The following is a 112,226-nucleotide window of genomic DNA, read 5'->3' as shown; positions in this document are numbered from 1 at the left end:
GGCCGCCAGTCGCTGACGACGCGGCTCTCGCCCCAGGCCTTCCGCGCCGGCCTGGCCGAGGCCCGCACCTTCACCCTGGCCGAGGAAGTCGCCCGGCTGCGGGCGGCCGGCCTGGCCCAGGGCGGCAGCCTAGCCAATGCGGTGGTGGTGGACGGCCCGCTGGTGCTGAACCCCGGCGGGCTGCGGCAGACCGATGAATTCGTGCGGCACAAGCTGCTGGACGTGGTCGGCGACCTCGCCCTGGCCGGGGCGCCGCTGCGGGCCCGCTTCACCGGGCACCGGTCGGGTCATGCGCTGAACAACCGGCTGCTGCGGGCGCTCTTCGCCGATCAGGCGAATTGGCGCGAGCTCCCCAGCTTCGGGATCGGGCAGTCGCAGGGCCTGTCCTCCGACGTCGCCGCCGCCCGCCTCCCGGCGGCTGCCGTCGCCTGAGCCGTCCAGGCCCCCCCGCGTTCGGGGGGGGTCCTGTCGACCCGGCGGGCGCCGTGGTATAACGCCCGAACCTCCTAAGACCGGGCCATTATGATCCGACGCAACTCGCCGCTGCTCTCCGCCCGCCTCGCCGGCCTCTGGCTCACCCTTGCGGTGCTGCCGGGCTGCTCGCTGTTCGGCAATTGGGACGGCAAGCAGTCCTCGCTCGAGACCGACCGCGTGGCGCGGGTGAACAACACCGTGGACCGTTCGCCGGAGGGGCTCTACGCCGCCGGGATCGAGGCGCTCCAGGCCAAGCGCTTCCAGGTCGCGGTCGATCTCTTCGACCAGGTGGAACGCGACCATCCCTTCTCGACCTGGGCGACCAATGCCAAGCTCATGTCGGCCTATGGCGAGTACCAGCGCAACCGGTACACCGAGGCCATCGGCGCGCTCGACCGCTTCATCCAGCTGCATCCGGCGCACCGCGACATCGCCTATGCCTATTACCTGCGCGCGCTCTGCTACTACGAGCAGATCGCCGATTCCCAGCGCGACCAGCGCGGGACCGAGCAGGCCATGGCGGCGCTGCAGGATGTGGTGAACCGTTTCCCGGACACCGCCTATGCCCGCGATGCCCGGCTGAAGCTGGACCTCGGCCGCGACCACCTCGCCGGCAAGGAGATGAACATCGGCCGCTTCTACCAGCGGCAGAAGCTTTACGGCGCCGCCATCGGCCGCTTCCGCCGGGTGGTGGAGGACTACCAGACCACCAACCACGTGCCCGAGGCGCTGCACCGGCTGACCGAGATCTACCTGACCCTCGGCCTGACCGAGGAGGCGCAGAAGACCGCCGCCGTGCTGGGCCACAACTTCCCCGGCAGCCCCTGGTACCAGGACAGCTACGCGCTGCTGGTCGAAGGCGCGCCGGCCGCCCCGGGCGACCGGCCGGGCTTCGTCCGGCGGGCCTGGAACGCGGTCTTCTAGGCAGGCCGGGCGCCGGCATGCTGGCCTCGCTCGCAATCCGCGACGTCGTGCTGATCGAACGGCTGGACCTTTCGTTCGGCTCCGGCCTGACCGTGCTCACCGGCGAGACCGGGGCCGGCAAGTCCATCCTGCTCGACAGCCTGGGCCTGGCCTGCGGCCTGAGGGCCGAGGCCGGCATGGTGCGGGTCGGTCAGGCGCAGTGCTCGGTCGCCGCCGGCTTCATCCCGCCGGAGGGCCATCCGGCGCTGGCCATCCTCGCCGAGCAGGGTATGGAGCCCGAGGATTCGCTGGTGCTCCGCCGGGTGGTCCAGGCCGATGGCCGCAGCCGCGCCTTCGTCAACGGCCAGCCGGTCTCGGTCGGGCTGCTGCGGCGCCTGGCGGCGACGCTGGTCGAGGTCCAGGGCCAGCACGACCAGGTCGGCCTGGCCGATCCCGCCACCCATGCCGGGCTGCTCGATGCCTTCGGCGGGCTGGAGCCCCGCCGCACCGCCACCGCCACGACCTTCCGTGCCTGGCGCGAGGCCGAACGCGCCCTGGCTGCCGCCCGGGAGGCCATCGCCGCCGCCCGCCGGGACGAGGAGTTCCTCCGCCACGCGGTGGAGGAACTCTCCGCCCTGTCGCCCGAGGAGGGCGAGGAGGAGGAATTGTCCAAGGAGCGCCAGCGGCTGCAGCAGGGCGAGCGGCGTGGCGAGAGCATCGCCAATGCGCTGGGCGAATTGCAGCCGCGCGACCGCCGCCGCGGCGGCCCCGGCGACGCCATGCGCAGCGCCGCCCGCGCCCTGGAACGGCTGCCGCCGCCGAACGAGGAAGCCCAGGCGATCGTGGCCCTGCTCGGCACCGCCCAGGATGCGGTGGCCGAGGCCGAGACCCTGCTGCAGCGGCTGCTGCAGGAGGACGGCCCCGACCCCCGCCGGCTGGAACAGCTGGAGGACCGGCTGTTCGGCCTGCGCGCCGCCGCACGCAAGCATGGCGTCGCGGTGGTCGAGCTGCCGGCCCTGCTGACCTCCCTGAAGGACAGGCTCGGGGCGCTCGACGCGGGCACCGGCAAGGTCGCCCTGCTCGAGCAGGCCGCCGGCACCGCCCGCCGCGGCTATCTCGCGGCCGGCGAGGCGCTGACCACGGCCCGGCGCGAGGCGGCCGGCCGGCTGGAGAAGGCGCTGGCCAAGGAGCTGGCGCCCCTGAAGCTCGACCGCGCCCGGCTGGTGGTGGAAGTGGCGGCGCGCGAGGAAACCGGCTGGGCCGCCGATGGCATGGACCGCGTCGCCTTCCTGGTCTCGACCAACCCGGGCCAGACGCCGGGACAGCTGCAGAAGATCGCCTCCGGCGGCGAGCTGTCGCGGCTGATGCTGGCCCTGAAGGTGGTGCTCTCGCGCGGCTCGCCGGTGCCGACGCTGGTCTTCGACGAGGTCGATGCCGGCATCGGCGGCGCGACGGCGGCGGCGGTCGGCGAAAGGCTGGAACGCGTCGCCGAACGACTGCAGGTGCTGGTGGTGACGCATAGCCCGCAGGTCGCGGCCCGCGGCGCCCAGCAGCTGCGCGTCGCCAAGCAGGTGAAGGGCGACCGCGCGACCACGGTGGTCGAGCCGCTGGGCAAGCGCGAACGGCGCGAGGAGATCGCCCGGATGCTGGCCGGCGAGACGGTGACGGATGCGGCGCGCGCGGCGGCCGATAGCCTGCTGACGGGCAGCCTGCTGTGACCGACCCAGACCGCCGCGCCACCCCGCCGGAGGCGCTGGACGAGGCCGCGGCCGCCGCCGAGCTGGCCGCGCTGGCGGCCGAGATCGCGCATCACGACAGCGCCTACCACCAGCACGATGCGCCCGAGATATCGGACGCCGACTACGATGCGCTGCGCCGCCGCAACGCCGCCATCGAGGCGCGCTTCCCCGCGCTGAAGCGGGCCGACAGCCCCTCCGAGGCGCCGCCCGGCGCGGCGCCGGCCGCGGGCTTCGCCAAGGCGCGCCACGGCACCCCGATGCTCAGCCTCGGCAATGCCTTCGCACCCGAGGATTTCGCCGAGTTTGCCCGCAGCATCCGCCGCTTCCTCGGCCTGGCCGAGGACGAGATCCTGCAGTTCATGGCCGAGCCGAAGATCGACGGGCTCTCGGTCAACCTGCTCTATGAGGGCGGGCGCTTCGTCCGTGGCGCGACGCGCGGCGACGGCACCGAGGGCGAGGACATCACCCGCAACCTCGAGACGCTGGACGAGCTGCCCCGCCGGCTCGCCGCCCCCTGCCCCGAGCGCATCGAGATCCGCGGCGAGGTCTTCATGACCAAGGCGGATTTCCTCGCCTTCCAGGCCGAGCAGACCCGGCTGCACGCCGAGCGCGAGGCCCGCCGCGAGGCCGGCGAGCGGGTCGGCGAGGCGATCCGCATCCCGGTCAACCCGCGCAACGCCGCCGCCGGATCGCTCCGCCAGCTCAACCCCGCGATCACCGCCAGGCGGCCGCTGAAGCTGTTCGCCTATGCCCAGGGCCAGTCCAGCGAGCCCGTCGCCGAGACCCATTCCGGCTATCTCGACCGACTGAAATCCTGGGGCTTCCAGGTCAATCCGCTCTCGGCCCTGCTGCCCGACGAGCACGCCGCCGAGGCCTTCCAGGCCCGCATCGGCGAGCAGCGCGCCGGCCTCGCCTACGACATCGACGGCGTCGTCTACAAGCTCGACCGGCTCGACTGGCAGTCCCGCCTCGGCTTCGTCGGCCGCGCGCCGCGCTGGGCCATCGCCTGGAAATTCCCGGCGGAGCAGGCCACCACCACGCTGCTCCGGATCGAGATCCAGGTCGGCCGCACCGGGGCGCTGACGCCGCGGGCGGTGATGCAGCCGGTCAACGTCGGCGGCGTCATGGTGCAGCACGCGACCCTGCACAACGAGGACGAGATCGCCCGCAAGGACGTCCGCATCGGCGACACCGTGGTGTTGCAGCGGGCCGGCGACGTCATCCCGCAGATCGTCTCCGTCGTGCTGGACAGGCGCCCGGCCGACAGCACGCCCTTCGCCTTCCCCGAGGTCTGCCCGGCCTGCGGCAGCCATGCCGTGCGCCCGCCGGGCGAGGTGGTGAAGCGCTGCACCGGCGGGCTGATCTGCCCGGCCCAGGCGGTGGAGCGCCTCAAGCATTTCGTCGCCCGCAACACCCTCGATATCGACGGGCTCGGCGAGGAGAACATCCAGACGCTGTACGACGAGGGCCTGGTGCGGGGCCCCGCCGACATCTTCCGCCTCGCCCCGCATGCCGAGCGGATGCGCGGCTGGGAGGGCTGGGGCGCACGGTCCAAGAAGGCGGAGGAGTCGAAGAAGGTCGCCAACCTGCTGGCCGCCATCGAGGCGCGCCGGACGCCGCCCTTCGACCGCTTCATCTTTGCGCTGGGCATCCGCCGCATCGGCGAGGCCAATGCCAAGCTGCTCGCCCGCCACTACCACTCCCTGCCGGAATGGCGGGAGCGGATGCTCGCGGCCCGCATCGTCGGCTCCGAGGCGCGGGAGGAACTGGGCTCCATCCAGGGCATCGGCCCGGCCATCGCCACCGAGTTGGTCGATTTCTTTGACGAGCCGCGCAACCTCGCCGCCCTCGACGACCTCGCCACCGAGGTGACGCCCGCCCCGGTCGCCAGCACTGCCGCGGCGGACAGCCCCTTCGCTGGCCGGACCCTGGTCTTCACCGGCACGCTCGAGACCATGACCCGCCCCGAGGCCGAGGCGCGGGCCGAGATCCTCGGCGCCAAGGTGACCAAGAGCGTCTCGAAGAAGACCGATTTCGTGGTGGTCGGCGCCGATGCCGGCAGCAAGGCGGCCAAGGCGACCGAGCTCGGCGTGCGGGTGCTGAGCGAGGCGGAGTGGCGCGAACTGGCGGGCTTAGGCGTGGCTTAACCTCTTGCTGCCAGTCTCTGGCGATGACGATCTCGGCGGATGTTTCCTGGCGGGCCACCAATGCCGGCACCCAGGCACTGCGGCTGCTGCAGGGCGCCGGCGCGGGCTCCGGCACCATCGGCGGCGCCCCGGCCGCCGTCGCCGACAGCATCAGCCTCTCCGCCCGGGCGCAGTCGTTGCTGGCCGCGCTCCTCGAAGCCGACCCGGCGGATGGGGCGGCGGCCCAGGCCCTCGGCGTCTTCGCCGCGACGGATGACGCGGGCACCGGCTGGATGGTCGCCAGCGCCGGCGACGCCAGCGCCGGGATATCCATCCTCTCCGCCACCCCGGAGGAGGTCGCCGCCACCGCCGGCGCCGCCGCCGATCCCGCCGCCCATGCCAGCATCGTCACCGGTGCCGGCGACGCCCGCATCCGCGCCTATGCCGTTGTCGCCGGCCGCCAGGATGCGCGGCTCGGCATTTCCAGCGGCGACGGCGCCGACAGCATCGCCGGCGTCACCACCGGCGCCCTGGCGATCGAGGCCGGCGGCGGCGACAACCAGGTGGCCGCCCGCTTCGGCACCTTCGGCGACATCGCGACCGGTGGCGGCCGCAACAGCATCGCCCTCGCCGGCAACCTCGGCAGCGTCACCACCGGGGATGGCGACACGGCCGTCGCCGCCGCGGGTATCGGCATCATCGCCACCACCGGCGCCGGCCAGGACAGCATCGAGGGCGCGCAATGGGTGCGGGCCGGCCTGGGCGACGACAGCATCACCTTGGGCAATGCAGACCTCAGCAGCATCGCCTGGCGCGCCGGTGACGGCAGCGACACCATCACCCTGGCCGCGGCCGGGGATGGCGTCCGCGCCACCGCCTCCCGCGCCGTCATCGGCGACGGCTCCGGCGCCTTCGAGGCGGCGGCGATCGGCATCGCGCCGCAGGAGGGGCTGCACATCGCCGTGCCGCAGGCGGAGGAAGCAGGCGCCGGCACCGCGCACGCCGCACTCTATCTGCAGGGGGTCAGCGAGGCGGATGTCAGCGCCAGCCTCTCCGGCACCGATCTCACCCTCAGCCTGGCCACGACCGGGGAGACGCTGACCATCCGCAACTACGACGCCGGCCGCGTCACCTTCCTGTTCGACACCCGGGACGCCGGCGGCGGCCTGAGCGCCACCCGCACGCTGGCAGGGCTCGGCTGAACCCCGCGGCCGGCCCTACCGCCGCCGCAGCCGCGCCATCGCCAGGCAGCCGAGCGCCGGCCCGATCGCCAGCACGGCGAAGGCGCCGCCACCCCAGCCCAGCCGCTCCACCACCCAGGGCAGCAGATGGATCGCCGGCAGGGTGAGCGCGAAGCCCAGGCAGGTCTGCACCGTCAGCATGGTGCCGGCGAGGCCGGCCGGCGCCGCCTCCGCCACGGCGGCCGAGAATTGCGCGGAATCCGCCACCACCGTGGCGCCCCAGACCAGGCAGAGCCCAACGACCAGCCAGGGCGCCAGGCCGAAGGCCGGCCCCGCCAGCAGGCAGCAGCCGCCGCTGATCGCCATGGCCCAGATGGTCAGCCGCGCCCGGCCGATCCGGTCCGCCAGCCAGCCGCCGGCGACGCAGCCCACCGCCCCCGCCGCCATGACCGCGAAGCTCGCCAGCGCCGGGTCGGCCCCACCGCCCGAGACGGTGAAGCTCGCCGCCAGGTAGGCCCCGACCCAGGCCCACATGGCGTACAGCTCCCACATGTGGCCGAGGTAGCCGAGCGTCGCCAGCCGCGTCCCCCGGTGCCGGAAGAGCTCGAGCGCCAGGGCCGGGCGGAAGGGCGGCGCCGGCGCGTGCCGCGGCCCGGGCCGCGCCGCCAGCATCAGCCCCGCGCCCACCAGCGCCGCCACCGAGGCCGCCCCCACCGTCACCCGCCAGCCGAGGCCGCCCAGCGCATTGACCAGGTGCGGCGAGGCCGAGCCGAGGGTCAGCCCGCCCACCAGCAGCCCCACCACCAGCCCGGCATCGGGCGGCCCGGCCCAGCCCGCGGCGAGCTTCATGCCCACGGGATAGACGCAGGCCAGCGCCAGCCCGGTGACGCCGCGCGCCGCGATCACCCAGGGGTCGCCCACCGGCAGCACAAGGATCGCCGCATTGGCCAGGGCGCCGAGCAGGCAGGCCGCCGCCACCAGCCGCCGCGGGTCCAGCCGGTCCGCCAGGGCGAGTGCGGCGCTCACCAGCGTCCCCAGCACGAAGCCGGCCTGCACCCCGCCGGTCAGCCAAGCGAGGAAGCCGGCCGGCAGCGCCGCCTCCCGCGCCATCGCCGGCCCGGCCGCGGTGCCGGAGAACCACAGCGACAGCGCCAGCACCTGCGCCAGCGTGATCAGCGCCAGGTTTGCCGCCTTGGGTCTCAATCGACCGAAGCGCCCGAGGCCTGCACCACCGGCGCCCAGCGCGCCACCTCGGCCCGCATGAAGGCATTGTAGTCGTCGGTGTCGAGCGGCCAGGGCTCCGCCCCGATCTCGGCGAAGCGGCCGATGACGGCCGGGTCCGCCACCGCCTCCAGCACCACCGCGGCCATGCGATCGACGATCGGCCGCGGCGTCGCCGCCGGCGCCGCGAGCCCGTACCAGGACGCGACGTCGAAGCCCGTCACGCCCTGTTCCTGCATGGTCGGCAGCTCCGGCATGGTCGTCGCCCGCCGCGCGGTGCTGACGGCGATGGCACGCAGGCTGCCTGCCAGCACATGCGGGCGCGAGGTCGGCGCATTGTCGATGTTGAACAGCACCTCCCCGTTCAGCACCGCCGAGAGGCTCGGCGCGGTGCCGCGATAGGGCACGTGCGTCACCTCCACCCCCATGATCTGCCCGAACAGGATGCCCCCCAGATGCGAGGAGGTCCCGGCACTGGCCGAGCTGAAATTCGCCTTGGCCGGATTGGCCCGGATATGGCCGATGAGGTCGGCGACGCTGTGGATCGGCAACTCGCTGCGGACGATCAGCACATTGGGCATGGCGGCAAAGCGCACCACCCCCGGCATGTCCCGCAGCGGGTCGAAGCCGCCGCGGTTGCGGTAAAGGCTTGGCCCGATCCCGTGCGAGGCGATGTGGTTCACGGTGAAGCTGTGCCGGTCGTTCGCCCGGATCGCCGCCTCGGCCGCGACCAGCCCGCCGCCGCCGGGCCGCGGGTCGACGTAGAGGGATTGCCCTAGCCTTTCCCGGAAGCGGTTCTCCAGGATGCGGACCAGGATGTCGGAGACGCCGCCGACCTGGGCGCTGACGATGAAGCGCAGCGGCCGGTCCGGCCAGGCAGGTTGAGCCCGCGTCGCGGCGGGCAGCGCCAGCCCCGCGCCCAGCGCCGCCCGCCGGCTAATCAACCGAGGCCCCCGAGGCCCGCACCACCGGCGCCCAGGCCGCCACCTGCTGGCGCATGTAGTCGTTGTACTCGGCCGCCGGCAGCGGCGCGGTCTCCGCCCCGAAGTCGCGGATGCGCTGGGCAATTTCTGGGTCGGCCAACGCCGCCAGGATCTCGCTGCCGAGACGCTCAGTAATTGCCTTCGGAACGCCCGTGGGCGCCGCAATCCCGTACCAGGAGGCGACGTCGAAATCCTTCACGCCCGATTCCTGCAGGGTCGGTAGTTCCGGCATCGTCGCCGCGCGCTGCGCGGTGGAGACCGCCAGCGCCTGCAGCAGCCCACCCAGCACCTGCTGCCGGCTGGCCGGGGCATTGTCGATGGCAAACAGCACCTCACCGTTCATCACCGCCGCCATGCTCGGCGCGGTGCCGCGATAGGGAACATGCGTGGTCTCGATCCCGGTGCGCAGCCCCAGCAGCACGCCCGAGAGATGCGAGGACGTCCCGGTCCCGGCCGAGGCGAAGGTCGCCGCCTGCGGATTGGCCTTCATGAAGGCGATCAGCGCCGCCACGCTGCGATGCGGGCTGTCGCCCTTGACGATCAGCACGTTGGGCATCCGCGCCAGGCGGCAGACCCCTGGCAGGTCCTTCAGCGGGTCGAAGCTGAGCCGCTTGTACAGCGTCGGCCCGATGCCGTGCGAGGCGATGTGGTTGACGAAGAAGGTGTAGCCGTCCGGGGCGCTGCGGGCCGCCTGCTCGGCCCCCAGCATGCCGCCGGCGCCCGGCCGCGGATCGATCACCAGCGGCTGGCCCAGCTTCTCCCGCAGCCGCTGTTCCATGATGCGGAGGAAGATGTCGGACACGCCCCCCGCCGCCGCACCGATGACGTAGCGGATCGGCCGTTCCGGCCAGGTCGCCTGAGCGCCAGCCAGGTTCGGCATCGCCAGCAGGCTGCCGGCGCCGAGCAGCGCCCTTCGCGTCTGATGCATTCTGTCCTCCCGTTGCCGGGATGCTAGCACCGGCGGCGGCGAGCGCCAGCGTTGACGCAGCAGTCCCCCGGCGCGACCCTCCCGGCCAACCAGGGAAGGATCAACGGCCATGCGGCAGATGCACCTCGTCGGCTTCCTCCAGGCGCAGAACTGCACCAACCTCGCCAGCTCCTGGCGGCATCCGGAAAGCCGCACCGATTTCCTCTCGGCCGACTACTACCAAGAGATCGGCCGGGTGCTGGAGGCCGGGAAATTCGACCTCGGCTTCTTCGACGACCGGCTCTCGATGCCGGACCGCTACGGCAGCGACCACCACCACACCATCGAGCACGGTATCCGCTGCGTGAAGCTCGACCCCGTGGTGGTGCTGACCATGATGGCGGCGGCGACCAGGCGCCTTGGCCTCGGCAGCACGGCGTCCACCACCTATTTCGAGCCCTTCCACGTCGCCCGCGCCTTCCAGACGCTGGACCTGATGAGCGAGGGCCGCAGCGCCTGGAACATCGTCACCTCGCTGAACGACGGCGAGGCGGCGAACATGGGCCATGCCGAGATGATGGCGCATGACGCCCGCTACGACCGCGCCGACGAATTCGTCGAGGTGGTGCTCGGCCACTGGGACTCATGGGAAGACGATGCGCTGATCGTGGACAAGTCCACCGGCCGCTTCGGCGACGGCGACAAGGTCCACCGCCTCGACTACCGCGGCAGGTTCCTCCACTCGCGCGGCCCCTTCACCGTGCCGCGCTCGCCGCAGGGAAGGCCGGTGATGATCCAGGCCGGCAGCAGCGGCCGCGGCAAGCGCTTCTCCGCCCGCTGGGCGGAGCTGGTCTTCGTCGCCTACCACGACATCGCCTCCGGACAGCGCGAATACGCCGAGTTCAAGGCGATGATTGCCGCCGCCGGCCGCGACCCGGACCACGTGAAGGTGGCGACCCTCTGCTACCCCATCTGCGCCGCGACCAAGGCGGAAGCCGAGGACCGCGCCGCGCTGATCGAGACGCTGCCGCTCGAGATCGACGCCCTCTCCCTGCTGTCGGAGGCGTTGAACTTCGACTTCGCCACCAAGGGCATGGACGAGCCCTTCAGCGATGCCGAGATGGCCGGCATCCAGGGGCTGCAGGCGATCCGCGACCGCGTGGTGAAGAACACCGGCAAGAAGAACCCGACTGTGCGGGACTTCATCACCGGCAGCGGCCGCGGCCGCCCGCGCATGGACATGGTCGGCGGCCCAAAGGAGGTCGCCGACAAGCTGGAGCAATGGTTCACCGAGGGCGCCTGCGACGGCTTCGTCATCTCCGCCACCCATGTGCCGGGGAGCTACTCGGAGTTCGTCCAGCACGTGGTGCCGGAGCTGCAGCGGCGGGGCATCTACCGGAAGGATTACAGCGGGCCGACGCTCAGGGACCACCTCGGCCTGCCGCGTTCGACCCTGGGCGACTGGAAGCCGCGGCTGGCGGCGGAATAGCCGCCGGCCCGGTCAGGCGTCGCGCAGGTTGGTCAGGATCGAGAAGGGCAGCAGCCCGCCCTCGGCCCGCGTCGGATGCGCGCCGACCAGCACCAGGACCAGCGTGCCGTCGGTCCAGCCCTGCGGCGGCAGGACCATTCGCTCGCGGGATGGCGCGGTGACGCCGGCATCGCGCCAGCGCCGTTCGGCCGCCAGGACGCGGAGGTAATGCGCCTCGACGCTGGTCCAGCCGGCCCGCGGCACCTGACGGCGCAGCGTCCGCAACCCGGCGAAGCGGGCGCCGAGCCGCTCGCGGGCCAGCGCCTCCCCGGCCTCCATGGCCAGCAGCAACCCCGCCGAGAATCCGGCATCGGCGCGGGGCGCGGCCTCGGGCGCCTCGGGCGGCAGCCGATCGGTGGCCTGGGCCAGCGCCGGCGCGGTGACGGCGGCAAGGGCCAGGGTGGGCAAGCTGCGGCGATACATGCCACTTCATTTACCCAGCCTGCGGCACCGGGACAAGCGGCGGCGCGCCGGTAGCCCTCGCACCCCGCCGCATGCGACATCCGGTCCATGGGACATTGCAGCAAGCTGTGGCTCGAGCCGGCGGCCGACGAGCCCATCCTCCTCTTCGAGGTGGCGAATGCCCTGCCCGTCTTCTGGTGCGCGGCCTTCCGGCCGGAGGATCCGGCGGGTTGGGCGGCAGCGGAGAACCAGTCGACGCTTGAGCTCCGCATCCCCTGGCCGGCGGCCGCGGCCAACCTCCGCGCCGCCCTGGAGGCCGCGCCCGGGCGGATGCCGGGGTTCGAGCCGCGGCTGGCGGCCTTCGCGGCGGCGCTGGATGCGGCGGGGGCGCGGCATGGGGCGGTCGCCCTCCTGCTCGATGCCACCGAATGGACGAACTTCCATGCCCATGGCGTGGCCGCCGCCGTGGCGCTGGGTGGGCTGGTCGACCTCTGGCATGGGACAGGCCCGCGGTCTCCGGCGGAGCCGCTGCACTGGATCCATCAGGTGGATGGGCTGGCAGTGGATCCGGAGATCCGGCGCGAGCAGCCCCTCTGGCCCGGGGTGCCGCTCGATCCGCTGCCACCGCCGCTACGGCAGGAGCCGGGCTGGCACGAGTGGGCCTGGGTCGCGCTGATCGCCGGGGCGACGATCGGCGGCTATGCCGCCACCGGCTCGGGGCTGGCGGCGGGTCTCGCCTTCGCCGGGACAGCCGGGGCCTTCATCACCAGCCTATGGTGGTGGCGGCCGCGCTAGGCGGAAGCCCGCCGCCTGACAGCAGCCCAGAGCCGCGGCCCGACCAGCGCCGCGACCGCCAGGGCCAGGATCGCCAGCGAGACCGGCCGCTCGACGAAGGTCAGCCAATTCCCTTCGCTGATGGTCAGCGCCTGCCGCATGGCCTGTTCCGCCATCGGTCCGAGGATCATCCCGATCACGACAGGCGCGGTCGGGAAGTCGAAGCGCCGCATGAACATGCCGATGATGCCGATGACATAGAGCAGTACCAGGTCGGTGACCGAGTTGCTGATCCCGTAGGTGCCGATGGTGGCGAAGACCAGGATGCCCGCGTAGAGCTGCGGCTGCGGAATCTTCAGGATCCGCGCCCAGAGCCCGACCAGCGGCAGGTTCAGCACCACCAGCATGATGTTTGCCACATAGAGGCTGGCGATCAGCGTCCAGACCAGCGCCCCCTGCTGCTCGAACAGCAGCGGCCCGGGATTGATCCCGTAGCTCTGGAAAGCGCTCAACATGATCGCCGCGGTCGCGCTGGTCGGCAGACCGAGCGTCAGCATCGGCACCAGGATGCCCGCCGCCGCCGCGTTGTTGGCCGCCTCCGGCCCGGCCACGCCCTCGATCGCCCCGGTCGTGCCGAACTCGCCCGCATGCTCCGGCTTCACCAGCTTCCGCTCGGCATAGTAGCTCAGCATGGTCGGCATCTCGGTCCCGCCCGCCGGCATGACGCCGAAGGGGAAGCCGAGCAGCGAGCCGCGGATCCAGGGCCAGAAGCTGCGCTTCCAGTCGCTGCGCGACATCACGATGCCGCCCACCGGCCGCACCACCGGCGCCGCGCTGGTGTGCCGCCAGGCCATGAACAGCGTCTCCCCCACCGCGAAGAGCGCGACGGCGACCAGCACCACGTTCACCCCGTCCAGCAGTTCCGGCACGCCGAGCGTCATGCGCGGCTGCCCGGTCTGCAGGTCGATGCCGACCAGGCCGAGCAAGAGCCCGAGGAACAGGCTGGTCAGCCCCCGCAGCGCCGAGCCGCCGAGCACCGCCGAGACGGTGACGAAGCAGAGCAGCATGAGCGAGAAGTACTCCGCCGGTCCCAGCTGCAGCGCGAGATCCACCACCACCGGGCCGAGGAAGCTGATCCCGAGCGTGCCGATGGTCCCGGCGACGAAGCTGCCGATCGCCGCCGTCGCCAGCGCCGGCCCGGCCCGGCCGTTGCGCGCCATCTTGGCGCCCTCGAGCGCGGTGATGATCGAGCCGCTCTCGCCCGGCGTGTTCAGCAGGATGGAGGTGGTGGAGCCGCCGTACATCGCGCCGTAGAAGACGCCGCAGAACAGGATGAAGGCCCCCGTCGCCTCGACCTTGAAGGTGATCGGCAGCAGCAGTGCGATGGTCAGCGCCGGCCCGATCCCCGGCAGCACGCCGACCGCGGTGCCGAGGAAGCAGCCCAGCAGCGCCCAGCCAAGGTTGGTCAGTGTCAGCGCATGGGAGAAGCCGAGCTGCAGCCCGGCGATGCTGTCCATCATTCGATCGCATCCAGCCCGAGCGCCCGCAGCACCAGACCCTCGAGCAGGCCGGCGCCGATATTCACCCCCAGCACCTGCACGAAGCCGAACCACACCACCAGGGTCAGCACCAGCGCCAGCGCCAGGTCACGCAGCAGCCGGCGGGAGCCGAAGGCCGCCGCCACCAGCACGAACTGCACCGTGGCCGCGGCGGAGAAGCCGAAGGGCCCGATCAGCACGAGGTTGGTGGCCAGCCCGGCCAGCAGCAGGCCAAGTGCCCGCCAATTGGTCGGCGGCGCCTCCTGCACCTCCTCCAGCGTGTGGGACCAGCCGCCGCGCAGGGCGGTCGCCAGCAGCGCCGCCCCCAGCGCCAGCAGCCCGGCGCCGACCACGTAGGGCACCGCCTTCGGCCCGACCTGGGCATAGATGGGGGAGGCCGGGATGGTGCTCGTCTGCCACAGCGCCAGGACGCCCAGCAACAGGACGAAGCCCCCGACCATCACGTCGGGGGCGGCACCAGAGGGGGCGTTACCGGGCCGGGTCACGCGAGGCCGATCTCCTTCAGCACCGCCTCGGTCTTGGCCACGTCCTCGGCCAGGAAGGCTGTGAAGGCCTCGCCGGTCAGGAAGGCATCGGTCCAGTCCCGCGTCTTCAGCAGCTCCGTCCAGGCCGGCAGCGCGTGCAGCTCGGTCATCAGCGCCACCAGCTTGTCGCGCGCATCGGGGCGGATGCCGGGCGGGGCGAAGACCCCGCGCCAGTTGGTCATCACCACGTCGGTGCCGCTTTCCGTCAGGGTCGGTATGGCGGGGTCGGTCCGCTCCTGCCCGGTCGTCGCCAGCGCCCGCATCCGGCCCGACTTGATCTGCTCGGCGAATTCCGAAAGCCCGGAGATGCCCGCCTTCACCTGCGCGCCCAGGATCGCCGCCTGGGCCGGCCCGCCGCCGGCGAAGGCGACGTAGGAGCCGTCCTTGGCCGAGCGCCCCAGCGACTTCAGGATCAGCCCGAGGGTGATGTGGTCGGTCCCCCCGGCCGAGCCGCCGCCGACCGAGACCCCGCCCGGGTTCGCCTTCAGCGCCGCCAGCAGCCCCGCCAGGTCCTTGATGTCCGAGCTCGCCGGCACCACCACCACGCCGGCCTCCTCGGTCAGCCGGGCGACCGGGGTCAGGTCCTTCATCCCCACCGGCGTCCGGTTGGTCAGCGTCGCGCCGACCATGATGGAGCCGGTGACCATCAGCGCATCCGGCCGGCCCCGCCGCTGCCCGACGAAGCGCGGCAGCCCGACCGAGCCGCCGGCCCCGCCCACGTTCTCGAACTGGAAGGTGCCGACCAGCCCGGCCTGGCGGGCCACCTGCTCGATGGCCCGGCCGAGGCCGTCCCAGCCGCCGCCCGGCCCGGCCGGGATGAACATATAGAGGCTGGCGAGGCGCTGCTGCGCCCCGGCATCGCCGGCCAGGGCGGCGGCGGCTAGGCCGGTGACGGCGGCCAGCAGGCTACGGCGTGACGACATGGTTCCTCCCGGATGAACCCTGCCTCGTCTCTACTCCTCCGCCGCCTCGGCCGGCAATCGCACCCCTGGGGCCAGGGAGGGGTCAGGCCTGGACGCCCCTGGCCAGGTCCGGAATGCCGCCGACCGACAGCAGGTGGGCGTAGATCACCTCCAGCCAGCCGCGGTCGCGCAGCTCGGCCAGCTGCCCGGCCGGCAGGGCGGCGAGCGCCGGCCGGTCGACGGCGAAGAAGCCGTCGATCCGCATCGGCTTGCCGTGATGGTCGAACTGCACGACCGAGGGCTTCAGCAGGCCCAGCTCGGCCAGCCGCACCGCCAGGGTGCGGGTCCGCAGCATCGCCTCCTCGACCGAGCGGGAGAAGGCGAAGGCCCGATCCAGCTGCGGCGCAGGCTTGCCGTCGGGGCCGAACAGCGGCTCGCCCAGCGTGGTGCTGACCTGCGGCGCGCCGGGGTCGATGCAGAGCGCGAGCTCCTCCGAGTCCGGTGCGGTGCGCAGCAGGAAGAAGGGGAAGCGGCGGAGATAGGCCGGCACATAGGCACCGGCCTTCCAGGCCCCGCCGCTGTCCACGTAGAGGTTGGTGCCGGCGGCGAGGCCGGTGATCACCACCGGCATGTGCGGCGCCTGGGCGGAGAAGACGATCGGCAGGCTGCGGGCGGCGATGACGAATTCCTCGGCCGCCACCGGCACCGCGCTGGCCGTGGCGGCGAAGCCGAATCCGGCGTCCCGCAGCCGCAGCCCGGCATGGCGTTCGGCGGTGAGGCCCTCGAGGCTGCGGTAGAGCGGCGGCAGGACCGGCATGGCGCCGGCGCTCCCGTTCATCGCGCCGTTGCCGGCGGGATGCGGGGACGAGGGTTCGGGCATGGGGTGGCTCCTTCTCCGCGTTTCGTGCCTGGACCGCAACGCTTCGGCAAGGACTTGGCGGCAGGATGCCGCTTTCCCGGCGGCGGCGCACCCAACAAAGCCATTGCATAACGCCATCGCAAGGATTGAACTGGCGCCGGCCCTTTGAACCGAAGCACTCTAGCCGCAGGAGACCCGCATGGACCAGCCGAACCGCAACGAACGCCTGGGCCGACGGCTTCTGGTGCTGCGGGTCGCCGGCCTCGGCACCGTGGCAGCGGTCGGCGCCCAGGCCTCGGCCGGCCCCCTGCCCGGCCCGGCGGCCCCGGTGGCCGCCCCGGCGGCCCCGGTCGAGAGGGTGCGCACCGACAACGACCCGAGCGATGCCCCGGGCTACGGCCGGCGCGGCTATGGCGGCGGGCGAACCGACAGCGACCCACGGGATTCCCCCGGCTCCGGCCGCGGCTACAGCTATGCCCCGCAGCGCCGAAGCGTTACCGACAACGACCCGAGCGATGGCCAGGGCCAGGGCCGCGGCTATGCTCCGCCGCGCCGCAGCGTCACCGACAACGACCCGAGCGACGGCCAGGGCCGCGGCCGCGGCTGGCGTTGAGATGGCCGCGGCAGGCGCTGCCGCGCCGGGCCTGGCGGAAGCCGCTTTCGACCTCGCCTTCGCCCCATTGCCCCTGGCCGAGGTACTGGCCCTGCGCGAGGCTACCGGCTGGCGCCACCTCCCCGCCGCCACGCCGGAGCGCTTCGCCGGCCTGCTGACGGTCGCGGCGCTCGACGCCCTGCTGACCACCGATGCGGCCCGGGCGCCGCGCGTCACCATGGCCGATGCCCGCCAGGCCGGCAGCGCCGGCGTCGCCGAGGCGGAGTTCTGCCTGCCGGATGGCCGCGTCGACCCGCCGCGCCTGCTCGCGCGCTTCGACGCCGGGGCGACGCTCGTCGTCTCGCAGTTGCAGGACCTGCACCCGCCGCTCGCCCGCTTCTGCCGCGGGCTGGAGAAGCTCTTCCTGCACGGCGTCCAGGCCAATGCCTACCTGACCCCCGCCGGCGGCCAGGGCTTCCGCCTCCACTACGACACCCACGACGTGCTGGTGCTGCAGGTCGAGGGGCGGAAGGCCTGGCGCGTCTGGCCCGGCCAGCCGCTCCCCTACCCGACCCACCGCACCCCCTGGCAGCGGGAGACGGTGCCGGTCGGCGAGCCCGTCGCCCTGGAGCTGCAACCGGGCGAGGCGCTCTACCTGCCGCGCGGCACGCTGCACGAGGCGAGGGTCCAGGACTCCGGCGCCTCGCTGCACCTGACCATCGGCCTGCTGGAGCCCTCCTGGGCGGAGGCGATGCGACTACTGCTCGACCAGCTGGAGCCTGAGGAAGCCGCCCTGCGCGCGCCCTTCCCGAGCTGGCGCCTGGGCGAAGCCGAGGCCGCCCCGGCCCTGCTGGAGGCGCTGGCGCAGAGGCTGCGGCCGCTCGAGCGTCCCGCCGCGTTGGACCGGCTCTCGCTCGCCCTGCTGGACCGGCTGGCCGAGGATCGGATGCCCCTGCCCGGCCGCGGGCTGCTGGCCCCGGCGCCGCAACCCGGCTCGCGGCTGCGGCTGGCCGATGGCATGCTGCACCATGTCGCCGCCCTGTCGGATGGCCGCGCCGAGCTGCGCTGGGCCGGCAACCGCCTGCCGCTGCGCGGCGCCGAGCTGGGCTGGCTGGAGGCGCTGGCCCAGGGCGCCACGGCCGCGGCGCTCGGCGACGGCGCCCTGGAGTTCTGCCGGCGGCTGGCCGCCGCCGGGTTGCTGGAAGCGGCCTAGGCCGCAACCTCCTTGGCCTGGTCCCCGAAGAACTCGGCGAAGAGCCGGTTCTGCCGCCGCAGTTCCGCCGCCAGCGGCGCGTGCACCACCCGCCGGCCATGCTTCGGCTCCAGCTCGAACAGGCCGTTCGGGCAGTAGCGGTCCTCGTCCCAGCCCATGTGGCTGAGCACGGGATAGAGGCAGATGCCCTCCATCGGCACGCCATGGCGGATCGCCTCCCGCACCTCCTCGGCGATGTAGCGCAGCCAGCCGGCGCGGTTGTCGCCCTCGATGCTGGTCTCGGCGAGGAAGATGCGCTTGCCGTAGCGCGCATGCGCCGCGGCAAAGAGCTTGTGCACCGGGATGAAGCGTTCCGAATCGAAGACCGACAGCGGCTCGGCGCCGTCGGTCCACTGGTTGTTCCAGTAATAGTTCACGCCCAGCACGTCGAAGGCATCGGGGTGGCCGCCCAGCTCGGGCGCCGTCTGCCCGACCAGCATGTCCCAGGCTTCCCACTGGTAGCCGTTGTAGGTCTCGACCGGCTTCGGGTCGTGGCCACGCTTCGGCACGATGTGGATGATCGGATCGATGGCGAAGACCAGCGCGCCGGGCGTCGCCTCCCTGACCGCCGCCGCCCCGGCCAGCGCGGTCCGGACCAGCTGGCGCTTGAGGTCGCCGCCGCGGCCTTCGCAGCAGGGGTTCAGCCGGCGCATGTCGCCGCCGGCCCAGGCGAGGAAGGAGATCTCGTTGACCGGGCAGACCATCGCCGGCCGCCCGGTGACCTCGAGGTGCAGCCGGGCGAAAGCCGCGGCATAGCGGGCGAAGCGCTCGACGAAGGCGGCGGAGAAGACGTCGAGCCCGTCGGGCCAGCCGTAGTGGCAGAGGTCCCAGACCACCTGCACGCCGGCGGATTCGGCGGCGCGCAGCAGCGGCAGCACCGCGCTCCAGTCGTACTGGCCCGGCGCGGTCTCGGCCAGGTGCCAGCGCACCCCGTCGCGCGCCGCGCGGATGCCGTGCTCGGTCAGCTGGCGGTAATCCTCCTCCGCCAGCAGGTCGTGCCGCGTGCCGGCGATGAGATCGAGCCGCCGGCCGTCGCCCCGCCGCTGGGTCGAGCATTCAAAGCCGCCCAGGAAGGGCGTGGGAAACAGGCTGGGGCGGAAGGTCGCTTGCATGGGCATCCTTCTGGAACGGGTTAGCGCAGCGTCGCGGCCGGAGCCTGGCTGCACCGGCTGTTACGGATGAAGGTCACGGCACCGGCGTGCATCGCCGGGTCGCCCGCGGCGGGTGACCGGGGCGGCGCCATCGGCAGTTGCCGGAGATAGACGCTGATGGCACGCAGATCCGGCTCCGTCATCAGGCTGGTGGAACGGCCGCCCCTAGCCGCGGTCGGCCCGCCGGTCCGGTCACGGCCATCGGTGCCAGTTCGACGATACCAGATCATTGCTGACATGGACCGATTGCCCGCTTCTTGACGGGCACCGCCTGCGGATCGGCAGGGCAAGCCTGGGACAGGCATCGCGGCAGGTCGGCTGCTCCTGCGCCGGGCTCGGCATGCTGGCGTGGTTCGACGAGGGCAAGGTTCGGCGGGAAGGGCATGCGGAGTCCCTGGCGCAGAGTCCCTGAAGCTGGCTGCCCTGCGGGAAAATGTGCCCGGGTGCGGCGGGCGAGGTCGGGGTCAGAAAGCCTGATCGCCCCCACCGTTCCCGCAAGCCGACCGTTTTACCCGCCGCCGCCATGCCTGCGCGGGTTCAGGCCGGGACCTGCCGCGCCATGGCCCGGTGGGCGCGCCGGGCTCAGCCCAGCAGGCGGCCGATGACCCGGGCGGTGTAGTCCACCACCGGGATGACACGGCCGTAGTTGATCCGGGTCGGGCCGATGACGCCGATGGCGCCGACGATCTTCTCCTGGCCGTTGCGGAAGGGCGCGACGACCATCGACAGGCCGGCGCTGTCGAAGAGCCCGCTCTCGGCGCCGATGAAGATCTGCACGCCCTCGCCGCGCTGCGCCAGCTCCAGCAGCCGCAGCACCGTCTCCTGCGCCTCCAGCCGCTCGAACAGGGCCTGGATCTCGCCGACCCGGGCGGCATGATCGAGGTTCTGCAGCAGCTTGGCCTGGCCGCGGATGATCAGGCTGCCGCCGCCGCCGCCGGCCCAGGTGGCAAGGCCGGCCTCGACCACCTGGTTGGTCAGGGCATCGAGCGCGGTGCGGTTGGCGGTGATCTCCCCGGCCACGTTCAGCTTGGCCTCGTCCAGCGAGCGGCCGGCGAGGCGGGCGTTGAGGTAGTTGCTCGCCTGGGTCAACGCCGAGGGCGGCAGGCCGGCCGGCACCTCGATCACCCGGTTCTCCACCCGGCCATCGGCGGTGACCAGCACTACCAGGGCACGGCCCGGGCCGAGGCCGACGAATTCGATGTGGCGGACCAGCCCATCCGACTTCGGCGCCACCACCAGCCCGGCGGCGCCGGCGAGGCCCGAGAGCATCTGCCCGGCCTCGGCCAGTGTTTCCTGCATCGACCGGCCGGAGGCGGCGCAGCGGGCGGTGATCTCGACCCGCTCCTCCTCCGCCAGGTCGCCGAATTCCAGCAGGCCGTCGACGAACAACCGGAGGCCGCGCTCGGTCGGCAGCCGGCCGGCGGAGGTATGCGGGGCATAGAGCAGCCCGGCCTCCTCCAGATCCGCCATCACGTTGCGGATGGAGGCGGGCGACAGGCCCAGCGGCAGGCGGCGCGAGAGGGTGCGGGAGCCCACCGGCTCCCCGGTGGTCACGTAGATCTCGACCAGCTCGCGCAGGATGGTCGCGCTGCGGCTGTCGAGGCCGGCGAAGGCGGCACCCAAGGCTGCCCCAAGGGGTGCTTTCGGCGGGAACATCGTCGGCAGAAATCCTTGATTCTACGGGAATAATGTAGGGAGCGGGGGGGAGCGCGTCAATGCGGCCTCGGGCCGATCCGGCGGGGCGGCAGGGCCGGGTCAAGTCCCCTCGCCTTCCCGGCCCGCGCCATGATACCCACGGCGCCATGATCCGACCCCCCGCAACCCGCCCCTCCGGCCGCGCCGCCGATGCCCTCCGCCCCGTCACGCTCGAGCCCGGCGTGGCCCGCCACGCGGAGGGATCCTGCCGCATCCGCATGGGCCACACCGAGGTGCTCTGCACCGCCTCGGTCGAGGGCCGGGTGCCCTCCTTCCTGCGCGGCACCGGCTCGGGCTGGGTGACGGCGGAATACGGCATGCTGCCGCGGGCAACCCATAGCCGCGGCGATCGGGAAGCCGCGCGCGGCAGGCAGTCCGGCCGCAGCCAGGAGATCCAGCGGCTGATCGGCCGGTCCTTGCGCGCCGTCACCGACCTGAAGGCGATGGGCGAGATGTCCGTCACCATCGACTGCGACGTGCTGACCGCCGATGGCGGCACCCGCTGCGCCAGCATCACCGGCGCCTGGGTGGCGCTGCATCTCGCCTTCCGCCACTGCATGCGGATGAACATCCTGACCGCCGTGCCGCTGCGCGATCAGGTGGCCGCGGTCTCCTGCGGCATCTGGCAGGGCGCGCCGGTGCTGGACCTCGACTACGAGGAGGACAGCAAGGCGCAGACGGATGCGAATTTCGTCCTCACCGGGCGGGGCGGCATGGTCGAGGTCCAGGGCACCGCAGAGGCCGAGCCCTTCTCCGAGGCGGAGTTGCTGGCGCTGCTCGCGCTGGCGCGGCAGGGCACCGATGCGCTGTTCCGCCAGCAGCGTGCGGCCGTCGGCATCGGCTGATGCCCGACCCCACGCATCGCCGGCTCGCCGCCGGCCGCCTGGTGCTGGCGACGCACAACGCCGGCAAGCTGCGGGAGGTCGCGGCGCTGCTGGCACCCTATGGCCTGGAGGTTGTCTCGGTCGGCACGCTGGGCCTGCCGGAGCCGGCCGAGACCGAAACCAGCTTCCTCGGCAATGCCGGCATCAAGGCGCTGGCCGCGGCGCGGGCGTCAGGCCTGCCGGCGCTGGCCGACGACAGCGGCTTCTCCGTCGCCGCGCTCGGCGGCAAGCCGGGCGTGCGCACCGCGGATTGGGCGGAGCGGCCGGGCGGCGGCCGCGACTATGCCATGGCGATGGCCCGGGTGGCGGCGCTGGCCGAACCCTTCCCCGACCGCCGCGCCTGGTTCACCTGCGCCCTGGTGCTGGCATGGCCGGACGGCCATACCGAAGGCTTCGAGGGCAAGGTCGAAGGCAGCTGGGTCTTCCCCCCACGCGGCGCGCGGGGCTTCGGCTACGATCCGATGTTCCTGCCCGAGGGCGGGACCGAGACCTTCGGCGAGATGGACCCGGAGGCCAAGCATGCGATGAGCCACCGGGCGCGGGCCTTCGCGCTGCTCTCGGCCGCTTGCCTGGGCTGAGCCCCGCCCGTCACCACAGCCCCGGCCAGCGCCGGGTCCGGTGCGCCTCCTGCGCCGCGGTCAGGCCGGACGGGCCATCCGCCACCCCCCGGCGGCCGGGCACCGGCTCCCCCCAGCAATCCACCCGGCCCAGGCTGCGGGTGCAGAAGGGCGGCGGCAGGGGCGCCGCCTCCTCCGGCCGGCAGTAGCTCTGGCCACGGTCCAGCCGCACCGCCGAGCAGTCCCGGCCGCTGACGGCCGAGACCACCGCATCGACCGGGGTCCGGCCGATGACCGCGACGGAGCCGGCCGCGGCCGCCGCCCCGGTCGCCACCCCCGCAGGGTCGCAGGCGGCCAGGGCCAAAGGCAGGACCAGCAGCAGGGCGTTCGGACGGCGCATGCCGGACCGATACACGGCCCGGGCTTAACGCCCCGCGAAGGGGCTGCTATGCACCGGCGCCGGCCGGTATCGGCACCGGCCTTTGCACACCCGCCTCGGGGACCGGACCGGTCCGCCGGGGCGTCTGACGCGGACCGGTCCGGTCCGCCTGGGGAATACCGCGTGGCCGACATCTTCGACGAGGTGGAGGAAGACCTCCGCGCCGAGCGCATGAAGCGGCTGCTGGCCCGCTACGGCGGGCTGCTGCTCGGCGTCATGCTGCTGGTGGTGGCGGGGGTGGCCGGGCTGCAGGGCTGGCGCTGGTGGGAAGCGCGTTCCGCCGCCCAGGTGGCCGAGCGCTACCTCGCGGTGAACAAAGCCGCGGCCGAGCCCGGCGCCGACGGCAAGGCGGCCGCCACGGAGTTCGCCGGCATCGCCGCCGAGGCCCCGGCCGGCTACCGCACCCTCGCCCGGCTCCGCGCCGCGGCGCTGATGGCCGAGGCCGGCGAACGCGCCGGCGCCCTGGCCCAGTGGGAGGAGGTCGCCCGCGACGGCGCCGCCGAGGGGATCTACCGCGACCTGGCGAATGTGATGTGGGGCCTGCATTCCCTGCAGGAGGGTGACCCGGCCGCGATCGAGGCACGGCTGGCGCCGCTGGCCGAGGGGGCCTGGAAAAGCTCGGTCCAGGAAATTCGGGCGCTCGCCGCGATGCGGCGCGGTGAGACGGAGGAGGCCCGGCGCCTGCTGACGGCCCTCGTGGCGGATGCCACGGCGCCGCAGGGACTGCGCGACCGGGCCGGGAAATTGCTGGCGGGGCTTGGCAGCTGATGCAGGAGAATCGCGTGCGACGCCTGACGCGAAGGGCCGCCCTGCTGGGTGGCGCCGGCCTTCTGGCCGGCTGCGAATCCATCACCGACACCTTCGATTCCATCTTCGGCGAGCGGAAGGTCCCGCTGCGGGGCGAACGCCAGCCGGTGCTGGTGGTGGAACGGCCGCTGGGCGTCGACGAGGGCAACCAGGCGCCGGTCACGCTGCCGCCGCCGGCGCTCAATCCGGAGTGGCCGCAGGCGGGCGGCACCATCGGCCATGCTCCGGGCCATCCGGCGCTGGGCCCGCGGCTGAGCCAGGCCTGGCGGACCTCGGTGGGCACCGGCACCGCCTATCGCCGGCGGCTGATCGCGCCCCCCGTGGTTGCCGACGGCGCCGTCTATGCGGTGGATGCGCTGGGCGAGGTCACGGCCCTGACGGCGCTCGACGGCCGCCGCCGCTGGTCCTTCGACAGCCGGCGCGAGGCCGACCGCGACGGCGGCCTCGGTGGCGGCCTCGCCTATGCCGGGGGCACGCTCTATGTGGTCACCGGCCTGGCCGAGGTCATCGCCCTCAACCCCGCCGACGGCACGCCACGCTGGCGGGTCGACCTGCCGGCGCCGGCGCGCGGCGGAGTTACCGTCGCGGAGGCGCGAATCTTCGTCACCACCACCGAGAACCACCTGCTGGCGCTCTCGACCGAGGATGGCAGGCGGCTCTGGACCTATCGCGGGCAGCCGACCGTCACCATGGCGCTGGGCCTGCCGGCCCCGGCGGTGGAGGGCGACATCGTCGTGACCGGCTTCGCCTCGGGCGAGCTGGCGGCGATCCGGGCGAGCGACGGGCGGGCGCTCTGGAGCGAGACGCTCACCTCCTCCCGCGGCGGCGGGCTGGCCGATATCGCGGCCATCACCGCCCTGCCGGTCATCGACCGCGGGCGGGTCTTCGCCAGCGGCCTCGGCGGCATCACCATCGCCATCGACCTGCGGTCCGGCCGGCGGCTGTGGGAACGCGATGTGGCGGCGGCCGAGACCCCCTGGGCGGCCGGTGACTGGCTCTTCCTGCTGACCACCGGCGCCGAGCTGGCCTGCCTTGGCCGGGAGGACGGGCGGGTGCGCTGGTTGCGGCCGCTGGGCCGGTTCAAGAACGAGGAGAAGCGCCGCGACCCGATCAACTGGGCCGCGCCGGTGCTGGCCGGCGGCCGGCTGCTGGTGGCGAACAGCGCCGCCCAGCTGGTCGAGGTGAACCCCGCCGATGGCGAGATCACCGGCCGGGTGGAGTTGCCGGGTCCGGTGGTGCAGCAGCCGGCGGTGGCCGGCGGTGTCCTGTACGTGCTGACCGAGGCTGCGGCGGTGGCCGCCATCCAGGCCGCCGCCTAGCGCCGGACCCGGCCAGTTGAACAGGACAATGGGGCGGGAATGGAGTAGGGAGCGCGCATGCTCCCCACCCCCCAGCTTCCCACCCTTGTCATCCTCGGCCGCCCCAACGTAGGCAAGTCCAGCCTCTTCAACCGGCTGGTCGGCCGCAAGATCGCCATCGTCGACGACACCCCCGGCGTCACCCGCGACCGCAAGGAAGCGGAGGGCCGGGTCGGCGGCCGCGATGTCCGCATCCTCGATACCGCGGGGCTGGAGGAGGCCGCGCCGGAGACGGTGCAGGGCCGCATGCGCGCCAGCTCCGAGGCCGCCCTGCGGGAGGCGGACGTGGCGCTCTTTGTGGTCGATGTCCGCACCGGCCTGACCCCGGCCGACCGCGCCTTCGCCCAGTGGCTGCGGCGCCAGCATACCCCGGTCATCCTGGTCGCCAACAAGACCGAGGGCCGCTTCGGCGGCCAGGCGGCGATGGAGGCCTATGAGCTGGGCCTCGGCGACCCGGTGCCGGTCTCGGCCGAGCATGGCGACGGCATGGGCGACCTGCACGACGCCATCCGCGAGGCCCTGCCGGCCGAGGGCGAGGCGGTCGCCGGCGATGCCGAGCGGCCGCTGCGCCTGGCCATCATCGGCCGCCCCAATGCCGGCAAGTCCACCCTGCTGAATGCCCTGACCGGCGAGGAGCGGATGATCACCGGGCCGGAGCCGGGGCTGACCCGGGATTCGGTGGCCGTGCAATGGACCGACGAGACCGGCGCCGCGGTGCGGCTGGTGGATACCGCCGGCCTCCGCAAGAAGGCGCGGATCGAGCAGCACCTCGAGAAGATGTCGGCCGCCGCCTCGATCGCCGCGCTGAAGGAGTGCGAGATCGCCATCCTGGTGGTCGATGCCCTGCTCGGCATGGAGGAGCAGGAGCTGCGCCTGGCCCGGCTGGCCGAGCGCGAGGGCCGGGCGGTGGTGATCGCCTTCAACAAGTGGGATGCGGTCGAGGACCGCGAGGCGACCAAGCGCCGGCTCGAGGATGCGCTGATGGCCAGCCTGGCACAGATGCGCGGCATCAAGGTGGTGCCGATCTCGGCCAAGACCGGCCGCGGCGTCGAGAAGCTGATGCCGGCGGTGCGCGAGGTCTATGCCCTCTGGAACCGCCGCATCCCGACCGGCGAGCTGAACCGCTGGTTCGAGACGATGATGACGCGCCACCCGCCGCCGCTGTCCGAGGGCCGCCGGATCAAGCTGCGCTACGCCACCATGCCCAAGGCGCGGCCGCCGACGGTGACGGTCTTCGGCACCCGGGCGGAGCAGCTGCCGGAGGATTACCGGCGCTACCTGGTGAACGGCTTCCGCGAGGCCTTCACCATGCCGGGGGTGCCGATCCGGCTGCAGATGCGGGGGACGACGAATCCCTACGCGGATGAGGATAAGTAGGCGAATTCAGGCCTGAGGCGGGTTGCCGCGGCGGGGGCGCTTGATTATGGTCCGCCGCCCTTGGGGGGGCCTGCCACGGTGGTGGCGGGGCGCTTCGGGGCGATGGACAGGTGGCCGAGTGGTCGATGGCGCGCGCCTGGAAAGTGCGTATACGTCAAAAGCGTATCGTGGGTTCGAATCCCACCCTGTCCGCCAGTTCCCATGCCAGCGATCCGCCGAAGCTGCCGGATCGCAGTCCAGGACGACACGGGACGGACCGCGCCCCGTCCCGCCCCTCCGTCACCCCCGAAGCATTGCTTCCTGAGCGCCATGCATCCGCGTCGCCGATGCATCGCGCCCGGAAGCCCAGCCTATCGGGTCTTCCCGCTGCTCCGCCTCAGGCGGCAGCACGCCGCAGCGGCGGGTAGTCGGTATAGCCATGCGCGTCGCCGCCATAGAGCGTGTCGCGGTCCGCCTCAGCCAGCGGCGCCTTGCTGCGCAGCCGCTCGACCAGGTCCGGGTTGGCGATGAAGGGCCGGCCGAAGGCGACGAAATCGGCCCGGCCGGCGCTGATCGCCTCCTCCGCCATGGCGCCGTCATAGCCGTTGTTGGCGATGTAGGCCCCCTTGAAGGCCCGGCGCAGCGCCTGGAAGTCGAAGGTGCTCTCGCGGGAGCCGCCGGTCGCCCCTTCCACCACGTGCAGGAAGGCCAGGTCGAAGCGGGCCAGCGCTGCGACCGCATGGTCGAACAGCGGCTGCGGGTCGCTGTCGGCGATGTCGTTCGCCGGCGAAGCCGGGGAGATCCGCAGGCCGACCCTGTCGACGCCGAGGGCGCCGACCACGGCCTCCACCACCTCGAGCAGGAAGCGGGTGCGGTTCTCGATGCTGCCGCCGTACTGGTCGGTGCGCTGGTTGGTGCCGTCCTTCAGGAACTGGTCGATCAGGTAGCCATTGGCGCCATGGATCTCGACGCCATCAAAGCCGGCCCGGTCGGCATTGACCGCGGCACGGCGGTAGTCCTCGACGATGCCGGCGATCTCGGCCGTCGCCAGCGCGCGGGGGGTGACGAAGGGCTGGAAGCCGGCCTCGGTGAAGGCCTTGCCCTCGGGCCGGATTGCCGAGGGGGCGACCGGCAGGCCGCCATCCGGCTGCAGGCTGGGATGGGAGATGCGGCCGACATGCCAGAGCTGGAGGAAGATGCGGCCGCCGTCGCGGTGCACCGCCTCCGTCACCAGCTTCCAGCCGGCCACCTGGGCATCGGTGTAGATCCCCGGCGTATAGGCATAGCCCTGGCCCTGCGGCGAGATCTGGGTCGCCTCGGCGATAATGGCGCCGGCGGTGGCGCGCTGGGCGTAGTAGGTGGCGTTGAGCGCGCCGGGAATGCCGGCATGGCCGGTGCGGCTGCGGGTCAGCGGTGCCATGACGATCCGGTTCGCCAAGGTCAGGCCGCCGAGGGTCGCCGCGGAAAAGAGGCTGGACATGGTCACTCCGTTTGCTGCGTTGCAGCACGAAATGGCCCCCCGGAGCGCCGCCTGCCAATCGAAGGAGCGAATGACGCCCATCGGGCCGGCGGATAGAACCGTTGCGGGCACCATGACACCCGCAGCTCCGGGGCCCGGCTCAGCGCCCCCGGCACAATCCGTCCACGAAGACGTCGAGCAGCCGCAGCACGTCCTCCTGCCAGCCCGGGGCATCCGAGCCATAGCAGAGCGCCACCAGCATCCGCAGCAGGTCGCCCGGCCCGATATCGTCCCGCACGGCACCATCGGCAATGGCCCGGTCCAGCAGCTGGCGGACGGCACCCGTCAACCGGTCCGCGGTGTAGGTCGTCAGCGCCGTCCGGCTGCCCGCGGCGATCGCCAGCGCCGCGGCCATGCCCTTCTTGGTGGCCACGAATTCGACGTTGGCGCGCAGCCATCGCCGCAGCGCCGCGACCGGGTCCGGGCAGTCCGACAGCTGGTCGGCCAGTTCCACCAACTGCTCCACCTCCCGCCGGTAGACCGCCTCGAACAGCGCCTCCCGGTTCGGGAAATGCCGGTAGAGGGTACCGATCCCGACACCGGCCCGGCGCGCGACCTCCTCCAGGCTGGCCCGCGGGCCGCCGGCGCCCAGCACCGCCTTCGCCGCCTCCAGCACCCGGTCCCGGTTGCGCGCGGCATCGGCGCGTGGCCGCCTGGGCTCCCCTGCCTTCCCGTCTGCCACCGCCCTGACCCTTGAAAACGGAGGATGCCTCCGTATAATACCGCAGTGCCTCCTGCCGCCGGACAGGATCCCCCTCATCGGAGTCTCCCATGACCCTGTCAATTTCGCTCACCGTCAACGGCACCGTCCAGGCCGTGGCGCTGGAGGATCCACGGGTCACGCTGCTCGACCTGCTGCGCGAGCGCCTGCACCTCACCGGCACCAAGAAGGGCTGCGACCGTGGCCAGTGCGGCGCCTGCACGGTGCTGCTGGACGGCCGGCGGACCAATGCCTGCCTGGTGCTGGCGGCGGCCCAGGATGGCGCGAGCGTCACCACCATCGAGGGGCTCGCCGAGGGCGGCCAGCTGCATCCGGTCCAGCAGGCGTTCATCGACCATGACGCCCTGCAATGCGGCTTCTGCACCCCGGGCCAGATCATGAGCGCCATCGGCCTGCTGGCCGAGGGCCAGGCCGGCGACGACCCCGAGCGGGTGCGGGAGGGCATGAGCGGCAACCTCTGCCGCTGCGGCGCCTACGCCGGCATCACCGAGGCGGTGCTCGATGCCCAGGCCCGCCTCGCCGCCCGGGAGGATGCGGCATGAACCGCTTCGAATTCCTCCGCCCCACGACGATCGCCGAGGCGGTCGCCGCCGGCGCCCGGCCGGGCGCGGCCTACCACGCCGCCGGCACCAACCTGCTCGACCTGATGAAGGGCGGCGTCATGCGCCCCGGGACGCTCGTCGACGTCGGCCGCCTGCCCGGGCTCGACCGGATCGAGCATGCGGCGGATGGTGGGGTCCGGATCGGCGCCCTGGTGCGGAATGCCGACCTCGCCCATGACCCGGGCTTCGCCGCCCGCTTCCCGGCGGTGGCGGAGGCGCTGCTCTCGGGCGCTTCGGCCCAGCTGCGCAATGCCGCGACGGTCGGCGGCAACCTGCTGCAGCGCACCCGCTGCGGCTATTTCTACGACCTCGCCAGCGCCTGCAACAAGCGCACGCCGGGCGCCGGCTGCGATGCGCGCGGCGGCGAGAACCGGCTCCACGCCGTCCTCGGCTGGAGCGAGGCCTGCATCGCCACACACCCCTCCGACTTCTGCGTGCCGCTCGCGGCGCTCGACGCGGTGGTGGAGATCATCGGCCGCGACGGGGCGCGCGAGGTGCCGCTGGCGGATTTCCACCGCCTGCCCGGCGAGGCGCCGGAGCGCGAGACGGTGCTGGCGCCCGGCGACCTGGTCGTGGCGGTGCGGCTGCCGGCCGAGGCCGCCGGCTTCGCCGCCCATGCCCGCTACCTGAAGGTGCGGGAGCGCACCTCCTACGCCTTCGCCGTGGTCTCGGCCGCGGCGGCGCTGCGGCTGGAGGATGGCCGGATCGCCGCGGCGCGCATCGCCCTCGGCGGCGTCGCCCTGAAGCCCTGGCGCGCCCGGGCGGCGGAGGCGGCCCTGGTCGGCCGCGCGCCGGCGGAGGCCGCCTGCCGCGAGGCCGCGGCGCTGGCGCTCGCCGATGCCGCGCCCTCCGGCGACAACGCCTTCAAGATCGAGTTGGCGCGGCGGATCGTGGCGCGCGCCCTGCTGCTGGCCGCGGCCGGCACGCCCGGGCGCCTCCCGGCCCTGCCCGCCTCCCCCTTCGCCGCCCTCCCAGGAGCCCAGGCCCATGTCTGATCCGATCCCCGGCATCGCCGCGCCCGCGCATCTCCGCCAGGGCTCCAGCATCGGCCAGCCGCTGACCCGCCGCGACGGGCCGCTGAAGGTCACCGGCCAGGCCCGCTACGCCGCCGACAACCACCCGCCGGGCATGCTCTTCGCCGTGCTCGCCACCAGCGGCATCGCCCGCGGCCGGGTCCTCGGCCTCGATGTCGCGGCGGCCAAGGCGCATCCGGGCGTGGTGGAGGTGATGACCCCGGCCAACCGCCCGCCGCTGGCCGGCGACCCCGATGCCAAGGACTCGCCCTTCATGTTCCGGCTGGACGCGCTGCAGAACGACGCGGTCCGCTATCCGCAGCAGCCGATCGCGGTGGTGATCGCCGAGACGCTGGAGGCCGCGACCGAGGGCGCCGCGCTGCTCGCGCCGCGCTACGCGGCCGAGCCGCCGCGCGTCGGGCTGGACGGCGCCGCGGCCTTCGTGCCGGCTGCCGTCGGCGTCGGCAGCCCGGCCAGCTTCGCGCAGGGCGAGGTGGAGGCCGGCCTCGCCGCCGCGCCGCGCCGCATGGAGGCGGTCTACGAGACGCCGGCGCAGTACCACAACGCGATGGAGCCGCATGCCATCGTGGCGGCCTGGGACGGCGAAAGGCTCACCCTCGACACCCCGAGCCAGGGCATGGCCATGGCCCAGGCGCGCTTCGCCGCGCTCTTCGGCATCCGGCCCGAGGACATCCACATCCGCAGCCCCTTCCTCGGCGGCGGCTTCGGCTCCAAGGGGCTGGCCAACGGGCCGCAGGTGCTGGGCATCCTCGCCGCCCGGCTGGTCGGCCGGCCGGTGAAGCTGGTGCTGCGGCGGGAGCAGATGTACGGCCCGGTCGGGCATCGGGCGCCGACCCGGCAGACCATCCGCATGGGCGCCGACGCCGCCGGCGGCTTCACCGCCATCGCCAGCCACACCCTGACCGCCACCAGCAGCTTCGACGACTTCATCGAGGCCGCGGCGGACGTCGCCCATACCCTCTATGCGACCCCGGCGCTGCACACGAGCCACGAGGCGGTGCGGCTCGACACCGGCACGCCGATGTTCATGCGGGCGCCGGGCGAGGCGCCCGGCAGCATCGCGCTGGAAAGCGCGGTGGACGAGATGGCCTTCGCCTGCGGCATGGACCCGCTGGCCTTCCGGCTGCGGAACTACGCCGAGGTGGAGCCGGCCTCGGGCAAGCCCTTCTCTTCCAAGGCGCTGCGGGAATGCTACGCCGAGGGCGCCGCACGCTTCGGCTGGGCGGGCCGGCCGCTGCAGCCGCGGCAGATGCGCGACGAGGCCGGGCTGCTGGTCGGCTGGGGCATGGGCACCGCGACCTTCCCGGCGATGATGATGGCCGGCCATGCCCGGGCGACGCTGCGCGCCGACGGCAGTGGCCTGGTCGAGACCGGCGCGCATGACATGGGCCAGGGCGCCTGGACCGCGCTGGCCCAGGTCGCCGCCGACGGGATGGGGCTGCCGCTCGACCGGCTCGAGTTCCGCTCCGGCACCTCCGACCTGCCGGATGCCGGGATCGCCGGCGGCTCGGCCCACATGGCGACGGTCTCCTCCGCCATCCACGGCGCCGGCGGGGCGGTGATCGACAGGCTGGCGGCGCTGGCCACCGGCGACGAGCGCTCGCCGCTGTTCGGCGCCGGCAATGCCGGCGTGGTCGCCCGCGAGGGCCGGCTGCACCGCCGCGACGACGAGGCGCGCAGCGAGAGCTACGCCGCCATCCTTTCCCGCGCCGGCCTGGCCGGGCTCGAGGCGATGGGCCAGGGCGCCGCCGATCCGGCGGCGCAGAAAGCCTTCGCCATGCACGCCCATGGCGCGGTCTTCGTCGAGGTGAAGGTCGACCCCGACTTCGGCCAGATCCGCGCGACGCGGGTGGTCGGCGCCTTCGCCGCCGGCCGGGTGATCAACCCGCGGATGGTGCGCAGCCAGTATTACGGCGGGATGACCTGGGGCGTGTCCTTCGCCCTGCACGAACATGCGGTGACCGACCGGCGCAGCGGCCGGATCATGAACGCCGACCTGGCCGAGTACCACCTCCCGGTGAATGCCGACGTGCCCTCGCTGGAGGCGATCCTGGTCGCGGAGCAAGACCCGCATGTGAATCCGCTGGGCATCAAGGGCGTCGGCGAGATCGCCATCACCGGCACCGCGGGCGCCGTCGCCAATGCGGTCTGGCATGCGACCGGGGTGCGGGTGCGGCGCTTCCCGATCGGTCTGGAGGCGCTCATCGGCGCCTAGGGGCGGCCTGGTCCGGGCGGTCGCCGATCCAGGATGCAGCGGGCCTGGATCCGGTGGCCATCGGCCAGCACGACCAGGCCGCCGTGCGGCCCTTTCCCCGCCCCCGGGCCGGGGCAGGTTGTGCCCGGGCGCGGCGCGGGGCCATCAGAAGCTTTCCACCGGGCGCGCGGCAGGGCCCCGATCGGGGACCGCATCCCGCGCCGCCAGCGATGCCTCGAGCGCCGGCCGGCCGAAGCGGCGGAACAGCAGCGGCGTCAGCACCGCATCGAGCAGCGTCGCGCTGGCCAGCCCGCCGAAGATCGTCACCGCGACCGGATGCAGGATCTCCCGCCCCGGCTCGCCGGCGCCGAACAGCAGCGGCACCAGCGCCAGCCCGGCCGAGAGCGCGGTCATCAGCACCGGCGCCACCCGCTCCTCGCTGCCGCGCAGGATCAGCCGCCGCCCCCAGCGCCCGCCCTCGTGCAGCGCCAGGTTGAGGGTATGGCTCACCTTCAGGATGCCGTTGCGGGCGGAGATGCCGGCGAGGGTGATGAAGCCCACCAAGGAGGCGACCGACAGCGGCAGCCCGGCCAGCCACAGCGCCGCCACGCTGCCGATCAGCGCGAGCGGGATGTTGCCCATCACCACCAGCGCCAGCGCCGTCGAGCGGTAGCGCTGCCGCAGCACCACGAAGACCAGCCCGAGCGAGACCAGCGACAGCAGCCCGATGGTCCGGGCGGCTTCCTCCTGCGCCCGGAAATTGCCCTCGAGCACCGCCGCATAGCCGCCCGGCAGCGCGAAGCCGTCGATCGCGGCGCGCAGCTCGGCGGCGATCGCCGCCATGTCGCGGGCGCCGTCGCCGTTGCCGGAGACGGTGATGCGGCGCTGGCCGCCCTCGCGCAGCACCTGGTTCGGGCCGTCGACCTCCTCGACGCTGGCGACCAGCCGCAGCGGCACATGCCCCTGCGGCGTCGCCACCAGCAGCGCGCCCAGGCCCTCGGTGGTGCGGTCGCTGTCGGCGAGCCGCACCACCACGTCGAAGCGGCGCATCCCGTCCACGATCTGGCTGACGATGCGGCCCTTCGACAGCCCCTCCAGCGCCGTGGTCAGCGACGCCGGCGTCAGCCCATAGAGCGAGGCCTCGGCGTAGTCGGGCACCACCCGCAGCTGCGGGATGCGCACCTGCCGCTCGACCTGCAGATCCACCAGCCCCGGGATGCCCGCCATGCGCGCCCGCAGGCCCTCGGCCAGGGTGCCGAGCGTGTCGAGGTCGGGGCCGAACAGCTTGACCACGACCTCGCCGCGGACGCCGGAAAGGAGGAAGTCCAGCCGGTGCTGGATCGGCTGGCCGATGTTGACATTGGCCGGCAGCGGCGCCAGCCGGGCGCGGAGGTCGCCCAGCACCGCGGCGCGGCCGCGTGGCGAGCGGCGCAGCGCCACGTCGAGCTCGTTCACGTGCACGCCCTCGGCATGTTCGTCGAGCTCGCCCCGGCCGGTGCGGCGGCCGACCGAGACCACCTCCGGCACCTCGGCCAGCAGGCGTTCCGCGACGGCGCCGAGCCGCGCGCTCTCGGCCAGGGCGATGCCCGGGCGGAAGGCGATGCCGACCAGCACGGTGCCCTCGTTGAAGGCCGCCAGGAAGGCGCGCGGCAGCTGCACCGCGCCCCAGGCCGCGGCGGCGAAGAGCAGCGCCACCGCGCCATAGACCAGCCGCGGCCGGGCCAGGGCGCGCAGCAGCGCGGCGCGGTTCAGCCGCTTGGCCAGCCGCAGCACCGGGCCGTCCGGCCGGTGCGCCGCGGCCGGCCGGCGGCCCAGCAGCCAGTAGGCCAGCACCGGCGTCAGCGTCACCGAGACGATCAGGCTGGCCAGGATCGCCACGATGTAGGCGACGCCGAGCGGCGCGAAGAGCCGCCCCTCGATGCCCGGCAGCGCGAACAGCGGCAGGAAGACCAGCACCACCACCGCGGTCGCGTAGACGATGCCCGAGCGCACCTCCTGGCTGGCGGCGGCGACCACCGCCAGCACCGGGCGCGGGACGGCCAGCGCCGCGTTCTCCCGCAGCCGCCGCTGGATGTTCTCGACATCCACCACCGCGTCGTCGACCAGCTCGCCGATGGCGATGGCCAGGCCGCCGAGGGTCATGGTGTTGATGGTCAGGCCGCAGGCGTGGAAGACCACCACCGTCGCCAGGACCGAGACCGGGATGGCGACCAGCGAGATCGCCGTCGCCCGCACGTCCAGCAGGAACAGCAGCAGCACCACCGCGACCACCGCCGCCGCCTCCAGCAGCACCCGCTCGACGTTGGCGATGGAGGCGGCGATGAAGTCCGCCTGGCGGAACTGCACGCGGCTGGCATCGAGCCCGGGCGGCAGGCCCGGCTGCAGCGCCGCCAGCGCCGCCTCGACCGCGCGGGTGACGCGGATGGTGTCGGCGCCGGGCTGCTTCTGCACGCTGAAGACCACGGCCGGGCCGCCCTGGTAGCCGGCCTCGCCGCGCCGCGGCCGGGCGGCGAATTCCACCTTCGCCACCTGCCGCAGCAGGATCGGTGTGGCCGAGCCCGGCTGCGGCGCGATGGGGGTATCCGCCAGATCCTCCAGCCGCTGGGTCAGGCCGAGGTGGCGGATCAGGTATTCCCGCCCGCGCTGGTCGACGAAGCCGCCGCCGGTATTGGTGCCGAACCGCGCGACGGCGGCCTCGAGCTGCTCGGCACTCACCCCGAGCGCCAGCATGGCGGCCGGGTCGGGCGAGATGCGGTACTGCCGCACCTCGCCGCCGATCGGGATGACCTGGGCCACGCCGGGGATGGCCAGCAGCCGCGGCCGGATGGTGAAGTCCACCGCCTCGCGCGCCTGCATCGGCGTCACCCCCGCGGCGCGGACCGCAACCAGCATGATCTCGCCCATGATGGAGCTGACCGGCCCCATCACCGGCGCGACATTGGCCGGCAGCGAGGCGCGCAGCATGGAAAGCCGTTCGGCGACCAGCTGGCGCGCCCGGTACAGCTCGGCCGACCATTCGAACTCGACCGTGACGACCGACAGCGAGACGGCCGAGACCGAGCGGACGCGGGCGACGCCGGGCATGCCGCCCATCGCCGTCTCGATCGGGAAGCTGACCAGCCGCTCGACCTCCTCCGGTGCCAAGCCCTCGGCCTCGGTCAGCAGGGTGACGGTGGGGCGGTTGAGGTCGGGGAAGACATCGACCGGCACCCGCGGCAGCACCAGCAGGCCGTAGCCGACCAGCACCGCGGCGGCGACCAGGACCAGCAGGCGGGAGCGCAGGCTGGCGGAGACCAACAATGCGAACATCGCTCAGCGCACCTGGTTCACGAGGCCGGCGCCCTGCACCACCACGCGCTCGCCGGCGGCGAGGCCGGCGGCGACCAGCACGCGGGCGGCGTCGAGCGGCTCGATGCGGACCGGCGCGGCGGCGAAGATCTCGGGCTTGAGGTGGCGCCAGACCACCTGCTCGCCGTTCGGCGCCCGCACCACCGCGGCGCGCGGCAGGACCAGGCCGCGGATAGGCTCGGCGACCTCGGCCACCACCGTCACCGGCTGGCCGAGCGACAGGCCGGCCATGGGCTCCACCACCCGGAACTGCGCCAGGGTGGCGCCCTGCTGCACCGCCCGCCCGAAGCCCTGCAGCGCGAGCCGCATCGGCGGGCTGCCGCGGACCGAGGCGGTGGCGCCGCGCAGGTCCATCGCCGCGTCGCCGACGAAGACCAGCGCCTCGACCCAGAGTCCGGCGGGATCGACGATCTGGAACAGCACGTCCTGCGCCGCCACCACCTGCCCGGCGACGGCGCGGGCGCTGGCGACGACGCCATCGGCCGGCGCCCGGATCACCTCCGGCGCCACCCGGTTCTGCGCCAGCAGCGCGCGGCGGCGGCGCAGCCCCTCCAGCTCGATCTCGGTGTCGATCACCGAGACGCGGGTGCCGGCGCCGGAGGCGGCGAGGTTGCGGGCGCGGGCCAGCCGCGCCTCGGCGGTGGCGATCTGCTGGCCGAGGTCGCCGGAGCGCTCGGCGATGGTGGTCTGGTCGGCGACCGGGATCGCCGGCTCGACCACCGCCAGGACCTCGCCGCGCCGCACCGCCTGGCCGAGCCGCGGCAGGCCGGCCTCGGGCAGCGCGATGCGGCCGCCGGCGAGGCTCTGGGCGACGCCGCCGCGGTTGGGATCGGCGACGATGCGGCCGACCATGGTCACCGTGCGGGACGCGGCGGCGTCCCGCAGCGTCATGGTGCGCACCTCCAGCAGGCGCTGGCTGACCTTGGGCAGGAAGACCCGGCCATCCGGCAGGCGGGCGGGGGCGTCGACCGCCGCGCTGCCGGCCGGGGGCGCGGCCTCGTCGTGGTCGTGCCCCTCCCCGGCCCGCGCCGGCAGGGTCGGCAGCAGGGCCAGGAGGACGAGGGTGGCGGCGAGGGCGGCGCGCCGTGGCCGGCGGCGGCGCCCGGCGAGGCCCAGCCCGGCGAGGCCCAGCCCGGCGGCGAGGCCCAGCAGGGCACCGCCGCCGGCGACCAGCCAGGGCTGGTGCGCCAGCCACTCCCGCGCCGCATGCCAGCGGTCCTCGAAGGGGCCGGCATGCGGGTCGGGCGCGGGCAGCGCCGGCAGCGTGCCGGCCAGCAGGTCGTCGCCTTCCGGGCCGCCAGTGACCGAGAAGACCAGGTCGAAGGGCCGCCCGGTGCGTGCGAGCCGCGGCGAGTCCAGCAGGTAGGTGCCATCGGCCTCAGGGAGGGCGGAGAACGCTTCCTCCTCGAGCACCAGCTCCAGCCGGGCGTCACCGACCGGGACATTGCCCTCGATGCGGTCGAGCCAGAGCCGCAGCCGGTCCGGCGCCTCCCGCACCGCGACGATCTCGTAGCGGTCGGAATGGACCGCGACCCGGGGCCGCGCCGGCACCGCCAGGGCAGGTGGCGCCTCGTGCTCCGCATCGGCCAGGGCGAGCGGTCCGGGGATCAGGATGGCCAGCAGGGTCGCGCCGGAGATGACGCGCAGGGAGGCAGGCGCGCGGGCGAGGGCGCGCGGCAGCGACGGGAAGGGCATGACGGGCCTTGCAGCGGGAGGGCGGGACGCGGATGGCCGCACCCGTCCTCCGACAGGCCGCGGCTAGGCGGGCGTCGGCTGTCTCGGTGGCCGGGCCGGGACCCGGCCGGGCTGCCCCTCGGGGGAGGCCACCAGGGCCAGGGCCAGGACGGTGCCGGGCAGCGCCTGGGGCCCCGGGGTTCCCGCGCGATGCGGCATCATCGCCCGGGACGCGTGGCACAGCCCGCAATCCGCCAGCGCCGCGCCCTGCTCCGGGGCATCGCCACGGTCGGCGGTGACCGAGGCCGCGGCCGCCGGCCAGGCGCCCGCGGCGCCATGCCCATGCGGCGGCACGCCGGCCAGCAGCAGGGCCGCCAGCAGGGCGAGGATACGGCAGGAACGGAGCCGGAGGAGCGGGTTCAGCATCGCGAGGATGGCGCCGAGATGGCGGGAGCAGGGCCCCGCGTCAAGCCCGCCGGTGCCCGCGGCGGCGGGGCAGCGGGCGCGTCGGCTCCCCCTTCCCCCGCCGCCTGTCCCGCCCTCGGGTCAGGCCGCGTCGGGCAGCCGGTCGAGCAGCTTGTCGAGGGTGATCGGATACTCCCGCACCCGCAGCCCGGTGGCGTTGTGGATGGCATTGGCCACCGCCGCGCCGACGCCGCAGAGCCCGAGCTCGCCGACGCCCTTGGCCTTCATCGGCGAGGAGGTCGCATCGGCCTCCTCCAGGAAGACCACCTCCTGGTGCGGGATGTCGGCATGCACCGGCACCTCGTAGGTGGCGAGGTCGTGGTTGACGAAGAAGCCGTGGCGCTTGTCCACCGCCAGCTCCTCCATCAGCGCGCCGCCGACGCCCATGGTCATCGCCCCGATCACCTGGCTGCGCGCCGACTTCGGGTTGAGGATCCGGCCCGCGGCGCAGACCGCGAGCATCCGCCGCACCCGCACCTCGCCGGTCGCCGCATCCACGGCGACCTCGACGAAATGCCCGGCGAAGGTGGATTGCTGGTACTGCTTCGCCAGGTCGCCGTATTCGATGGTGTCCTCGGCGACCAGCCCGCCCTCGCCCGCCGCCTGGCCCAGCGGCGCGCTGCGGTTGCCCGCCCGCACCTGACCATCGGCGAAGGCGGTGTCGGCGGAGTTGAAGCCGAGCTTCTGCGCCACCGCCTCGCGCAGCTTGACGCAGGCGGCATAGACGCCGGCGGTCGAGCTGTTCGCGCCCCACTGCCCGCCCGAGCCGGCCGAGACCGGGAAGCTGCTGTCGCCAAGCCGCACCACCACCTTGTCCATGCCCACGCCCATCATCTCCGCCGCGGTCTGGGCGATGATGGTGTAGCTGCCGGTGCCGATGTCGGTCATGTCGGTCTCGACCGTCACCACGCCTGCCGCGTCCAGCCGGACCCGGGCGCCCGAGGGCATCGACATGCTGTTGCGGAAGCCGGCGGCAACCCCGATGCCGACCAGCCAGCGGCCCTCGCGGCGGCTGCCGGGCTTGGTCGCGCGCTTGTCCCAGCCGAAGCGCTCGGCGCCCTGGCGGAGGCATTCGATCAGCTGACGCTGCGAGAAGGGCCGGTCCGGATTGGCCGGATCGACCTGGGTGTCGTTCCTGACGCGGAACTCGATGGGGTCGAGGCCGAGCTGCTCCGCCATCTCGTCCATGGCGATCTCGAGCGCCATCAGCCCCGGCGTCTCGCCCGGCGCCCGCATCGCATTGCCTTCCGGCAGGTCCAGCGTCGCCAGGCGGTTCCCGGTCAGCCGGTTGGCGCCGGCATAGAGCAGCCGCGACTGCTGGATCGCATCCTCCGGCTCGCCGCCCGGCAGGTTGCCCGACCAGCTCTCATGCGCGATGGCGGTGAGCTTGCCGTCGCGGCCGGCGCCGAAGCGGATCCGTTGGATCGTCGCCGGCCGGTGGGTGGTGTTGTTGGCCATCATCGGCCGGGTCAGCGCCACCTTCACCGGGCGCTTCGCCGCGCGGGCGCCGAGTGCCGCGAGCAGCGTATCGGCCCGCAGGAACAGCTTGCCGCCGAAGCCGCCGCCGATATAGGGCGAGACGATCCGCACCTGCTCCTTCGGCAGGCCCAGCGTCTGGGCCAGGTCGGTCGTGGCCCAGTCGACCATCTGGTTCGAGGTCCAGACCGTGACCTTGTCGCCCTCCCACGCGGCGATGCTGGCATGCGGCTCCATCATCGCATGCGACTGGTCGGGCGTGGTGTAGGTCCGGTCGAACTGCACCGGCGCCGCGGCGAAGGCGGCCTCGAAGTCGCCGACCTTCTGGTCCGGGCTGCCCTCGCTCGGCTCGACGCCGGCCTGCTTCGCCGCCGCCAGGTCGTAGGCGCCCTCGGCCTTGGCGTAGTCGACCTGCACCAGCTGCGCCGCCGCGCGGGCCTGCTCGAAGCTCTCGGCGACGACCAGGGCGACCGCCTGGTGGTAGTGCTCGACCTCGGGGCCGCCGAACAGCGTGGCGGCGTTGCGCTTGCCCTTGTCGAGCTTGCCGGCGGTCTCGGCGGTGACGATGGTGATCACCCCGGGCGCGGCGCGGGCGGCGTCGAGCGCCATCCCGGTGATGCGGCCCTTGGCGATGGCCGCGCCGACCACGTAGCCATAGGCCTGGTTCGCCACCACATCGTGCCGCTCATAGGCATAGGGCGCGGTGCCGCTGGTCTTGAGCGGACCGTCGACGCGGTCGAGCGGCTGGCCGACGACCTTGAGCTGGTCGATCGGGTTGGTGGTGGCCGGCGTGTCGAATTTCATCGGCTCAGCTCCTCGCTTCCGCCAGCACCGCGCCCAGCGTGCGCTCGACCAGCGTGACCTTGAAGGCATTGTCGTGGGTCGGCCTGGCACCGGCCATGATCGCCGCGGCGGCCGCCTTGGCGCCGCGCGGGATCTCGGCCTCGGCCGCTTCCACCCGCCAGGGTTTGTGCGCCACCCCGCCGATCGCCACGCGCGCCGTGCCGTCGCGCTGCACGATGGCGGCGACCGAGACCAGCGCATAGGCATAGGAGGCGCGGTCGCGGACCTTGCGGTAGATATGCGTGCCGCCGGCCGGCTTCGGCAGCACCACCGCGGTGATGAACTCGCCCTGCTCCAGCGCCGTCTCGATCTGCGGCGTGTCGCCGGGCAGGCGGTGGAATTCGGCAATCGGGATGGCGCGGGCGGTGCCGTCCGGCTTCACCGTCTCGACCACCGCATCGAGCGCCCGCATGGCGATGGACATGTCGCCGGGGTGGGTGGCGATGCAGGCCTCGCTGCTGCCGATCACCGCGAGCTGGCGGCTGTAGCCGCCGATGGCGGCGCAGCCGCTGCCCGGCTGGCGCTTGTTGCAGGGCTGGTTGGTGTCGTAGAAATAGGGACACCGGGTCCGCTGCAGCAGGTTGCCGCCGGTGGTCGCCTTGTTGCGGAGCTGGCCGGAGGCACCGGCCAGCAGCGCGCGGGACAGAACGCCGTAGTCGCGCCGCACCCGCTCATCGGCCGCGAGATCGGTGTTGCGCACCAGTGCGCCGATGCGGAGGCCGCCCTCGGCGGTCGCCTCGATCTTGTCCAGCGCAAGGCCGTTGACGTCGATCAGATGGCCCGGGGTCTCGATCTGCAGCTTCATCAGGTCGAGCAGGTTGGTGCCGCCGGCGATGAACTTGGCGCCCGGAGTGCGGGCCGCCGCCGCCGCGGCCTCGGCCGGGGAGCGGGCGCGCTCGTAGGTGAAGGGCTTCATGCCTGACTCCCCGCGACTTCGCTGATGGCCTCGACGATGTTGGAATAAGCGCCGCAGCGGCAGATGTTGCCGCTCATGCGCTCGCGGATCTCCTCGGCGGTGACGCCCGGCTTGGCGTTCAGGTCGGCGCTGACATGGCTCGGGATGCCGGCCTCGATCTCCTTCAGCACGGCGACCGAGGAGCAGATCTGCCCGGGCGTGCAATAGCCGCACTGGTAGCCGTCGTGCTTCACGAAGGCCGCCTGCATCGGATGCAGGTCGCCGGGCTTGCCCAGCCCCTCGATGGTGGTGACCTCGTCGCCCTCGTGCATGACCGCGAGGCTCAGGCAGGTATTGATCCGGCGGCCGTTCACCAGGGCGGTGCAGGCGCCGCACTGGCCGTGGTCGCAGCCCTTCTTGCTGCCGGTGAGGTGCAGGTGCTCGCGCAGGGCGTCGAGCAGGGTGGTGCGCGTATCGATGTCGAGCTGGCGCCGCTCGCCATTCACGGTGAAGGAGACATGAGACAAGTTCGTCGCTCCGGTCGGGAAGGTCGCAGCGCTGGCCGCTGCAGGTGCCGCCCGCGTCTGCGCGCCGGCCGGCGCGGCGGTGACCGCCGCGGCCCCGCCGAGTAGGCCGCGCCGGGAGAGGTCAAGAGCATCTTTCGGTGACATATCTGGCATCATCTCTCGGCTGCTGGGGTATCCGCGCGTCGCGTGCTGTGCCAGGAGCGCAGTCGAGGCCTCCGCGTTGCAACCGGCGCCGCGGTTTTACGCAGATGCAGCATCATGCCTGCGCCAGCGGGCGGCGCCGCGGCGGATCGAAACGGCCCTGTGCGGTCCGGCGCCGGCGCGCTACCCCAGCAGGACCGGCACCAGGGACAGCACCAGCAGCGCCGCCATCGCCCAATTGAAGCGGCGCAGCGCCGCCGGCGTCCGCAGCAGCCGCGCGGTGCCGAGCCCGAGCGCCGCCCAGGCCAGCAGGCTGACCAGCGCGGTGAGGGCGAAGAGCACGGCCATGAGCCAGGGCCGGCCGTAGGTGAGGATGGCGCCGCCGGCGATGATCCATGCCTTGGGATTGACCCACTGGAACAGCGCCGCCTGCACCAGGGTCATCGGCCGGCCGCGGCGCGGGGCCTCGGCGGTGGCGGGCGCCGCGGTGGCGATCTTCCACGCCAGCCAGAGCATCCAGGCGGTGCCGACCCAGCGCAGCGCCGCCTGCAGGGCGGGCGAGGCCGCCAGCACCTCGGCCAGCCCGAAGGCGACCAGCACCAGCATCGCCGGAAAGCCGAGCGCGATGCCCAGCACGTGCGGCAGGCTGCGGCGCAGGCCGAAATTGGCCGCCGAGGCGGCGACCATGGCGTTGTTCGGCCCGGGCGATGCGGTCATCGCCAGGGCGAAGCCGGTGGCGGAGGCCAGCCAGGCGGCATCCATGCGCATCTCCCCGCGGGGCGGATCACCGGCGGGCGGCGCCACCCGGCCCGCCCGCCGGCCCCCCTGCCCTGTTCAGGCGCCGTTCTGCGCCACTTCGGCCGGGCTCAGGCGGACCAGCGCCTCGTAGTCGGTCATCAGCCGGCGGGTGAGCTCGCCCGGGGTGAAGGCGGTGCCGGCGATCTCCCGCACCGGCGTCACCTCGGCGGCGGTGCCGGCGAGGAAGACCTCGGAGGCGTCCTTGATCTCGCTTTCCCGGATGGTGCGCTCCACCACCTTGATCTGCTGCCGGCGGGCGAGGCCCATGACGGTGCGGCGGGTGATGCCGTCGAGGAAGCAGACCGGGGTCGGCGTGTGCAGCTCGCCGCCCATGTTGAAGAAGACGTTGGCGCCGGTCGCCTCGGCCACGTCGCCCTTGTAGTCCAGCATCAGCGCGTCGTCGTAGCCCTCGTCGGCCGCCGCGTGCTTGCTCATGGTCCCGATCATGTAGAGGCCCGCGGCCTTCGAGGCGGTCGGCGCGGTGTCCGGCGCCGGGCGCCGCCACTTCGCCATGCCGAGGCGGACGCCCGCCATCCGCTGCTCGACGCCGAAATAGGCGCCCCACTCCCAGGTGGCGATCGCCAGGTGGATCTTCGTCCCCCGCGCGGCGACGCCCATCTCCTCCGAGCCGCGCCAGGCGATCGGCCGGACATAGGCATCGGTCAGGCCGTTCTTCGCCACCGTCGCCTGGCAGGCGGCATCGATCTGCTCGGCGGCCCAGGGAATGTCGAAGCCGAGGATCCGGGCCGAGGCGATCAACCTTTCGGTATGCGCCCGCAGCTTGAAGATGTTGCCGGCATAAGACCTCTCGCCCTCGAAGACGGCGCTGGCATAGTGCAGCCCATGCGAGAGCACGTGCAGCTGGGCGCCCCGCCAGGGGACAAAATCACCGTCCCACCAGATCCAGCCGTCCCGGTCGTCGTAAGGAACTAGCGCCATGATGGCTACTCCCGCAATATCGTTGCTTCCAGCCCGGCCAAACTAGAATGGTCGGAAAAATTATGTCAAGGTCACTGACCAAACCTGGCCTGAGGAACCCGCATGTCTGCCATGCCGGACCAGACTGACACCAAGCCGCCCGAGGCGCCGACGGCGGCCCCGGTCGGCGCCGGCCGCAACCTGCTCTTCCTGCGGGAGGAGGAGCTGCGGCTCGCCCAAGACCTGCTCTTCTTCGGCTACCGCGACTTCACCGCCGGGGCGGATGCGATCCTGGCCGAGCTGGACATGGGCCGGGCGCATCACCGGGTGCTGCATTTCGTCGGCCGCCGGCCGGGGATCACGGTGGGCGACCTGCTCGGCATCCTCGGCATCACCAAGCAGTCGCTCGGCCGGGTGCTGACGCCGCTGATCGACGACGGCTACGTACTGCAGTCCACCGGCCGCAACGACCGCCGCCAGCGCCTGCTCTCGCTCTCGCCGCGGGGCGAGGCGCTGGAGCGGCGGCTGTTCGAGCGTCAGCGGGAATGGGTGATGCGGGCCTATCGCGAGGCCGGGCCGGTGGCGGTGGAGGGCTTCCGCCGGGTCATGCGCGGGCTGATGGGGCCGGAGGCCCGGGCCCAGCTCGAGCGGCTGGAGCGGCCGGCCGACCGCCCAGCCTCCCCGCGGCCGTCCGCCCTGGCCGCCGCGGCGCCCGCCACCGCCCGGGGCGCTGCCCCTTCCCACGGCCATCCCGGCACCATACACCCGCAGCGGAACGGTTGAGCGCCGGCCGGTCCGCACCGGCGGGACCGATCCGCAATAGAGGCTGATGCGCCGAACCTGATCCGGCCTATTGTCATGCCGCAGGAATCGCCCAGCCCGCCCTGCACCGGAGAGGAACCGCCATCCCATGCCTGCCGAGGCCACCACCCTTGTGGACAACGCCCATCTGCTGGTGGTGGACGACGACGCCCGGCTGCGGGCCCTGCTGCAGCGCTACCTGGCCGAGCAGGGCTTCCGCGTCAGCATCGCCGCCGATGCCGCCGCCGCCCGCGCCCAGCTCGCCGCCGTCGCCTTCGACCTGCTGGTGCTCGACGTGATGATGCCGGGCGAGACCGGGCTCGAGCTGGTCGAGACCCTGCGCCGCGCCGGCAACGACGTGCCGGTGCTGATGCTCACTGCCCGCGGCGGGCCGGACGACCGCGTCGCCGGCTTCGAATCCGGCGCCGACGACTACCTCGGCAAGCCCTTCGACCCGCGCGAGCTGGCGCTGCGCATCCGCACCATCCTCCGCCGCGTCGCCCCGCCGGCGCAGCCGCTCACCGCCGCCCCGGTCCAGCTCGGCATGCGCTGGTTCGATGCCGAGCGCTCCGAGCTGCGCGGCCCGGACGGCACCATCCGGCTGACCGGCGGGGAGGCCGCCCTGCTCGGGGCGCTCGCCCGCCGCGCCGGGGAGGTGCTCAGCCGCGAGGAGATCGGCACCGCCCTCGGCACGCCCGAGGCCGGCGAGCGGGCGATCGACGTCCAGGTCACCCGGCTGCGGCGCAAGATCGAGCCCGACCCGCGCGAGCCGCGCTTCCTGCATACCGTCCGCCACCGCGGCTACGTGCTGCGGCCCGGCCCCTGACCCGGATATCCCCGTGACCGGAACCGCGTAGGCATGGCCAATCGCCTGACCGCCGGGCTGCGCCGCCTGCTGCCGCGCTCGCTGCTGGCGCGCTCCGTGCTCATCATCCTGGTGCCGATGCTGATCCTGCAGGCGGTCGCCCTGCAGCTCTTCTACGGCGGCCACCTCGACGTCATCTCGCGCCGCCTGACCGGCGGCGTCGCCGGCGACGTCGCCTTCGTCGCCGAGCTGATCCGGCGGGAGCCGCCGGAGCAGCACCCCTGGATCTTCCGCGAGGCCGCCTGGCGGCTGGAGCTCGGCCTCGCCTTCGAGCAGGGCGGCCAGATTCAGCCCGGCGAGCGCCGCTCCAGCCGGTCGCTGCTGCCGCTGGAGGAGGACCTGAACAACGCCCTGGGCGAACGGGTCCGCGCCCGCTTCGATACCGACTGGCAGTCCGACCCGCGCAGCATCATCATCCGCGTCCAGCTGCCGGACGGCGTGCTGCACGTGGAGGCGCCGCGCAAACGGCTGTTCACCGCGACTCTCTATCTCTTCGTGATCTGGCTGGTCGGCTCGGCGCTGCTGCTCTCCGGCGTCGCGGTGCTGTTCATGAAGAACCAGGTCCGCGCCATCCGGCGGCTGGCCGCGGCGGCCGATGCCTTCGGCCTCGGCCGCGACCTCGGCGCCATCAAGCCCGAGGGCGCCAGCGAGGTCCGCCAGGCCGCCGCCGCCTTCAACCGCATGCGCGAGCGCATCCGCCGCTTCGTCGGCCAGCGGACCGAGATGCTGGCCGGCATCAGCCACGACCTGCGCACCCCCCTCACCCGGATGCGGCTCGGCATCACCATGCTGCCGCGGGCGGCGGAGACCGAGGAGGACATCGCCGCCCTCACCCAGGACATGGAGGAGATGGAGCGGATGATCGCCGCCTACCTCACCTTCGCCCGGGGCGAGGGCACCGAGCAGGTCCGCCCGGCCGACCTGGTCGAGCTGGTGCAGGATGTTGCGGCCAAGGCGCGGCGCTCGGGCGCGGCGGTGGAGGTGGCCTCGCCGGCCAGCCTCGCCCTGCCGCTGCGGCCGGATGCGGTGCGCCGCAGCCTGGCCAACCTGATCGACAACGCGCGCCGGCATGCGAAGCGGATCGCGGTCGCGGTGGACACGGTGGCGCGCACCGAGCCGGGCGGCCCGGGCGGGGTGGGGGCGGACCGCGATGCCCATGCGCTCTGGGCCCAGGTGACGGTGGACGACGACGGGCCGGGCATCCCGGCGGGTGAGCGCGAGGACGCCTTCCGCCCCTTCAGCAGCGGCTCGCCGGACGGCACCGGCCTCGGCCTCGCCATCGCCCGGGACATCGTCCGGGCGCATGGCGGGGATATCCTGCTCGAGGAGAGCCCGCTCGGCGGGTTGCGGGCGAGGCTGCGGCTGCCGGTCTGAGCGCGGGCGCCGCGGCGCTACAGCCCGGCGCAGGCCTCCACCAGCGCATCCGCCGCCGCCTGCATCGCCGCCAGGGTCTTGTCGGCGTTGCGGGCCGAGGCGGCGTCGGGATGCTCGATATCCTCGAGCATGGCGGCGGTGTCGGCGACGCCGGCCAGCATGTCGTCGCGCAGCTCCTCGATCACCTGCTTCACCGCCTCGCGCCGGTCCTCGTCGCCGGCCAGCATGCCCGCGACGATCGCCTCCACCTCGCGCTGCATGCGGGCCGGCGCCGCGCCGCGGCCGACGAGGTCGGCGATGCGCGCCATGGCCGCCTTGCCCATCCCCTTGGTGCTCGGGGGCTTCGGTGCGGTGGTCTTTGCGGGCCGCTTGGCCAAATCGGAATTCCTTGCAGGCAGATGGTCTTATCAGAACAATGTTGCGAAGGGCAGTACCTGCACCGGGTCGCCCGGCGCCACGGTGAGCACATCCTCGGCCAATTCGACGAAGGCCTCGCTCTCGGTCAGGGAGGTGAGCAGCCCGGCGCCCTCGCGGCCGAATTTCCGGGCGACCGGCAGCGCCGCCCCGCCCCCCGCTCCGGCCACCAGCCGCACCCGGACGTATTCCCGCCGCCCCGCCTTCTTGCGGTAGCTGAATCCCGCCTCGGCCGGGAAGCGCGGCAGCGGCTCGGCCGCGGCGCCGGCCAGCCGCAGCACCAGCGGCCGCGCCAGGTGCAGGAAGGTGACGATGGCGGCGACCGGATTGCCCGGCAGCCCGACCACCGGCGTCCCGGCGACCACGCCCATGGCCGCCGGCCGCCCCGGCTTCACCGCCAGCCGCCAGAAGACCAGCCGGCCGCCCTGCTCGATGGCGGCGCGGACATGATCCTCCTCACCGGTCGAGACCCCGCCCGAGGTCAGCAGCAGGTCGTGGCTGCCCGCCGCCGCCCGCAGCGCCGCCGCGGTCGCCGCCGCCTCATCCGGCAGGATGCCGAGGTCGGTCGCCGCGACCGGCAGCTTCGCCAGCAGCGCCAGCAGGGAGAAGCGGTTGCTGTCGTAGGTCTGGGCGGCGCCCAGCGGCCGCCCCGGCGAAGCCAGCTCGTCGCCGGTGGAGAAGACCCCGACCCGCACCCGCGGCACCACCGGCAGCACCGCCAGCCCGAGCGCCGCGGCCAGGCCGATCTCCGGCGCCCGCAGCCGCCGACCCGCCGGCAGGGCCAGCGCACCCTGCGCCACATCCTCCCCGACCGGCCGCGCATTGGCCCCGGGCTTGAGGCCGGCCGGCACCCAGACCCCGTCCGCCTCCGCGGTCGCATCCTCCTGCATCACCACGGTATCGGCGCCGGGCGGCATGGGGGCGCCGGTGAAGATGCGGGCGGCGGTGCCGGGACGCAGCGGGTGGTCCGGGCTGTGTCCGGCGGCAACCCGGCCGTCATGCCCGAGGAAGCTGCGGCCGCCGGCGGCGAGGTCGCCATGGCGGAAGGCATAGCCGTCCACCGCGGCGTTGAAGAAGGGCGGCAGCGGCCCGGGCGCCAGGAGGTCGCGTGCCAGCACCCGGCCCAGCGCCGCCAGCAGCGGCAGGCTCTCCTCGCCGCCCAGCGGCGGGACGCGGCCGGTGATCAGGGCCTCGGCCGCCTCCACCGAGAGCAGCGGGCCGCCGAAGGCGAAGCAGTCATCGGATAGCTGGGCCATAACCGCCGCTCCCTACCAGCCAGCTGCGTCCACCGCGTGCCGCAGCACGAGATCGGCGATCGCCGCCGCATCGTCGAGCGGCGCCCAGGGCAGCGTCGCTTCCGGCGCCAGGTCGCTGGCGACCGCGACGATCGCCGGATCCTCCGGATGGATCCAGGGCTTGCCGTTGGCCGCGCGGTGGACCTCGATCTTGGGGTGCCGGTCGCGCTTGAAGCCCTCGACCAGCACGAGATCGACCGGCGCGAGCTGCCCGAGCAGCTGCCGCAGCTCCGGCTCCGCCGCGCCGCGCAGCTCGGTCATCAGCGCCCAGCGGTTGGCCGAGGACACCAGCACCTGCCGCGCCCCGGCCTCGCGGTGGACCCAGCTGTCCTTGCCCGGCGTGTCCACGTCGAAGCGGTGATGCGCGTGCTTGATAGTGGAGACGCCGACCCCGCGCGCCGTCAGCTCCGGGATGAGCTTGGCGAGCAAAGTGGTCTTGCCGGCCCCGCTCCAGCCGGCGAGGCCGATCATCCGCATGGGGCCGCCGTCAGTCCGCGCCGGCCGCCCTGGCCTGCGGCTGCCCGATGTCGGCGACCGCGTGGGCCTTGGCCAGTTCCTGCTCCACCCACAGCGCGTGATGCTCCTTGGCCCAGTTGTAGTCGACGCGGCCGGTGCCCATGGCATCGAAGGCCCCCTCCATGCCGAGGGTGCCGATGTAGATATGCGCCAGCATCGCCGCCACCATCAGCGCCGAGAGCACGCCATGCACCATGTGCGCCCATTGCTGGCCGGCGATGTCGGTGACCGCGAAGGGGAATATCAGCACATAGCCCGAGGCCGCGACCACCCCGCCGCCCAGCACCGTGACCCAGAAGACCATCTTCTGCCCGGCATTGAAACGCCCGGCCTTCGGATGGCCATGGCCGACGAAGCCGCCGCCGGCCTTGATCCAGGCGAGGTCCAGCTTGTTCGGGATATTGTCCCGGAGCCAGACCAGCAGCATCACCACCAGCCCGGCGGTGAAGGGGAAGGCCAGGAAATTGTGGGCGATCTTGCCGGCCTGGCTCACCGCGGTGAAGGCCTCCGGCCCGATCAGCGGCAGCAGCAGCCAGCGGCCGAAGGTCAGGTTCAGCCCGGACAGGCCGAGGATGATGAAGCAGCTGGCGACCATCCAGTGGTTCACCCGCTCGAGCAGCCCGAAGCGCACCAGGGTGCGGCCCGACCAGCCCTCGCCGATGCGGATCCGCCCGCGGAACAGGAAGAACAGCCCGAGCAGCCCGGCCATGCCGAGCACCGCGATGGCGGCGACCCAGGTCAGGGTCCGGTTGTGGAAGGCGCGCCATTCGCGGCCCTCCGGCTGGATGAGGTTGCCCGATTTGGCATCGGGGATGCTGACCCGGCCGGAGATGTGTTCGCCGCGCAGCAGCGCGCGCAGCTCCAGTTCGGCGGCGTCCTGCTGGCCGCGTTCGCCCAGCGGCGGCGGCGCCACGATCGGGGCGACCGGGGTCGGCGCCACCGTCGCCTGCGGCGCGGTCGGGGTGCCGGTCGGCTGCTGCGGTTCGGTGCTGTTCGGCACCTGGCCGCCGCCGACGCCGCCGCGGCCGCTGCCCACCTCGGGCACCGGCGCCTGGACTTCGGGCGCGCCGCCGGCAGGCGCGACATTCGAGTTCTGGTTGGAATTCTGGGCCGCGACGCCGCCCGCGACCAGCGAGAGGGCAAGCGCCGCCCCGGCGAGGAAGGAGGTCATGCCGGCAGCACCTCCTTGTAGGCGGTCCGCCAGCCCCAGGCCCCCGAGCCGTAGCCGCGGCGCTGGACCCGTTCCTGGTAGATGCTGGCGATGATGTCGCCGTCGCCGGCCAGCAGCGCCTTGGTCGAGCACATCTCGGCGCAGAGCGGCAGCTTGCCCTCGGCGATGCGGTTCGAGCCGTACTGCAGGTATTCCGCCGGGCTGTTGTCCTGCTGCGGCCCGCCGGCGCAGTAGGTGCACTTGTCCATCTTGCCGCGGCCGCCGAAATTGCCGACCCGCGGATACTGCGGCGCGCCGAAGGGGCAGGCGTAGAAGCAGTAGCCGCAGCCGATGCAGAGGTCCTTGTCGTGCAGCACGATGGCGTCCGCCGTCGTGTAGAAGCAGCTCACCGGGCAGACCGCGGCGCAGGGCGCGTCGGTGCAATGCATGCAGGCCATGGAGATGGAGCGCTCGCCCGGCTTGCCGTCGTTGATGGTGACGACACGGCGGCGGTTGATGCCCCAGGGCACCTCATGCTCGTTCTTGCAGGCGGTGACGCAGGCGTTGCACTCGATGCAGCGGTCCGAATCGCAGAGGAATTTCATCCGGGCCATGATTAGGCGCTCCTGATCTGGCAGAGCGTGACCTTGGTTTCCTGCATGAAGGTCACCGGGTCGTAGCCATAGGTCGTGATGGTATTGACGCTCTCGCCCAGCACGATCGGGTCGGTGCCCGGCGGGTAGAAGCCGCGGCGGTCCTCGCCCTGGTAGAAGCCGCCGAAGTGGAAGGGCATGAAGGCGACGCCGCGGCCGACGCGCTCGGTCACCAGGGCCTTCACCCTGATCCGCGCGCCGTTCTCGGGCCCGGCGACCCAGACCCAGCCGCCGTCGCGCACGCCGCGCTCGGTCGCATCCGCCGGGTTGATCTCGACGAACATCTCCTGCTGCAGCTCGGCCAGCCACTTGTTGGAGCGCGTCTCCTCGCCGCCGCCCTCGTATTCCACCAGCCGGCCGCTGGTCAGGATGATGGGGAAGTCCTTCACGACAGTGGTGCTGCGGGCCTGGATGCTCTGCCCCAGATGCGGCATGCGGAAGCCGCGGCGGTCGGGCAGGGTCGGGTACTTGGCCATCAGGTCGGGCCGGGCGGTGTAGATCGGCTCGCGGTGCACCGGCACCGGATCCGGCAGGTTCCAGGCGACGGCGCGGGCCTTGGCATTGCCGAAGGGCGAGCAGCCATGCTCCAGCGCCACCCGGATGATGCCGCCCGAGAGGTCGGTGGACCAGGCGGCGCGGTCGATGTTCGGGCCGAAATTCGCGGCGATGCTGGCCTTCTCCGCCGCGGTCAGGTCGTCGAACCAGCCGAGGCGCTTCAGCATCGCCACGGTGAACTCGGGGTAGCCGTCCTGGATCTCGCTCCCCTTCGACCAGCTGCCCTCGGCCAGCAGCGTCTGGCCGTTGCGCTCGACGCCGAAGCGGGCGCGGAAGGTGCCGCCGCCGTCCTTCACGTGGAGGTTGGTGTTGTAGAGGATGTGGGTGCCGGGATGCCTGATCTCCGGCGTGCCCCAGCAGGGCCAGGGCAGGCCGTAGGTGTCGTGCTCCACCGGCGTGCCGGGCCTGCCGCGCAAGGTCACCAGGTCGAACTTGTCCTGGTGCTCCATGTGCAGCTTCAGGCGCTCGGGCGACTGCCCGGTATAGCCGATGCTCCAGAGCCCGCGGTTCATCTCCCGCAGGATGCTCTCGGCGCTGACCACGCCGTCCTTGACCTCGATCGTCTTGAACATCTCGGCGCCGAAGCCGAGCTTCTGCGCGAGCGCATGGATGACGTCGTAGTCGTTGCGGCTCTCGAAGATCGGATCGACGATCTTGTAGCCCCACTGCAGCGAGCGGTTGGAGGCGGTGCGGGTGCCGTCCATCTCGAAGCTGGTGCAGATCGGCAGCAGGTAGGTGCCGTCCTTGCGGTTCGAGACCTGGCTGAAGGTGGTCGGATGCGGGTCGGCGACGACCAGCAGCTCGAGCTTCTCGAGGCCCTTGATCGATTCCGGGATGCGGGTGACGGTGTTGCCGCCGTGGCCGAAGACCATCATGGCCTTCAGGCTATGCGGCTGGGCGACATAGGCCTCGCCGTCGGCGGCGGTCTTTTCCTGCTCGCCCGGCATCAGCGTCGCGTCGAACCAGCGCGTGGTCGGGATGCCCGGCATCTCCATCAGCGCCTTGCTGCCGAAGCGGCCCTGCATCCACTCGTAGCTGACGCCCCAGACCCGGCAGAAATGCCGCCAGGCATTCTCGTCGAGGCCGTAGTAGCCGGGCAGCGAGGTGACATCGAGGCCCATGTCCGTCGCGCCCTGCACGTTCGTATGGCCGCGGAAGATATTGGCGCCGGTGCCGGTCGCGCCGACGTTGCCGGTCGCCAGCAGCAGGATGGAATAGGCCCGCACGTTGGCGGTGCCGACGGTCTTCTGGGTCGCGCCCATGCACCAGATCAGCGTGCTCGGCTTCTGCGTCGCGAACATCTGCGCCACGCGCTTGAGCTGTTCGCCCGGCACGCCGGTGACGCGCTGCACCTCGTCGGGCTTCCACTTCGCCACCTCGGCGCGGATCTCCTCCATGCCGTGGACGCGCTGGGCGATGAACTGCTTGTCCTCCCAGCCATTCTCGAAGATGTGCCAGAGCAGGCCCCAGATCAGCGGGATGTCGGTGCCCGGGCGCAGCCGCACGTACTCGGTCGCATGCGCCGCCGTCCGCGTGTAGCGGGGGTCGATGACGATGAGGTTGGCGCGGTTGACCTCCTTGCCGGTCAGCACGTGCTGCAAGGAGACCGGATGCGCCTCCGCCGGATTGCCGCCCATGATGATCATGGTCTTGGCATTGCGGATGTCGTTGTAGCTGTTGGTCTGGGCGCCGTAGCCCCAGGTATTGGCCACGCCGGCGACGGTGGTGGAATGACAGATGCGGGCCTGGTGGTCGACCGAGTTGGTGCCCCAGAAGGCGCCCAGCTTGCGGTACAGGTAGGCCGCCTCGTTGGTGAATTTGGCCGAGCCCAGCCAGAAGACGCTGTCCGGCCCGGCCTTCTCCCGCACCTCGAGCAGCTTGGCCGAGATCTCCGAGATCGCGGTGTCCCAGCTCAGCCGCTGCCATTCCCCGCCGACCAGCTTCATCGGGTACTTCAGCCGGCGGTCGCCGTGCACCAGCTCGCGCACCGAGGCGCCCTTGGCGCAATGCGTGCCGCGGTTGATCGGGCTGTCGTAGCTCGGCTCCTGGCCGACCCAGGTGCCGTGGCGCACCTCGGCGGTGACGGTGCAGCCGACCGAGCAATGGGTGCAGACGTTCTTGATCCGCTGCAGCGGCGCGTTGCGGTCGGCGAGGTCCGGCGTCGCCTCGTTCGCCGCCCGGGCGCGGCCGGCGCCGAGGCTGCCCAGCGCGGCCAGGCCGGCGCCGCCGAGCCCGGCCTGGCGCAGGAAGCCGCGGCGATCCATGCCGCCGCCCGAGAGACCCTGGTAGGCGGAGGACAGGCGCTGCCTGGCGGCGCGGCCATCGGCGCGTTTGATCAGCATGCTGCGGCCCTACTGCTCGTAGCGGTTGGTGCGATAGAAGGCCTTGACCTCATCGCTCTCGACGTAGCGCGCGGCGCGGCGCTGGGCGTCGTTCTCCTTGGCGGCCTGGCCGGCCGGCACGGTATCGGCCCGCTGCACCACCGCGGCCCCGGCCGAGGCGCTGCCGGCCGCGGCCGCGGCAGTGCCGAGCCCCAGCGCCCGGAGGAAGCCGCGCCGTTCGGCACCCGTCTTGTCGGTCATCGGCAATCCTCTTTCCTGGTCACGCCGGCAAAGCCGCGGCGGCCTGTTCGATCTCGATCACGCTGCCGCCCAGCAGGCCCACCGCGCGGTAGAAGGCCGCCGACTCCGCCCCGGCAATATCGGCGAAGCAGCGCCCGGCCCAGGGCGCCAGGTGGCGGGCGAAGAAGGCCTCGGGCGGCTCCCCGCCGAAGCGGCCTTCCAGCAGCCCCGCCATCACCTCGCAGCAAAAGCCCAGCTGATCCTCGGGCTCCGCCATCCCCTCGGCGCGGACGATGCCGAGCCGGGCCAGGGTGCCACGCAACTCGGCCAGCGGCCGTTCGTGCAGGAAGCCGGTGAGGTAGTAGGAGGCATAGGCCAGCACCTCCCCCCGGCCGACGCCGACGAAGAGGGCGAAATGCTCGCGTGCCGCCGCCGCCGCATCGGCGCGGGAGGCCGCCTCGGCCAGCCGCCCGAGGGCCGTGCCCAGGGCCGAGTCGTCGCCGCGCAGGGCGGCCAGGCCGGCCAGCAACGCCGCATCCGGCGGCGCCGCGAGCAGGCGCCCCAGGAGGGCGAAAAGCCGTCCCCGCTCGCTATCCAGCGGATCCACCACGACGTCCTCGGTCTCCCCGGCAGGCTTCATTCACTATTCTTCAACAAGTTAGCGCAGGGCCGATGCAGCGCCGATGTGCCAGACCGGCCGCGGTACTGGCAAGCGAGATACGTCTCACGAGAAGGATACCGCCCTGCAGATGGGGCGCCGCCCGGGAATTCAAACCGGCTTGGCACGCCCATGCCGCCGGGGCGGGGGCAGAGGTGGGGCAGCGGCGACCCCCTCCACAACCAGCGCGAGGGCTGGGGCCTGGGCTGGAGGCATGGCCGGGTCCGGCCCGGCGCCGGACGCCGGTGCAGCGGCCTCCTCCAGGTCAGGCGCGTCCGGGTCGGGCGGCACCGCCACCTCGGCCAGCGCCACCGGTGGCGCCTCCTCGGGCGGGGCCAGCTTCTCCAGCGCGCCGATCGCCTGGGCCAGCATGCGGGTCACGTCGCCGCCGAGCTGCAGGGCGAAGCCGGGCACCCCATCCGGGGCGTTGTAGTCCCAGGCATAGTCCGCCGGGCCGATGAAGTCGCGGATGGCCGGGTCCAGCGTCCAGGCCCGGCGCAGCGCCGCCTGCCGCAGCGGCGCCGGCACACCGGGGCGGAGGAAGGCGGTGAAGTCGCTGGCCCCGGTCAGGCTCTCGACCGGCGGCAGGCCGGCCGGGTCGAAGGCCTCGGCCGGCGGGGCGGCCGGGAGCCCGGGCGCAGCTTCGGCGGCGGGTTCGGCCCCTGGCGCGGGCGGCGGCGCCTCCGGCTCCGGCAGGACGCCCCGCTTCCGCCGCGACCAGCGGCTGAGGAAGCCTTCCTCCCGCACCGTCATCCCGCGTCATCCCCATCCCGTCGCAGGCCGGGCCGCTTGGCCAGCGCCTCCGGATCGGCCCGGTCGCGCCGGCGCTTGTGCTGCATCCGCTCGACATGGTGCTCGGCGACGAAGGCCTCCAGCCGGTCGCGCAGCCCGGGCGGCAGCGGCAGCGCCTCCAGCAGGTCGCTGCCGGTATCGGCATAGAGATGCGCCTCCCCGGCATCCACCGTCACCGCATGCAGTCTGAGGCCGGGGTCGGTCTCCACGTTCCGCAGCACCACCCAGATGCTGGGCGCCGCGGCGGCGAGGTTGTCCCGGTAGTTCGGCGTATCGGTCGGGCAGAACAGCACCTCGGCCCGGCCGGCGAGGAACAGCGTCCGCCCCTCGGCCTCCCGCAGCACCGTCCAGGCGGGCAGGTCGGGCGCCGCTTCCAGCACCTCGACGGCGCGCCAGGACCACGCGGCCCATTGCGTCACGCCGGGCCGCCGCTCGGCCAGGACGGCCACCGGGATGCGGATCGAGCCGGGGACCTCCAGGTGCCCGCTCACGCCGCCTCCCCCCGCGTCTTCAGCGGCAGCCCGACCAGGTTCTGCGGCTTGAGCCGCACCCGCTGGGCCGCATCCATCGCCAGCGCCAGGTAGACCGGCTTGCCGACGGCCCGCGGCAGCACGCGGGAACTCTCGGCGAATTCCAGCACGCCGAGCCAGAGGATCCGCGCCAGCCGCGCCTGCTTCACCTTGGCGCCCTTCCAGAGGTCGTTGGCGATCGCGGTCGCCTCGGCATCGAGGCCGACATGCCAGGACCAGTTGCGGTCGTCGATCACCGGCACCGGCCGGATCGCCACCGCCTCCCCCAGCACATGGCCGATGAAGGCCTCGAGCGCGCGGGCCATGCCGTGCTGGCCGGGCCGGCCCTCGGCGATGTCCAGCGCCAGGTCATGCGCATCGGACCGCGCGGGATACTCGGCGGCGTTGGCCTCCGACAGCACCTCCAGCTCCACCTCCCGCGGCGGCGCCCCGGCCTCGGTCAGCAGCCGGCCGATGGCGCCGAGGTCGCCGTCCCCGGCCTTGGCATCGAGGAATTCCTCGTCCGCCAGCAGCAGCGCCCCGGGGTGGATCGCCGCCCGCTGGGTGCGGAAGAAAGCCTCCGCCGCGCGCAGGATGAAGGGATCACCCACCCCCTCCAGCGCCGCGCGGGCCACCAGATGCGTCAGCATCTGCAGGAACAGCGGCGGGATGCCGGCGACCGAGCCGCGGAACAGCGCCAGCCAGGCCGCCTCCAGCGTCGGCTCCGCCTGCACCCGGTCGCGGAAGCCGAGGAACACGGCCCAATTCTCCCGCGCATCGGCATCGGCCAGCGCCGCCACCTCGACCGCCGGCACCGCCCGCAGGGGGGCCGCCAGCAGACCGGTATGCAGGGCCAGCTCCGCGTCGCAGGCCTCCTCCGGCGGCACCAGCTCCGGCCGGGCGAGGAAGGCCCGCCAAAGGTCCGGCGTCGGCACCAGCCGCCCGGCCTCGTCCCGGTCGCAGAGGTGATGGCCTGAGGAGAGCCAGAAATCGCCCGGCGTGATCATGGGGGGTCCTTCGCCAGGCGGGTGAGGTCGGGATGCTCGGGCTCGTCCTCGCCGCTGACCTCGAGGATGCCGAAGACCGGCAGCGCGCCGAAGTCGCCGTGCGGCGCCTCCCGCCGGTGCAGGCTGCGGAAGCGCTCGCGCACCGCGCCGGCCTCCACCACCCGGCTCAGCGCCAGCACGGTGCCCGGCGGATGGTCGCACAATGCGGCGGCGAAGCCGATCTCCTCCCGCGCCGCCGCCTCGGCCGCCGCCGCATCCGGGGCGCCGTAGCGCGCCCGGATATGCGCCGAGAGCGCCGCCACCGCCGCCTCGACCGCGGTTTCCTGGGCCTCGGCCACCTCCACCAGCGTCGACCAGCCGAAGCTGCCGATGCCGAGGAAGCCGGCGCGGAATTCCTGCCGCCGCTTGCCGGCGAGCGCCGCCGGGTCCTCGTCCCAGAAGGCGAAGCCGCCGGGCACCGCCCATTCCCCGGCCGGTGCCGCCCGGTCGAAGACCACCAGGTCCGAGGGGTCGAGCCGGATCGTGCGCGGCAGCTTCATGGGAGCCCCTGCCGGGTCGTCACGCCCTGGCGGTCCAGCAGCAGCGCGGCGGTCGCCGGGTCGATCGCCCGCCGCAGCCCCGGCTCGTCCTGGCCGTCGAGCAGCCGGGCGAGGAAATCCGCCATCAGCCGCCCCGGCCCCTCGGCCTCCCAGCGATCCAGCCCGGACATCAGATGGCGCGCCCAGGCCTCGGTCAGGGCCGCGGCGGCGATCCCGGCGAAGCCCTCCTCCTCGAGCCCGGTGCGGCCGGGATCGCGCCCCGGCTCCGGCCCGGGCGGCAGCGCCAGCACCACCTCGAAGCCCACCACCAGCCAGTCCGGCACCGCCGCCGCGGCCACGCCGGGCGGGGCCGCCAGGCGCAGCCGGCCGCAGGCGCCGCCATTGACCAGCAGGGTGCCCGGCCAGCGCCAGGCCAGCGGCACCTCCGGCGGCCCCAGCACCCCGAGCGCATCGACCAGCGCATTCCCCGCCGCCAGCAGCGCCAGGCGCGCCGCCCCCAGCGGCCGTTCCGGCTCCAGCACCACCGCCGCCTCGGCCCGGGCATAGGCGGAGACCCAGGCCAGCGTCCCGGCGCCGTGCCCGGCCAGGCGCACCGCCTCGGCCAGGGCATCGCCGCCCTCCCGCAGCCGATGCTGGGTGAAGACGCCGGGCAGCGAAAGGGAACGGGTCGTGACCATGAACCTCCAGGGGAAGCCTCGCATCCGGGCGGGACGCGGCATATATGCGCCCGACCCCGGTGCGCAAAGCCGGATGAACGCCGGGAATCGCCAGCCTATGTCGGAACGCATCGCCTTCGTCTGCAGCTGCGAGGACAGCATGCGCCTCGACGGCCGGGCCCTCGCCCGCGGCTGCGCGGCGCAGGGCACCGAGCTGCGGACCGCCGAGCACCTCTGCCGCAGCCAGCTCGACCGCTTCCTGGCCGCGGTCGGCACCGGCCGGCCGGTGACCGTCGCCTGCACCCAGGAAGCCCCGCTCTTCGCCGAGGAGGCCGCCGCCGCCGGCGCCACCGCCCCGCTCAGCTTCGTCAACGTCCGCGAACAGGCCGGCTGGGCCGAGGAAGGCGCCGCCGCCGGGCCGAAGATGGCCGGGCTGCTGGCCGCCGCCGCCATCCCGCTGCCGGAGACCCCGCTGGTGCCGCTGGCGAGCGAGGGCGTCACCCTGGTGCTCGGCCGCGACGAGGTCGCCATCGCCGCCGCCCGGCGGCTCGCCGACCGGCTGGACCTGACCGTGCTGCTGACCGGCGCCGAGGCGGTCACCCCGCCCGGCCGGGCCGAATTCCCCATCCTGCGCGGCCGCGCCCGCAGCGCCACCGGCTGGCTCGGCGCCTTCGAGGTGGTGGTCGACGGCCATGCCGCCGCCTCCCCGGCCTCCCGCGCCGCCTTCGCCTGGGGGCCGCCGCGCGACGGCGCCCGCAGCCGCTGCGACGTCATCCTCGACCTGACCGGCGACCCGCCGCTGTTCCCGGCGCATGGCGTCCGGCAGGGCTACCTCCGGGCCGATCCAGCCGATGCCGCCGCGGTCGACCGCCTCATCCTCGAGGCGCGGGAGCTGGTCGGCGAATTCGACAAGCCGCGCTTCGTCAGCTTCGAGGCCGGGCTCTGCGCCCATGGCCGCAACAAGCGCACCGGCTGCACCCGCTGCCTCGACCTCTGCCCGACCGGCGCCATCACCCCCGGCGAAGGGCTGCTCCGCGACAGCGTGCGGATCAGCGCCGAGATCTGCGCCGGCTGCGGCGCCTGCGCCGCGGTCTGCCCGACCGGCGCCGTCACCTATGCGCTGCCGCCGCCGGCCACCACCCTGGCGCGGCTCCGCGCCCTGCTGCTCGGCCATGCCGAGGCAGGCGGCCGCGATCCCGTCCTGCTGCTGCACGACGCGGCCCATGGCGAGCCGCTGATCGAGGCCCTGGCCCGCCACGGCGATGGCCTGCCCGCCCGGGTCCTGCCGCTGCGGCTGAACGAGTGCGGCGTGCTGGACCTGGCGACGCTGGCCGCCGCCTTCGCCTGGGGCGCCGCCGGGGTGCGGGTGCTGCTGCCGGCCCGGCGCGGCCATGGCAGCGAGGGGCTGTTCCGCAACCTCGACTACGCCGCCACCCTGCTGGAGGGCCTCGGGCGCCCGACCTCGCCGCCCCGCGCCGCCGCCATCGAGACCGACGATCCCTTCACCCTGGCCGAGGCGCTGGCCCCGGCCATGGCCATGCGCGGCACCGGCGAGGCGGCCAGCTTCCTGCCGCTCGGCACCCCGCGGGAGGTGCTGCGCCAGGCCCTGGCGGCGCTGCACGCCGCCGCCGGCCCCGCCGCGCCGGCGGTGCTGCCGATGCCGGCGCTGGCCCCCTTCGGCGCCGCCGTGGTCGAGGCCGCCGGCTGCACCCTCTGCCTCGCCTGCACCATGGTCTGCCCGACCGGGGCCTTCTCGGCCAATCCGGAGACGCCGCAGCTGCGCTTCCTGGAGGATGCCTGCGTGCAATGCGGGCTCTGCGTCGCCACCTGCCCGGAGCAGGTGATCAGCCTCGCGCCCCGCCTCAATTTCGCTCCCGAGGCGGCGCAGCCGCAGGTGGTGAAGCAGGAGGAGCCCTTCTGCTGCACCCGCTGCGCCAAGCCCTTCGGCACCCGCAGCACGATCGAGCGGGTGAAGGCCAAGCTCGCCGGCAGCCGGCATTGGATGTTCGCCGATCCGGCCCGGCTGGCGGTGCTCGAGATGTGCGAGGATTGCCGCGCCGCGGCGGCGACGCTCGGCGGGATCGACCCCTATGCCGGCACCGCCCGACCCGCCGCCCGCACCACCGCGGACTGGCTGCGCGAGGCCGCCGAGGACGGCTGACGGGTCACCCCGCCGACCGGCTCCGACGACCGTCGCCGGAACGGCCGCGGTTCAGCCGCCCTTGTCGCCGCGCGAGCCGACCGGCCGCGGCGTCGAGGGGGTGCCGCCGATGTCGGTGCCCGGCGCGGGGCCACGCTCGATGATCGGCTGGCCGCGCGAATTGGTGCCGGTGATGGTCGGCGTGCCGCCCGAGGCATTGGCGCTGTGCGGCTGCTCGAGCACCCGCTGCTGCAGCGGCGTGGCGCCGCCGCCGGCGGTCGGGCCGGTGGGGGCGGGCCCGCTTTCGGCGCAGGCGGCGAGGGCAGCCGTGGCGATCAGGGTGACGATGAGGCTGCGCATAGGTCTCGATCCCGATTTCAGTAACGACGTTACAGTCCGCGTTGCGGCGGCCTCCTGCCACCACTCCCGCAGGCCGGCCTGCCAGGCGGGTGCCGTTCCGGACCGTCATCCTGGCCCGGTCGCCTCCCCAACATTTTGCAACTCGGCGGTTTTCAGGCCCCAGAACGGCAGCCGGCGGGGCTGATCACGAAACCGTTGGCGGGCCCGGGCCTACCAGCCCAAGGTCCCGGGTCCGCCCTTGAAGGGTCCGACCAGCTCCGCGGTGATCCAGCCGCCGTAGAAGCCGCCGGGCTGCGGCGCCACCCGTTCCGCATCGACGAAGCAGGCATCCATCCGCCCGGCATAGACCGCGACATGGTCGCGAATCGGGGCGAAGCCCGGCGTCGGCTGCGGATAGCTCCAGCCGGCGCGGTCGGCGACCCGCCCGCCGGCCGCCAGCGTCCAGTAGCGCGCCAGCCCCTTCCATTCGCAGAAGCTCTGGCCGGCCGCCGGGCGCAGCACGCCGGGGGCGAAAGCATCGGGCGGCAGGTACCAGCCGGGCGGGTGGAAGGTCTCGAGCACCCGCCAGGCCGCCGTGGTCTCGGCGATGGTCTCCCCGCCGAGCACGATGCGGATGCGGCGGGTGCTTGCCTCCAGCCGCGGCGGGCGGGGGTAATCGGCGACCCGCTCGGTCGGTCGGGCGCTGCCGGCATCGTGCATCGGTTCGGTCATCGGGGGGATTTGGCCCTGCCCCCTTCCCCCGCAACCGGCGCGGGGCAATGTTGCCGCCGTCCCCCGAGGAGGAACCCCCCAATGGCCGAGACCAACCTGCAGATCCTGCTGCGCCGCCGCCCGCAGGGCGCCCCGGTCGCCGAGGACTTCGAGATCGTCGAGACCCCGGTGCCACAGCCCAAGCCGGGCGAGGTGCTGGTCCGGGCGCAGTACCTCTCGCTCGATCCCTACATGCGCGGCCGCATGTCGGATGCGAAGAGCTACTCCGCCCCGGTCGCCATCGGCGCCGTCATGGAGGGCCAGACCGCCGGCGAGGTCGTCGCCTCCGACGTCCCGGGCTTCGCCCCCGGCGACACCGTGCTCGGCGGCTTCGGCTGGCAGCGCTATTCCAGCGTCGCCCCGGGCCGGCTGTTCAAGATCGACCCGGGCGAGGCGCCGCTCTCGGCCAGCCTCGGCGTGCTGGGCATGCCGGGGCTGACCGCCTGGGTCGGTCTCGAGGACATCGGCCAGCCCAAACCCGGCGAGACGGTGGTGGTCTCTGCCGCCTCCGGCGCGGTCGGCCAGGTGGTCGGGCAGATCGCCAGGATCCGCGGCTGCAAGGTAGTCGGCATCGCCGGCGGCGCCAAGAAATGCGAATTCGTGACCGAGGTGCTGGGCTTCGATGCCTGCATCGACCACCGCGGCGACCTCGATGCCCAGCTCGACGCCGCCTGCCCGAACGGCATCGACGTCTACTGGGAGAACGTCGGCGGCGCGGTGCAGCGCGCGGTCTTCCCGCGGCTGAACGACCACGCCCGCATGGTGATGTGCGGCATGATCGCCGAATACAACGACACCAGCCCCGCCCCCGGCCCCAACCTGATGTCCGCCGTCCGCAAGCGGCTGCGCATCCAGGGCTTCATCGTCAGCGACAGCGGCTGGCCGCGCTACCCGCAGTTCCGCACCGAGCTGCTGGGCCACATGGCGTCCGGCCGGCTCGCCTGGCGGGAGGATGTGGTCGAGGGGCTGCGGCAAGCCCCGCAGGCCTTCATCGGCCTGCTGAAGGGCGAGAACTTCGGCAAGCTGGTCGTGAAGATCGACTGAGGTGACGGCGGCCGGCGAGGACTCCGGCGAGGACCGGGCCCTCGCCGCCCGGCTGGCCGGGCAGCGCGTGCTGATCTGCTACGGGCTGCTGGGCGAGCTGGTCGCCAGCCTGAGGCTCGACTACATGGCCAGCCAGCTCGCCTGGCTGCGGCGGATCGGCGTCGCCACCGAGGTGGTGGCGCTGCCGACCGGAGCACCGGTCGCCGCCAATGCCGGGCGCATCGCCGCGGCCGTCGTCGCCGATCCGCGCCCGGCCATCCTGGTCGGCCACAGCAAGGGCGGGCTCGAAGCCCTGGCCGCCCTGCTGCGCCCCGGCGTCGCCGCCCGCTGCCGCGGCTTCGTCGCGCTGCAATCGCCCTTCTTCGGCTCGCCGGTTGCCGATGCGGTCTGCGGCCGGCGGTCGCTGCACCGGGCGGCGCATCACCTGCTGCGCCTGGCCGGGCTGGGCGGCGGCGCCGGGCTGCACGACCTGACCACGCCGGCCCGCGCGGCCTGGATGCGCGAGCACGCCGCGGCGATCGCGGCGCTGGTCGGGCAGGTGCCGGTGGTCGCCTTCGGCACCGTGCTCGATCCCCGCTGGAGGCTGCGGGACCAAGCCTACCGGCCCTTCGCCCGCTGGATGGAGGCCCAGGGGTCGGGGCCAAACGACGGGCTGGTGCCCCTCGCCTCGGCCCGGCTGCCCGGGGCCTGCTTCGTGCAGTCCGCCGGCGGGCACCGCGCGCTGGTGACGCGCGGCCCGGGGCAGGACCCGGTCGGGGTGCTGCGCCGGGCGCTGCTGGCGGTCGCGGCTACTCCGCCGCCACCTCCACCAGCACCAGCTCCGCATCCTCCGCGGCGGTGATCTCCATCACCGCCTCCTGGACAATGCCGGCGCCGTCGCGGGTGCCGACCGCCACGCCATTCACCGTGACGCGGCCCTTGGCCGGCACGAGATAGGCGGCGCGGCCCTCGCCGAGTGGCTGGCGCAGGGTCTGCCCGGCCTTGAGGCTCGCCGCCAGCACCGCGCCGTCGACGTTCAGCGGCAGCGCGCCGCTTTCGGCATCCTGCGCCCGGCCGCTGGCCAGCACCTCGAAGCCGGCGTCGCGCTGCTCCTTCGGGAAGCTCTTCGCACCCCAATTCGGCTTGGCGCCGCGGCGGTCCGGCATGATCCAGATCTGGAAGATCCGGGTCGCCTCCGGCTCGAGGTTGTACTCGCTGTGCACCACCCCGGTGCCGGCCGACATGATCTGCACGTCGCCGGCCTCGGTGCGGCCGGTGTTGCCGAGGTTGTCCTTGTGGGTGATCGCCCCCTCCCGGACATAGGTGATGATCTCCATGTCGCGGTGCGGATGCGGGTCGAAGCCGGTGCCGGCGGCGATCTCGTCGTCGTTCCAGACCCGCAGCCGGCCCCAGTTCATGCGGGCGGCGTCATGGTAGCCGGCGAAGGAGAAATGGTGCTTGGCGTTCAACCAGCCATGGTTGGCACCGCCGAGGCTGGCGAAGGGACGGACGTCGATCATGGGATCGCTCCTGCAGGGGGCGCCGGCCTGACGGGGCCGGCTGACTGGCACCCCAGATAGGCCGCCCCGCCCCCGATGTCCCATGCCCCGCGGCCATCGCCACCATTCACCGCGGCAATGAGCGCGAAGGACGCCCCCTCAGGCAGGCCGGTCGCCGGCCAGGGTCACCCGGTGCATTACCCGCCGGTAGCCGTGGTAGTCGTTGACCGGGTTGTGCAACACGCAACGGTTGTCCCACAGCGCCAGGGTCCCCGGCGCCCAGCCCATGCGGAAGGTGAATTCCGGCCGCACCTGATGCGCGAAGAGGAAGTCGAGCAGCGCCTTGCTCTCGGCCTCGGTCATGCCGGCGAAGCGGCTGGTATGGCCGCCGTTGACGTACAGCGCCCGCCGCCCGGTCTCCGGATGGGTCCGCACCACCGGGTGCTCGGCCTCGTAGACCGGCCGCGCGTCGTCCCGCGCGCCGTCCTTCAGCCGGTCCTCCCGGGTTTTCGTCACATCCGCCTTGGCGCTGCTGTTGACCGCCTTCAGCGGCTCCAGCAGCCGCCGCATCCCGGGCGAGAGCGCCGCATAGGCCGCGGTGCCGCTGGCGAACAACGTATCCCCGCCGAAGGGCGGCACCTCCCGGGCGATCAGCATGGTCGCCATCGGCGGCTGCTCGAGATAGGCGGTGTCGCTGTGCCAGAGCCCGCCGAAATTGGCCGTCTCGTGCTCGAGCTTCACCACCGGGATCACCTCCGGCGCTTCTGGCAGGCCCTTGATGAAGGGGTATTCCACCACCTCGCCGAAGCGCCGGGCGAAGCCGGCCAGCGCCGCCGGATGCAGCGCCTGCTGGTCGCGGAAGACCAGCACGCCATGCTCCAGCCACAGCGCCCGCAGCCGGGCGACCAGGGGCTCGGACATGTCGGGCGCCAGCGCCACGCCGCTCACCTCCGCCCCGATCGCCCCCGCCAGCCGGCGCACCAGCAGCCCCGCATTGCCGTCCATTGCCATGTCCATCCCTTCGCCTTTGGCCGGCAGGCTACCCAGCCCGGCCGCCCCGGGCAACGCGGCGGCCGGACCGCGGCGCGCAGCCGCATGGAGGAAGGTTAAGACTCCTCACATCTCCCGTAGAGATGTGATCCCGGATGATGCAGTCGTCGTCCCGGAGCCGCCGGCGCTTCGGCGCCCTGGCCCTGGATACGCGACGTTCGGCAACGGCTATTTCCCGGCAAGCCGTTGCCAGACTGGCAGCCCGCGAGGGCCGCCACCGGGCCGGCTGGTTTCATCCGGCCGGCCCGCGTCTTTTTCCCCGCTAGCGCCGTGCGGCGGCCTTCGGCGCCTGCGCCGCCAGCAGGGCCAGCAGCCCTTCCAGCAACTGCGTCGGCGTCGGCGGACAGCCCGGGATCAGCAGGTCGACCGGCAGCGCCGCGCCGATGCCGCCCTCGACCGCGTAGCTGCCCTGGAAGATCCCGCCATCCACCGCGCAATCCCCGGCGGCGACCACCCATTTCGGCTCGGGCGTGCAGGCGGCGGTGCGCTCCAGCGCCTGCCGCATGTTGCGGGTCAGCGGCCCGGTCACCAGCAGCACGTCGGCATGGCGCGGGCTGGCGACGAAGCGCAGGCCGAAGCGCTCGAGGTCGTAGAGGACGTTGCCGAGCGCGTTGATCTCCAGCTCGCAGCCGTTGCAGGAGCCGGCATCGACCTGGCGGATCGAGAGGCTGCGGCCGAGCCGGGCCTGCGCCGCCTCCTCCAGCCGCTCGACCAGCGCCTGCACCACCGCATCCGGCACCGCCGGCGCCGGGTCGGACAGCGGCGGGCTGAACAGGCTGCGGCCCAGCCGTGGCCAGAGCAGTCGCCTCAGGGGCTGCATCACAGGTCGACCCCGCTGTAGGAACAGTTGAAGCTCTTGTTGCACAGGGGGAAGTCGGCGACGATGTTGCCCTCGACCGCCGCTTCCAGCAGCGGCCACTGCAGCCAGGAGGGGTCGCGCGGGAAGACCCCCCGCAGCAGCCCGCCCGCGTCGATCGCCACCCAGTGCAGGCACTCACCGCGGAAGCCCTCGACCAGCCCCAGACCCTCGACCAACCGGCCCTCGACCAACCGGCCCTCGCCGGCCGGCTGCGGCAGCGGCACCGAAAGCGGCCCCTCCGGCAGAGCGTCCAGCAGCGCGTCGACCAGCCGCAGGCTCTCCCCGATCTCGGCCATGCGGATGCGGACCCGGGCGTCGACGTCGCCCGCCGCCAGCACCGGCACCGCCACATCGGCATAGGGCGCGTAGCCCGGCACCGCCCGGGCATCGAAGGCGCGGCCCGAGGCGCGGCCCACGTAGCCGCCGGCGGCGAAGCGCGCGACCAGCCCGGCGCCGACCACCCCAGTCCCCACCACCCGGTCCTGCAGGCTGGCGTGGCTCTCGTAGACCGCCGTCAGCTGCGGCAGCTCGGCCGCCACCACGGCCAGCGCGGCGCGGATCGCCGCGTCGCCGCCCGGCCGCGGATCCTCGGCGACGCCGCCGGGGATCACCCGGTCCATCATCAGCCGGTGGCCGAAGGCGAGGGCCGCCGCCCTCAGCACCCCCTCCCGCAGCACCCCGGCCCGGGCGTGCAGCCAGGCGAAGGCGGCGTCGTTGCAGACGAAGCCCCAGTCGTTCAGGTGGTTGTGCAGCCGCTCCAGCTCGGCCATCACCGCCCGCAGCGCCAGCGCCCGCGGCGGCGGCACCACCGCCAGCGCCGCCTCGACCGCCATGGCGAAGGCCCAGGCATGCGCGACCGTGCTATCGCCCGAGAGCCGCCCGGCGAATCGCGCCGCGACCGCCGCCGGCTTGCCCAGCATCAGCCCGATGCTGCCCTTGTGCAGGTAGCCGAGCCGCGCCTCCAGCCGCACCACCGTCTCACCCTGGACGTGGAAGCGGAAATGCCCGGGCTCGATGATCCCGGCATGCACCGGCCCGACCGGGATCTGGTGCACCCCCTCGCCCTCGACGGTGAGGAATTCCGGCTGCGGCACCGCTGGCGCCGCATTCGCCGCCGGGCTGGCCGCGAGCGGCCCGACCAGCGGCCAGCGGCCATGGTCCAGCCAGGGGCGCAGGTCGACCGCGCCTTCGGCCACCAGCCCCCAGAGGTCGCGCACCATCCGCTCGAAGCGCACCGCCCCCGGCCGGGCCGGCGAGAGCGCGGGGTAGCGCCCCTCGGCGGCGGGGCAGGAGGCGATGATGACGCGGCCCTGGTCCTCGGCCAGGAAGCAAGCGTGCACCACGCCGGGCTCCGCCCACAATGCCAGCAGCGCGACCTCCGGCGCCGCGGCCAGGGCCTCGGCCATGGCGCGCCACCGGCCGGGATCGAGCAGGTGGCGCGGATGCGGCCGGCAGTCCTGCGCCCGGCCCTGGCGGATCAGGGCGAAGACGGCGCCATCCGGCGGCGGCGGCGCCCCGGCCGGCGCCGCCGAGGGTGGCGCCGGCACCTCGGGCAGCGCCCCGCGCCCGGCGAACGACGGCCCGTCCGGCGGCGGCGCCTCGGGGTCGGGCCCGTCGCGGCCTTCGGTGTCGCTCATCCCGGGATCCCCGCCGCCACGCCCAGCATCCCCGCCAGCGGCCCGGGCAGCGCCACCCCCAGCAGCAGCGCCAGCACCAGGTGCAGCCACAGCGGCCCCAGGGTGAACCACTCCTCGAAGCGCCCCGCGGCCGGCGCCGCCGCGTCCGGGGTCGGCGCCCCGAGGCAGAGCGCCTGCAGCGTGTGGATCTTCGCCGCCGTCGCGGTCAGCAGCCCGAACCCGACCGGCAGGACCAGCCAGGCGTAATGCCCGGCGATCTCGACCAGCAACAGGAATTCGCTGGCGAACAGCGCGAAGGGCGGCAGCCCCGCCACCGCCGCGATGCCGACCGCCAGCCCCCAGCCCAGCGCCGGATGCGAGGTGCAGAGCCCGGCGATATCCGCGATCTTCTGCGACCCGCGCAGCTGCACCGCATGGCCGAGGCCGAAGAAGACCGCCGATTTGCAGAGCGAATGCCCGAGCATGTGCACCAACCCCGCGAGGTTGCCGGCCGGCCCGCCCAGGCCGAAGGCGATCGCCGCCACGCCCATGTGCTCGATGCTGCTCCAGGCGAAGAAGCGCCGGGCGTCGCGCCGCCGCCACAGCGCGAAGGCGGCCAGCAACAGCGAGGCGAGGCCCAGCGCCAGCAGGAAGCGCCCCGGCGCCACCGCATCCGCATGCGCGCCGACGATCGCCTTGGCCCGCAGCACCGCATGCAGCGCCGCGTTCAGCAGCAGCCCCGACAGCACCGCCGAGATCGCGATCGGCCCCTCGGCCTCGGCATCCGGCAGCCAGGAATGCAGCGGCACCAGCCCGGCCTTGGTGCCGTAGCCGACCAGCAGGAAGACGAAGGCGAGGTTCAGCACGCCGGGATCGGCCCGGGCGGCGAGACCCATCAGCACGGTCCAGGACAGCCCGTCGTCGCCATGGCCGACGAAGGGCTGCGCCGCGAGGTAGAGGATGATGGTGCCGAGCAGCGCCAGGGCGATGCCGACGCCGCACAGGATGAAGAGCTTCCAGGCCGCCTCGATCGCCGGCGGCGTGCCGTGCACCGCCACCATCAGCACGCTGGCCATGGTGGCGATCTCGATCGCCACCCACATCACCCCCATGTTGTCGGCGAGCAGCGCCAGCGCCTGCGCCCCCATGAAGACCTGGAAGGCGACGTGGTAGGCCCGCAGCCGCGGCGCATCGAAGCGCTCGGCGGCAACCGCGCCGCAGGAGAACACCGCCGTCGTCAGCCCGATGAGGAAGGACAGCACCACCAGCGGCGTGTTCAGCGCATCCACCTGGGTCCAGCCCTGCACCCCGCCGGGATGCCACACCAGGGCGAGCGCCAGCAGGAAGGAGGCCGCCGAGACGCCGACATTGGCCAGCGCCGCCGGCCTCTCCCGCGGCAGGAAGCCGAGCAGCAGCGCGCCGAGCCAGGGCAGGAAGACCACCGCCCAGGGCAGCGGGAAATCGAGCGGCGAGACCTCGGGCAGCATCACCGCCCCTCCCCGCGATGCGGGTCGAGCAGCGAGACATCGACGCTGTCGAAGCGCTCGCGGATCTGGAAGACGAAGACCCCGGCCACCACCAGCACCACCATGACCAGCGCGGCGGTCGAGAGCTCGACCACCAGCGGCATCCCGGCGACGCCGACGGCGGCGAGGATGAGGCCGTTCTCCATGCTCATCAGCCCGACCACTTGCAGGATGGCGTTGCGCCGGGTGATCATCATCAGCATCCCCAGCAGCACCACGGACAGCGCCAGGGCCAGATCCTCCCGGGCGATGGCACGGACGCCGGCGGTGATCGGCAGCACCACCAGGATGGCCAGCGCCACCAGCGCCACGCCGGCGATCAGGCTGGGTCCGATCCCCATCGCGGTATCCACCGTGCGGTCCATCGCCAGCCGGCGGATCAGCACCCGCAGCGCGAGGGGAATGAGCACCGCCTTGGCGGCCAGGGCGATCAGCGCGGTGAGGTAGAGCTGCGGCGCCCCCTGCACCCAGCCCTGCCAGCCGGCGGCGCAGGCGAGGATGGCGCCCTGGATCGCCAGCCCATTGATGACCGCCGTCACCCGCCGCTGATAGAGCAGCATGAAGGACAGCAGCAGCATGGCGCCGCCGAACAGGTGGGCGACGTCGTAGGGGAGCTGGCCGAAGCTCATCCGCGCCTCACGCCAGCCCGGTCGAGACGAAGAGCAGCGCCGCCGCCAGCAGCGCCAGCAGCAGCGCGGCGCCGAGGAACTCCGGCACCCGGAAGACCCGCATCTTGGCGATCGCGCTCTCGAAGACCGCCAGCGCCAGGCAGAGCACGCCCATCTTCAGCAGCCAGGCCGCCAGCCCCAGCACCCAGGCGAGCGGCCCCGCCCCGGCCGGCGCCGCGCCGAAGGGCACGAAGATCGCGGCCAGCAGCGCCAGCCACAGGGTCAGCTTGAGCGCCGCCTGGTACTCCCACAGCGCCAGGTGCCGGCCGGAGGATTCCAGCAGCATCGCCTCATGCACCATCGTGAGTTCCAGATGCGTCGCCGGGTTGTCGACGGGGATGCGGGCATTCTCGGCGACCGCGACGGTCAGCATGGCCATGGCCGCCAGCGCCAGCGAGACCCGCAGCCCGAGCCCGCCGTCGCGGAAGGTGGCGGCGATCAGGTCGAGGTTGGTGGTCCCGGCCAGGATGGCGAAGGTCAGGACGCACAGCAGCAGCGCCGGCTCGGCGAAGACCGAGAAGCTCATCTCCCGCGCCGCGCCGAGCCCGCCGAAGGCGGTGCCGACATCCATCCCGACCAGGGCCAGGGCCATCCGCGCCAGCGCCAGCAGCCCGGCCAGCAGGATCAGGTCGCCGACCGGCGCCAGCAGCATGCCGCGGGAGAAGCTCGGGACGCAGGCGACCGCCACCAGGCTGGCGGCGAAGGCGACATAGGGCGCCACCTCCGAGACCAGCGAGGCATTCGCCGCCAGCACCGGGCGCTTGCGCAGCAGCTTCTCCAGGTCCCGCCACGGCTGCAACGGCGAGGCGCCCCGCCGCCCCTGCATCCGCGCCTTCAGCCAGCGCACCACGCCGACCAGCAGCGGCGCCGCCGCCAGCATCAGGGCGACGTGCAGCAGCTGCACCACCACCGCGCCGAGCAGCAGCATTCAGCCTCCCTCCAGCCAGGCCAGCAGCGCCAGCAGCCCGACCAGCGTGCCGAAGCTGAGCCCGAGGCAGCCGCGGATGGTCAGCTCGCGCAGCCGCTCCGCCCGGCCGGCGACCGAATCCCGCAGCCGCGCCAGCGGCGCCAGCAGCCCTGCCTCGGAGGGGTCGGCGGCCTGCGCGGCGTAATGCCCCGGGCGCGGGTCGCCCGGGGCGCGCATCAGCACCGTCTCGGTCGCGCCCAGCAGCGAGCCCCCGAGCATCCGCCGCAGCGGCTGCGCCATGCCGGCGGCGCCGGGCTGGCTCAGCGGGTCGCCGAAGGGCAGCCAGGGCGGCGGGTCGATGAAGCCGCAATTCCACACCGGCCCGCGCAGCGTCGCCCCGGTCGAGCGCCGCCGCACCAGGAACCAGACGGTGACGAGGCTCGCCACCAGCAGCCCGGCGACCGCCAGCGGCAGGTAGGTCGAGGCCCCCTCCCCGGCGGTGAGCGCCAGGCCGCGCGCCGGGGGCAGCGCCGCCGGCCCGGCGAGCACGGCGATGGCCGGCGCCGCGAGGCCCAGCATCGCCGCGGGGAAGAGCCCGAGCAGCACGGTCAGCCCGGCCGGCAGCAGCAGCGACAGGCGCTCGAGCCGCGGGACCTCCTCGGCCCCGGCCGCCCGCGGGCTGCGGATGCGGCCGAGGAAGACCAGCCCGAAGCAGCGCAGCATGGCCGCCGCCGCCAGCGCCGCGGCCATGGCGACCAGCGCGGTCGCCGCCGCCGCGACCACCTGGAAGCCGATGTCGCCGACCCGCCATCCCGCCAGCAGGGCCTCCAGCAGCAGCCATTCGCTGGCGAAGCCCGAGAGCGGCGGCAGCGAGGCGGCGGCCGCCATGCCGACCAGCGCCGCCAGCGCCGTCACCGGCATGGCATGGATCAGCCCGCCCAGCCGGTCCAGCTTCCGGCTGCCCGCGCCATGCGCCACCGCCCCGGCGACGAGGAACAGCAGGGTCTTGAACACCCCGTGGTTCAGCGCGTGCAGCAGCGCGGCGCCGGCCGCCAGCGCCGCCAGAGGCCCGAGGTCGGCGCCGCGGAAGGCCAGCACCAGGCCCAGCGCCACGGTGATGAAGCCGATGTTCTCGATGGTCGAGCAGGCCAGCAGGACCTTCGTGTCGCCCTCCATGTTGGCCCGGAGGGCGCCGAACAGCGCCGAGCAGGCGCCGGCCGCCAGCAGCGGCACACCCCACCAGGCCGGCTGCAGCGGACCGCAGAGGTCGAGCAGCAGCCGCGCCAGCACGTACAGGGCGACCTTGGTCATCGCCCCCGACATCAGCGCCGAGACATGGCTCGGCGCCGCCGGATGCGCCAGCGGCAGCCAGGCGTGCAGCGGCACCAGCCCGGCCTTGGCCCCCGCCCCGGCCAGCGCCAGGGCCAGCACCGCGGCCGCCCGCCAGCCCTCGGGCGGCGCAGCCCGGAGCGCGGTGAAGTCGAGCCCCCCGGCGCCGGCGGCCAGCAGGCCGAAGGCCGGGACCAGGCAGGCCCCGGCCAGCGCCGCGAACATCAGGTAGCGCCGGGCCGCCGCCCGGTTCTCCGCCTCGGCGTGATCCGCCGCGACCAGCGCCCAGGAAGCGAGGGACATCAGCTCGAAGCCCAGCAGCAGGGTGAAGGCATCGGCCGCGGCCAGGCAGATCGCCATGCCCGCGAGGAACAGCGGGAAGGGCGGCAGGCTGCGCGGCGGCCCGGCCGGCGCCCCGAGGGCATAGAGCGAGGCGCAGGCCCCGGTGACCCCCAGCAGCAGCAGGAACCAGGCGGAGAGCCCGTCCAGCGCCAGCAGGCTGGCCGCCCCTGCCCCGGGCAGGCCGATGGGCAGCGCCAGCGGCGCCTCCGGCAGGCCTAAGCCGAGCCCGGCCAGCGCCAGCCCGGCGAAGCCGAGGCTGATCGCGAGGCAACCGCCATGCACCACCCGCCCGGCGAGCGGGTGCCGCCCCAGCCCGACCGCCGCCAGCGCCAGCAGGCCCAGCAGCAGGATGCAGAGAAGGAGGCCTGTCAGCACGGGCGGGCGCGTATCGGTTGCACGGCGGACAGTGTACCCCACTCGCGACCCGCGCGAAGAGGCGCCGGGGGGTCATCATGGCAAAACACTCACTTAACATTCGTGCAATGAGGCTATAGGGAAGCGGGAAGCGCCGAAGGCGCGCATGCCGAATTGCTCGGGGGCCAGGAATCGCATGGATCGTCGTGGATTGTTTGCCGGTGCCGCCGCGGCCGGCGCGGTCGCCTTGTCCACCCCGGCCCTGGCCCAGGGCGCCCTGCCCGAGATCCGCTGGCGCTGCGCCTCCTCCTTCCCGAAGTCGCTCGACACCATCTACGGCGCCGGCGAGCACGTGGGGAAGCGGGTCGCAGCACTCACCGACGGCAAATTCCAGATCCGCACCTTCGCCGCCGGCGAGCTGGTGCCCGGCCTCGCCGTCGCCGACGCGGTGCAGACCGGCACGGTCGATTGCGCGCATACCGCGAGCTACTACTTCGTCGGCAAGGACCCGACCTTCGCCTTCGACGGCGCCGTCCCCTTCGGCCTGAACATGCGGCAGAACAACGCCTGGCTGCAGGCCGGCGGCGGCCGCGAGGTGCTGAAGGAATTCTTCGACGGCTACAACATCGTCTCCATCCCCGCCGGCAATACCGGGGCGCAGATGGGCGGCTGGTTCCGCAAGGAAATCAAGACCGTCGAGGACCTGCGCGGGCTGAAGTTCCGGGTCGGCGGCTTCGCCGGCAACGTGCTGCAGAAGCTCGGCGTGGTGCCGCAGCAGATCGCCGGCGGCGACATCTACCCGGCGCTGGAGAAGGGCACGATCGATGCCGCCGAATGGATCGGGCCCTATGACGACGAGAAGCTCGGCTTCAACCGCGTCGCCCCCTTCTACTACTACCCCGGCTGGTGGGAGGGCTCGCTGAACCTGTCCTTCTACATCAACAAGGCGAAGTACGAGGAGCTGCCGCAGCTCTACAAGGACGTGCTCGAATCCGCCTGCCGCGACAGCACGATCGAGACCATGGCCAAGTACGACGTGCAGAACCCGCCGGCGCTGCGCCGCCTGGTCGCCGCCGGCACCCAGCTGCGGGCCTTCCCGCGCGAGGTGATGCAGGCCTGCTACAAGGCCACCTTCGAGCTCTATGACGAGACCGCGGCCAGGAACCCCGCCTTCAAGAAGGTCTACGAGCCCTGGCGCGCCTTCCGCGACAGCCAGTACCAGTGGTTCCGCGTCGCCGAGAGCGGCTTCGACAATTTCGGCTACTTCATGCACGCCCAGGAACAGCAGCGGCGCTAGGGGAGACGGCGGGCCATGGGTCCCTTGATGGCATTCAGCCGCGGCGTGGACCGGCTGAACAGCGGCGTCGGCAAGCTGGCGGACTGGGCGGTGCTGGCTGCCTGCACCATCAGCGCCGGCAATGCCTTCGTGCGCTACGGCGTCTCCTACAGCTCGAACGCCTGGCTCGAGGTGCAGTGGTACCTGTTCGGCGCCATCGTCATGCTCGGCGCCTCCTATACCCTGTTCCGCAACGAGCATGTCCGGGTCGACATCCTCTACAGCAACGTCTCCCGCCGGACCCAGCTCTGGATCGACGTCTTCGGCTTCATCTTCTTCATGCTGCCGGCGGTGCTGCTGCTGGCCTGGATGACCTGGCCCTTCTTCCTCGACAGCTGGGTGCGCCACGAGGGCAGCCCAAATGCCGGCGGCCTGCTGCGCTGGCCGGTGAAGATCCTGCTGCCGATCGGCTTCGTCCTGCTCTCGCTGCAGGGCTTCTCCGAGCTCATCAAGCGCATCGCGCTGCTGCGCGGCATCCAGCCCGCTGCCGAGGTGGTGGTCGAGTACCACCGCCCCGAGCAGTGATCCCCGCCACGCCACCCCGCCAGGACGCCCTGCCCCAATGACGATCGACATGGACGTGATGGCGCCGCTGATGTTCGGCGGGCTGGTGGTCTTCCTCATCCTCGGCTTCCCCGTGGCCTTCAGCCTCTCGGCCGTGGGGCTGTTCTTCGGCTTCATCTCGATCGAGCTGGGCTTCTTCACCTCGGCCTACCTCGGCAACCTGCCGCTGCGGGTCTTCGGGATCGTGCAGAACGACCTGCTGCTCTCGATCCCCTTCTTCACCCTGATGGGCGCCATCCTGGAACGCTGCGGTCTGGCGGAGGACCTGCTGGAGGGCACCGGGCAGCTCTTCGGCAAGATCCCCGGCGGCCTCGCCTATGCCGTCATCATCGTCGGCGCCATCCTCGGCGCCATCACCGGCACCGTCGCGGCCTCGGTGATCGCCATGGGCATGATCAGCCTGCCGATCATGATGAAATACGGCTACGACATGCGCATCGCGACCGGCGTCATCGCGGCGTCGGGCACCATCACCCAGGTGATCCCGCCGTCCCTGGTGCTGATCGTGCTCGGCGACCAGCTCGGCAAGTCGGTCGGCGACATGTACGCCGGCGCCATCGGCCCCAGCATCCTGCAGATCCTGCTCTTCATCCTGTTCATCGTCGGCGTCAGCATCTTCGCCCCGCACAAGGTCCCGGCCCTGCCGGACGAGGCGCTGGGCAGCCGCGGCTGGCCGCTGATCTGGCGCGTCGTCAAGGGCATGGTGCCCTGCGTCGTGCTCATCTTCCTGGTGCTCGGCACCATCTTCATGGGCCTCGCCACGCCGACCGAGGCCGGCGCCATGGGCGCGATGGGCGCCATCGTGCTGGCCTGGATGAACGGCCGCTTCACCTGGTCGCTGCTGCGCCAGGCGATGGAGAACACCATGCGGATCACCGCCATGGTGATCTTCATCCTGATCGGCGCGACGGTGTTCAGCCTGGTCTTCCAGGGCGTCGACGGCAGCCTGTGGATCGAGCACATGCTGGCCAAGCTCCCGGGCGGGCAGACCGGCTTCCTGATCTTCAGCCAGGTCTTCATCTTCTTCCTGGCCTTCTTCCTCGACTTCTTCGAGATCGCCTTCATCATCATCCCGCTGCTCGCGCCCATCGCCGCCAAGCTCGGCATCGATCTCGTGTGGTTCGGCGTGCTGATCTGCGTGAACATGCAGACCAGCTTCATGCACCCGCCCTTCGGCTTCGCGCTCTTCTACCTGCGCGGCATCGCCCCGAAGGAGGTGAAGTCGAGCGACATCTACTGGGGCGCCATCCCCTGGGTGGGGCTGCAGCTCATCCTCGTCGCCATCGTCATCTTCTGGCCGGAGAGCGTGACCTACTGGCTGGACAAGGGCTCGGGCGTCGACCCCAGCACCGTCCGCATCGAGGTGCCGCTGCCCGACCTGCCCGAGGACGACGCGCCGCCGGTCTTCCGGTAGCGCGCCGCCGCCCCGGCTCTACCCGAGCCGGGGCGCCTTCGCCTCCCGCAGCAGCCCGTCCGCCTCGGCGATCCGCTGCAGCAGGGCGCTCGGCCGCCAGCGGTCGCCGTAGCGCTGGTGCCAGGCGGCGACCTGGTTGTAGATCGCACGCGCCCCGATGCCATCCGCCCAGAACATCAGCCCGCCGCGGTAGCGCGGGAAGCCGAAGCCGTTCAGCCACATCACGTCCATGTCGCTGGCGCGCAGCGCCTTGTCCTCCTCGATGATGCGGCAGACCTCGTTGACCGAAGCGAAGAGCAGCCGGTGCAGCACCTCCTCATCCGAGAAGGCGCGCTGCGCGATCCCCTGTTCGGCGGCGGCCTCCCGGATGAGGCGATGCACCTCCGGGTCCACATGCGGCGTGCGGTCGCCCTTCTCGTAGCGGTACCAGCCGGCGCCGGTCTTCTGCCCCTTGCGCCCGGCCTCGACCAGCCGGTCGGGGATCGGCAGCATGCGGTAGTTCGGGTCCTCCGCCTGCCGCCGGCGGCGCGTCAGGTAGCTGACGTCGAGGCCCGACATGTCGTTCACCGCGAAGGGCCCCATCGGGTAGCCGAAGTCGACCATCACCCGGTCGATCTGCTCCGGCAGGGCGCCCTCCTCGACCATGATGTTCTGTTCCATGGTGAAGCCGATGCGGCTGCGGTTGGCGGCGAAGCCATCGCAATTCCCGGCATAGGCGCTGATCTTGCCCAGCGTCCGGCCGAGCTTCATCGCGGTCGCCAGCACGGTCGGTGAGGTCCGCGGCCCCTCCACCACCTCCAGCAGCTTCATGACATTGGCCGGGGCGAAGTAATGCGCGCCCGCCACCATTTCGGGCCGCCGCGTCGCGCCGGCGATGCGGTCGATGTCGATGGCCGAGGTATTGGTCAGCAGGATCGCCTCCGGCTGCATCACCCGGTCCAGCTCGGCGAAGACCGCCTGCTTGACGTCCAGCTGCTCGAAGACCGCCTCGATCACCACGTCGCACCCGGCGATCGCCTCGTAGCTCTCGACCGGCTCGACCAGCGGCAGGCGCTGGTCCATCTGCGCCTGGGTCAGGCTGCCGCGCTTCACGCTGACGGCGTAGTTGTCGCGGATGCGCGCCACGCCCTTGGCCAGCCCTTCGGCGGAGGCATCGAGCAGCTTCACCGGGATGCCGGCATCGGCGAAGCCCATGGCAATGCCGCCGCCCATGGTGCCGGCACCGACCACCGCCGCCGTGCGGATCTCCGGCAGCGGCAAATCTTTCGGCAGGAAGGGGATGCGCGCCACCTCGCGCTCGGCGAAGAAGGCGTAGCGCAGGGCGCGGGCCTCGTCCGAGTTCTCCAGTTCGCCGAACAGCCGCTTCTCCACCGCCATGCCCTCGGCGAAGGGCAGGCTCGCCGCCGCCTCCACCGCCGCGATGCAGTGGTAGGGCGCCTGCTGGTTGCGGGCGCGGCGGGCGATGGACGTCCGCATCGCCTCGAACAGCCCCGGCTCGGCGGCCGCCGGCGGCATGGCGCTGATGCGGCGCATCGGCTTGCCGACCACGGATTGGGCGAAGGCGATCGCCTCGGAGCGCAGGTCGCCCTCGACCAGCGCATCGAGGATGCCGAGCGTGAGCGCTTCCGGCGCCGGCACGTGCCGGCCCGTCACGATCATCTCGAGCGCCGGCTTCGCCCCGATCAGCCGCGGCAGCCGCTGCGTCCCGCCGCCGCCCGGCAGGATGCCGATCAGCACCTCCGGCAGCCCGACCTTGGCTGACGGCACCGCGATCCGCCAATGGCAGCAGAGCGCATTCTCCAGCCCGCCGCCCAGCGCATAGCCATGGATGGCCGCGACCACCGGCTTGGTGGCGGCGTCCAGCGCGTCGTAGCTGCGGCGCGGCGAGGCCGGGCGCGGCTTGCCGAAGCGGCGGATGTCGGCGCCGGCGATGAAGCTGCGCCCGGCGCCGATCAGCACCATCGCCCGCACCGCCGGGTCCGCCTCGCCCTGGTCCACCGCGGCAACGATGCCGTCGGAGACGCCGGGTCCGAGCGCATTCACCGGCGGATAATCCACGGTGATGACGCCGACGCCATCGACCACCTCGAACCGCACGACGGGGGCTTCGGCCATGGCTTTCCTCCTGTTGCTTGCGGCCAGCATCCGCCAGCTTCGCGGCACCCGCAATCCGCCCCTGGAGATTGCACGCGGAACGATGTAGCTTGCCGGCCAAGCGGCGTTTCCAAGCCGTGCGGGAGGACAACCATGACCACGTCACGCCGCGGCCTGCTCCAGGCCGCCACCGCCACGGCCGCCCTCGGCGGCCTGCCCTTCCGCAGCGCCCGCGCCCAGGCCGCCAATACCCTGAAGATCGCGCTGCTCTGCGACTTTTCCGGCACCTACCGGGACGTCACCGGCCCGACCGAGCTGGCCTGCATCCGCCAGGCCGCCGCCGAATTCGGCAACCGCGGCTTCAACGTCGAAGTCATCTTCGCCGACAACCAGAACCGCCCGGACGTCGGCGCCAACGTCACCCGGCAGTGGATCGACCGCGAGGGAGTCGACGTCGTGGTCGACGGCGGCGCCTCCTCGGTGGCGCTCGCGGTGAACGACATCGTGCGGGAGAAGAACAAGGTCTTCCTCAACACCTCCTCCGCCACCTCCGACCTCACGGGGTCGAAGTGCTCGCCCAATACGGTGCACTGGACCTACGACACCTGGATGCTGGCGAAATCGACCGGCGGCGCCACGGTGCGCTCGGGCGGCGACAGCTGGTACTTCATCACCGCCGACTACGCCTTCGGCCATGCGCTGGAACGCGACACCAGCACCTTCGTGAAGGCCGCCGGCGGCAGCATCCTCGGCGGCGCCCGCACCCCCTTCCCCGGCACCTCCGATTTCTCCTCCTTCCTGGTGCAGGCCATGGCGGCGAAGCCCAAGGTCATCGGCCTGGCCAACGCCGGCTCGGATACCGTCAACTGCATCAAGCAGGCGGCGGAATTCGGCCTCAGCCGCCGCGGCATCAAGCTCGCCTCGCTGCTGATGTTCCTGCCCGACGTCCATGCCCTGGGGCTTGCCACCGCCCAGGGGCTGATCTGCACCGAGACCTTCTACTGGGACCTCAACGACCGCACCCGCGCCTTCAGCGCCCGCGTCCGCCCGAACATCGGCAACAACGCGCTCTGCATGAACCACGCGGGCGGGTATGCCGCGGTGCTGCATTACCTGAAGGTCGCGGCCGAGATGGGCGTCGCCGCCGCCAAGGCCAATGGCGCCGAGACCGTCGCCCGCATGAAGGCGACACCCTGCGACGACGACTGCTTCGGCCCCGGCAGCATCCGCGCCGATGGCCGCAAGCTGCACCCGGCCTACCTCTTCGAGGTGAAGAAGCCCGAGGAGAGCCGCGGCGCCTTCGACTACTACAAGCTGCTGCAGACCACCGAGAGCGAGCAGGCCTTCCGGCCGCTGGCCGAGGGCGGCTGCGCCTTCGTCCGCAGCTAGGCCGGCCCCTCCCCATCCCGCTTGCGCCGGGGCCGCTTCCTCGGTGACCATGCCGGCCAAGCAAAGGGAGTGAACCGCCATGAACGTCCTGGCCCCGGCCGCGGCAGGCCCGCAGCCGCTGACCCGCACCGAACATGCCGCCGGCATGGCCGCCTACCGCGCCGCCGGGGAGGCGCTCGCCGCCGAGATCGGCAACCGCGGCCCGCTCCGCCTGACGCCCGGAGGCGACCTGCACCCCGACATCCAGGCCGCCTACTGGCGCCACGGCTACTACATCTTCGAAGGCGTCATCGATCCCGCCGAGGTCGCGGCCTTGCGGGCCGATGCCCAGGTCATGCTGGACCGCGCCCCGACCGGTCCGGACTCCCGCGTGGATTCCCAGGGCCGCACCGCCCATGGCCTCGACTACGCCAGGCTGCCCTACCGCTTCACCCGGCCGCTCGCCGATCCCTGGGGCGGCACCCAGGCGCTCGGCGGCCGCCACCCGGCGCAGATGGCCCAGCCGAAGCCCGATGCCGGGGCGCCCGAATACGTCGTCTTCCTGATGTACGCGATGTGCCAGTCGATGCCCGCCGGCCTGCGCTTGTATGGCCATCCGAAGCTGCTGGCCGCGGCGCAGGCGATCAACGGCGCCGACTTCGTCCCCTACAACGACGCCATCTTCGTCAAGCAGCCGGGCCTCGGCGGCTCGGTCGCCTGGCACCAGGACGGCGTCACCCATTGGGACAGCCCCAACTGGGATGAGGGCATCCACGGCTTCAACTACCAGGTGCAGCTCTACCCGACGACGCTGGGCAACTGCCTCTGGGTCATCCCCGGCTCGCACAAGCGGGGCAAGGCGGACATCAAGGCCATGGTCGCCGCCAATGGCGGCAGCGAGCAGCTGCCCGGCGCGGTGCCGCTGGTCTGCGCCGCCGGCGACGTGACCATGGTGAACCGCCAGATGGTCCATGGCTCCTTCGCCAATACCTCGCCCGACCTGCGGATCTCCCTCACCTTCGGCTTCCACCGCCGCAGCGCCGTGCTCGGCCAGAAGGCGGCGCTGGCGCAGGAAGGCAGCAACGCCGTCTATGACGACCAGCGGATCTTCGACCGCTCGGCGGTGATCCAGGTGGCGATCGACGCCCGCCACCAGGCCCGCCCGGACGAGCCGGTCTTCCGCTACCGGCCCTTCGCCGGGCTGGAGGACGACTTCCGCTTCACGCCGGAAACCGTCGAGCGGGTGATCCGCGACTACAACACCAAGGATCTGGCGATCTAGGCCCAGACCTCGGCGCCGGCCGCGATGGGCTGGCCGCGCCGGGCCAGCTCCGCCGCCGGCAACACGTCGCAGGAGGGCCACAGCCCGCTGCCGAGGCAATCCGCATAGCCCGCCGCCAGCCCGGCCCGCCGCATCGCCGCGGCGGCGCCGGCATGGTCGTAGGCCAGCGCCCGGTGCTCGACCCGCAGCCCCCGCGGCCCCGGCGTCAGCAGCGAGAACCACCCCCGCGGCGTGCCGTCGTTCGCCGGCATGCCGATCGCCCCGGCATTGTGCCACAGCCGGCCGCCCACCTGCCGGGTGAAGGGCAGGCCGCAATGCCCGGCCAGCACGCCCTCCGCCCCGGTCGCCGCGATCTCCCCGGCGAGGCATTCCTCCGGCTCCGAGGCGAAGAGGAACCGGTTGATGACCGCGGCCCCGCCATGCACCGCGGCGAGCCGGCGGCCGCCCAGCATGACCTCGATCCGCCGCGGCAGCCCGGCCATCCAGCCCCGCTGCGCCGGCGTCACCTGCCGCGCCGCATGGGCGAACCAGCCGCGCGACAGCAGGTCGCAGGCGGTACCTTCCTCGAAGCCGCAGCCGCAATCCTCGCCGCCGGGGGCGAGGCTCTCCTCGCAATTGCCGAGCACGGTCGGGATGCCGCTCGCCTGCATCAGGTCGATGCAGCCGGCGGCATCGGCGCCATAGGCCACCACGTCGCCGGTGCAGAGCATCCGCGCGGGCGGGATGCCGAGCCGCGCCGCCTCCGCCAGCAGCGCCCGCAGAGCCTGGAGGTTGGAATAGGGCCCGCCGAAGACCAGCAGCGGCCCGTCACCGTCGATACGCGTCACAGCGGCCATAGCCGTCCCTCCTCCATCCGCAGCCGCCGGTCGGCGATGCGCCGGGCCAGCTCCGGCTGATGCAGCGTCACCAGCACCGCCCTGCCCTCCCGCCGCGCCAGCCCGCGCAGCAGGTCGAGCACCGCGGCGGCATTCTCCGGGTCGAGGCTCGCCACCGGCTCGTCGGCCAGCAGCAGCCTCGCCCGCTGCATCAGCACCCGCGCCACCGCGACGCGCTGGCGCTGCCCGCCCGAGAGCCTCCCCGCCCGCCGCGCCCCGAGCCCCTCGAGCCCGACCCGCGCCAGGCAGCCATCCGCCTCGGCCAGCATCGGCCGCGGCCAGGCCCGCAGCGCCGCCCGGCAGAAGCCGATCCGCCCGAGCCCCCCGACCAGCACGTTGTCCCGCGCCGAGAGCCGCGCCGCCAGCGCATGCTGCTGGAACACCAGCCCGGCCGGCGCGCCGCAACGGATCTGGCCGGCCGCCGCGGGCACCAGCCCGGCGATGGCCCGCAGCAAGGTGGTCTTGCCGGCGCCGGAGGGGCCCTCCAGTGTCACCACCTCACCGGCCGCGACCGACAGGTCGACGCCCCGCAGCACCTCCCGCCCGCCGAGCGCGACCACAAGCCCCGCGACCTCCAGCATCACACCAGGCGCCGCCGGAGGGCGGCCGAGAGCCGGTCGGCGGCGATGACCAGCGCCACGATGACGATCAGGATCGCCAGCACCCGGGCGAAGTCGAGCAGGTCGACCGCATTCTTCAGCTCCTGCCCCAGCCCGCCGGCGCCGACCAGCCCGAGCACCGTCGAGGTGCGGATCGTCGCCTCCCAGACGTAGAGCAGGGCCGAGGCCAGCAGCGGCAGGCAATCCGGGATCAGCAGCACCACGGCGGCCTGGGCGCGGCTGGCACCGGCGGTCAGCGCCGCTTCCAGCGGCGCCGGGTCGGCGGTCTCCAGCGCCTCGGACCACAGCTTGCCGAGGCTGCCCGAGGCATGCAGCGCCACGCCCAGCACCCCGGCGAAGGGGCCGAGCCCGACGGCGGCGACGAAGAGCAGCGCGAAGACGAAGCCGTCGATGCCGCGCAGCGTGTCGAGCACCGCCCGCGCCGGGTGGTACAGCGCCGGCAGCGGCGCCACCGGCCGGGTCGCCAGCAGGGTCAGCGGCAGCGCCAGCAGCGCCGCCAGGGTGGTGCCGAGGGTGGCGATGGCGACGGTCTCCGCCGCCCGCCGCAGCATGTCGTCGAAGCCGGAGAAATCCGGCGGGAAGGCGCCGCCGAGCCAGCGGGCCAGCCGCGGCAGCCCGGCCCAGAGCCGGCCGAGGTCGGGCTCCACCACCGCGATGCAGGCGCCATAGACGGCCGCCAGCGCCAGCACCCAGGCGGTGCGACGGATCATCCACCGCCGATGCGTCCCAGCGCGCGGCCCGCGGCTTCGATCATGGCGTAGCTGTCGGGCCCGGCACCCACCCAGCCGGTGTAGTCCGGTGGCATGACCTGCGCCGCCGCCGCGGCATCGAGGCCGAGCGCGGCCTCCCGCAGCGCCGCCTTCAGCCCGGGGTCGAGGTCGGCCCGCACCGCCAGCGCGTCGTTCGGCAGCGGCTCGGAGCGCCAGACCTCCTGCACCTGCGCCGCGCTCACCCGCCCGGCCGCCAGCATGGCGGCGAGGTTGCGGTCGTAGTCGGTCGCCAGGTCGACCTGGCCATTGGCGACGGCGATGACGTTGGCCGGATGCGAGGCGCCGTCGCGGTAGCGGAAGTAGGTGCGCGGATTGATGCCCTGGGTCCTGAACCAGTAGTGCGGCACCAGCCAGCCGCTGGTCGAGCCGGCATCGGCGAAGGAGATCGACATCCCCCTGGCATCCTCGGGGAATCGGGCGATCGTCGCTCCGGCCCGCGCCAGGATGAGGGCGTGGTAGGTGGGTCGGCCCTGGTACCGCACCACCGCCAGCGCCTCGGCCCGGGCGCGGTCCTTGGCCAGGACGAAGCCCCAGGGGCCCATCCAGGCGAGGTCGACCTGCCCATTGGCCAGCGCCACCGCGATGCCGGCCCAGTCGGTGGTGACGGTCAGTGCGAGCGGCCGGCCGACGGCCGTGGCCATCCGGGCGAAGAAGGGCTCGTAGGCCCGGCGGGTGTCGCCCGCCGTCGGCTGGAAGGGGCCGACGGCGCAGCGCAGCGGCTGGCCTCCGGCTCCTCCCTGGATCCCGCCTTGAATCCCGCCCTGGGCGCTGCCCAGGCGTGGCAGCGCCAGCACCGCCGCAGCACCCAGCCAAGATCTGCGTCGCATGCTGCCGTCATCCCATCCGGTCTGACGGCCACAAGCCCCGGGGCGGGGCCGGGGTTGCATGGTGGGGCCCGCCAGGACCCATGGCAGGACCGGGTCCCGATCCCTAGATGGCATAGCCCATCTGCCCGCGGATCCACTGCCGCACGGGGGAGGCCATGTCGTCGGGGATGAACTTGATGGCGAAAACATCCTCCGGCAGCGTGGCCAGCCGGGCGCAATCCTCGATGCCGATGGGCTGGCGCGAGGCCAGGTTGAAGCCGGGGGCCGAATTGGCGGTCAGCACGGCGTTTCTCGTCCGCCGCCAGTTGTTCTTCGCATGCAGCACCTCGACGGCCGTCGGCAGCAGGTACTCCTCGTAGGGGTAGTCTCCGCGCCAGAAGTTGTCGTGGTCGAATGGGATGTGCGCCATCAGGAAGAAGAACAGCTCGTAGAAGATGGCACGGGTCGCGAAGAAGCCCTCGTACCGGATGGTCCAAAATCTCCCGCCGATCTTTTCCAGCATTTTCTGCAGGTCGGTATGGGCCAGGAAGGCTTCGTCCCGCGGCGTGCCGGCGCCGACCGGCCTGCTCGGCGCCAGCCCCAGGTCATGGCGGCGGATATGCTCGCCGAGCCCGGGACGGAACGGCAGGTCGGCATCGGTATGCAGGTAGACATGGCCGAAGGGTATGCCGGCCCGCATCGCGAACTCCACATTGAGCACGTGCGCCCCAAGGAATGTCGGGCGCCTCGTGAACAGGTGGGTGGGATTGATCGTGAGGTTCCCGAATGAGCCGAAATCGATCCCCGCGGCCCTGGCCTTGTCGAAGAAGCCCAGCCGGACGGTGTCGTTGTTGACGTGCAGCACATGCCGGCAGTCGGAGACGGCCTTGTTGTAGGCTTTGACCTGTTCGAAAACCACCGCGGGATGTCCGGCGGCGAGCGAGCTGATAAGGACAGGAGCCTGGTCGTTACTCATCGCCGATCCTCATGCCGCATATCTGGCGCAGCGCCTGCTTCAATGCCGAAACGATGCTTGTCGACGACCTGAATCGATTCTGAAAGCCGAAATGCGGCAGGCTCGTCCCCAACCCGGTCCCGGGCCGGCAGCCTCCGGCCCCTATCCGCCCTCGGCCACGCCCCGCTGCCAGACCACCCCGGCCTCGGCCATGATGACCCGACCGGCCGCCTCGCTCTCGGCCCAGTCCTCGCGCAGCTGGCCGACGAAGACCACCCGCTTGATCCCCGCCTGGGTCAGCAGCGCCGCGCAGGCCGCGCAGGGCGGATGGGTGACGTAGGCCGTGGTCCCGGCCAGCGAGACCCCGGCCCGCGCCGCCGTCGCCACCGCATTGCCCTCGGCATGCACCGAGAGCAGCAGCTTGGTCGGCCGGTCGGCCAGCCGCTCCGGCAGGTCGGTCACCCCGCGGGGGAAGCCGTTGAAGCCGGTGGCCCGGATGCGGCGGTCGTCGTCGACCACGACGCAGCCCACCTTGGTGGTGCGGTGCTTCGACCATTCGGCGATATGCGCGGCCAGCGCCAGGAAGCGCGCATCCCAGCGCGGGCTGGGCACCGGCTCCGCCGTCACGCCCGCTTCCAGGTGATCACCAGCACGTCCCGGCAGGAGGCCGCCCCGGGATCCGCCGGCTGCACCGGCGTCACCCCATGCATCACCCGGGCGTCGTCGATGAAGGCGGTGTCCAGCCGGTCCTGCAGGGTGAAGCGGGCCAGCTCGCCGCCGGCGTTGTTGGTGATCAGCGTCTCGCCGCCCAGCAGGTTGGTCCGCGCCACCATGCCGATCAGCACCAGGTCCACGCCGTCGTGGTGCACCCCCTCCGGCGTCGGGTAGCCCGGGGCGCCGGCCACCGCCTCGATGCGGAACTGGTGCACCTCGACGAACCAGTCCTTGCCCGGCACCTGCCGGTCGGCGACCGCGCGGCCGACATCGAGCAGCGCATGCAGCGTGGCGCCGTCGCCGATCGGCTGCTCCACCGGGGCGAACCAGCGCTCCACCCCGCCATTGAGGCTGTTGTGCACCACCGCCTGGAAATGCGGCCGGTGCGGCCCCCGCACATGGCCGGGGACGCCCGCGCGGGCGGCGTAATTGGCCAGCCGGCGGCGGCGGTAGCGGCCGCCGTCGGCCATGAAGCCGTCGGTCTCCAGCCGCTCCCAGCTTGTGGCGAATTCGTCAAGCGCCGCCGCCTCGCCCGCCGCGCCCAGCCGCGCCGCCAGCGCCTCGCCGCGCAGCAGCGCGAAGCCCCGCGCGGCCACCTCCGCCAGCAGCGGGTCGCCCGGCTGCATGGTCACGCCGTCGCCCAGCAGCGCCGCGCTCATGACACCTCCCCGATCGCCGGCGCATCCCCGGTGCGCCCGGCCAGCACTTCCGCCACATGGCGCACCTTCACCGGCACGCCCTCCCGCTTCAGCCGCCCCGCCATGTTCAGCAGGCAGCCGAGGTCGCCGGCGAGCAGGGTATCCGCACCCGTAGCCGCGATGGCGCGCACCTTGTCGGCCACCATGCGGGTCGAGATGTCCGGGTACTTCACGCAGAAGGTGCCGCCGAAGCCGCAGCAGATCTCGGCATCCGCCATCTCGGTGACGGTGGTGCCGGCCATCCCGGCCAGCAGGCCCCGCGGCTGCGCCTTGACGCCGAGCTCGCGCAGGCCGGAGCAGCTGTCGTGGTAGGTCACCACGCCCTCGTGCCGCGCCGCCACCCGCGTCATCCCGCGGACGTCGGTGAGGAAGGAGACCAGCTCATGCGTCTTGGCGCCCAGCGCCTCCGCCTTGCCGCGGTACTGCGGGTCATCCGCGAAGAGCGCGGGGTAGTGGTGGGAGATCATGCCGCCGCAGCTGCCGCTCGGCACCACGCAATAGTCGTAGGGCAGGAAGGCGTCGACCACGGCGCGGGCCAGCTCCTTCGCCGTCGCGCGGTCGCCGGTGTTGTAGGCCGGCTGGCCGCAGCAGGTCTGGGTCGCCGGCACTTCCACCTGGCAGCCCGCCTCCTCCAGCAGGGCGATGGCGGAGAAGCCGACGTTCGGCCGGTAAAGGTCGACGAGGCAGGTGACGAAAAGCGCGACGCGCGGCCGGGTCTGGAGCATGACCGCAATCTAGGCGCGGCAAGCCCCCGGCGAAAGCACCGCCTGCGCAGATGAGGTCACGGTGTGTCGCGGGGCGTGTCGCGGGGCAGCAGCACGACCATCCCGGCCTCCTCCCGCATCAGCCCGGCGCGCGCCGCCGCCGCCTCCCCCCAGCCCCAGAACAGGTCGCCGCGGGCCGGGCCGCGGATGGCGCCGCCGGTATCCTGCGCCACCACCAGCCGCCGCACCGGCGTGCCGTCGACCGGGTCGCGCGTCGCCAGGAAGACCGGCACCCCCAGCGGGATGAAGGCCGGGTCCACCGCCAGCGACCGTCCCGGCGTCAGCGGCACGCCGAGCGTGCCGATCGGCCCGGCCTCGGCCGGCAGGTCGAGGATGGGGCGGAAGAAGATGTAGGCCGGGTTCTCCCGCAGCAGCGCCGCCGCCTCGGCCGGCGGGGCGGCGGCCAGCCAGGCGCGGATCGCCTGCATCGACATCGCCTCCCGGGCGATGGCGCCGCGGGCGATCAGGCTGCGGCCGATGGCCCGGTAGGGGTGCTCGTTGCGCCCGGCATAGCCCAGCCGCAGCACCTGCCCATCGGCCAGGCGGATGCGGCCCGAGCCCTGGATCTGCAGGAAGAAGGCATCGACCGCATCGTCGACGAAGACCAGCTCCAGCCCCTGCCCGGCCAGGCCGCCGGCCTCGATCGCCGCCCGGTCCAGCAGCCGCAGCGGCCCGGCCGGCGGCAGCGCATGCAGCGGCACCTGATAGGCCCCGCCCGGCGCCTGCGCCCCGCGCAGCTCGGGCTCGTAGTAGCCGGTCAGCAGCCCGGTCCCGAGCGGCACCGGGCGGAACCAATGCTCGAAGAAGGCCCTGGGATCGTCGGCCGCCGCCGCGGCGGCGCAGAGGGCGGTCCAGGGCGGCTGCGCCTCGAGCGCGCCGCAGGACCGCAGCAGCGGCACCAGCGCGGCGGCCGGATCCTCGCCCGGCCAGCCGGGCACCGCCGCGTAGTCATCCGCCCGCGCCGGCCCGCCCAGCGCCAGGGCGAGGCCCGCGGCGGCCAGCCAGCGCCTAGGCGCTATGGGTCGCCACCAGCTTCCAGGTCGGGTCGCTGGCGTTGAGGTCGCGCTGGAAGGTCCAGACATCGGTCAGCTCGGTGACCGCATCGCTGCCGGTCACCACCTCGCCGTCGCGGCCGGTGGTCAGGTTGATCTGGTCGGTCACGAAGCGCACCGTCACGTCGGCCGTGGTGCCGCGCAGGTCGGCCGCGTCGATCGCCATCTCGTGCACCGCCCGCACCTCGGTCCGCTGGGTCTCGCCGGCCGCCTCGCGCGCGGTGATCGCCTGCTCGAAGCCGGCATAGGTATCGTCGGAGAGCAGCCCGCGCAGCGTCTGCCGGTCGCCGGCGGCGAAGGCGGTGACGATCATGCGGAAGGCGCCCTCGGCCCCGTCGAGGAAGCGGGCCGGGTCGAAGCTGCGGTCCACCGCGGCGATCCGCCCCAGCGCCTGGCCCGGCGGCGAGCGCGGATCGGGCACCACCCGGTGGTCCCGGCCGGCCGCCTGCGCCGCCGTCGGCACCGCCTCGGGCGCCTTGGCGCGCGGGTCGAACCCGTCGGCGCGCGGCTCCGGCGCCGCGGGGCGCTCGAAGCCGGTGCGCTTGCCGAGCACGCTCCGCAGCCGCAGCACCAGGAATGCCGCCACCATCGCAAACAGGATCAGATCGACCGGAAAGCCGCCCGTCATCGTGGACTCCTTTTCATCTATCTAGGCGGGCCCTGGTCCTGCCGCAACGGGGCGGCGCCTGAACGGGCCATAAACTCTGCCCCATGAACGGAGCCTTGCCTCCCGCCCGGCCTGCCGCTATCGCCGCCTTCCCCCTTATCCGGAACCGCACCCGATGATCCTGCTGCGCCACGGGCAGAGCGAGTTCAACCTGCACTTCTCGGCCACCAAGAAGGACCCGGGCATCCCCGACCCGAAGCTGACCGAGCTCGGCCAGCAGCAGGCCGAGGCGGCGGCACTGGCCCTGGCCAGCGAACGCATCGACCGCATCATCGCCTCCCCCTATACCCGCGCGCTGCAGACCGCGGCGCCGATCGCCCGGCAGCGCAACCTGCCCATCACCGTCACCCCCACGGTGCGGGAACGCTACGCCTTCTCCTGCGACATCGGCTCCCCCCGCACCGCGCTCAGCTTCGCCTTCCCGCAGGTCGAGCTCACCCACATCGACGAGATCTGGTGGCCCGCGGTGGAGGAGCCCGACCACCAGATCGAGGCCCGCGCCCGGCTGTTCCGGGCCGAGATGGCGGCGCTGCCGGAATGGCGCCACACCCTCGTGGTCTCCCACTGGGGCTTCATCCTGGCGATGACCGGAGAGCGCAAGATGAACGGCGAGTGGCTCCGTTGCGACCCGACCGGGCCGCATCCCGAGGATATCGTCTGGCGCCAGTACCACCCGAGCGTGGTCAAGCCCTGATCCTGTCCGGACCCTGACACCCGCCGGGGCGCATGCTAGGCCGCGCCCCGCGCTACTCCGAAAGGCCCCCCGATGTCCGACCTGCCGCCGCCGCCGAATGCCCCCGCCAATGGCGACTCCGCCCAGGGCGCAACCCAGGGCGCGCCCCAGGGCCCCCTCGTCCTCAACATGCAGTACACCAAGGACCTCTCCTTCGAGGTCCCCGGCGCGCCCGAGATCTTCGCCACCCTGCGCGAGCAGCCGCGCGTCGACCTCCAGCTCGACGTCCAGGCCCGCCCGATCCAGGAAGGCGGCAACGTCTTCGAGGTCTCGCTGCAGATCCGCGCCGATGCGCAGGCCGACGGCAATGCCTGCTTCATCGCCGAGCTGGTCTACTGCGGCATCTTCACCATCAGCGTCCCGCCGGACCAGCTCGAGCCGGTGCTGCTGGTCGAATGCCCGCGGCTGCTCTTCCCCTTCGCCCGCAACATCCTGGCCGACGTCACCCGCGACGGCGGCTTCCCGCCGGTGATGCTGGCGCCGATCGACTTCGTCGCCCTCTGGCAGTCGCGCCGCGGCGAGGCGGCGGCCACCATCGGCAACGCCTGACCCGGCCTGGGCCGGCGCGGCGGGGCGCCCCGGGCGCCGCGTCGCGCCACGAGGTTGCGGAAATTGGCAGGTTCTCCCGCCACACGCGTGGATTGCTGTAGTTTTTTCCATTTTGCCGTCATATCGTTCCGTGCGATTCACGAATCGTCAACCGGAACCGAAGGCGGCTGCCATGCCCACCCCCCGGGCCGTTCCCACTGACCCCGACGCAGCCCGCCCCGCCACGCCGGCGGCGCTGCGCCTGCTGCCCCGCCCGGCCCGGACGCCGGCGGACGGGCCGATCCTGCTCTCGCCGCCGCACCTGACCGGGCGGGAACTCGCCGGCATCGCCGAGACGCTGCAATCCGGCTGGGTCGCCCCCGCCGGCCCGGCCACCGCCGCCTTCGAGGCGGCGCTCGCCGACGCCACCGGCCAGCCGCACGTGCTCGCGGTCAGCTCCGGCACCGCGGCGCTGCACCTCGGCTACCGCTGCCTCGGGATCGCGCCGGGCGACGCGGTCTGGACCGCCAGCCTCACCTATGTCGCCACCATCGCCCCGGCGGTGCAGATGGGCGCCCGGCCGCATTTCCTCGACGTCGCGCCGGACAGCTGGACCCTCGACCCCGACCTGCTGGAACGCGACCTCAGCCGCGCCGCCCGCCGCGGCCGGCTGCCCCGCGCGGTGGTCCCGGTCGACCTCTTCGGCCAGAGCGCAGAGCTCGAGGTCATCCGTGCCCTCTGCGACCGCTGGGGCGTCGCGGTCATGGCCGACAGCGCCGAGGCGCTCGGCGCCACCCAGCACGGCCGCCCGGCCGGCCAGGGCGCCCGGCTCGCCGCCTTCAGCTTCAACGGCAACAAGATCGTCACCGCCGGCGGCGGCGGGGCGCTGGCCTCGGCCGATGCCGGGCTGATCGCCATGGCGCGCGGCCTGGCCAACCAGGCCAGGCAGCCGGCGCCGCACTACGAGCACGAGACCACCGGCTACTCCTATGGGCTCTCCTCGATCCTCGCCGCCATCGGCATGGTCCAGCTCGCCGCGCTGCAGGACCGCATCGCCGCCCGCCGCGCCATCTTCGGCCGCTACCACGACGGGCTCGCCGGCCTGCCCGGCCTCGGCTTCATGCCGGAGCCCGACTGGAGCCGCGGCACCCGCTGGCTGACCGTGATCCAGCTCGACCCGGGCCAGGGCGCCCCCGGGCGGGAGGCGGTGCGGCTGGCGCTGGCGGCGGCGGGGATCGAGACCCGCCCGGTGTGGAAGCCGATGCACCTGCAGCCGGCCTTCCGCCATGCCGGCCGCAGCGGCGGCGCGGTCGCCGCCCGGCTGTTCGAGCGGGGGCTCTGCCTGCCCTCCGGCAGCGGTCTGACCCCGGCGCGGCAGGCCCGGGTCATCGACCGTCTGCGCGCCTGCTGGGCGGGCTGAATGCGCATCCTCTACCTGCACCAGCATTTCTCCACCCCGGCCGGCGCCACCGCCACCCGCAGCTTCGCCATGGCCGAGGCGCTGGCCGCCCGCGGCCATGCGGTGACCATGGCCTGCGGCCAGTATGCCGGCGCGGTGACCGGCCTCGCCGGCGGCTACCGCCACGGCCGGCGGGCGGGGCCGGTCGGCGGCTTCCGGGTGGTCGAATTCGCCATCCCCTGCGGCAATCACCTGCGGTTGGCGGCGCGGGCCGGCGCCTTCCTCCGCTATGCCGCCCGGGCCACCGGCCTGGCGCTGGCCGGGGCCTGGGACGTGGTGGTCGCCAGCTCCACCCCGCTCAGCGTCGCGCTGCCGGCGCTGGCCGCGCGGCGGCTGCGCGCCCTGCCCTTCGTCTTCGAGATCCGCGACCCCTGGCCCGAGCTGCCGCGCGCCATGGGCCTCGGCTCGCCGCTGGTCTGGGCCGGGATGGACCGGCTGGCCGATGCCGCCTGCCGCCGGGCCGCCGCGGTCGTCGCCCTCTCGGAGGGCATGGCCGAGACCGCCCTGGCCCATGGCGCCGCCGCGGCGACCCTGCGGGTGCTGCCCAATGGCAGCGACCTCGATCTCTTCGGCCCGCATGTCCGCCCCTGGCGCCCGGACGGGCTCGCGCCGGGGGTGCCGCTGGCGGTCTATGCCGGGGCGCATGGCCCGGCCAACGGGCTCGACCAGCTGGTCGCGGCGGCGCGGCTGCTGCGGGCGGGCGGCTCGCCGCTGGTGCTGCTGCTGGTCGGCGCGGGCGCCGAGAAGCCGCGGCTGCAGGCCGCGGCGGCGGCGCTGCCCAACCTCCGCCTGCTCGACCCGCTGCCGAAGCCCCGCCTGGCCGGGCTGCTGGCCGGCAGCCAGATCGGCGTGCAGTGCCTGGCCCCGGTCGCCGCCTTCGCCGAATGGACCGCGCCGAACAAGCTGATGGACTACCTTGCCGCCGGCCTGCCGGTGGTCGCCAACCTCGGCGGCCGCGCCGCCCGGCTGCTGGAGGGCGGCGGCTTCGGCCCCTGCGGCATCGCCACCGCCCCGGGCGATGCCTGCGCCCTCGCCGCCGCCCTGGCCGCCCTGGCCGCGGACCCGGACCGCCGCGCCGCGCTCGGCCGCGCCGCCCGGGCCCAGGCCGAGGCCCGCTGGGACCGCCGCCGCCTGGCCGAGGGCTTCTGCCAGGTGGTCGAGGGCGCCGCCGCATGAGCCTGCCGGCGGGCGACCCGGCCGAGCTGCACCTGGTCGCGGCCGCCCGGCCGAACCTGCCGAAGCTGGCGGCGCTCTGGCATGCGCTGGACGAGACCGGGCTGCCGCTGCGCCCGGTGCTGCTGCACACCGGCCAGCACCACGACGCCGCGCTGTTCGGCGACCACCTCGCCCAGCTCGGCCTGCCGCCGCCCGGGATCAGCCTCGGCATCGCTGGCGGCGGCGGCCATGCTGCGCTGATCGGCCGGACCATGATGGCCGCCGCCGCCTGCTGGGAGGCCCGCCGCCCCGCCTGCGTCATCGTCCCCGGCGACGTGGACGGCGCCCTGGCGGCGGCGCTGGCCGCCCGCACCCTGGGCCTGCCGGTCGCCCACCTCGAGGCCGGGCTGCGCTGCCCCGAGGCCGAGCCGGGCGGCCACTCCGACGAGGACATGCCGGAGGAGATCAACCGCCGCGCCATCGATGCCGTGGCCAGCCTGCACTGGGCCCCGGACGAGGCCAGCGCCGCCCGGCTGCGGGCCGAGGGCCGGCCGGCCGGGCGGGTCCGCGCCGTCGGCAACGCCATGGTCGATACCCTGCTGCGGCAGCTGCCCTCGGCGCGGGACCGGCCGCTGCCGCCCGGGCTGCAGCCGCGCCGGTTCGGCGTGGTCACCCTGCACCGCGCCGCCAACGTCGACGACCCTGCGGCGCTGGCGTCGCTGCTCGACGGCCTCGCCGGCGCCGCCCGGCTGCTGCCGCTGGCCTGGCCGCTGCACCCCCGCACCGCCGCCCGGATGGACCGCTGGGGCCTGGCCATGCCGGCCGGGATCCTCGGCCTGCCGCCGCTGTCCTACCTCGACTTCCTCGGCCTGCTGGCGCGCGCCCGGCTGGTGGCGACCGACAGCGGCGGGGTGCAGGAGGAGGCGACGGCGCTCGACCTGCCCTGCCTCACCCTGCGGCCCAGCACCGAGCGGCCGCTGACGCTGGCCGCCGGCTCCAACCGGCTGGTCGCCGCCGCCGGGCTGCCGGCCGCGGTGGCCGCGGTGCTGGCCGGCGACTGGCCGCGGGCGCGGCCCATCCCGCTGTGGGACGGCAGGGCCGGGGCCCGCATGGCGGCGCATCTCGGCGCCTTCCTGCGGCGCCCGGCATGACGCCGCCGCTGGTGCTGCTGCTCTCGGCGGCGCATCCGCCGGACGACCTGCGGGTGGTCCGCAAGGAGGGGGCCGCGCTCGCCGCCGCCGGCTGGCGGGTCCGCCACCTCGCCCCCGGCCCGCCCGGGCCCCAGGCCGCGATCGAGGGCGAGGCGATCGAGTGCTACCCCCGCCGCCCCGGCTGGGCCGGCCGGCTGCGCGGCATCCCCGCCCTGGCCCGCCGCGCCGCCGCCGACGGCTCCGCCGTGCTGCATGCCAGCGAGCCGGATGCCTGGGCCGCCGCCCTGCTCGCCGCCCGCCGCTGCGGCGCCCGCTGCGTGCTCGACGTGCACGAGCACTACCCGAGCCGGCTCGATGCCCGGCTGCCGCGCTGGGCCCGCCCGGCCGGCCGCGCCGCGCTGCGCCTGCTCTGCCGCGCCGCCGGCCGCGCCGCCGATGCGGTGGTGGTCGCCAAGGACGGGCTGGCCGCGGAATTCCCCGGCGCCGTCGCGGTCCGCAACTACGCCCTGCCCATCGCCATCGCCCCCCGCCGGCACCGCCCCGGCCCGCCGACGCTGGCCCATGCCGGAGCGCTCGGCCGCAGCCGCGGCTGGCCGCAGCTGCTGGAGGCCATGGCCCTCGCCCCGCCCGGCACCCGCCTCCGCCTCATCGGCCGCTTCACCGACGGCTCCGAGCCGGACTTCCGCGCCCGCGCCGCCGCCCTCGGCCTCGCCGGGCGGATCGAGCACCTCGGCTGGCACCCGCACCCGGAGGCGCTGGCCCTGCTGGCCGAGGCCGACATCGGCCTGGTCCTGTTCCAGCCCGGCGAGGAGAACCACCGCCTCGCCCTGCCGCACAAGCTGTTCGATGCCATGCTGGCCGGCCTGCCGGTCATCGCCCCCGCCTTCGCCGAGGAGGTCGCCGGCATCATCCAGGACGCCGGCTGCGGCCTGCTGGTCGAGACCGCCGACCCCGCCGCCATCGCCGGCGCCATCGCCGCACTGGCCGACCCCGACCTCCGCGCCCGGCTCGGCGCCGCCGGCCGCGACGCCGCCCTCACCCGCTACGCCTGGGGCGCGGAGGCCGCCCGGCTGGTCGGCCTCTATCGCCGCCTCGCCCCGCTCCCGGTCGGAGGCGGCAATGGTCAAGCCGCGCCGGCTGGCCTATAGCGGCGCCATGGCCCGCCGCGCGCCGCACCGCATTCTGCTCAACCTCCTCCTCGATTCCCTCCTGGCCTGCCTGGCACTGCCGGCGGCGATGCTGCTCGCCGCCCCCGGCGCCTGGCCGCCCGACCCGGTGCCCTGGTGGTCCGCCGCCCTGCCCGGCGCCGCGCTGTCGCTGCTGGCGGCCGGCCTGCCGGTGCGGCTGCCGCAGCAGTACTGGCGCTACGCCGGGCTGCCGGACGTCATCGCCATCGCGGTCGCGGCGCTGGTCGGCGCGCTGATCTTCGCCGCCGGCCTGCACCTGCTCGGCGCCTGGCAGCCGCCCAACATCGCCTTCCCGCTGATCCACGCCATCACCCTCGGCACCCTGCTCGGCGCCCCGCGGGTCGCCGGCCGGCTGCACCACGCCCGCCCCGGCGGCCGCCGCGGCGCCGAGGGCACCGGCACCGCCCAGCCGGTGCTGCTGGTCGGCGCCGGCGACGGCGCCAACCTCTTCATCCGCGGCCTCGCCCAGGAGCGCACCCCGGGCTACCGCGTCATCGGCATCCTCTCGATGCGCTCGCGCCAGGCCGGCCGCCGCATCATGGGCCACCCCATCCTCGGCACCGCGGACGAGATCACCACCGTGCTCGACCACATGGCCGAGGAGAAGCGCCTCCCCGCCCTCATCGTGCTGTCGACCGCGCATGTGCAGGGCCTCGCCCTCGAACGCCTGCTCGACGCCGCCGACCGCCACGGCGTCCCGGTCCGCCGCGCCCCCTCCATCACCTCGCTCGACCCCGCCGCCCGCCGGCTCGAGGACAAGCTCGACCCGACCAAGCCCGCCCTGCCCGTCCACCTCCGCCCCGTCGCCATCGAGGATTTGCTGGACCGGCCGCAGGTGCCGCTCGACCGCGAGGGCATGGCCCGGCTCATCCAGGGCCGCCGCGTCCTGGTCACCGGCGCCGGCGGCACCATCGGCGGCGAGCTCGCCCGCCAGGTCGCGGCCCTCGGCCCCTCCCAGCTCGCGCTGCTCGACCACGGCGAATACGCGCTGTACGAGATCGACCTCGAGCTCCGCGAGCGCCACCCGGACGTCCCCCGCCGCGCGGTGCTGGCCGATGTCCGCGACGAGGCCCGCATCCGCCGCCTGTTCGAGGAACTCAAGCCCGAACTCGTCTTCCACGCCGCCGCCCTCAAGCATGTCCCGATGGTCGAGAACGACCCGCTGGAAGGCCTGCAGACCAATGCGCTCGGCACCCGCGTCGTCGCCGACGCCGCCCGCGCGGTCGGCTGCCGCGCCATGGTCTTCATCTCCACGGACAAGGCGGTGAACCCGACCAGCGTCATGGGCGCCTCCAAGCGCCTGGCCGAGATGTATTGCCAGTCCCTCGAACGCGAGGCCCGCGCCTCGGGCGGGATGCGCTGCGTCACCGTCCGCTTCGGCAACGTGCTGGGCTCGACCGGCAGCGTCGTGCCGCTGTTCCGCCGCCAGCTCGAACGCGGCGGGCCGCTGACCGTCACCCACCCCGACATGCGCCGCTACTTCATGACCGTGCGCGAGGCCGTCGGCCTGGTGCTGCAGGCCAGCGTCATCGGCGCCGAGGACCGCGACGACCAGCCTCCGGGCCTGGCCGAGGGCGGCATCTTCGTCCTCGACATGGGCAAGGCGGTGAAGATCGTCGACCTCGCCCGCCGCATGATCCGCCTCGCGGGACTGCGCCCGGAGGAGGACGTGGACATCCGCTTCACCGGCCTCCGCCCCGGCGAGAAGCTCTACGAGGAACTGTTCCACGGCCAGGAACCGCCCCGCCCGACCCAGTTCCGCGGCCTGCTGATGGCGACGCCGCGGACGGCGGATACCGGGCTGGTGGGGCAGGCGATCGACGAGATCGCGGCCAGCAGCCGGGCGGGGAATACCGGGGCGGCGCTGGCGCAGTTGAGCCGGTTGGTGCCGGAGTTTGCGCATAATGCGGATGGGGATGGCGGGTGACTGTCTCCCCCGGGACGCGGATGGGGGCGCGCTGCCCGCCCTGACCCTGCGCAGAGGCCGCGGGCCGCAACGAACGCCACAGTTCAGGCTGCCTCACCACGCGGCGTCTTTCGGCAGCGTCGACTCCGGGCATAGGACCATCCGGCTGCCGACTGAATGGGGCCTGTTCCTGCCGGATAGGTCTGGCACCGGTTTTCCTGGGTCGTGATGCGCCGACTTCCTGCACCATCAGGTACTGCGATGGTCGGATCACCGACGCCGCTCCACCGGCTTCGATAGCCCTCGCGGCCACTGCCGTTGCGAGCGCTTGAGTGGGGCTTCAGCAACCCCGCCGCAGGAATTGAATATCACTGGGCTCCAACGCGCCGAGCTGGGCACGCATGATGATAGCCTGGCATTTGTCTGCATTCGGTCGCGGCGCGGCGTTCAGCTTTGGCAAGGGCCGTCGTGCCACGCGGTCGTGATCGTCATGATCCTGGCCGACGTGGGCATCGGCCTGCGGCATGACCGGCAGGGCAGGTGCCGGGGGCAGGATCGGTGCTCGCGGCGGCGAAGCCCAGGTCGCCGAGGGTATGGGTGGGACAAGGACCGGTGCCGCAATCTCGGCTGCGGCAATGGTGGCCGGGTGTGCGACCTGTCCCACCTGAACGGGCCCGGACACCCGCTCCGCTTCGGCATGGGGGACCGGGGGGGCCTCGCTGAAGGCAGGCGCAGAAACAACATGCGGCTTTACGTCGGGTGGGGAATGACCGGGGAGATTGCGTCCGACCAGCAGCAGTATCATCAGGCACGCCACGCCGGCCGCGACTGCCGGCACGATGGCGTTCCTCGGCCTTGTTCTGCTGCTTCGCGTCGGGGCACAATCAACGGAAGGAGACAGATGTTCGGTCTTGGCTGGCCGCCTGAGCAGGGCGCCATGCAAACCAGCTCTTACGGTTTCTGTCCAATCAGGATCATTGGGCAAAAAGTTGGGTTCATCCTGACGCGTTATGTCATTCAGCCGCTCTGCCAGAGCATCAATATTATTATGCTCGACTCCCCAGATTTGAATCGGCGGGAATTCCGCTGCGGCTTCGTGGCTGACGGATGCTTTCAGCACTTCCGAGGCTTCATGGCTCGTTCTGGTGGTTGGCAATATGTCCAACAGGATGACGCCATAATGCGAATGCAAGATGATGTACTCATTCCCGGATAGGAAGCACAGCTCCTCCCTCTGAAGAACAACGCTGTGTACAGCAACCCAGTCCGCATCCGTGCGACGCAGCGCATCGATAACGAGTCCATCATTTTGATGCTTGAATAATGAAACTGTGGGTTGCTTATTCGTCATTGAGCGAACCGTCTACTGCTGTAAATTCAAGCCCCTCCAGTCTTACACGACCCTCAAACCACGCGCCGCTTTATCACCGGAAATTCCGCCATCAAACCGAGACAGGGCTCGGCATGCCGAATGGAGGTCAGACACTGCATCCCAACCCTTGGGAGGTCGTGGAGGACCCGCATGATGCGGACACGTCGGATGCCATGGAAGAACCAGCAGTTTGCTGCAGGGAGTCACACTGGCGCCTCGTGGCCGTGCTATCCCGACCGGGCCACAGTTCGGGCATGCGGAATCAACCTGCCGCACCGAACCACAATGTTCCGCCCTTTGCCTCGAGCCCAGCCGTTTGCTGGACCCGAGCGCCAAGCGCATGAGAGGCCAATTCGCGGCCGATTGCGCGGAACATCCCTGCAGCAAGGATGGCGACGTTGCTGTGAGCAAGCCCGGGTGTTGCAGATGAGCACGACAATGCGGAAGAGACGAAACTGTCGATCACAGCGAAGACGGCATCATCGGCGTCAGACGGTGCTGCCGTTCGGGCCTCGGCAGCCCCAACCTCCGCGCCCTGCTAACGCCTGGACACCGATGCCGTCTTCCTCTCAATCCTTCTCGGTGACCTGCCCGCAAATGTCCTTTCAGACAAAAAGAATGTCGGTCGCGCCAAGCTTGCTCGCATGAGCAAGGAATACGCTGTGGCCGACAGCATCATAGGTGACCAGGAGGCCGGCGACGCCTGATTCGGTGGCGACGGTCATGTGAATGCTGGGTTTGGCCAGGCTCGGGAACTGCAGATGGTCGATGCCGCTGGCGAAATCCTGAATGGTGACATGGCCATTGCTGTTGCCGAAGATGAAGGTGTCGGCACCATCACCGCCTGCGAAATCACCGCTGCCGGATCCTGCGTGGAGGACGTCGTTTCCGGCGCCGCCCCTCGCGGTCGCCTGGCCAGCCCCGGCGTGCAACACCAGTGCCGTCTTGCCGTCAACGGTGACGCTGTCATGGCCGCTGCCGAAGGTGACGTTCGCGGTGGAGTATTTTCCATCATAGGTGGGGTCGTAGAGCCGCCCATTATTCATTTTGTCCGCGTCGGCCAGGGAGGAGAGCCCGGCCGCGGTGATCTTGACCACGTCGTCACCGCCGCCCGTCTTGATGGTCATGGTATTGCTCGAAGGCGCAGCGCTCGTGCTCGGCCGGTCGCTGTGAGCGACCCAGGTGACATGGTCGTCCCCGTTGCCGAGGCTGACCGAGCCACGCTTGGTGCTGACCAGCATGAGGTCGAAGTCACTGCCACCGAATTTTGCCAGGCTGACCGTGGGGCTGACGAAGTTGTCGAAGGCCAGCTTGGTGGCATAACCGGCGTCCCATACGGCCGGCTTCAGGGTTGCTCCCACCACCTTGCCCCATGACGGGATGGCGCTGTAGGTCTGGTAGGTGCTCCCGCCGAACTCCACCGGCGCTACCGAAATCTGCGAGGCCAGGACGCCAGACAGCGGTGGCGCGGTGCCCAAAGGAGCATCGGACAGGGCCGAAAGGTTGACGAAGATCGGGTGGTCGGTCACCGACATCTGCAGATTGGTTACGCCGACGGCGGTCTGGACGGCGGCGGGGCCGCTCATCGGATCATAGACGGCCGCATTGGCTTTGCCTGGCAGTTGCAGGGTGACCGTCACCCCGGCCGGGGTAATGGCCTGACCGGCGACCTCGTTCCAGACATCCGGCTCGCGCCAGATGGCCAGAACATAGTCTCCCGACGATTTCTCCATCAGCATCGATGTGACATCGCCGGGACCTTCCAGGGTGTAGCCCAGCGCCTGCGTCGTGAAACTGCTGGCGTTGGCACCGGCATCGCTGAGGATGGTCTGCAGATTGTGCAGTGAGGTTGCTGCGGTCTTCGGGCTTCCATCCGAGTGGAAAATGCCGAAATGGGCGCCGGTGTCGGTGTAGATCCAGTCCCTTAAGGAATAGAGCGTGACGGCTTTCGCCCCCTGCCGAATCCCATCCATATAGGCGTTGAGCAGCAGCTTGGCCTGCGTCGTCTCGTCGACACCATCCACGAAGGGGTTGGGATCGGTCACGCCTGGTGCGGTAAACCAACCGATCTCGGTGATGACGAAGGGCTTGCCGGGATCCACCGCATTCTGCACGCCAAGCCCTTCGGCCAGCGCTGCACCAGGCTGCCCCCCGCGGTTGGGATAAATGTGCATGTTGTTGCCGTCGCTGGCGGCAGCGACAGCCGGCCAGGACGACATGCCGGCCACGAAGATCCCGGCGGTGACGGGGTTGGCATTCATCGCCGCGTAGAAATCGGCCTGCCAGGCAACCGCGGCTGGGATGCCGGTCATGCCGGCATAAGTGACGTTGAAATTGTTCGGCTCATTCGGCCCTTCGACGAAGGCCACGCTGCCGGGATGCTTGATGATGAAGTCCGCGATAGCCGTGACATTGGCCTGCGGACTGACCCGGGTGTCGGCGACGAATTCCAGCTTGAGGCCAGCCTCGGCCAAGGTGTCGAACTGACCGTAGGGGTTGTTGGTGGTCGGTGCCGCGATGCGCAGGGTATCGACGCCGGCATAACGGGCCTGCTCGATCATGGCCGGGATGGTCGACCAGTTGCCATTCACGAGATCGGGCTGAATACCCAGGGCGCGATCAACATCCGAAGCCCGAAGGGCGTTGGCCATTGGGTATCATCCTTGTCCGTCGCCTCAATCTCGCGGCAAGGTATTTCCGTTTCGTTTACATATCGGCACATCGCCGGTCGTGCATTCCTCAGGTCAAATTCAAGGATGGGATCGGCCTGCGGATGGATCGGCCGAGGAACCACACGGTGATAAGCGGCGGATCAGAGCATTGTCCGACGTAGGCGCCTCCGCGTTGGTCCCCGCGTCTCCTGCAAATCAAGGACGCCCTGGTCGGCCTGAGCCGGATCAGTTGCGTTGGGCACTGCATCCGTCACCCCGGGCTACCGCTTCGGGTTCGGTATTCTTCCGGATGAAGGCCGCCGGGCTGCTCTTCGATGGCATGGTGCAGTCTCTCGCCCAACCGGATGGCCACCTTCTGACCAGTCTGGTGCATGGACCAGGCCGGCCCGATTGCTTGCGGGCCCGCTGGCGAAGGAGCTGGATCACTGGCCGGCAGCAGCCTCGCACGAGCACGGATCAACCTGCATCCTACATTGCAGCACGTTGGACGGGCCGGCACCATCGGCTGAGGTGAAGCAAATCTCGTGAGGATGCTCTGACGCTCATTATCATTTGGCCAAGACAATGAGTGAGTATCCGCCCAGAATCCGCACAGCTAAATCAGGACTGACCTTGTGCAGCCATCTGCGGGGATTGGCCATCAGCCGGCTGCTGACTGCCTGATTGGGAAGCTCCAGACGGCTTGCTGTGTAACGCCAATCAATAATATCATATCCGCAATCAACGAGGGCAGCGAGGGCGAGATCCTTGTTAAAGTAATGAATGTGACCGACGGCTTTTCGGAGGTTCATTATCGGTTTCATTCTTGCTAATGACTGAACCGACAAATCGAGTGGAATATGGAAAACCTTGAAGGTACCGTACCGCTTCAATTTTTTCACAAAGCCCAAGTAGTCTTCTACATGCTCAATGACATCGATAACCGAAACAATATCAAATTGAAGGCCTTCTTCTGCCAATAAATCTTTCAACTGGAAATGGATTTTGGAGGATTTCTTTCGTGCCGCCATTTCATGGGCCTGAGGAGAGATATCGTAGCCGGTAAAACGGACATCTGGAAACGCCTTTGAGAGCTCCACCAGGATGCCTCCGGCGCCACATCCCACCTCGCACAGGTTCTCGAATTTAACCCCATTGTCAATCAATATCGACTTGATCTGTTGAGCTTTCCAAACGGCGTCTTCTTCATGCCAAGTTGGATTCGCTTCAGCATACTTACCATCTTGGTACATTTCGCTCATCAATTTCGCCCTGTGCCTTGCGCTTCTTGCAGGCCGCGCATCTGCAGAATTCTTCGTTGCCACATCTTGCCTGCACTCTGGGCACGACAAAAATGGCTCGCGGCATCGTCACGGCGCGCCCACCGATCATCTTGATTTACGTAGCGTTCAGTTCTTCGGAAGCTGTCGAGGTGCTTAGGAACTAGGGCATATCAGACCATGAGAGGTGGGTCAGGTTAGATTCATATCACAGTCGGAAATTTGAATGGCCATGACGAGCCAGCGCACCTTCTTCCGACCCAATATTTCAACCAGACTTGGAAAAGCTGGCGCGGATTTGAATGGTCGCACTGCAAACCTGCGGCCGAGCGATCCAGGCGCTGGTGAACAGGGGCAAGGTGTGCCGGATTGAAGGGCAGGCCTGCACCTGCCAGCAATGCCGGCCTATCCTTGCCGGGCGCGCATCCCGGCCTGGCCGGAAAGATCTGCCCCGGCATCGTCCAGCACTGCCCTTCCCTGCCACCCAGCAAAGGTTGCGCCGTGCGATCAGAACGCCACCGTCTGCCGAGCCGCCCGCCGTTGTCCGTGGGCAGGTCGAGACTGCGTGCTGTTGGCATCCCAGCGCCTTCGGAGGGGCGGTATCACTGCATTAGCGGGTCCTCCTGGCCGCCCGGCAGGCGACTGCCGCGCTGCGTAAGCCTGCGGTGGCCGGTACGCGGCGCATCGAGGCGGCAGGCACGATGGTGCCGGTCTCGAACCCTTATCTCAGGTGGGTCCTCCGCCGGGTGCGAAGTCCATCGCGGTCGCCCATCCGCGGCTGGACGCCACCGAACGTGCCTTCAGCGTGGCCTGCCACTCCGCTACCATTGCCTCGTCTCCTGGCGATCACAGGCATCGGACCATCTCGGCGAACATTGGCAGCCGCTCGTGAGGTGTCTCCCATGACCGCCCTGGCACAGACACACACACCCGCCACACGCCTTGCGGGGTAACCGATTTCTGACCCGCCCGCCGTGTGCGACCGAGCCCACCATGCTATGGCCCAGGTACTTGGCGCATGTTCGATACCCTCAGGAAGGATGCCTCATGACGGCTGGAGTGACGCAGGGTGGAGCACGGCGCGAGGATACGCCGGGAAGGCTGAAAGTCCTCTACGTCCAGCTGGCAACACCCAGCTTCGCCGGGATTGAGATCGTCGTCGATGCGATCTGCACCGAACTCGCCGAGAAGCATGGCGCCGAGCATGAGGTCGACGTCCTGTATACCTCCGACCAGAAGGGCTATCCCGCCGAGCCACGGCGCTATCATGCGATCCGGCGGTTTGCCGAAGGCCACCTCTCCCTCCTGACAATCCTCAGAGATGTCATCCGCCGGGGACGCTATGACATCATCGTCGTGCCGCAGGTCGAACCCACCGTCCTGGTGTGGTTTGCCTGCCTCGGGCTGCGGCCGAACATCGCAATGCACCTTCATGGCAACCTGCAGCGGGAACGCAGCCACCGGAAGGCCAAATTCATGTTCTTCCTGATGAAGGCCCTGGTCCTTCGCCACCTGTCCTACGTGTTCGGCACGTCGAGGCGGCAGCTCGAGTCCTTCAAGGTCATGTTCGGCGCCGCCATGCCCTGCATCTGGGTGCCGAACCCGGTGCGGGATTTCCCGAAGGCGAACGACGCGCCGACGGTCAGTCCGCCCTTCGTCACCTTCGTCAATGTCGGACGGTTTGACTACCAGAAGGGCCAGGATATCCTTGTCGATGCCTTCGCCCGCCTGCATGCCCTGCGTCCGGACGCCAGGCTGAAGCTGGTCGGCTATGGCAGCGACGAGGCTGCGCTGCGCGCGCAGATCGATCGCCTGGGGCTCGGCGCGGTCGCGGCGATCGAATACCATCCGCTCAATCCCCAGGATGCCCTGCTGGCGAGCGACGTGTTCGTCGCCACCTCGCGCTGGGAAGGCTGGTCGCTGGCGATCTGCGAGGCCCTGCGCTTTGGCCTGCCGGTGATCGCGATCGACTGCGACTTCGGGCCAAGCGAGATCCTCACCGATCCACGGCTCGGCACGCTGGTCCCGGCGGCCGACCCTGATGCCCTGGTCGCGGCGATGGCGCGTTACCATGACACCATCGCGGAGGAGAGACAGCACGCCGCCTTCCGCAAGGCCGCAATCGACGCCTACAGCGTCGGCCAGGTCGTCCGCGTCCATGCCAAGGCGCTGCGCCTTGCCGCGGCACGATGAATGGCGACTAAGTCCAGGATGGAGCAGATGCAGCAGATGACATGGCCGCGCCGGGACCTCCTCAAGACGCCCTTCCTCGGCGCGGCGATGGCCGCCGCCACGGGAGCACCGGGACAGGCCCAGACCTTGGGCCGTCCGGCCGCAAGCGATGATCCGACGCGGGGGCGGACGCTGGCCTTCAATGAGAATTTCAAGCGGCTTGATACCGCCCTCTGGGATGCGGGCCCGAAGGCGACCGCGTCGGCGCAGGGCTTCTACGGACGGTCGGCCTTCGCCCGCCTGTCCGGCGAAGCCGGGTTCAATCCCTATCGTATCGTCGCGGATCCGCTGGCCACCGACGGCACGGCGCTGCAGATCGGCGCCCGCTACATCGGCCGGACGCTGGACATCCCGAACTACTACGGCAATGCGACCGCCGACTATCAATGGGTGTCGGGCAACCTGCAGACCGCCAGCCGGGACGGCTCGATCCGTGCCGGTTGGCGGAACGGCTACTTCGAAGCGCGCATGCGGTTTCCCGCCCATCCCCTGACCTGGCCGGCCTTCTGGCTGCTCAACAAAAACTCCATCCTCAATCCGGCGACCAGCATCGAAGTTGACATCGTCGAGCATAAGGGCTTCGAACAGCGGCTCTACGGAACCTACCTACATGAGTGGGGCGACCCGGGCCAAGTGCACCAGGGCAGCGGCGTCACGCCCGGGGTCGACCTGACCTCGGGTTATTTCCGCTACGGCTTCCTGATCGACGGTGAGCGCTGTGCGCCCCTGTTCGAGCGCCGGCGGGTGCTCGATTCGGAAACTGGCCGCCCGATCGGCTGGCCGCTCGGCCGCGCCGCGGAGATGGACCGGTCTGGCGATGTCTTCTGGCCGCTGCTGACCCTTGCCCTGCGGACCGATGTGCCCTTCCCTGCCCCGCTGCAGGAGAAGGACAGGGAGACCTCCATGCGCGTGGACTATGTCAGGGTCTATACCTAGAGCTTGCTCGTCCGAGACGAATTGCCACGGGAACTGAGTCACGCGACGCAATAATGAGCGGGACCGTGATTCCCGGATCTGGCGGCGCGGCGTGGCCCGGACCGTGGCCTACGCCGCGCGTGACTGCAGCTTGTCGCCGGGACCGAGCCATCGCAGGTTCGTCCTGCTCGAGGCCCGCTGATCCCCGATCAGGACCCTTGAGGCGGTGCCGACCAGGCAGGCGATCTGGATGAAGAAGGCCAGCGAGTTGATGGTGGGCCCGGCCATCAGTGCCGGGATCAGGCCGCCGCCGAGGGCCGCGGCAAAGCCGTCCATGGTGGCCCGTGCCGGATCCGTGGCGGCGGTCCGCGCCTGCGCCCGAATCTTGAAGCGCGACAATCGGATGACGAACCAGATGATGAGCAGCAGTCCGATCACGCCCGAGTTCACCAGCAGACCGGCAATCAGGCTCGAACTGCGGAAGCTACCCCAGCCGACGCCGAGGCCGAAGGTCGTCATGGTTGCTTCCAGCGCATCGAGATCTGCCTGCGTGCGCTCCTCGTAGGAGGAACTCTCGCGCTTCTCCAGCGTGGCTTCAGTGATCATGCTGACGGCATCCCCGAACTCCGGCCGGAGCAGGAAGAGCGGGCCCAGCACCACGACGCCGGCAACGACGACGGCGAGGATCGTCCTGAGGGCTCGCTGGATGCCGGCGCCGCCGCCGGTGACCATCGCATAGGCGAACATCAGCGGCAGGCCGACGACCAGGGCCAGGATGCCCGAAGTCGAGGTGGACATGAGAACCCCCGCACTGGCCAGGCAGAGGAGGAGGCGGGGGCGCATCACCTGATGGCTGCGGATGCAAAGCCAGAGGCAGCAGAAGGTCACCCCGGCCAGGTACGAGCCCATGGAGGAGGGTTCGCTAAACGGCCCCTGGACCCTGGGGATGGGTCCGATGCTCTGCTCCACGATAGTCCAGCCCGGGTTGGTGTTCAGAAACTCCTTCGGCCACCACAGGCCGGTGAGGCGCGACGCAAATTGCCAGAAGCCGAGGAACACCACGAGGTAGCCGCTGGCGAGATAAGCGGCGAGCAGGGACCGGTAGGGGATGTTGATGCGAGTCAGGAACAGGGCCGCGCCGACGGTCACCGCGATGTTGAGAATGAGGTAGAGGCCCTGGGTCACGTTCCCCATGCCGAATTGCAGTGGCATCATGATCCCGACAAATTCGTTTCGTTGAGGCCAAACCGGCGTGCCGGCGAAGACATCGGTCAGCACGAAGGCCGAGCCGATGGCCCAGCCGGCGAAGGCGAGCAGCGGCAGTAGGGTCTGGAAGACCAGGCGCTCACCCGGGTAGCGCATGCCAAGCGCGTATTGCAGCCCGATATAGCCGAGGAACAGCAGCCCCGGCACCAGGGAGGGCTGCAATCCGAAGCTCCCGCCGATCACCATGGCCGCCGCGGCCTCGAAGACCTGCGTGATAAGCGCGAGCTGCAGCAGGCGGACTGGCTGCCCGGCCAGGAACAGGCAGATCGGCAGCAGAATGAGGCCGAAAATGGTCATCTGCATCGCGCGTCCCTAATGCCAGACTGGCAGCACAGTGCTTTTTGCCAAGCCGGCGCGGCGGCAGCCCGCTGGCCTGGTGGTTGGCCCATGGGCATGCCGCTGCGATTCAGGCGCGGGGCCCGTAGTAGGAGCCAGCGCTGTGCCAGGCCCGGGCTATCCCGTCGCCGCGGCCGGCCATGCGACGCATGCGGACCTGGGTCAGGACCGTCCCCAGCATGCGCACGCCGCTGCCCTGCAGCAGCTTGATCGCGGCACGCACGGTCGCCTGTGGGGTTCGCTCGGCGCAGACCGCGACCAGAACCGAGTCCACCTGCCGCGCCAGGATCATCGGGTCCGCCACCGCCAGCACCGGCGGGGCATCCAGCACGACGAGGTCGAATTCCTCGCGGGCCCATTTGATGAGCTGGCGCATCCGGTCGGAGTCCAGCAGATCCTGCGGGTTGCGGCTGCTCGGCTCGGTCGGCATGACATGCAGGCCCGATGGCATGCGGTGGATGAGCTTGCCCCGGTCGCCGAGCGCACTGGCCTCGCCGAGTACCCGGTCGAGGCCGGCGGATACCGGCAGCCCGAGGTAGCGCGCGATGGACGGACGCCGCATGTCGCAGTCGATCAGCAGCACGCGCCAGCCCGCGCGGGCCGCGCTCTCGGCCATGCCGACGCTGAAGACCGACTTGCCTTCCTTGGGCAGGGCCGAGGTCACCATCACCAGCCGGGGCCGGCGCTCCGGGTCGAGCACCTGGAAGTTGCCGCGGATCCGGCTCATCGCCGCGCTGAACTCCATGGCGCTGGGGGCCTCGAGCTGCGGGCGGTTCCGCCGCATGGTCACCCGCGGCACCAGGCCGATGGGGGTGAAGCCGAGCCAGACCTCCATGTCCTCCGGCGTGCCGATCCCGGTGCGGAGGCGCTCCAGCATGAAAGCCAGCAGCAGCCCGAGCACCAGCGACAGGCCGCCTGCGACCACCAGCAGGCGGCCCTTCTTTGGCGCCGAGGCGCTCAGCGGCGCCGCGGCCCGCGAGACCAGCTCGGCATCCGGCTCCTGGATGCCGGAAACATTGGCCAGCTGGGTCGCGCGCTGCAGGAAGCTTTCATAGATGCCGCGGCTCGCCTGCGCCTCGGCCAGCAGGCCATGCAGACGGACCTCGGCGAGGTTCTCGACCGAAACCCGGCCGCGGAGTTCCGCGAAGGTCGCCCGCAGGCGCTGCTCCTGGGTCTGTAGGGTGGTCACCTCATTCTGCAGGCCGCCGGTGAGGTTCGCCATTTCCTCCTGGATCCGGCGCTGGACGCCACGCCGCTGCGACCGCACGGAGACGAGGTCCGGGCTGCGGTCGCCGAGCGTGGCCGCGATCTCGGCCTCGCGTCCGGCCAGGGTCACCTCGAGCTCGCGCAGCCGCTGGATCAGCGAGGACTGCACCACGGTGGGCAGTGCCTCGACGCGCCCGCCCTGCTGCAGCACGCGGTTCATCTCCTGCAGCTGGGCTTCCTTCTGGGCACGTTCGGACATCAGCTGCATCAGCTGCTGGTTGGTCTGGACCATCTGCTGGGCATTGATGGAGGCATAGGCCTGGGCGCCATTCCGGAAGGTGGGTACCTCGGTGAGGCCGTTCGCCTCGCGGAAGAGCTGAACCGCCTGTTCGGCCGCGCGCACCTTGACGACCAGTTCGCCGAGGCGTTCCTGGAACCATTCATGGGCGCGCTGGGTCGCCGCGAATTTCTGGTGGCGCTTGAAGTCGAGGAACTGGCGGGCGATCTCGTTGGCGATCTGGGCGCTCAAGGCGCCATCCTCGGTCTCGACCGACAGATGAAGGACGTTGGACCGCGCCTCGTTGCTGAAGCTGATCTTGCCGGCCAGATAAAGGCCCGAGAGCTGGATGCGGCTGACCTCGTTCACCTCCGTGACCTGCGGCTGCCGGAGGTGGAAGGCCATCAGCACCGCGTCGATCGCCTGGCCGACCAGGCTCGGCTCCTGCTCCCAGGGGGCGAACTCCGGCAGCTGCGTCAGCTTCAGTTCCCGGACGACGCCGTTCAGCAGGTCGGGCGAGCGCAGGATGTCGATCTGCGTCCGCATGATGTTCGGAGCGTTCTCGGGTTCCGACGAGATCGCCTGCAGGTCGCTGACCTGGGTGCGTCGCGGCTCGATCAGGATGGAGACCTGGGCGGTGTACCGCGGCGTCATGCGGTAGACGACAACCGTGGTCAGGCCGAGGCCGAGCGCGAGGACAGTGAGGATGGCCCAGCCCTGGCGACGGATGACTCCGACGAACCGGGTGAACGGCACGCCCAGCGGCTCCGGCGAGCCCTGACCCAAGGAGGCTCCCTGTATCGCACCCTGCTGCTCAAAGCCGCTCATGTGTCCCTCCTCCAGCCGGACGGGCCCGCAGCCTGCACGGTGTTCCAGATATCGTCGATCGCCTGCAGCGTGCAGCCGATGGTGGCCAAGGCCGGTGCGCCGAACCCGGCCGCACCGTCGCAGCGGTCACCGTCATGGGTCCCGGCCCCGGCTGACATTCCTCATGGTCCCGCTGCGAAACTCCAAGGCGACGCACCGGTGTCCGCGCCCGCTACCCTGGCCGATATCCGGGACCGGCCGGGCCAGATGGAATGGGATTCTGTACCCTGCGAGGGTTATCAAACGCTGAGGTGCCGCCTGTCCAATGACTTGTAGTCGATACACGACGAAGTTCCGCATGAGACCGGAGGGCCAAGCCTAGACTCGCTTGCCCGGAAGCTGGCTGCCGAGTTGCAGGCCCATCCGGCGCGCCGCGCTGCGCACGAGGCCTCGGACCAGGCGCGTCGAACTGGAGTGGCCCGCCATCTCCGATGTCCGGCGTGTCAGCGCGCGCAGCCCGTAGAGGCCGTTCATCGCAGGCAAAAGGAGGAAGCGGAAGTTCGGAAACTGGCTTGTGATGGCCCCTTCCCGCCAGAGCGAGGTCTGCACCGACCGCATCTTCTCGCCCAAGGTCCTGGCAGGGTCGAGCGCGGTGATGACGGGAATGATCTTGTCGCCCCCGAAGTCCACCGAGCGGTTGTGGATGCCCAGCAGCTCGATGTGTTCCGGGCGCGGGTTCAGGATGGCATTGTGGAGCGTGCACCAGGCTTCCTCGGCCTTGCCCGGCAGCGCACCGAGATCCGCAGGCTCCAACTGATTGAGGTAGGCCATGATGCCGCTGAGGATGGAGTCACCCGTAGGCACCAGCCGGTCCTCCCAGCCGGGTACCTCAAGATTGGACACCACCTTGCCATCTGCCCCGGTCTGATAGCTGCGCACCGATTCGAGATCGGATTCGCAGAACTGCTCGAACAACTGCCAGTACCGCAGGATCGAGGAGCGGACATCCCAGGGGGCGTAGCCGTTGGCTTCCGTCAGCAGCCCGGTCGTGTAGCCGAAATGGTCCCGGCCGAGATGCTTGTAATCGCATCGGGCCGCCAGCAGGGATTGGATGGTCACGGCGGGCATGCCTTCCTTCAGGAACCGGCCGGTCGACCCGTAGAGGCCGGTATCGCAGAGCACCACACGCTTGGCGCCGCCGGAGGCCTGATGCAAATGCTGATCGGTATGCCCTGCCTGCGCCGCGATCTCCGCCATTGCGCGGCGGCCCTGCGTGGTCTTCGTTAGCAGACTGCGGAAGCGCTTGTACTCGAAAGCGGCAGCCCAGCCGGGATCATCGCCACAGGGCAGGCCACTCAGTGCCTGCCCGACCTGGCCACAGGTATGACCATGGAATTCCCGCGACATCTCGAGCTGGGCCGAGCGGCCGTCGCAGACGAAAGCAACCCGCAGAGCGGCAATGCGGGAAATCATGAATTGGGCGCGCCGGACCTCGAGCGGCAACCCGGTCCGCACCAGGAAGCGCTCGAGCATGACGCCGATGGTCAGACCGCCGCGGGCGCAGAACAGCGCGGCCGTGCCCACGGCCGGCTGATAGCTCAGGTACAGCCAGAGGCGACTGCAGAGCTCGGCAACGATCGGACCGAACACCCGCTGCCCGATGTCAGCCCGCGAGGTGAATTCGATGGCCGAACCCTGACGCATCCGGCGACGCGTCAGCAGGAACCCGCTCATGGCGAGCGACAGGTAGCGCGTACGCCGGGTCAGCTGATGGGTTTGCGCTGGCCGAGCGAGAAAGGCATGCAGACCTGCGCGGCGCGCCTGGTCCACGTCGGCGAGCCGATCGTCACCGATGTGGAGGAAGGCCGAGGCCGGACGCTGCTCCTCGGAGAGGACGCGCACGAAGAGACCCCCGCCCCGCTTCGTGAGGCCTTCGTCGGCGCTCGAATAGAACCGGTCGATGATTCCCTTGCCAAGCCGGGGCTCGATCAGCGCCGCAAGATCCGCGGAGGACCAGGCCGTATCGCTGACCGCGATGAGGCGCTTGCCCGCAGCCTTGGCGGTGCGCATATCCTCGGCGAGGGTCTGATTCAAGCTGAGGGAGGCGTTCTCGACCTCCAGCTCGGCGTCCCGGCATAGGGTGGCGACATCTGCCGGCAGGCCCAGCAAGGCGACCACCCGGCTCAGCATATCGTTGAAGCGGATATCGCCGGTTCCACCGGCGACATCGACCATCCGGTAGCCCAGGCGTTGGGCCTGCTGGCGCACCATGTAGTAGGATCTGGCATCCACCCGTCCGCCGCTTCGCTGTTCGATCTGGCGCGCGGCGCGCCACAGGCGCTCCCGCTCGCCGACCGGACGCCGCAGCAGGATCGTGTCGAAGACATCGAAGGACAGGACTTCAGCAGAAGAGACTTCTGCAACAACGCCAGCCAGAACTGCATGCGTCAGAATCATCGACATCAGCTTCTTTTCTATGTAATGATTATTCTACCCATGCACTGCTTTTCATTCTGCAATGGAAACTGCCAACAGCCAGCATCTTGATTTAAAACCTAGACAAATTAGATACTTTACAGCAATGGCGAGGCGGATCGAGTAGCGATCAATGAGCGCCGGTTCGTCTCATCACGACATTGATCGTGCGGAACAGGATCAGCATGTCGGTTCGCAGCGACTGTTGTTCTGCATACTGATGATCCAAGGCGACGCGTTTGGGATAGCTGAGTTCGCTGCGGCCGCCGACCTGCCACGGTCCGGTGATGCCAGGGCGCACCGAAAGATAGGCCAGCCTCGCGCAGTCAGGTTCATAGTAAAGATCCAACTCGTTTTGGGTAACTGGACGTGGCCCGACTAGGCTCATGTCGCCACGCAAAACATTCAGCAACTGCGGCAACTCATCCAGGCTGGTAGAACGAAGCAGCCGGCCAAAAGGTGTCACGCGCGGGTCATGGATTAACTTGCGGTTGGCGTTCCACTCTTTGCGGGCCACAGTATCCGTTGCAAGCAGTTCAGCAAGCACGGCATCCCCATCGACCCGCATCGTGCGGAATTTTAGACATGTGAAAGGCATGCCGCGGCGACCGATGCGTTGGTGACCAAACAGACCCGGCCCACCATCACGCATGACACACAATAAAATAAGGCCCATCACGGGAAGCAATGGAATCAAAATTACAAGCGAGGCAAACACATCGAAAAATCGTTTGGTCTTTTTGAAATGCTTCTTTTTCGTTTGAGGTGCGCTCAAGGATGGCTCATTGTGCAAGATCACGTAACAAGCCTCCTTTCTGGAAGGTTGCTTTACAGCGGAACATTGGTAGCAAGCGCATCGAACACCTTCAGATGCAGCATTGTCGCCATATTTGGACGTCCGCTGCGGTGCATCGCAACATGATGGTCCGATACCCACCTTGCATAGACAAAAAAGACGCTTTGCCCAAAAAAAACATGCTTTGGCCAGATATTTATCCTAAAGGGAGATCAACTTGCATCCGTATCAACTATCTGGAAAAAAATTGAGCTCTGCCGCGCTCAACCATTTTCATACCGATTGGATTTCCACGACAAATCTTCAAGCCGGTATCGTTTTCGAAATGGTGGCGTTCAGGAGCGACAGTGAGGCTGCATTAGTCGAAAGCCCCGCATCTACCTAGCCTGGATTATGCGCGAAGGCTGACGGGCATGGTG

Annotated in this window: 100 protein-coding genes, 1 tRNA gene and 1 pseudogene (1 of these 102 running past the window's edge); 39 read left to right on the top strand and 63 right to left on the bottom strand. The window is 72.0% G+C overall.

Annotated elements, in window-relative coordinates:
- From lpxC to QWZ14_RS17475, 5 genes are all read left to right on the top strand, one after another.
- Positions 1–432, top strand: partial view of a UDP-3-O-acyl-N-acetylglucosamine deacetylase gene (gene lpxC / locus QWZ14_RS17495; protein WP_290318063.1) — the final stretch only. 546 nt of this gene lie to the left of the window's left edge; 432 of the gene's 978 nt are visible here — the last part of the coding sequence; its start codon lies beyond the left edge, outside the window; its stop codon occupies positions 430–432.
- A gap of 90 nt (positions 433–522) precedes the next feature.
- Entirely contained in the window at positions 523–1,398 is an 876-nt protein-coding gene (locus tag QWZ14_RS17490; protein WP_290318062.1) for an outer membrane protein assembly factor BamD, read from the top strand.
- Positions 1,399–1,415: 17 nt separating this feature from the next.
- Positions 1,416–3,095 carry a DNA repair protein RecN gene (recN, locus tag QWZ14_RS17485; RefSeq protein ID WP_290318061.1) on the top strand — a complete coding sequence of 560 codons (1,680 nt, stop codon included), beginning with the start codon at positions 1,416–1,418 and terminating at the stop codon, positions 3,093–3,095.
- The gene (ligA, locus tag QWZ14_RS17480; protein WP_377753414.1) at positions 3,092–5,263 is read left to right on the top strand and encodes an NAD-dependent DNA ligase LigA; all 2,172 of its coding nucleotides are present in this window, start codon (positions 3,092–3,094) and stop codon (positions 5,261–5,263) included. The genes recN and ligA overlap by 4 nt, the downstream gene beginning before the upstream one ends.
- 23 nt (positions 5,264–5,286) lie before the next feature.
- Positions 5,287–6,444: a hypothetical protein gene (locus QWZ14_RS17475; protein ID WP_290318060.1), complete on the top strand. Its 1,158-nt coding sequence runs from the start codon at positions 5,287–5,289 to the stop codon at positions 6,442–6,444.
- 15 nt (positions 6,445–6,459) lie between these two features.
- On the opposite strand, the gene QWZ14_RS17470 is transcribed toward QWZ14_RS17475, so the two are convergent.
- From QWZ14_RS17470 to QWZ14_RS17460, 3 genes are read right to left on the bottom strand one after another with little or no spacing between them, the layout of a single operon-like run.
- A complete protein-coding gene (locus QWZ14_RS17470; protein WP_290318059.1) occupies positions 6,460–7,626 on the bottom strand; it encodes an MFS transporter in 1,167 nt (388 codons plus the stop codon).
- Positions 7,623–8,588 (bottom strand): Bug family tripartite tricarboxylate transporter substrate binding protein, encoded by a 966-nt coding sequence (locus tag QWZ14_RS17465; RefSeq protein ID WP_290318058.1) that lies wholly within the window; start codon positions 8,586–8,588, stop codon positions 7,623–7,625. Before QWZ14_RS17465 ends, QWZ14_RS17470 begins: the two co-directional genes overlap by 4 nt.
- On the bottom strand, positions 8,581–9,555 hold the full coding sequence (locus tag QWZ14_RS17460) for a Bug family tripartite tricarboxylate transporter substrate binding protein (protein ID WP_290318057.1): 975 nt from the start codon (positions 9,553–9,555) through the stop codon (positions 8,581–8,583). Before QWZ14_RS17460 ends, QWZ14_RS17465 begins: the two co-directional genes overlap by 8 nt.
- A gap of 109 nt (positions 9,556–9,664) precedes the next feature.
- Between QWZ14_RS17460 and QWZ14_RS17455 the strand changes: the two genes are divergently transcribed.
- Positions 9,665–11,023 carry an LLM class flavin-dependent oxidoreductase gene (locus QWZ14_RS17455; RefSeq protein ID WP_290318055.1) on the top strand — a complete coding sequence of 453 codons (1,359 nt, stop codon included), beginning with the start codon at positions 9,665–9,667 and terminating at the stop codon, positions 11,021–11,023.
- A 12-nt stretch (positions 11,024–11,035) separates the two neighbouring features.
- Here the strand turns inward: QWZ14_RS17455 and QWZ14_RS17450 are convergent, their stop codons facing one another.
- On the bottom strand, positions 11,036–11,485 hold the full coding sequence (locus QWZ14_RS17450; RefSeq protein WP_290318054.1) for a hypothetical protein: 450 nt from the start codon (positions 11,483–11,485) through the stop codon (positions 11,036–11,038).
- A gap of 87 nt (positions 11,486–11,572) precedes the next feature.
- Here QWZ14_RS17450 and QWZ14_RS17445 point away from each other — a divergent pair, with 87 nt between their 5' ends.
- On the top strand, positions 11,573–12,259 hold the full coding sequence (locus tag QWZ14_RS17445) for a hypothetical protein (RefSeq protein ID WP_290318053.1): 687 nt from the start codon (positions 11,573–11,575) through the stop codon (positions 12,257–12,259).
- Here the strand turns inward: QWZ14_RS17445 and QWZ14_RS17440 are convergent.
- From QWZ14_RS17440 to QWZ14_RS17425, 4 genes are all read right to left on the bottom strand, one after another.
- Entirely contained in the window at positions 12,256–13,758 is a 1,503-nt protein-coding gene (locus QWZ14_RS17440) for a tripartite tricarboxylate transporter permease (RefSeq protein WP_456307252.1), read from the bottom strand. The genes QWZ14_RS17445 and QWZ14_RS17440 overlap by 4 nt on opposite strands.
- Positions 13,755–14,282, bottom strand: coding sequence for a tripartite tricarboxylate transporter TctB family protein (locus QWZ14_RS17435; protein ID WP_290318052.1), 528 nt, complete (start codon positions 14,280–14,282; stop codon positions 13,755–13,757). The genes QWZ14_RS17440 and QWZ14_RS17435 overlap by 4 nt, the downstream gene beginning before the upstream one ends.
- On the bottom strand, positions 14,279–15,244 hold the full coding sequence (locus tag QWZ14_RS17430) for a Bug family tripartite tricarboxylate transporter substrate binding protein (protein WP_290318050.1): 966 nt from the start codon (positions 15,242–15,244) through the stop codon (positions 14,279–14,281). The genes QWZ14_RS17435 and QWZ14_RS17430 overlap by 4 nt, the downstream gene beginning before the upstream one ends.
- 82 nt (positions 15,245–15,326) lie before the next feature.
- A complete protein-coding gene (locus QWZ14_RS17425; RefSeq protein ID WP_290318049.1) occupies positions 15,327–16,103 on the bottom strand; it encodes a SapC family protein in 777 nt (258 codons plus the stop codon).
- A 178-nt stretch (positions 16,104–16,281) separates the two neighbouring features.
- On the opposite strand from QWZ14_RS17425, the gene QWZ14_RS17420 reads away from it, so the two are divergent.
- Positions 16,282–16,695 carry a hypothetical protein gene (locus QWZ14_RS17420; protein ID WP_290318048.1) on the top strand — a complete coding sequence of 138 codons (414 nt, stop codon included), beginning with the start codon at positions 16,282–16,284 and terminating at the stop codon, positions 16,693–16,695.
- A 1-nt stretch (position 16,696) separates the two neighbouring features.
- Positions 16,697–17,887: a cupin domain-containing protein gene (locus QWZ14_RS17415; RefSeq protein WP_290318047.1), complete on the top strand. Its 1,191-nt coding sequence runs from the start codon at positions 16,697–16,699 to the stop codon at positions 17,885–17,887.
- Here QWZ14_RS17415 and QWZ14_RS17410 read toward each other — a convergent pair.
- The 3 genes from QWZ14_RS17410 to hrcA all read right to left on the bottom strand — a co-directional run bounded on the left by QWZ14_RS17410 (position 17,884) and on the right by hrcA (position 20,733).
- Complete coding sequence (locus QWZ14_RS17410; RefSeq protein ID WP_290318046.1) at positions 17,884–19,038, bottom strand: beta-glucosidase; 1,155 nt, start codon at positions 19,036–19,038, stop codon at positions 17,884–17,886. The two genes, QWZ14_RS17415 and QWZ14_RS17410, sit on opposite strands and share 4 nt — an antisense overlap.
- A 20-nt stretch (positions 19,039–19,058) precedes the next feature.
- On the bottom strand, positions 19,059–19,316 hold the full coding sequence (locus tag QWZ14_RS17405; protein ID WP_290318045.1) for a hypothetical protein: 258 nt from the start codon (positions 19,314–19,316) through the stop codon (positions 19,059–19,061).
- 343 nt (positions 19,317–19,659) lie between these two features.
- Positions 19,660–20,733, bottom strand: coding sequence for a heat-inducible transcriptional repressor HrcA (hrcA, locus tag QWZ14_RS17400; RefSeq protein WP_290318044.1), 1,074 nt, complete (start codon positions 20,731–20,733; stop codon positions 19,660–19,662).
- A 146-nt stretch (positions 20,734–20,879) separates the two neighbouring features.
- Here hrcA and rph point away from each other — a divergent pair, with 146 nt between their 5' ends.
- A complete protein-coding gene (gene rph / locus QWZ14_RS17395) occupies positions 20,880–21,617 on the top strand; it encodes a ribonuclease PH (protein WP_290318043.1) in 738 nt (245 codons plus the stop codon).
- Entirely contained in the window at positions 21,617–22,234 is a 618-nt protein-coding gene (locus QWZ14_RS17390; RefSeq protein ID WP_290318042.1) for a non-canonical purine NTP pyrophosphatase, read from the top strand. The genes rph and QWZ14_RS17390 overlap by 1 nt, the downstream gene beginning before the upstream one ends.
- 10 nt (positions 22,235–22,244) lie before the next feature.
- Here the strand turns inward: QWZ14_RS17390 and QWZ14_RS17385 are convergent, their stop codons facing one another.
- Positions 22,245–22,613, bottom strand: a complete 369-nt coding sequence (locus QWZ14_RS17385) for a hypothetical protein (protein WP_290318041.1) — start codon at positions 22,611–22,613, stop codon at positions 22,245–22,247.
- A gap of 162 nt (positions 22,614–22,775) precedes the next feature.
- On the opposite strand from QWZ14_RS17385, the gene QWZ14_RS17380 reads away from it, so the two are divergent.
- The 4 genes from QWZ14_RS17380 to QWZ14_RS17365 all read left to right on the top strand — a co-directional run bounded on the left by QWZ14_RS17380 (position 22,776) and on the right by QWZ14_RS17365 (position 26,389).
- A complete protein-coding gene (locus QWZ14_RS17380; protein ID WP_290318040.1) occupies positions 22,776–23,420 on the top strand; it encodes a tetratricopeptide repeat protein in 645 nt (214 codons plus the stop codon).
- Positions 23,421–23,434: 14 nt separating this feature from the next.
- Positions 23,435–24,778: an outer membrane protein assembly factor BamB family protein gene (locus QWZ14_RS17375; protein ID WP_290318039.1), complete on the top strand. Its 1,344-nt coding sequence runs from the start codon at positions 23,435–23,437 to the stop codon at positions 24,776–24,778.
- A gap of 57 nt (positions 24,779–24,835) precedes the next feature.
- The gene (gene der, locus QWZ14_RS17370; protein ID WP_290318038.1) at positions 24,836–26,194 is read left to right on the top strand and encodes a ribosome biogenesis GTPase Der; all 1,359 of its coding nucleotides are present in this window, start codon (positions 24,836–24,838) and stop codon (positions 26,192–26,194) included.
- 104 nt (positions 26,195–26,298) lie between these two features.
- Positions 26,299–26,389: transfer RNA gene (locus QWZ14_RS17365), tRNA-Ser, on the top strand.
- Between the two features lie 181 nt (positions 26,390–26,570).
- Here QWZ14_RS17365 and QWZ14_RS17360 read toward each other — a convergent pair.
- Together QWZ14_RS17360 and QWZ14_RS17355 are read right to left on the bottom strand one after the other, a co-directional pair.
- Positions 26,571–27,653 (bottom strand): alkene reductase, encoded by a 1,083-nt coding sequence (locus tag QWZ14_RS17360; protein WP_290318037.1) that lies wholly within the window; start codon positions 27,651–27,653, stop codon positions 26,571–26,573.
- A gap of 139 nt (positions 27,654–27,792) precedes the next feature.
- A complete protein-coding gene (locus tag QWZ14_RS17355; RefSeq protein ID WP_290318036.1) occupies positions 27,793–28,374 on the bottom strand; it encodes a TetR/AcrR family transcriptional regulator in 582 nt (193 codons plus the stop codon).
- An 89-nt stretch (positions 28,375–28,463) separates the two neighbouring features.
- Between QWZ14_RS17355 and QWZ14_RS17350 the strand changes: the two genes are divergently transcribed.
- The 3 genes from QWZ14_RS17350 to QWZ14_RS17340 are packed head-to-tail and all read left to right on the top strand — an operon-like array spanning position 28,464 to position 32,264.
- On the top strand, positions 28,464–28,955 hold the full coding sequence (locus QWZ14_RS17350) for a (2Fe-2S)-binding protein (RefSeq protein WP_290318035.1): 492 nt from the start codon (positions 28,464–28,466) through the stop codon (positions 28,953–28,955).
- Complete coding sequence (locus QWZ14_RS17345) at positions 28,952–30,010, top strand: FAD binding domain-containing protein (RefSeq protein WP_290318034.1); 1,059 nt, start codon at positions 28,952–28,954, stop codon at positions 30,008–30,010. Before QWZ14_RS17350 ends, QWZ14_RS17345 begins: the two co-directional genes overlap by 4 nt.
- Positions 30,003–32,264, top strand: a complete 2,262-nt coding sequence (locus tag QWZ14_RS17340; RefSeq protein ID WP_290318033.1) for a xanthine dehydrogenase family protein molybdopterin-binding subunit — start codon at positions 30,003–30,005, stop codon at positions 32,262–32,264. The genes QWZ14_RS17345 and QWZ14_RS17340 overlap by 8 nt, the downstream gene beginning before the upstream one ends.
- Before the next feature lie 144 nt (positions 32,265–32,408).
- On the opposite strand, the gene QWZ14_RS17335 is transcribed toward QWZ14_RS17340, so the two are convergent.
- From QWZ14_RS17335 to QWZ14_RS17300, 8 genes are all read right to left on the bottom strand, one after another.
- Positions 32,409–35,552 (bottom strand): efflux RND transporter permease subunit, encoded by a 3,144-nt coding sequence (locus tag QWZ14_RS17335; protein WP_290318032.1) that lies wholly within the window; start codon positions 35,550–35,552, stop codon positions 32,409–32,411.
- Between the two features lie 3 nt (positions 35,553–35,555).
- Positions 35,556–37,286, bottom strand: coding sequence for an efflux RND transporter periplasmic adaptor subunit (locus tag QWZ14_RS17330; protein ID WP_290318031.1), 1,731 nt, complete (start codon positions 37,284–37,286; stop codon positions 35,556–35,558).
- A gap of 63 nt (positions 37,287–37,349) precedes the next feature.
- Positions 37,350–37,691 carry a hypothetical protein gene (locus tag QWZ14_RS17325; protein ID WP_290318030.1) on the bottom strand — a complete coding sequence of 114 codons (342 nt, stop codon included), beginning with the start codon at positions 37,689–37,691 and terminating at the stop codon, positions 37,350–37,352.
- A gap of 120 nt (positions 37,692–37,811) precedes the next feature.
- On the bottom strand, positions 37,812–40,010 hold the full coding sequence (paoC, locus tag QWZ14_RS17320; protein WP_290318029.1) for an aldehyde oxidoreductase molybdenum-binding subunit PaoC: 2,199 nt from the start codon (positions 40,008–40,010) through the stop codon (positions 37,812–37,814).
- Between the two features lie 4 nt (positions 40,011–40,014).
- Complete coding sequence (locus tag QWZ14_RS17315) at positions 40,015–40,965, bottom strand: FAD binding domain-containing protein (protein ID WP_290318028.1); 951 nt, start codon at positions 40,963–40,965, stop codon at positions 40,015–40,017.
- On the bottom strand, positions 40,962–41,615 hold the full coding sequence (gene paoA / locus QWZ14_RS17310) for an aldehyde dehydrogenase iron-sulfur subunit PaoA (RefSeq protein WP_290318027.1): 654 nt from the start codon (positions 41,613–41,615) through the stop codon (positions 40,962–40,964). Before paoA ends, QWZ14_RS17315 begins: the two co-directional genes overlap by 4 nt.
- Before the next feature lie 180 nt (positions 41,616–41,795).
- Positions 41,796–42,374 (bottom strand): LysE family translocator, encoded by a 579-nt coding sequence (locus QWZ14_RS17305; protein ID WP_290318026.1) that lies wholly within the window; start codon positions 42,372–42,374, stop codon positions 41,796–41,798.
- A gap of 72 nt (positions 42,375–42,446) precedes the next feature.
- On the bottom strand, positions 42,447–43,349 hold the full coding sequence (locus tag QWZ14_RS17300) for a branched-chain amino acid aminotransferase (protein ID WP_290318025.1): 903 nt from the start codon (positions 43,347–43,349) through the stop codon (positions 42,447–42,449).
- A gap of 111 nt (positions 43,350–43,460) precedes the next feature.
- On the opposite strand from QWZ14_RS17300, the pseudogene QWZ14_RS17295 reads away from it, so the two are divergent.
- The 3 genes and pseudogenes from QWZ14_RS17295 to QWZ14_RS17285 all read left to right on the top strand — a co-directional run.
- Positions 43,461–43,985: pseudogene (locus QWZ14_RS17295) on the top strand (MarR family winged helix-turn-helix transcriptional regulator); the annotation flags it as partial.
- Positions 43,986–44,238: 253 nt separating this feature from the next.
- A complete protein-coding gene (locus QWZ14_RS17290; protein WP_290318024.1) occupies positions 44,239–44,955 on the top strand; it encodes a response regulator in 717 nt (238 codons plus the stop codon).
- 33 nt (positions 44,956–44,988) lie between these two features.
- Entirely contained in the window at positions 44,989–46,368 is a 1,380-nt protein-coding gene (locus QWZ14_RS17285; RefSeq protein WP_290318023.1) for an ATP-binding protein, read from the top strand.
- 17 nt (positions 46,369–46,385) lie between these two features.
- On the opposite strand, the gene QWZ14_RS17280 is transcribed toward QWZ14_RS17285, so the two are convergent.
- The 13 genes from QWZ14_RS17280 to QWZ14_RS17220 form a co-directional block, all read right to left on the bottom strand.
- The gene (locus tag QWZ14_RS17280) at positions 46,386–46,745 is read right to left on the bottom strand and encodes a hypothetical protein (protein ID WP_290318022.1); all 360 of its coding nucleotides are present in this window, start codon (positions 46,743–46,745) and stop codon (positions 46,386–46,388) included.
- Positions 46,746–46,775: 30 nt separating this feature from the next.
- Positions 46,776–48,038: a molybdopterin molybdotransferase MoeA gene (locus tag QWZ14_RS17275; RefSeq protein WP_290318021.1), complete on the bottom strand. Its 1,263-nt coding sequence runs from the start codon at positions 48,036–48,038 to the stop codon at positions 46,776–46,778.
- Between the two features lie 12 nt (positions 48,039–48,050).
- Complete coding sequence (mobB, locus tag QWZ14_RS17270) at positions 48,051–48,554, bottom strand: molybdopterin-guanine dinucleotide biosynthesis protein B (protein WP_290318020.1); 504 nt, start codon at positions 48,552–48,554, stop codon at positions 48,051–48,053.
- A gap of 10 nt (positions 48,555–48,564) precedes the next feature.
- Positions 48,565–49,764: a formate dehydrogenase subunit gamma gene (locus QWZ14_RS17265; protein WP_290318019.1), complete on the bottom strand. Its 1,200-nt coding sequence runs from the start codon at positions 49,762–49,764 to the stop codon at positions 48,565–48,567.
- Entirely contained in the window at positions 49,761–50,357 is a 597-nt protein-coding gene (fdh3B, locus tag QWZ14_RS17260) for a formate dehydrogenase FDH3 subunit beta (RefSeq protein ID WP_290318018.1), read from the bottom strand. Before fdh3B ends, QWZ14_RS17265 begins: the two co-directional genes overlap by 4 nt.
- Positions 50,358–50,359: 2 nt before the next feature.
- Positions 50,360–53,293 carry a formate dehydrogenase subunit alpha gene (locus QWZ14_RS17255; protein WP_290318017.1) on the bottom strand — a complete coding sequence of 978 codons (2,934 nt, stop codon included), beginning with the start codon at positions 53,291–53,293 and terminating at the stop codon, positions 50,360–50,362.
- Between the two features lie 9 nt (positions 53,294–53,302).
- On the bottom strand, positions 53,303–53,533 hold the full coding sequence (locus QWZ14_RS17250; protein ID WP_290318016.1) for a hypothetical protein: 231 nt from the start codon (positions 53,531–53,533) through the stop codon (positions 53,303–53,305).
- A 19-nt stretch (positions 53,534–53,552) separates the two neighbouring features.
- Positions 53,553–54,152 carry a TorD/DmsD family molecular chaperone gene (locus QWZ14_RS17245; RefSeq protein ID WP_290318015.1) on the bottom strand — a complete coding sequence of 200 codons (600 nt, stop codon included), beginning with the start codon at positions 54,150–54,152 and terminating at the stop codon, positions 53,553–53,555.
- Positions 54,153–54,281: 129 nt separating this feature from the next.
- The gene (locus tag QWZ14_RS17240; RefSeq protein ID WP_290318014.1) at positions 54,282–54,923 is read right to left on the bottom strand and encodes a DUF3306 domain-containing protein; all 642 of its coding nucleotides are present in this window, start codon (positions 54,921–54,923) and stop codon (positions 54,282–54,284) included.
- The gene (locus tag QWZ14_RS17235; protein ID WP_290318012.1) at positions 54,920–55,453 is read right to left on the bottom strand and encodes a DUF3305 domain-containing protein; all 534 of its coding nucleotides are present in this window, start codon (positions 55,451–55,453) and stop codon (positions 54,920–54,922) included. The genes QWZ14_RS17240 and QWZ14_RS17235 overlap by 4 nt, the downstream gene beginning before the upstream one ends.
- A complete protein-coding gene (locus QWZ14_RS17230; protein WP_290318011.1) occupies positions 55,450–56,478 on the bottom strand; it encodes a DUF6352 family protein in 1,029 nt (342 codons plus the stop codon). The genes QWZ14_RS17235 and QWZ14_RS17230 overlap by 4 nt, the downstream gene beginning before the upstream one ends.
- Complete coding sequence (locus QWZ14_RS17225) at positions 56,475–57,017, bottom strand: DUF6505 family protein (RefSeq protein WP_290318010.1); 543 nt, start codon at positions 57,015–57,017, stop codon at positions 56,475–56,477. The genes QWZ14_RS17230 and QWZ14_RS17225 overlap by 4 nt, the downstream gene beginning before the upstream one ends.
- Positions 57,014–57,694, bottom strand: a complete 681-nt coding sequence (locus QWZ14_RS17220) for a biotin/lipoate--protein ligase family protein (RefSeq protein WP_290318009.1) — start codon at positions 57,692–57,694, stop codon at positions 57,014–57,016. Before QWZ14_RS17220 ends, QWZ14_RS17225 begins: the two co-directional genes overlap by 4 nt.
- A 97-nt stretch (positions 57,695–57,791) precedes the next feature.
- On the opposite strand from QWZ14_RS17220, the gene QWZ14_RS17215 reads away from it, so the two are divergent.
- Positions 57,792–59,834, top strand: a complete 2,043-nt coding sequence (locus tag QWZ14_RS17215; RefSeq protein WP_290318008.1) for a 4Fe-4S binding protein — start codon at positions 57,792–57,794, stop codon at positions 59,832–59,834.
- 51 nt (positions 59,835–59,885) lie between these two features.
- Here the strand turns inward: QWZ14_RS17215 and QWZ14_RS17210 are convergent, their stop codons facing one another.
- Positions 59,886–60,173, bottom strand: a complete 288-nt coding sequence (locus tag QWZ14_RS17210) for a hypothetical protein (protein ID WP_290318007.1) — start codon at positions 60,171–60,173, stop codon at positions 59,886–59,888.
- A 210-nt stretch (positions 60,174–60,383) separates the two neighbouring features.
- Entirely contained in the window at positions 60,384–60,884 is a 501-nt protein-coding gene (locus QWZ14_RS17205; protein WP_290318006.1) for a DUF427 domain-containing protein, read from the bottom strand.
- A gap of 81 nt (positions 60,885–60,965) precedes the next feature.
- Here QWZ14_RS17205 and QWZ14_RS17200 point away from each other — a divergent pair, with 81 nt between their 5' ends.
- Together QWZ14_RS17200 and QWZ14_RS17195 are read left to right on the top strand one after the other, a co-directional pair.
- Positions 60,966–61,967, top strand: a complete 1,002-nt coding sequence (locus QWZ14_RS17200; RefSeq protein WP_290318004.1) for an NADP-dependent oxidoreductase — start codon at positions 60,966–60,968, stop codon at positions 61,965–61,967.
- A gap of 1 nt (position 61,968) precedes the next feature.
- On the top strand, positions 61,969–62,808 hold the full coding sequence (locus tag QWZ14_RS17195) for a hypothetical protein (protein WP_290318003.1): 840 nt from the start codon (positions 61,969–61,971) through the stop codon (positions 62,806–62,808).
- Here QWZ14_RS17195 and QWZ14_RS17190 read toward each other — a convergent pair.
- The 8 genes from QWZ14_RS17190 to QWZ14_RS17155 all read right to left on the bottom strand — a co-directional run bounded on the left by QWZ14_RS17190 (position 62,756) and on the right by QWZ14_RS17155 (position 72,117).
- Positions 62,756–63,466: a pirin family protein gene (locus tag QWZ14_RS17190; protein ID WP_290318002.1), complete on the bottom strand. Its 711-nt coding sequence runs from the start codon at positions 63,464–63,466 to the stop codon at positions 62,756–62,758. The genes QWZ14_RS17195 and QWZ14_RS17190 overlap by 53 nt on opposite strands.
- Before the next feature lie 138 nt (positions 63,467–63,604).
- Complete coding sequence (locus tag QWZ14_RS17185; RefSeq protein ID WP_290318001.1) at positions 63,605–64,462, bottom strand: TauD/TfdA dioxygenase family protein; 858 nt, start codon at positions 64,460–64,462, stop codon at positions 63,605–63,607.
- A 295-nt stretch (positions 64,463–64,757) separates the two neighbouring features.
- Entirely contained in the window at positions 64,758–65,315 is a 558-nt protein-coding gene (locus QWZ14_RS17180; RefSeq protein ID WP_290318000.1) for an NADH-quinone oxidoreductase subunit B family protein, read from the bottom strand.
- On the bottom strand, positions 65,315–66,991 hold the full coding sequence (locus tag QWZ14_RS17175; RefSeq protein WP_290317999.1) for a hydrogenase large subunit: 1,677 nt from the start codon (positions 66,989–66,991) through the stop codon (positions 65,315–65,317). Before QWZ14_RS17175 ends, QWZ14_RS17180 begins: the two co-directional genes overlap by 1 nt.
- Positions 66,988–68,457 (bottom strand): proton-conducting transporter transmembrane domain-containing protein, encoded by a 1,470-nt coding sequence (locus QWZ14_RS17170; protein WP_290317998.1) that lies wholly within the window; start codon positions 68,455–68,457, stop codon positions 66,988–66,990. The genes QWZ14_RS17175 and QWZ14_RS17170 overlap by 4 nt, the downstream gene beginning before the upstream one ends.
- Positions 68,457–69,125: a hydrogenase-4 component E gene (locus QWZ14_RS17165; protein WP_290317997.1), complete on the bottom strand. Its 669-nt coding sequence runs from the start codon at positions 69,123–69,125 to the stop codon at positions 68,457–68,459. The genes QWZ14_RS17170 and QWZ14_RS17165 overlap by 1 nt, the downstream gene beginning before the upstream one ends.
- A 7-nt stretch (positions 69,126–69,132) precedes the next feature.
- Positions 69,133–70,092 (bottom strand): respiratory chain complex I subunit 1 family protein, encoded by a 960-nt coding sequence (locus tag QWZ14_RS17160; RefSeq protein ID WP_290317996.1) that lies wholly within the window; start codon positions 70,090–70,092, stop codon positions 69,133–69,135.
- Positions 70,093–72,117, bottom strand: coding sequence for a proton-conducting transporter transmembrane domain-containing protein (locus QWZ14_RS17155; protein ID WP_290317995.1), 2,025 nt, complete (start codon positions 72,115–72,117; stop codon positions 70,093–70,095).
- Positions 72,118–72,292: 175 nt separating this feature from the next.
- Between QWZ14_RS17155 and QWZ14_RS17150 the strand changes: the two genes are divergently transcribed.
- The 3 genes from QWZ14_RS17150 to QWZ14_RS17140 are packed head-to-tail and all read left to right on the top strand — an operon-like array spanning position 72,293 to position 75,410.
- Positions 72,293–73,393, top strand: coding sequence for a TRAP transporter substrate-binding protein (locus QWZ14_RS17150; RefSeq protein ID WP_290317994.1), 1,101 nt, complete (start codon positions 72,293–72,295; stop codon positions 73,391–73,393).
- 27 nt (positions 73,394–73,420) lie between these two features.
- On the top strand, positions 73,421–73,957 hold the full coding sequence (locus QWZ14_RS17145; protein WP_353959319.1) for a TRAP transporter small permease subunit: 537 nt from the start codon (positions 73,421–73,423) through the stop codon (positions 73,955–73,957).
- 37 nt (positions 73,958–73,994) lie between these two features.
- Positions 73,995–75,410, top strand: a complete 1,416-nt coding sequence (locus QWZ14_RS17140; RefSeq protein ID WP_290317992.1) for a TRAP transporter large permease — start codon at positions 73,995–73,997, stop codon at positions 75,408–75,410.
- 18 nt (positions 75,411–75,428) lie between these two features.
- On the opposite strand, the gene QWZ14_RS17135 is transcribed toward QWZ14_RS17140, so the two are convergent.
- A complete protein-coding gene (locus tag QWZ14_RS17135) occupies positions 75,429–77,525 on the bottom strand; it encodes a 3-hydroxyacyl-CoA dehydrogenase NAD-binding domain-containing protein (protein ID WP_290317991.1) in 2,097 nt (698 codons plus the stop codon).
- Between the two features lie 132 nt (positions 77,526–77,657).
- On the opposite strand from QWZ14_RS17135, the gene QWZ14_RS17130 reads away from it, so the two are divergent.
- Positions 77,658–78,893, top strand: coding sequence for an ABC transporter substrate-binding protein (locus QWZ14_RS17130; RefSeq protein WP_290317990.1), 1,236 nt, complete (start codon positions 77,658–77,660; stop codon positions 78,891–78,893).
- A gap of 79 nt (positions 78,894–78,972) precedes the next feature.
- Positions 78,973–80,154 (top strand): phytanoyl-CoA dioxygenase family protein, encoded by a 1,182-nt coding sequence (locus QWZ14_RS17125; protein WP_290317989.1) that lies wholly within the window; start codon positions 78,973–78,975, stop codon positions 80,152–80,154.
- Here the strand turns inward: QWZ14_RS17125 and QWZ14_RS17120 are convergent.
- The 10 genes from QWZ14_RS17120 to QWZ14_RS17075 all read right to left on the bottom strand — a co-directional run bounded on the left by QWZ14_RS17120 (position 80,151) and on the right by QWZ14_RS17075 (position 88,036).
- Positions 80,151–80,990, bottom strand: coding sequence for a metallophosphoesterase family protein (locus tag QWZ14_RS17120; protein ID WP_290317988.1), 840 nt, complete (start codon positions 80,988–80,990; stop codon positions 80,151–80,153). The genes QWZ14_RS17125 and QWZ14_RS17120 overlap by 4 nt on opposite strands.
- Entirely contained in the window at positions 80,978–81,610 is a 633-nt protein-coding gene (locus QWZ14_RS17115; RefSeq protein WP_290317986.1) for a phosphonate ABC transporter ATP-binding protein, read from the bottom strand. Before QWZ14_RS17115 ends, QWZ14_RS17120 begins: the two co-directional genes overlap by 13 nt.
- Positions 81,610–82,359 carry a phosphonate ABC transporter, permease protein PhnE gene (phnE, locus tag QWZ14_RS17110; protein WP_290317985.1) on the bottom strand — a complete coding sequence of 250 codons (750 nt, stop codon included), beginning with the start codon at positions 82,357–82,359 and terminating at the stop codon, positions 81,610–81,612. Before phnE ends, QWZ14_RS17115 begins: the two co-directional genes overlap by 1 nt.
- On the bottom strand, positions 82,356–83,246 hold the full coding sequence (locus QWZ14_RS17105; RefSeq protein ID WP_290317984.1) for a phosphate/phosphite/phosphonate ABC transporter substrate-binding protein: 891 nt from the start codon (positions 83,244–83,246) through the stop codon (positions 82,356–82,358). Before QWZ14_RS17105 ends, phnE begins: the two co-directional genes overlap by 4 nt.
- Positions 83,247–83,349: 103 nt before the next feature.
- Positions 83,350–84,201 carry a hypothetical protein gene (locus QWZ14_RS17100; RefSeq protein WP_290317983.1) on the bottom strand — a complete coding sequence of 284 codons (852 nt, stop codon included), beginning with the start codon at positions 84,199–84,201 and terminating at the stop codon, positions 83,350–83,352.
- Positions 84,202–84,342: 141 nt separating this feature from the next.
- A complete protein-coding gene (locus QWZ14_RS17095) occupies positions 84,343–84,807 on the bottom strand; it encodes a deoxycytidylate deaminase (protein ID WP_290317982.1) in 465 nt (154 codons plus the stop codon).
- On the bottom strand, positions 84,804–85,553 hold the full coding sequence (locus QWZ14_RS17090) for a 2OG-Fe dioxygenase family protein (protein ID WP_290317981.1): 750 nt from the start codon (positions 85,551–85,553) through the stop codon (positions 84,804–84,806). Before QWZ14_RS17090 ends, QWZ14_RS17095 begins: the two co-directional genes overlap by 4 nt.
- Positions 85,550–86,317, bottom strand: coding sequence for a (Fe-S)-binding protein (locus QWZ14_RS17085; protein ID WP_290317980.1), 768 nt, complete (start codon positions 86,315–86,317; stop codon positions 85,550–85,552). The genes QWZ14_RS17090 and QWZ14_RS17085 overlap by 4 nt, the downstream gene beginning before the upstream one ends.
- Positions 86,318–86,373: 56 nt before the next feature.
- The gene (gene mltA, locus QWZ14_RS17080; RefSeq protein WP_290317979.1) at positions 86,374–87,294 is read right to left on the bottom strand and encodes a murein transglycosylase A; all 921 of its coding nucleotides are present in this window, start codon (positions 87,292–87,294) and stop codon (positions 86,374–86,376) included.
- 70 nt (positions 87,295–87,364) lie between these two features.
- Entirely contained in the window at positions 87,365–88,036 is a 672-nt protein-coding gene (locus QWZ14_RS17075; RefSeq protein ID WP_290317978.1) for a Tim44/TimA family putative adaptor protein, read from the bottom strand.
- A gap of 154 nt (positions 88,037–88,190) precedes the next feature.
- Between QWZ14_RS17075 and QWZ14_RS17070 the strand changes: the two genes are divergently transcribed.
- From QWZ14_RS17070 to QWZ14_RS17040, 7 genes are all read left to right on the top strand, one after another.
- On the top strand, positions 88,191–88,769 hold the full coding sequence (locus tag QWZ14_RS17070; protein WP_290317977.1) for a histidine phosphatase family protein: 579 nt from the start codon (positions 88,191–88,193) through the stop codon (positions 88,767–88,769).
- A 72-nt stretch (positions 88,770–88,841) separates the two neighbouring features.
- A complete protein-coding gene (gene secB / locus QWZ14_RS17065) occupies positions 88,842–89,357 on the top strand; it encodes a protein-export chaperone SecB (RefSeq protein ID WP_290317975.1) in 516 nt (171 codons plus the stop codon).
- A 172-nt stretch (positions 89,358–89,529) separates the two neighbouring features.
- A complete protein-coding gene (locus tag QWZ14_RS17060; RefSeq protein ID WP_290317974.1) occupies positions 89,530–90,756 on the top strand; it encodes a DegT/DnrJ/EryC1/StrS family aminotransferase in 1,227 nt (408 codons plus the stop codon).
- Positions 90,757–91,971, top strand: coding sequence for a glycosyltransferase family 4 protein (locus QWZ14_RS17055; RefSeq protein WP_290317973.1), 1,215 nt, complete (start codon positions 90,757–90,759; stop codon positions 91,969–91,971).
- Complete coding sequence (locus tag QWZ14_RS17050; RefSeq protein ID WP_290317972.1) at positions 91,968–93,101, top strand: UDP-N-acetyl glucosamine 2-epimerase; 1,134 nt, start codon at positions 91,968–91,970, stop codon at positions 93,099–93,101. The genes QWZ14_RS17055 and QWZ14_RS17050 overlap by 4 nt, the downstream gene beginning before the upstream one ends.
- Complete coding sequence (locus QWZ14_RS17045; protein ID WP_290317970.1) at positions 93,098–94,249, top strand: glycosyltransferase; 1,152 nt, start codon at positions 93,098–93,100, stop codon at positions 94,247–94,249. The genes QWZ14_RS17050 and QWZ14_RS17045 overlap by 4 nt, the downstream gene beginning before the upstream one ends.
- Positions 94,221–96,215 (top strand): polysaccharide biosynthesis protein, encoded by a 1,995-nt coding sequence (locus QWZ14_RS17040; protein ID WP_290317969.1) that lies wholly within the window; start codon positions 94,221–94,223, stop codon positions 96,213–96,215. The genes QWZ14_RS17045 and QWZ14_RS17040 overlap by 29 nt, the downstream gene beginning before the upstream one ends.
- A 319-nt stretch (positions 96,216–96,534) precedes the next feature.
- Here QWZ14_RS17040 and QWZ14_RS17035 read toward each other — a convergent pair whose 3' ends face one another.
- From QWZ14_RS17035 to QWZ14_RS17025, 3 genes are all read right to left on the bottom strand, one after another.
- Positions 96,535–97,545, bottom strand: a complete 1,011-nt coding sequence (locus QWZ14_RS17035; RefSeq protein WP_290317968.1) for a hypothetical protein — start codon at positions 97,543–97,545, stop codon at positions 96,535–96,537.
- A 626-nt stretch (positions 97,546–98,171) separates the two neighbouring features.
- Positions 98,172–100,217, bottom strand: a complete 2,046-nt coding sequence (locus tag QWZ14_RS17030; protein WP_290317967.1) for a calcium-binding protein — start codon at positions 100,215–100,217, stop codon at positions 98,172–98,174.
- A 569-nt stretch (positions 100,218–100,786) separates the two neighbouring features.
- Complete coding sequence (locus QWZ14_RS17025) at positions 100,787–101,479, bottom strand: class I SAM-dependent methyltransferase (protein WP_290317966.1); 693 nt, start codon at positions 101,477–101,479, stop codon at positions 100,787–100,789.
- Between the two features lie 244 nt (positions 101,480–101,723).
- Between QWZ14_RS17025 and QWZ14_RS17020 the strand changes: the two genes are divergently transcribed.
- The 3 genes from QWZ14_RS17020 (at position 101,724) to QWZ14_RS17010 (ending at position 104,665) form a co-directional block, all read left to right on the top strand.
- Positions 101,724–101,870: a hypothetical protein gene (locus QWZ14_RS17020; RefSeq protein WP_290317965.1), complete on the top strand. Its 147-nt coding sequence runs from the start codon at positions 101,724–101,726 to the stop codon at positions 101,868–101,870.
- Between the two features lie 674 nt (positions 101,871–102,544).
- Positions 102,545–103,690: a glycosyltransferase gene (locus QWZ14_RS17015; RefSeq protein WP_290317964.1), complete on the top strand. Its 1,146-nt coding sequence runs from the start codon at positions 102,545–102,547 to the stop codon at positions 103,688–103,690.
- Between the two features lie 27 nt (positions 103,691–103,717).
- Positions 103,718–104,665, top strand: coding sequence for a glycoside hydrolase family 16 protein (locus tag QWZ14_RS17010; protein ID WP_290317963.1), 948 nt, complete (start codon positions 103,718–103,720; stop codon positions 104,663–104,665).
- Between the two features lie 108 nt (positions 104,666–104,773).
- Here the strand turns inward: QWZ14_RS17010 and QWZ14_RS17005 are convergent, their stop codons facing one another.
- The 4 genes from QWZ14_RS17005 to QWZ14_RS16990 all read right to left on the bottom strand — a co-directional run bounded on the left by QWZ14_RS17005 (position 104,774) and on the right by QWZ14_RS16990 (position 111,810).
- Positions 104,774–106,213, bottom strand: a complete 1,440-nt coding sequence (locus tag QWZ14_RS17005; RefSeq protein WP_290317962.1) for a hypothetical protein — start codon at positions 106,211–106,213, stop codon at positions 104,774–104,776.
- A gap of 103 nt (positions 106,214–106,316) precedes the next feature.
- Entirely contained in the window at positions 106,317–108,557 is a 2,241-nt protein-coding gene (locus QWZ14_RS17000; RefSeq protein WP_290317961.1) for a GumC family protein, read from the bottom strand.
- 357 nt (positions 108,558–108,914) lie between these two features.
- Positions 108,915–110,999: a hypothetical protein gene (locus tag QWZ14_RS16995; RefSeq protein ID WP_290317960.1), complete on the bottom strand. Its 2,085-nt coding sequence runs from the start codon at positions 110,997–110,999 to the stop codon at positions 108,915–108,917.
- A gap of 142 nt (positions 111,000–111,141) precedes the next feature.
- The gene (locus tag QWZ14_RS16990; protein ID WP_290317959.1) at positions 111,142–111,810 is read right to left on the bottom strand and encodes a sugar transferase; all 669 of its coding nucleotides are present in this window, start codon (positions 111,808–111,810) and stop codon (positions 111,142–111,144) included.
- Positions 111,811–112,226 lie beyond the last annotated feature (416 nt).

It is taken from the genome of Paeniroseomonas aquatica (assembly GCF_030409335.1).
In the GTDB taxonomy this organism is placed as follows: Bacteria; Pseudomonadota; Alphaproteobacteria; order Acetobacterales; family Acetobacteraceae; genus Belnapia; species Belnapia aquatica.
Note: the sequence above shows the minus strand (reverse complement) of the source record. Positions and strands in the feature narration are given on the sequence as shown.

Coding starts and splice junctions, on each gene's coding strand:
- QWZ14_RS17490 (WP_290318062.1), top strand. CDS start 523: ATGATCCGACGCAACTCGCCGCTGCTCTCCGCCCGCCTCGCCGGCCTC.
- recN (WP_290318061.1), top strand. CDS start 1,416: ATGCTGGCCTCGCTCGCAATCCGCGACGTCGTGCTGATCGAACGGCTG.
- QWZ14_RS17475 (WP_290318060.1), top strand. CDS start 5,287: ATGACGATCTCGGCGGATGTTTCCTGGCGGGCCACCAATGCCGGCACC.
- QWZ14_RS17460 (WP_290318057.1), bottom strand. CDS start 9,555: ATGCATCAGACGCGAAGGGCGCTGCTCGGCGCCGGCAGCCTGCTGGCG.
- QWZ14_RS17455 (WP_290318055.1), top strand. CDS start 9,665: ATGCGGCAGATGCACCTCGTCGGCTTCCTCCAGGCGCAGAACTGCACC.
- QWZ14_RS17450 (WP_290318054.1), bottom strand. CDS start 11,485: ATGTATCGCCGCAGCTTGCCCACCCTGGCCCTTGCCGCCGTCACCGCG.
- QWZ14_RS17445 (WP_290318053.1), top strand. CDS start 11,573: ATGGGACATTGCAGCAAGCTGTGGCTCGAGCCGGCGGCCGACGAGCCC.
- QWZ14_RS17440 (WP_456307252.1), bottom strand. CDS start 13,758: ATGATGGACAGCATCGCCGGGCTGCAGCTCGGCTTCTCCCATGCGCTG.
- QWZ14_RS17430 (WP_290318050.1), bottom strand. CDS start 15,244: ATGTCGTCACGCCGTAGCCTGCTGGCCGCCGTCACCGGCCTAGCCGCC.
- QWZ14_RS17425 (WP_290318049.1), bottom strand. CDS start 16,103: ATGCCCGAACCCTCGTCCCCGCATCCCGCCGGCAACGGCGCGATGAAC.
- QWZ14_RS17420 (WP_290318048.1), top strand. CDS start 16,282: ATGGACCAGCCGAACCGCAACGAACGCCTGGGCCGACGGCTTCTGGTG.
- QWZ14_RS17415 (WP_290318047.1), top strand. CDS start 16,697: ATGGCCGCGGCAGGCGCTGCCGCGCCGGGCCTGGCGGAAGCCGCTTTC.
- QWZ14_RS17410 (WP_290318046.1), bottom strand. CDS start 19,038: ATGCAAGCGACCTTCCGCCCCAGCCTGTTTCCCACGCCCTTCCTGGGC.
- QWZ14_RS17405 (WP_290318045.1), bottom strand. CDS start 19,316: ATGTCAGCAATGATCTGGTATCGTCGAACTGGCACCGATGGCCGTGAC.
- hrcA (WP_290318044.1), bottom strand. CDS start 20,733: ATGTTCCCGCCGAAAGCACCCCTTGGGGCAGCCTTGGGTGCCGCCTTC.
- rph (WP_290318043.1), top strand. CDS start 20,880: ATGATCCGACCCCCCGCAACCCGCCCCTCCGGCCGCGCCGCCGATGCC.
- QWZ14_RS17390 (WP_290318042.1), top strand. CDS start 21,617: ATGCCCGACCCCACGCATCGCCGGCTCGCCGCCGGCCGCCTGGTGCTG.
- QWZ14_RS17385 (WP_290318041.1), bottom strand. CDS start 22,613: ATGCGCCGTCCGAACGCCCTGCTGCTGGTCCTGCCTTTGGCCCTGGCC.
- der (WP_290318038.1), top strand. CDS start 24,836: ATGCTCCCCACCCCCCAGCTTCCCACCCTTGTCATCCTCGGCCGCCCC.
- QWZ14_RS17360 (WP_290318037.1), bottom strand. CDS start 27,653: ATGTCCAGCCTCTTTTCCGCGGCGACCCTCGGCGGCCTGACCTTGGCG.
- QWZ14_RS17350 (WP_290318035.1), top strand. CDS start 28,464: ATGACCCTGTCAATTTCGCTCACCGTCAACGGCACCGTCCAGGCCGTG.
- QWZ14_RS17345 (WP_290318034.1), top strand. CDS start 28,952: ATGAACCGCTTCGAATTCCTCCGCCCCACGACGATCGCCGAGGCGGTC.
- QWZ14_RS17340 (WP_290318033.1), top strand. CDS start 30,003: ATGTCTGATCCGATCCCCGGCATCGCCGCGCCCGCGCATCTCCGCCAG.
- QWZ14_RS17335 (WP_290318032.1), bottom strand. CDS start 35,552: ATGTTCGCATTGTTGGTCTCCGCCAGCCTGCGCTCCCGCCTGCTGGTC.
- QWZ14_RS17330 (WP_290318031.1), bottom strand. CDS start 37,286: ATGCCCTTCCCGTCGCTGCCGCGCGCCCTCGCCCGCGCGCCTGCCTCC.
- QWZ14_RS17325 (WP_290318030.1), bottom strand. CDS start 37,691: ATGCTGAACCCGCTCCTCCGGCTCCGTTCCTGCCGTATCCTCGCCCTG.
- paoC (WP_290318029.1), bottom strand. CDS start 40,010: ATGAAATTCGACACGCCGGCCACCACCAACCCGATCGACCAGCTCAAG.
- QWZ14_RS17315 (WP_290318028.1), bottom strand. CDS start 40,965: ATGAAGCCCTTCACCTACGAGCGCGCCCGCTCCCCGGCCGAGGCCGCG.
- paoA (WP_290318027.1), bottom strand. CDS start 41,615: ATGTCACCGAAAGATGCTCTTGACCTCTCCCGGCGCGGCCTACTCGGC.
- QWZ14_RS17305 (WP_290318026.1), bottom strand. CDS start 42,374: ATGGATGCCGCCTGGCTGGCCTCCGCCACCGGCTTCGCCCTGGCGATG.
- QWZ14_RS17300 (WP_290318025.1), bottom strand. CDS start 43,349: ATGGCGCTAGTTCCTTACGACGACCGGGACGGCTGGATCTGGTGGGAC.
- QWZ14_RS17290 (WP_290318024.1), top strand. CDS start 44,239: ATGCCTGCCGAGGCCACCACCCTTGTGGACAACGCCCATCTGCTGGTG.
- QWZ14_RS17285 (WP_290318023.1), top strand. CDS start 44,989: ATGGCCAATCGCCTGACCGCCGGGCTGCGCCGCCTGCTGCCGCGCTCG.
- QWZ14_RS17275 (WP_290318021.1), bottom strand. CDS start 48,038: ATGGCCCAGCTATCCGATGACTGCTTCGCCTTCGGCGGCCCGCTGCTC.
- mobB (WP_290318020.1), bottom strand. CDS start 48,554: ATGCGGATGATCGGCCTCGCCGGCTGGAGCGGGGCCGGCAAGACCACT.
- QWZ14_RS17265 (WP_290318019.1), bottom strand. CDS start 49,764: ATGACCTCCTTCCTCGCCGGGGCGGCGCTTGCCCTCTCGCTGGTCGCG.
- fdh3B (WP_290318018.1), bottom strand. CDS start 50,357: ATGGCCCGGATGAAATTCCTCTGCGATTCGGACCGCTGCATCGAGTGC.
- QWZ14_RS17255 (WP_290318017.1), bottom strand. CDS start 53,293: ATGCTGATCAAACGCGCCGATGGCCGCGCCGCCAGGCAGCGCCTGTCC.
- QWZ14_RS17250 (WP_290318016.1), bottom strand. CDS start 53,533: ATGACCGACAAGACGGGTGCCGAACGGCGCGGCTTCCTCCGGGCGCTG.
- QWZ14_RS17245 (WP_290318015.1), bottom strand. CDS start 54,152: ATGAAGCCTGCCGGGGAGACCGAGGACGTCGTGGTGGATCCGCTGGAT.
- QWZ14_RS17240 (WP_290318014.1), bottom strand. CDS start 54,923: ATGACGGTGCGGGAGGAAGGCTTCCTCAGCCGCTGGTCGCGGCGGAAG.
- QWZ14_RS17230 (WP_290318011.1), bottom strand. CDS start 56,478: ATGATCACGCCGGGCGATTTCTGGCTCTCCTCAGGCCATCACCTCTGC.
- QWZ14_RS17225 (WP_290318010.1), bottom strand. CDS start 57,017: ATGAAGCTGCCGCGCACGATCCGGCTCGACCCCTCGGACCTGGTGGTC.
- QWZ14_RS17220 (WP_290318009.1), bottom strand. CDS start 57,694: ATGGTCACGACCCGTTCCCTTTCGCTGCCCGGCGTCTTCACCCAGCAT.
- QWZ14_RS17215 (WP_290318008.1), top strand. CDS start 57,792: ATGTCGGAACGCATCGCCTTCGTCTGCAGCTGCGAGGACAGCATGCGC.
- QWZ14_RS17210 (WP_290318007.1), bottom strand. CDS start 60,173: ATGCGCAGCCTCATCGTCACCCTGATCGCCACGGCTGCCCTCGCCGCC.
- QWZ14_RS17205 (WP_290318006.1), bottom strand. CDS start 60,884: ATGACCGAACCGATGCACGATGCCGGCAGCGCCCGACCGACCGAGCGG.
- QWZ14_RS17200 (WP_290318004.1), top strand. CDS start 60,966: ATGGCCGAGACCAACCTGCAGATCCTGCTGCGCCGCCGCCCGCAGGGC.
- QWZ14_RS17190 (WP_290318002.1), bottom strand. CDS start 63,466: ATGATCGACGTCCGTCCCTTCGCCAGCCTCGGCGGTGCCAACCATGGC.
- QWZ14_RS17185 (WP_290318001.1), bottom strand. CDS start 64,462: ATGGACATGGCAATGGACGGCAATGCGGGGCTGCTGGTGCGCCGGCTG.
- QWZ14_RS17180 (WP_290318000.1), bottom strand. CDS start 65,315: ATGCAGCCCCTGAGGCGACTGCTCTGGCCACGGCTGGGCCGCAGCCTG.
- QWZ14_RS17175 (WP_290317999.1), bottom strand. CDS start 66,991: ATGAGCGACACCGAAGGCCGCGACGGGCCCGACCCCGAGGCGCCGCCG.
- QWZ14_RS17170 (WP_290317998.1), bottom strand. CDS start 68,457: ATGCTGCCCGAGGTCTCGCCGCTCGATTTCCCGCTGCCCTGGGCGGTG.
- QWZ14_RS17165 (WP_290317997.1), bottom strand. CDS start 69,125: ATGAGCTTCGGCCAGCTCCCCTACGACGTCGCCCACCTGTTCGGCGGC.
- QWZ14_RS17160 (WP_290317996.1), bottom strand. CDS start 70,092: ATGCTGCTGCTCGGCGCGGTGGTGGTGCAGCTGCTGCACGTCGCCCTG.
- QWZ14_RS17150 (WP_290317994.1), top strand. CDS start 72,293: ATGGATCGTCGTGGATTGTTTGCCGGTGCCGCCGCGGCCGGCGCGGTC.
- QWZ14_RS17145 (WP_353959319.1), top strand. CDS start 73,421: ATGGCATTCAGCCGCGGCGTGGACCGGCTGAACAGCGGCGTCGGCAAG.
- QWZ14_RS17140 (WP_290317992.1), top strand. CDS start 73,995: ATGACGATCGACATGGACGTGATGGCGCCGCTGATGTTCGGCGGGCTG.
- QWZ14_RS17135 (WP_290317991.1), bottom strand. CDS start 77,525: ATGGCCGAAGCCCCCGTCGTGCGGTTCGAGGTGGTCGATGGCGTCGGC.
- QWZ14_RS17130 (WP_290317990.1), top strand. CDS start 77,658: ATGACCACGTCACGCCGCGGCCTGCTCCAGGCCGCCACCGCCACGGCC.
- QWZ14_RS17125 (WP_290317989.1), top strand. CDS start 78,973: ATGAACGTCCTGGCCCCGGCCGCGGCAGGCCCGCAGCCGCTGACCCGC.
- QWZ14_RS17120 (WP_290317988.1), bottom strand. CDS start 80,990: ATGGCCGCTGTGACGCGTATCGACGGTGACGGGCCGCTGCTGGTCTTC.
- QWZ14_RS17115 (WP_290317986.1), bottom strand. CDS start 81,610: ATGCTGGAGGTCGCGGGGCTTGTGGTCGCGCTCGGCGGGCGGGAGGTG.
- phnE (WP_290317985.1), bottom strand. CDS start 82,359: ATGATCCGTCGCACCGCCTGGGTGCTGGCGCTGGCGGCCGTCTATGGC.
- QWZ14_RS17105 (WP_290317984.1), bottom strand. CDS start 83,246: ATGCGACGCAGATCTTGGCTGGGTGCTGCGGCGGTGCTGGCGCTGCCA.
- QWZ14_RS17100 (WP_290317983.1), bottom strand. CDS start 84,201: ATGAGTAACGACCAGGCTCCTGTCCTTATCAGCTCGCTCGCCGCCGGA.
- QWZ14_RS17090 (WP_290317981.1), bottom strand. CDS start 85,553: ATGAGCGCGGCGCTGCTGGGCGACGGCGTGACCATGCAGCCGGGCGAC.
- QWZ14_RS17085 (WP_290317980.1), bottom strand. CDS start 86,317: ATGCTCCAGACCCGGCCGCGCGTCGCGCTTTTCGTCACCTGCCTCGTC.
- QWZ14_RS17075 (WP_290317978.1), bottom strand. CDS start 88,036: ATGACGGGCGGCTTTCCGGTCGATCTGATCCTGTTTGCGATGGTGGCG.
- QWZ14_RS17070 (WP_290317977.1), top strand. CDS start 88,191: ATGATCCTGCTGCGCCACGGGCAGAGCGAGTTCAACCTGCACTTCTCG.
- secB (WP_290317975.1), top strand. CDS start 88,842: ATGTCCGACCTGCCGCCGCCGCCGAATGCCCCCGCCAATGGCGACTCC.
- QWZ14_RS17060 (WP_290317974.1), top strand. CDS start 89,530: ATGCCCACCCCCCGGGCCGTTCCCACTGACCCCGACGCAGCCCGCCCC.
- QWZ14_RS17055 (WP_290317973.1), top strand. CDS start 90,757: ATGCGCATCCTCTACCTGCACCAGCATTTCTCCACCCCGGCCGGCGCC.
- QWZ14_RS17050 (WP_290317972.1), top strand. CDS start 91,968: ATGAGCCTGCCGGCGGGCGACCCGGCCGAGCTGCACCTGGTCGCGGCC.
- QWZ14_RS17045 (WP_290317970.1), top strand. CDS start 93,098: ATGACGCCGCCGCTGGTGCTGCTGCTCTCGGCGGCGCATCCGCCGGAC.
- QWZ14_RS17040 (WP_290317969.1), top strand. CDS start 94,221: ATGGTCAAGCCGCGCCGGCTGGCCTATAGCGGCGCCATGGCCCGCCGC.
- QWZ14_RS17035 (WP_290317968.1), bottom strand. CDS start 97,545: ATGACGAATAAGCAACCCACAGTTTCATTATTCAAGCATCAAAATGAT.
- QWZ14_RS17030 (WP_290317967.1), bottom strand. CDS start 100,217: ATGGCCAACGCCCTTCGGGCTTCGGATGTTGATCGCGCCCTGGGTATT.
- QWZ14_RS17025 (WP_290317966.1), bottom strand. CDS start 101,479: ATGAGCGAAATGTACCAAGATGGTAAGTATGCTGAAGCGAATCCAACT.
- QWZ14_RS17020 (WP_290317965.1), top strand. CDS start 101,724: ATGGCCATGACGAGCCAGCGCACCTTCTTCCGACCCAATATTTCAACC.
- QWZ14_RS17015 (WP_290317964.1), top strand. CDS start 102,545: ATGACGGCTGGAGTGACGCAGGGTGGAGCACGGCGCGAGGATACGCCG.
- QWZ14_RS17010 (WP_290317963.1), top strand. CDS start 103,718: ATGCAGCAGATGACATGGCCGCGCCGGGACCTCCTCAAGACGCCCTTC.
- QWZ14_RS17005 (WP_290317962.1), bottom strand. CDS start 106,213: ATGCAGATGACCATTTTCGGCCTCATTCTGCTGCCGATCTGCCTGTTC.
- QWZ14_RS17000 (WP_290317961.1), bottom strand. CDS start 108,557: ATGAGCGGCTTTGAGCAGCAGGGTGCGATACAGGGAGCCTCCTTGGGT.
- QWZ14_RS16995 (WP_290317960.1), bottom strand. CDS start 110,999: ATGTCGATGATTCTGACGCATGCAGTTCTGGCTGGCGTTGTTGCAGAA.